This is a genomic window from Flavobacterium sp. DG2-3, from assembly GCF_030730925.1.
Taxonomy (GTDB): domain Bacteria; phylum Bacteroidota; class Bacteroidia; order Flavobacteriales; family Flavobacteriaceae; genus Flavobacterium.
This window is the reverse complement of the sequence record NZ_JAVAMB010000016.1, coordinates 1-102,535: the sequence shown is the minus strand read 5'-3', so window position 1 is coordinate 102,535 and position 102,535 is coordinate 1. Positions and strand designations below refer to the sequence as shown.

Here is a 102,535-nt window from a genome sequence, read left to right as displayed (position 1 = left end):
ATTTTAGATTTTAGATTTTAGATTTTAGATTTTAGATTTTAGATTTTAGATTTTAGATTTTAGATTTTAAAAAAGCTTCGCTTTTTTTTGGAATTTGGGATTTCAAAATTGGAATTTATTTTTTTTATTTTGTTTTTGTAAAAATTAGGAAAACCGTATTTTTGCATCACAAAACTAAAAATTAGAAATGGGAAGAGCGTTCGAATTTAGAAAAGGAAGAAAAATGAAACGTTGGTCTGCAATGGCCAAAACATTTACCAGAATTGGTAAAGATATCGTAATGGCTGTTAAAGAAGGCGGACCAAACCCAGATGCCAATTCTAGATTAAGAGCTGTTATACAGAATGCAAAAGCGGCTAACATGCCTAAGGACAATGTGGAGCGCGCGATTAAAAATGCAAGTAATAAAGATACTGCCAACTATAAAGAAATTTTGTTTGAAGGTTATGCGCCTCACGGAATTGCAATCTTAATTGAAACTGCTTCTGATAACAATAACAGAACGGTAGCTAATATTCGTAGTTATTTCAACAAATGTAACGGAACAATGGGAACTCAGGGTTCTGTTGAGTTTATGTTTGACCATACTTGTAACTTCAGAATTGCAAAAGACGGTATTGATCCTGAAGAATTAGAATTGGAACTTATTGATTTTGGTGCCGAGGAAGTTTTTGAAGACGAAGACGGAATCTTGATCTATGCTCCGTTTGGAAGTTTTGGTGCTATCCAAAAAGAATTAGAAAACAGAGGTCTTGAAATTTTATCTTCTGGTTTTGAGCGTATTCCGCAAATCACTAAAGAATTAACTGAAGCACAAATCGCTGACGTTGAGAAACTAATCGAAAAAATTGAAGAGGATGATGACGTAATGAACGTTTATCATACTATGAAAGAAGAATAATCTTTCTATAAAATATTTTAAAAAGCTCTGGATTTTTCTGGAGCTTTTTTTGTTTTAAGTAACTTTTGCTTAATTGAAATTTAAAATTATATTTGTTTACATTAGAAATAAACTAATTTAAATCTTTCATTTATGCAATCATCAAAATTTATGAAATTTGCTGTGATAGCACTTGTAATCTTATTCATTGTGATTAGTGTTATTAGCTAAAAAATACAAGTCTTTTGATTTTTAAAAGGCTTTTTTATTTCATCTATTTCACCTCAGCATCAATTATGTCCAAAATTTCAATTATAAAGAAAATACAATTAGGTGACGAAAGATCGTTCCCTATTAAAACTCCTGATTTTGAATTACCTTTCAATTTTTATTGCGGAAATGGAGGAATAAAACATAAAGCTATTATTTCTTTTAAAAACTCTAACTTTTTAAGCTCACTAATCAAAACTGGTCAGTTAACAAATGATGATTTGGCACAAAATAATATTTTAAAACTAGAAAAATTAGAAGATCCAAACGAAGCACTTTCATATCGATATCAAATTTGTAATTTTAAAGATTGCCAGAATACTTATCTTTTAATTTTTGATATTTATGAAAATAGAGGTTATTATGGTTGTTTTATACATGGGGTTTTAGAGATATAAAATTTCATTTAAGGAGAAACAAAAGATTTTTATTTAAAGAATATTCGAAAAATCATTGTTAGCGTAATAAAAGTTTTTAAAAAACAGAAGCAAGTCTTCTGCATTAAGTGAAGATTTATTTTTGTTTAATGTGTTGCTAACAATATCGTTATCTTCAATTTTTTCAATTTCCCAAATGCTATTTTCATTAACTAATAGTAGAAAGATCGATTCGTTGTGATATTTAGAACAAAAAGTTATTCTCTCCTTTCCGTCTCTCTTTTTCTTATCCATATGAATAAAACCTGTAAATCCAATCATTAAAAATTTTTCTTTTATTGTCATGTTATTTTTTTGAATGTTAAAGAGTTCAAAGCAAAAATAAAAAATGCTCCGATGATTATTTGAACTCATTTTAAACTAATCTCGAATACATCTAAGAGATACATTTCGATTATATTTGCAACACCTCAAATAAAATTTAAACTAAAAATGCAAACATCAAAAATCACCCGAATTGCTGTAATCGTACTAGTTCTTTTGTTCTTAGTATTAAGTGTAATTAGCTGCAGTACACATACTCACACTCATACACCTGCTCCATCTGGTAAAAAAATACCGCCTGGACAAGCTAAAAAAATGAACGGAGACAAAAGTGCAAAAGCTTATGCTCCTGGTCAGCAGAAAAAAAGATAATTTAAAAGCCTTCTGAATTTCAGAAGGCTTATTTTTTTTATTCAATATAATTTTAACTTAGCATTTATAAGATGCTAAGTTATATCTATTGAAAAAAACGGCTTGGTAAATACTAATAATTAGAATTTTCTAAAATGGAAGTAAAAACTCTTCAAAAATATTTAGGGATGGCGGTTCATTTTATTTATTATCATCATCATAGATTGAATAATGAAAGAGTGTTTGAAGATGATTATTGGGAGCATTTATTAGAAATAGGAACCTTGGAATATTGGGAAATGTTATATAAATGTCTTGACTATGCTTTAACTCAAGATGATTATTGTTTATCAATAGTTGATTCCCCTTTTAAAGAGCATTATTCTGAGGCTGATATCAAATTGTTTTTCGAGAAATTTCACAATTATTTAAGAGCAAATTTGCAAGTCAAATTTAATGGCCTTACTCCATAATAAATTATTTTTCTCAAAACGCTGTGCAAAATAGAGCCGGTGGAGACTGGTATAAGATGGAAACTTCTATTTCTGATTTTAAAAGAGCAAATCCTAATAAAAAAATAAAAGTAGAAATGGAATTTTATTTCGATGGAACATCAAAAAGACCAACATCTACTAGAGTAGATGTATATATTGATGGCGTTAAAGATAACACACTAAGTAAAAGAGCAATTACTAATCCATAAAACAAGAGCTAAATGAAAGAACAAGAAATAGTTAAAGCATTCTATGACTACTACAAGGAATTTCCTTACGATACTTTAGAAGTAAAATTTATTTTTACACTTGGGGGAAGTTATGATATTTATACGTTCTATTATAAGGACAATAATAAAAATGAAGGCACTTTAGATGGAAGAGAGCTTTATACTTATGAAAGACAAGTTCATGAATATTTTGAAGCAAAAATTGATTCAATCGATCAATTTAATATAATATTATTTACAATTAAAGAAGATGGTTCATATTCTATCTCCTATAAATGGGAAAGTGAAAATGCAAATCAAAATCTACTAGATTATGCTGAAGTTTTCTATCGTTGGGTAAACGATAGAATGATGTCAATGATTTTTGAATTTGAAAAAGATAACAATCTTGTTCCTACTCAATATGATTCAGATGGCGATTTAGAATATCTAAGTTCATGGGATAGTGGTATATTTACTTTTTTTCATATTAATGAAAAAAATAATTTAGAATACAAAGTGGTTCTCACACAAGACGGGAAAGAAAGAATTCTAGATCTTCCCTTAAAAGATTATTTTCTAGAAGGAATATTAGACCATTATTTAGTAACTAATAATGAACTTTCTAATGAATGGAAACCTTGGAATACTATGATATTAAAATCTAATCATAATGATATTCCTCATGATAAAAGAGGAGAATTTGTAAGCTATATTCTTGAATAATTTTCTAAACATATTAAGCTCATGCTACCAAACAAAGCCTTCCAAAATTATCAGAAGGCTTTGTTGTTTAAAAAACCTAAAAATCTTATTTCTTAGCAGAAGTATTTATAACCTTAATCAAATAAGTCCCCTCTGGTAAATCATCAATATTAGAAGCATTGGCGCTCATTATTTGTCTTCCCTGCGAGAAAACCTCAATTGTTTTACCGCTTTTGCTAATTTCGACTGCAGGTGCAGGTGCAGATGTTTTCATGGGTGCTGTAACCGCTTTTTTCTGAGCATTAGAAGTTGAAACTGGTATTGTCTGCGTTACGGCAACACCATTTGGTTTTGAGCTATTGTAAGCTTCCAAAACCTGTTCGTCTGTCATAGCGACACTGTATAATCGTAAATCATCAATATCGGCATTAATACTTGTTGAGGTATTTAGTTTTCCTAGATTTAAAATATACCCTTTTGCCGAACGCTGAATCCCTTCTACAGACTTTAATAGTACACCATTTCGGTAAATTTTAGAAATATTTCCATCGTAAGTAACACTATAAAAGTACCAAGTTTCTTTTGCTAATGGCACAGAAACTATCACATTATTGGTATCTCCCCACCCTACTAAACTTAAATCTGAATTTCCTCCCGCTACTGGTTGCTGTATTAATCCAAAATATTGTCCGTTTGCAGCAGCGCCATATCCAAAAATATAATTCGGAATATTGACCGCATTAAATTTTACCCAAACTGATATTGTTTTTGGCTTATTATCCTGTGGAAGCTCCCCTACTACTGCTTGATAAGCTTTATTTGTAAGTCGTAAAGCACTTTTGGGACTTCCCATTCTGTCGTTTACAAAAAGCGGTGAGCCTAAAAATGAAATGGTATTATCGGCACTGTTTAGATTTCCGTTGAAATTAAATTCCTGCACTGGGTTTTGTGCATTGGCAGTTAAAAAATTTACAAACAATAAAGTGAGTAATATTTTTTTCATAGGCTTAGCTTTTATCAGAATGTTTAGTTTAAGGCAAATAGAAATCGACTGTTAAATTGAAATACTTTAGATTTTTCAATTCTAAAATTTCGTTTATTATTTTAGAAATTTTGTTAAAACTATAATTTAAATTCATCACGCACAAGCAATTCTTACACACAAATGCATAATTCTCACAAAAATACTTTATTAGTTCCTGTGGCATTCTCTTTGAAATACTCCAAAGCCACTCTAAACTATTTACAGAATGCATCGCATGAAAAGCAATGCTATTTTGAAAATATTTTTAGAATAAAAAAAGCCTTCTGAACACAGAAAGCTTTTCTACTATTCCAAAAACTCAATTGCTTGCGCAATAAAAAAACTAACTAACATTTAAAAACAAACTAAAAAACCATTTATTTTGAGGTAATTTTTTTAGATGGAGTACTGGTAATTTTTAATAAATAAGTCCCTTCAGGAAGATCGCTTATATTCGCAGCATTGCTTCCTACTATTTTTTGTCCTTGCGAATACACTTCAATGCTTTTTGTTGTCCCGCTGACATCGCTTGAAGTAATTATTGTTTCATTTGGCGTTTTTGCCTTAGCCACAGTTTTCGATTTCGTTTCTGCAGGAGCCTTTACTAGCAAATTAACAGCTTTTTCACTTTCATATAATTCTTTTACCTGATCTGGAGTTAAAGCAACATTATAGATCTTTAAATCGTCTATATCAGCATTTATTCCTACCATAGTATTGATCTCTCCCAATCTAAAAATATTTCCGTTAGTAGATCTTGTCATTCCTTCTAGAAACTTTAATAATTTACCGTCTCGATATATTTTAGAGGTAGTGCCTTCGTAGGTGATGGTATAATTGTACCAGATACTTTTTTCAAGCGGTGTAGACACAATAACATCATTAGAGGCTCCCCAAGCAGCCAAACTTAAATCAGAGTTTGAGGAAGTTGTTCCTTGCTGTAATAAACCGCAATATTGCGCATTTAGAGCATTTCCGTAACCCCAGATATAGTTTGCAGTAGCAATATCATTGAATTTTACCCAAATACTAATCGTTCTGGAGCTTTTTCCTTGAGGCAGATTATCAATTACAGCTTCTAGAGCTTTATTATTTAGTCGCTGAGCTCCTTTAATAGCTCCTGCTCTATCCGACACAAAATTGTTGGTGCCAATAAATGATATTGTATTTGCAGTATTGTTTAAAGTGCCATTAAAGTTAAATTCCTGAATCGGTGTTTGTGCATTCACATTCAAAAAACTTACAAACAATACTGTGAGTAGTAATTTTTTCATAATAGTAGATTTTAGGGATTAATAACTATGTTATTTTAATACCGCTAAACTATATTTTTACTACTTGGAGCTAAAATATTTCCGACAACTTACCTAAATACTCGTTAAAAGAACGTTTTTCATGCATTTTACCGGTTAAATAATTTTTATATTTTTCAATGTTATTATTAAATAATTGAATTAAAATTATTCGAACTAATAATTTCTTACGTATAAATACGGTATATTCAATAAAATAATAAATTTTAACTTTTAAAGAAAACCGAAAGGAGAAAAATGTGGAAAATAAAAAAAACTCCATTCGGAATACGAATGGAGTTTCTATATCTTGAAAAGTAGTTTATTACTTTACGAATTCAATTTTTTGAGCTTCTTCTTCATTAACACTGTCAAAGAAACCTTGCTCGTTCATCCAGTCATCGCTGAATACTTTACTCATGTAACGAGAACCATGATCTGGGAAAATAGCAATGATGTTACTGTCTTTTGTAAATTCTCCTTCTTCAGCATATTGCTTAATAGCTTGCATTACTGCTCCAGAAGTATATCCAACAAATAAACCTTCTTTTCTAGTAATCTCTCTTGCAGAGTGAGCACTTTCTTCGTCGGTTACTTTCATGAATTTATCAATAATATCAAAATCTGTAGCAGACGGAATCAAGTTTTTACCAAGACCTTCTATACGGTAAGGATAAATTTCTTTACTATCAAATTCTTTTGTTTCGTGGTATTTTTTCAAAACCGAACCAAAAGCATCAACTCCTAGAATTCTAATATTTGGATTTTTTTCTTTTAAGAATTTTGCAGTTCCAGAGATAGTTCCTCCTGTTCCGCTGCACGCAATTAAGTGCGTAATTTGTCCTTTTGTCTGTTCCCAAATTTCTGGACCTGTAGTGTTGTAGTGGGCATCAATATTTAATTGGTTGAAATATTGATTAATGTAGACCGAACCTTTTGTCTCTTCGTGCAAACGTTTTGCTACATTATAGTAAGATCTTTCATCATCTGCAGAAACGTGAGCCGGACAGACATACACTTTGGCGCCTAAACTTCTCAACATGTCAATTTTGTCTTTAGATGATTTTGAGCTTACCGCTAAAATACAATTGTAACCTTTAATAATGCTTACCATTGCTAAACTAAAACCTGTATTACCAGATGTGGTTTCAATAATGGTATCTCCCGGAGATAGAATTCCTTTTCTCTCGGCTTCTTCAATAATATATAACGCTATTCTATCTTTTGAGGAATGACCTGGGTTGAAAGCTTCTACCTTTGCGTAGAAATTTCCTTCTAACTCTTCGGTAATTTTATTTAGCTTAATAAGGGGGGTGTTTCCTATTAACTCTAAAACATTATTATAAGCAGTTATTTCTTCTTTCATAAAAAAATAGTTAATCAAAGGCATTTTCAAATTAACCTTGATAGGTTGCAAATTTAACAAAAAATTTCTAATTAGCTTTTAATTTTTTCTAAATCTAATAAAAAACTAAATTCTTTTGCTAAGTCTTTTAAAGCCTCAAAACGTCCCGAAGCCCCGCCATGACCTGCATCCATGTTTGTATCTAAAAACAAAAGTTTATTATTTGTTTTTAAATCTCGCAATTTCGCAACCCATTTAGCTGGCTCCCAATACTGTACCTGCGAATCATGCAATCCGGTAGAAACATACATATTAGGATATTCCTGCGCTTTTACGTTATCGTAAGGTGAATACGACAACATATAATCGTAATATTTTTTATTGTTTGGGTTGCCCCATTCGTCATACTCTCCAGTTGTAAGCGGAATACTATCATCCAGCATCGTAGTAATTACGTCTACAAAAGGCACCTGAGCGATGACTCCGTTATACAATTCAGGAGCTTCATTTACGATTACTCCCATTAAAAGTCCTCCAGCAGATCCTCCTTCTGCATACAAATGTTCTGGAGAAGTAAACTTTTGGTCTATTACAAATTTAGAGCAATCGATGAAATCTGTAAAGGTATTTTTCTTTTTTAACAGTTTTCCGTCTTCATACCATTGTCTTCCTAAGTCCTCACCACCTCTAATGTGGGCTATGGCATAAACAAATCCGCGGTCTAAAAGCGATAATCTTGTTGATGAAAAATAAGTATCCATTGTAATTCCGTACGAACCATACGCATAAAGCAGTAACGGATTTTTACCATTTTTCTCTAAACCTTTTCTATAAACCATAGAAATCGGCACTTTTACGCCATCACGAGCTGTTGCCCAAACTCTTTCTTCTATATAATTGTTTTTATCAAACTTTCCACCCAAAACCTCTTGCTCTTTTAAGATCGTTTTGGTTTTATCCCTCATGTTAAAATCAATTATAGAAGACGGCGTTGCCAACGATTGATAGCTGTAACGCAGAATATCGGTATCAAAATCTACATTGGTTGTTGTGTATGCATTATAAGTTTCACTGCCAAAAGGAAGATAATAATCTGGTTCATCACCCCAAGGCATGATTCTAATGTGATTCAATCCGTTTGAACGCTCTTCTACAACTAAATAATTTTTGAAAATCTCGATATCTTCCAACAAAACATCTTCTCTGTGCGGAATAAGATCTACCCAGTTTTTCTTTCCTGTTTTATCTTCAGGCGTTTTCATCAATTTAAAATTAGTCGCCTTGTCTTTATTTGTTAAGATGTAAAAAGAATCTTCGTAGTGAGAAATACTATATTCCAATCCGCGAACACGTGGCTGAAAAACTTCAAATTCGCCATCAGGATTATTAGAATTTAAAATTCTATATTCGGTTGTTAAAGTACTTCCAGAACCAATAACAATATATTTTCTTGATTTTTCTTTGCTTATCGACACATTAAAAGTATCGTCAACTTCATTAAAAACCAAAACATCATTTTCTGAGCTGGTATTTAATTTATGTCTAAAAACTTTATCAGCTCTTAAAGTAGTTTCATCTTGTCTAACATAAAAAATAGTATTGTTGTCATTTGCCCAAACCGAAGCACCTGTCACATTTTCTATTTTATCTGCTAAGATTTCACCCGTTTCTAAGTTTTTAATTTGAATCGTATAAATTCTTCTTCCAACAATATCTACTCCAAAACTGGCAAATTTGTTGTCTGGACTAATACTTAAACCTCCTAATTTGAAATAAGCATGTCCTTTTGCCATTTCGTTACAGTTAAAAAGAATTTCTTCTTCTGCAGAAAGGCTTCCTTTTTTTCTGGCAAAAATTGGATAATCCTGACCTGTTTCGAAACGCGTTATATAAAAATATCCATTGTAGAAATAAGGAACAGAAGAATCGTCTTCTTTGATCCTTGCTTTCATTTCTTCAAACAGACTATTTTGTAAATCTTTAGTGTGAGAAGTCATATTCTCATAATAAGCATTTTCTTGATTTAGGTAATCAATTACTTCAGAATTTTCGCGGTCATTAAGCCAAAAGTAGTTGTCAATCCTAGTTTCTTTATGTTTTTTTAGTGTTTTTGGTATTATGTTAGCCTTTGGGGCCGATATATCATTTTGCATTGATTAAGCATTAATTTTTAAATATGAAGACGCAAAAATAGCACAAACCCAACAGAACAGAATTAATTTTTTCTTAAATTATTCTATTGAATTAACACAGCAATATAGTAATTTTGTGTGAAATAATTTAAAAAATCAACAAAAATGGATTTAATGGGAATGATGGGTAAACTTAAAGAGACCCAGCAAAAAATTGAAGATACAAAAAAGCGTCTTGATACTGTTTTGATTGATGAACAAAGCGCTGACGGATTATTAAAAGTTACTATTACAGCTAGTAGAAAAATAAAATCAATTTCTGTTGACGATTCTTTATTAGAAGATAAAGAGCAGTTAGAAGATTACCTAATAGTAACTTTAAACAAAGCCATAGAAAAAGCTACAAATGTAAACGAAAGAGAATTAGACGCTGTAGCCAGAATGGATATGCCTTCTATTCCTGGAATGGATAATCTTTTTAAATAAGCTACTAAGATTCTAAGGTTCTGAGCTGCTAAGCTTTCTTAAACCTAAAAGGATAAAAGTTAACTCGTATGAGCTACCTTTTATCCCTTTATATTTTTAAAAGCTTATCAGCTTTTAAACTTTCTTTATACTAAATCTTAGAAGCTTAGCAACTCAGAACCTTAGAACCTTCAATTAGAACTTCGAAAGCGTCTCCAACACATAAGTATGCATCACTTCTTTGTAATCTAAATGTGTTACGATACGAAGTTTATTATGTCCTAACGAACTTATTAATATATTTTTCTGTTTTAATTTTTCGATCAATAATTGATCGCTGTAGCCTTCTGCAAGCGAAAAAATCAAAATATTAGTTTCTACAGGCTCAATAGACGCGATCCAAGGTTTTGTGCTTAAGATTTTGGCAATTTCTTTTGCTCTGCGATGATCTTCAGCCAATCTTTCGATATTATGCGCCAAAGCATATAATCCGGCAGCAGCTAAATACCCAACCTGACGCATTCCGCCACCCAATATCTTCCTGATTCTCAACGCTCTGTGAATATCAGCTTTACTTCCAAGCAGTACAGAACCAATTGGAGCACCTAATCCCTTAGAAAGACAAACCGAAATAGTATCGAAAATTGCTCCAAATTCCCTCGGATTCTGTCTTTTAGCTACTAAAGCATTCCAAATTCTAGCTCCATCTAAGTGAAACTTCAAATTATTGGCGTCGCAAACTTTTTTTATTTCTCTTAAATCTTCTAATTCGTAGCATGCGCCGCCTCCTTTATTGGTTGTATTCTCTACACAAACCAAACTTGTAAGCGGACTGTGATAAAATTCAGGATCGTTTATCGCTGCTTTGACTTGTGCTGCCGTTATCATTCCGCGGTTTCCATCTATCAGACAGCAAGAAACACCGCTGTTAAAAGAAACTCCTCCTCCTTCATAATGATAAACATGCGCATATTTATCGGCTATTAATTGTTCTCCAGGCTGTGTATGAAGTTTAATTGCAGTTTGGTTTGCCATAGTTCCAGACGGAAAGAAAAGACCAGCTTCCATACCAAAAAACTCTGCTGTTCTGTTTTCCAATTCAATCACCGTTGGGTCCTGTTTGTATACATCATCGCCGACATGGGCGTTAAACATATACTGCAGCATTTCATAAGTAGGCTTTGTTATGGTATCGCTGATTAAATTTATTTCCATATTCTAAAAACTATATCTTATTTTTGTATGCAAAATTACGTATTACAAATAGTTATTCTTGGCAAGTTTAATAAAATTTAACTCGCTCGTTTCTATAGACCAAATTAACGTAATAATTCTAAAAAACATATAAAAACCTATTAATTAATTTATGACAACAGCCGAACAAGTAAAAGGTATTGTGGAGCGCCTTGGTGCGTTGAGGAGGTATCTTTGACGTCGATGCTAAACTAATCGAAATTGCAAACGAAGAAGAAAAAACGTTTGCTCCTGATTTTTGGAACAATCCAAAAGAAGCAGAACTTATTGTAAAAAATCTTCGAAACAAGAAAAAATGGATTGAAGATTATGACAAAGCTGCAACTCTTACAGAAGAATTACAGCTTGCTTATGATTTTTATAAAGAAGGCGAACTTACTGTAGAGGAGTTAGACGAACAATACGACCTAGCTCAGACTCATATAGAAAACATCGAATTTAAAAACATGCTTTCTGATGAAGCTGACAGTTTAAGTGCTGTCGTTCAGATTACTGCTGGTGCCGGAGGAACAGAAAGCTGTGACTGGGCAGGAATGCTGATGCGTATGTACATGATGTGGGGAGAAAGTTATGGTTACAAAATCAAAGAACTTAACTTTCAAGAAGGCGACGTTGCTGGAATTAAAACCGTAACTTTAGAATTTGAAGGAGATTATTCTTTCGGATACTTAAAAGGAGAAAACGGAGTTCACCGTTTGGTTCGTATTTCACCATTTGACAGTAACGCTAAGCGCCACACTTCTTTCGTTTCTGTTTACGTTTATCCGTTGGTAGATGATAGTATCGAAATCGACATTAACCCTGCCGATATCGAAATTACAACTTCTCGTTCGAGCGGTGCTGGAGGACAGAACGTAAATAAGGTAGAAACTAAAGTTCAGTTAGTTCACAAACCAACTGGAATTCAGATTCAGTGTTCTGAGACACGTTCTCAGCAAGACAACAGACAGCGTGCTATGCAAATGCTTCGTTCTCAGTTGTATGAAATTGAGTTAAAGAAACAGCAAGCACAACGTGCCGATATCGAAGCTGGAAAAATGAAAATCGAATGGGGTTCACAAATTCGTAATTATGTGATGCAACCTTATAAATTGGTTAAGGATGTTCGCACAGGATACGAAACCAGCGATGTTGACGGCGTAATGAACGGAAATATTGATGCTTTCCTAAAAGCCTATCTGATGATGATGGGACAGAAGGAAGAAGAATAGTGTTCAGTCGCAGTTTGCAGTCAACTTGAAACCTGAAGCTTGAAACTTTTTTAAACAAAAAACAAAAGTTATGATAAAATGGGCAGATGTAATTCATTTTACAAATAAAGGAAATCCGACTCCAGACAAAAAAGTGGAGAAAACGGAGGGAGAATGGAAACAGTTATTGACTCCAGAAGAATTTCAGGTAACTCGTTTAAAAGGAACCGAAAGATCTTTCAGCTCTGAAATGTGCAGTTTATTTGAACCAGGAATTTACGAATGCAAATGCTGCGGAACGTTATTATTTGATGCCAGCGAAAAATTCGAATCTGGTACAGGTTGGCCGTCTTTTACACAGCCTGTAAAAGAAAATGCAGTTGGATATCATGCCGACAAATCGCACGGAATGATTCGTGTTGAGGTAACTTGCAATGTTTGCGATTCTCATTTGGGGCATATCTTTCCTGATGGTCCACCGCCAAGCGGTTTGCGTTATTGCATTAATGCATTGTCTTTATCTAAAGTCAAACAGTAAAAAAACAAAATATTTCAAAAGCGATTCCTTTTTAAGTGAATCGCTTTTTTTATTCCTAATAATCAAATACTTACCAATCTCTCTTTCTAATTATGCTTTAATTTGTCAGGAAATAAATATTAAAGAACGCACAAAAATTAAAAGAAACTCATTAATTTAATACACAAAAAGTTAATTTTTCAATATTACAGCCGTTATTTTAAACATATCTCAAAAAAGCATTAGGTTATTAAAATCAAATTCATTTTATTTGGCAAAAATTAAACCTTAAATCTACTTAATTCATTAAATGAAATCCTATTCAATTCACGAGATTAACGAAATAATCAATGGCGTAATTTATGGCGCTACTTCACAATATATTACAGCCACAGAACAACTTGAAAAAGCTAGCATTTCAGAAATTTCGTTTATAGGAAATAAAAAATATGAAAAATACTGGTCGGCCTCAAATGCTTCAGTAGCTGTTGTTAACGAAGACATTTCTATAGAACCAGGTGAAAATCGCGCTTTTATTAAAGTAAAAAATGCCGATCTGGCCATGTCACAAATTTTAACCCTTTTTGCTCCTCCAGCCCCTATCTTCCATTCAAACATTCACAAAACTGCTACTGTAGACGAAACTGCTATTATTGGCGAAGGTGCTAAAATTGGCGCTGGCTGCTATATCGGTCCAAAAGTTGAAATTGGCGCTGGAGCAATACTTTATCCTAATGTGACCATTTTAGACGAATGCACCATCGGGAGAAATACAACTATCTGGTCTGGTACGGTTATACGAGAGCGTTGTCATATCGGGAACGATTGTATAATTCATCCTAATGCTACTATTGGAGCAGATGGCTTTGGGTTTCGACCTTGTTCAGAAAAAGGTTTGGTTAAAATTCCGCAAATAGGAAATGTCATTATTGGCAATTGTGTCGAAATTGGTGCCAATACTTGTATCGATAGAGGAAAATTTAGTTCAACAGTTCTTGGTGATGGATGCAAAATAGACAATCTAGTTCAAATTGGCCACAATAGTAAACTAGGTAAATTTTGTATAATGGCTGGAAATAGTGGTCTTGCGGGATCTGTAACCCTTGGTAACGGCGTAATTATTGGCGGAAGTGCGTCAATAAAAGATCACACCACTATTGGCGATGGCGCAACAATTGGTGCTGGTTCTGGCGTTGTAGGAGATGTTCCTTCAGGCAAAACTATGCTTGGATATCCAGCTGTAGAAGCCCGTGACGCTTTAAAACAATGGGCGCTGTTAAAACAAATGGTTTGTCTTTCTAAAAAATAAATATGAGCTTTTGAGTTGCTAAGCTTCTAAGTTATTTAGGAGCTAAGAAACTTAGAAGCTTAAGAGTTTATTTCAACAGATTTTGTAAATTAGCCAACACTATTTTATAAAATCAATACTTTATTATGGATTTAAACTTCAATAAAAACGAAGATCACAATAAATTACTTCTTTCTGAATTAAAACAAAAATTTGCTAAAGTAAAATTGGGCGGAGGAGAAAAACGAATCGAAAAACTCCACGCTGAGGGCAAAATGACCGCTCGTGAAAGAATTGCTTATTTATTGGATGAAAATTCTAAAAGTATTGAAATTGGCGGTTTCGCTGGCGAAGGAATGTATCCAGAACACGGCGGGTGTCCTTCGGGAGGTGTCGTTGTAAAAATTGGTTACATTAAAGGCAAACAATGTATTGTTGTGGCCAATGATGCAACTGTGAAAGCTGGAGCTTGGTTTCCGATAACTGGAAAGAAAAACCTTCGCGCTCAGGAAATCGCAATGGAAAATAGACTCCCAATTATTTATCTTGTGGACAGCGCAGGAGTTTATCTGCCAATGCAGGATGAAATTTTTCCAGATAAAGAACATTTCGGACGCATTTTTAGAAACAACGCTCAGATGAGCAGTATGGGAATTACTCAAATCGCTGTCGTTATGGGAAGCTGTGTTGCAGGAGGTGCATATCTTCCTATTATGAGTGACGAAGCTTTAATTGTTGACAAAACAGGAAGCATTTTCCTTGCTGGAAGCTATCTGGTAAAAGCAGCAATTGGAGAAACTATAGACAATGAAACTTTAGGCGGCGCGACAACACACTGTGAAATTTCAGGAGTTACCGATTACAAAGCCAAAGATGACAAAGATGCTTTAGATAAAATTAAAAATATTGTAGATAAAATTGGTGATTTTGATAAAGCAGGTTACAGCAGAATCAAAGCCGAAAAACCAGCTTTAGAACCAAATGATATTTACGGCATACTTCCCAAAGCTAGAACTGAACAATATGACATGATGGAAATCATCAAACGTTTGGTCGACAATTCAGAATTTGAAGCATATAAAGAAGGTTACGGACAATCTTTAATTACAGGTTACGCCAGAATTGACGGTTGGGCAGTCGGGATTATTGCCAACCAAAGAAAAGTGGTAAAAACCAAAAAAGGCGAAATGCAATTCGGTGGCGTTATTTATTCTGACAGCGCCGATAAGGCCACTCGTTTTATTGCCAACTGCAATCAGAAAAAAATTCCATTAGTCTTTTTACAAGACGTTACCGGTTTTATGGTGGGTTCAAAATCTGAACATGGTGGCATTATAAAAGATGGTGCTAAAATGGTAAATGCGGTCAGCAATTCTGTTGTTCCAAAATTTACGGTTATTGTTGGAAATTCATACGGAGCTGGAAATTACGCCATGTGCGGAAAAGCGTATGATCCTAGATTAATTTTTGCTTGGCCAAGCGCGGAACTTGCCGTAATGGGTGGAACTCAAGCTGCAAAAGTTTTAGCGCAAATTGAAGCTTCTTCGCTTAAAGCGAAAGGAGAAAAAGTCGATGAAGAGAAAGAAACTGAGCTTTTCAATAAAATAAAAGCACGATACGATGAACAGACTTCTCCTTATTATGCAGCTTCAAGACTTTGGACAGATGCAATTATTGATCCGTTAGAAACACGTAATTGGATTTCTATGGGAATCGAAGCAGCAAATCACGCTCCTATTCAAAAACCATTTAATCTGGGAGTTATTCAAGTTTAACTAGTTTCCAATTAAAAATTATTTAATAACTAATTTAATCGTAGAATACATAATGAACATGAACAAAAAATATTTGATAATCTTTTTATTTTTGTTGCAGAATAATTTTGCTCAAACATCTACTAATATATTTCCTTCTGATGGCAATGTCGGTATTGGAACATTATCACCAGATAATCAACAAAATTGGCAAAAAGTCGTTGATGTTTATGCTTCTGCACATGCTAAATTACTTGTTCGTTCTAATTTATTGAAAACAGGAATATTTTCTGATCAAAGTTGGGGCTCAAAAGTTGTAGGCAGAATAGGTACAGAAAGTAATCATGACCTGTGGCTAATGGCTGGTTATGGAAATTTTGTTATGACACTTGGAACAGATGGAAATGTAGGAATTGGCAATACAAATCCAACTAATAAATTAGATGTCAATGGTACTATTCATTCTAAAGAAGTAAAAGTCGATTTACTAAATTGGCCAGATTATGTTTTTAAAAAAGAATATAATTTGCCAACACTTGAAGAAATAGAACAACATATTATTAAGGAAGGACATTTAGAAAATATCCCAACAGAAAAAGAAGTTTTAAAAGACGGAGTCAATTTAGGAGAAATCAACGCCAAATTACTTCAAAAAATTGAAGAATTAACATTGTACGCAATTGAACAGAATAAAAAAATTAGCAACTTAGAGAAACGATTGGAAAAAATCGAAAAAAAATAATTCACAGCAATACTTTAAATAAAAAGCAAAAAACTTATTTTCAAGGTGTTAAAAATAATTATCTGATTAAAAATTAGTAACTTAGTACATAATTTTTAATCACACAACATCATGGAAAATGTAAAAAGTTTGAATAAATGGGCAAATTCGCACACTTATTTACCAGTTGATTTAGTACGTATTGTTTTGGGTGGATTTTTATTTATGAAAGGTGTCTCTTTCGTCACCAATATTCAATACCTGCATGATTTGATTTCCCCGATTGACAAGTTTGGCGGAGGTATGTTTATGCTGCATTACATTGCTCCAGCCCACATGATTGGTGGTATAATGATTATTTTTGGACTCTTAACAAGATGGGCAATAGCTGCTCAATTACCCATTCTATTCGGTGCCGTTCTTATAAATTTTATGGGACAAATGCATTCCGAAAGTTTAATTTTAGCATTAATCGTTTTGTTTGTCTGCATATTCTTTCTCTTTTATGGAAGCGGCAAACACTCTGCAGACTATTATTTTAAAATGCAACAATAGCCTTATAAGTCCCCAGTTTAACTGAGGACTTTTTTTTGGAGTGTTAATTAATCCTTTAAAATTTCTTTAATTGCGTTTTATGGCTTAAATTCGCCGACATGAATTGGATTCGTAAAACCGTTATTTTTATTGCGCTTTTAATTGCAGGTTTGTTTGCTTATAAAGCAAACCAAGCTTCTGTGCGCTTAATTGAGACGGAAAAATCAGATACTAATTTCTGTAAAGACATTCCTGATTCATCGGCATTTATCCAGCCACAGGGAAATTATCAGTTTGCCGCAAACATCAAAACAAACCCGACTGGAGGAATTATAAAATGTTTTGATACGCTTTTACCACTAATACCACAGCATCAAACTGTTTCAACTGTTACAGCATATACTAAACTCTTTACAACTCAATGTAAAAAGGTTTCAGTCATACTCTATGCTTTCCATTTTTTCTGGTAAATAAATACCTGATTTTATTTAGAAGATTCATTCTTCAGTAATCACTTAGCCGTTTTCATTCAGAAAACTGTTTGCATATCATTTATTTATTTCATTAAAAAACATTATGGAAACTACTACCACAATTATGGGTATTGTGATTCTAATTATAGTCGCTATCCCAGTATATTTTTCTGCACGTTCATCTGCAGCAAGCAAATCAAGAATTTTAAACATCAAAAAAAGATTCAATCCAAATCATCCAGAAGAATTTGATTTGACAGAATCGATCAATAATAAGACCTTAACTATTGATCAAAAAAATAACAAGTTTATTTTAATGAATTTCAATCCAAATCAACAGGAATCAACTTATGTGGATTTAAATACAATTGCATCATGCAAATTAATTCCAACAACAGATGCTGGTTCTGATACAATTATTAAAATTGATTTTGAATTTCAAGAAAAAGGAACTTCTAAAAAAATAATAATTCCATTCTATGATTTTGATGACGATCGCATCAAGCAAATTAGCGTTTATCAAGATCATCAGTTTGCGAAAAAATGGCTTAAAATCATCCAAGATTCTATATCACGTTAGTTATTTAATTCAATAAAAGAGGCTCAATTTTGGGTCTCTTTTTTTTTACAAGTTATATGACATTTGTCATTTTATGTCTTAGCCTGAAGTTTTAATTTTGATGAAAACTAAATCCGTCGTTATGAAAATTTCTTTGACTCAAAAATACAACGTCCCAGGTCCAAGATATACTAGTTATCCGACAGTTCCATATTGGAATGAAGCTGACTTTACAGCAGAAAAATGGATTACTACTCTACAACAGTCATTTTCTGAAAGCAATTCAAAAAACGGAATCAGTTTATACATTCACCTGCCTTTTTGCGAAAGCATGTGTACTTTCTGTGGATGCAATAAGCGTATTACCAAAAATCATTCAGTAGAAGAAAAATATATTCAGGCGGTTCTGAAAGAATGGACTATGTATTGTAACGTTCTGCCTGAAAAACCAATAATTAAAGAAATACATTTGGGCGGAGGAACTCCAACATTCTTTTCTAAAGAAAACTTAGAAAACCTTATTAACGGAATTTTTGATCATGCCGTAAAAGCAGAAAATCATGAATTCAGTTTTGAAGGACATCCAAATAACACCACTTACGAACAGCTTAAAAAATTATATGATTTAGGATTTCGTCGTGTAAGTTTTGGCGTTCAGGATTATTCTGCTACGGTTCAAAAGGCCATTAATAGAATCCAGCCATTTCATAATGTTGCTAAAGTAACTTTTTGGGCAAAAGAAATTGGCTATACTTCTATTGGACACGATATTATCTTTGGACTTCCATTTCAAACCATCGAAGATGTAATTGATACGGTTGAGAAAACAAATTCATTAAAACCAGATCGATTAGCTTTTTACAGTTATGCGCACGTTCCATGGATAAAAGGAAACGGACAACGCGGCTTTAATGAAGAAAACCTTCCAAAGGATGCCGAAAAAAGAAAACTATACGAGACTGGCAAAAAACTGCTTATCCAAAACGGTTATCATGAAATTGGCATGGATCATTTTGCTTTAGCCGATGACAGTTTATACAAAGCCGCTCATAATGGCAATTTGCACCGAAATTTTATGGGTTATAGTGCCTCTAAAACACAAGTGATGATTGGTCTTGGCGTTTCCTCCATAAGTGATAGCTGGTACAGCTTTGCTCAAAATACAAAAAGTCTTGAAGAATATTATGATATTTTAGAAGCAGATAAACTTCCTGTTGTAAAAGGCCATATTTTAAATAATGAAGACCTTATCATTAGAAAACACATTCTTAATTTAACTTGCGAATTAGAAACATCCTGGAGTGCAGAATCACTAAATTTTACTGAACTTCCTGAAGTTTTAATTGCTTTAAAAGAAATCGAAAACGATAATTTAATTGTTATTGAAACTAATAAAATCAAAATTACAGAAGAAGGAAGACCTTTTGTACGTAATATTTGTATGGCTTTTGATTTACATCTAAAAAGAAAGTCACCGGAAACAAATCTGTTTTCGATGACTGTCTAGGGTTAGCTAGTTTTGAATTATTTCTTAATGGCAGTTTGGAGTCTGCTGCACAAATAAACTCATGTTAGAAGGAGAAATATAAGGAATTCCCAATCCCAATCCGCGAAGGATAAATAAAACTCCAATTATAACCGCTACATACGGAATGGCTTTTTGTATTTTATTTCGAAATGGCAATCGCAATAATGTATTCACATAAACAACTATAGTCATCAAAGGAATAGTTCCGATTCCGAATAAAAGCATATACAGAATACCATAACCTGCACTTTGCATCGCAATTGCTCCAAACAAAGCAACATACACCATTCCACATGGCAAAAATCCGTTTAACAAACCAATTGTAAAAAGAGATTTGTAACTTTTATTCTTAAACTGGCTTCCAAGATTGGTTTTAATCTTAGAAATGATTTTATAAACAGGTTTAGAAAAATTATACTGAGCAAATTTCTTTTCTGGAATCAAAACCACAATAATCATAATTACACCGATTATTATCGACATTTTCTGCTGCAATCCTGCAAGAAAAAAACCTCTTCCAAGTAAACCAAAAATCAGTCCGATTGTAGCATAAGCTGTTAAACGTCCGAAATGATAAGTCATAATCTGTGTTACTTTTTTAGCTTCATTTTGCCTGTCTACAGGAAGCATCATAGCAATTGGCCCGCACATTCCAACGCAATGCAGACTGCTAATTAAACCTAAAAAGAAAGCTGAGAATAACATCTTATTTTAGTTTACGTAAATAACTTCTTTAGTAAGATATTTTTTGCCTTCATACTGCCATTCCATATTAACATCCCATCGTCCTTTTAATAATTTTTTCTGCGGAATAATTATTTCTGAATTGGTTAATGCAATTTGAGTATTAAAGTCAAACTTTTTATTGGAAGGTCTATACAATTGAATATTTCCTTTCACCTTATCGCTTTCAAACCCTGCTGGAAAAATTACAGCAACACCGTCTTCTGTATATTTGATTGTTGGTTTATGCTGTAAATCATGCGCATTTTGAATCCTCGCCATTTCTTCCTGAAAATGCGTATCGTGTTTGTAGTATTCTTCGACAACCAAATCGTTATCATATTTAGAATTTGACTGTACTTCAAAAACGAAATATAAAATAAATGTCATAAACAATCCGAATGCAATGACAACACCAGTACCCCAATTAAATTTCATGATAGTATATTTTAATTAAAACTTCGTGGTCCTAAGAAATTTGTTGTTGTTGTTTCCAGAAGTTCAGAACCGTTATAAACTCCTATTTTTAATTTTGTTTTATCACTTTCCAATAAAACCTCATCGATTTCAATAAACAATGTTCCTTGAGAAATTCCTTCTTTAGCAATTTTAAAATGTTTCTTTCCAACATTTTTAATTTCGCCTTTGTGATCCATTAATTCGAAATGAATATCATTGTAATCCTTCATTGTTTTGTTTACAATTTTATAGGTGTAGACATTGCTGATTTTTTCTCCATTATGCTGGAACAACTGACCTGGCAAACGTAAAACTACTGCCTGAACATTTGTTCTCAAGAAAAGCATTCCAACAAAAACACTCAATAAAATAAAGAGAACTGCTGTATAACCTTTCATCCTTGCTGTAAATTTGAAAGGCTCTTTTTTAGCAATTTCGTCCTCAGAAGCGTATCGAATAAGACCTTTTGGCAATCCTACAGATTCCATAATATGATCACATTCGTCTATACAGGCTGTACAGTTTGTACATTCTAATTGCGTTCCGTTTCTAATATCAATTCCCATAGGGCAAACGTGAACACATTGAAGACAATCAATACAATCTCCTTTACCTGTTAATGCTCTATCTTCTTTTTTATTGAATTTTGCACGGCCTTCTTCTTTTTCACCACGAACAAAGTCGTACGCAACATTTATAGATTTATTATCTAAAAGTACTCCTTGCAATCTTCCGTACGGACAAGCAATTATACAAACCTGTTCACGAAACCATACAAAAACAAAATAGAAAACACCTGTAAATATAAGCAATGCTATAAAGTTGCTTGCCTGCTTTATTGGTCCCTGCTCAATCATTAAGAATAATGTATCGCTTCCTACCAAATAAGCTAAAAAGACATTCGCAATAAGGAAAGAGATTAAGAAGAAGATAATCCATTTGGTTACTCTCTTTCTAATTTTCTCGGCATTCCATTCCTGCCTTGCTAAACGAGTCTGAGAACCACGGTCTCCATCAATCCAATATTCTATTCGACGGAAAACCATTTCGAGAAAAATAGTCTGCGGACAGATCCAGCCACAAAAAATCCTTCCAAAAACAACAGTAAATAAGAGTATAAATACAACGCCGATAAGCATTGAAATTACGAAGAGATAAAAATCCTGAGGCCAAAAAGGAAATCCAAAAATATTAAAACGACGTTCCATAATATTGAACATCATAAATTGGTTTCCATTTATTTTGATAAAGGGATTTATGAATAAAATTGCCAATAAAACATAGCTAACAATTTTCCTGTAATCATAAAATTTACCAGACGGTTTTTTAGGAAATATAAATTTTCGTTTACCACCTTCATCTATTGTTCCAATGGTATTTCTAAAAGCTTCGTCTGGTAAATTTGACATGATATTCTAATTATTTTTTAACTTCTGTGGTATCTTTTGCAGTTGCGGCAGCATCGGTTTTAGGAGCACTATCGTCTACCCAAACCTCTCCTTCTGCTTCCTTAGGATCTTTAGGATTACTACCTTGTAAAGACAGAATATAACTAGCCACTTTTTGTATTTCTTTTGGTTTTAGGGTTCCTTTCCAAGCAATCATCCCTTTACCATCTCTACCTCCATTTGTAATGGTATGGAAAAGATTTTTAATTCCTCCCCCTAAAATCCATTTATCATCGGTAAGGTTTGGTCCAATCTGACCTCCCGCATCAGCACGGTGACAAGCGGCGCAATTGGTAGTAAAGATTGTTTTACCTTCATCTAAGCTTGGTGTATCCTTTAGTAAAACAACCGTTTTTTCATCCATTAAATCTGGTGCTGTTTTCATGTATTCAGCAACATCAATTTTTGCTTGAGCCAATTCTTTTTTCAGCTCCATTTCCTGATCATCGGCTCCTAGAACATCATAACGAATAACATAAATTACTCCAAATATGATACAGATATAGAACAGATATACCCACCAAGGCGGTAAATTATTATCTAGCTCTTTGATTCCGTCATAATCATGATCCATCAACAAATCGCCTTCTTTTTCAATTGGTTCCGTTTTTGTCAATTTATGCATTAGGTTTTTAAACCAAGTGCTTTCTTTGAAACTTAAACTTTCCTCAAGTTCTTTTTGTGCTTTTTCTTCAGGTGTCAGCAACTGATACATTACTCTATTTACAGCGCTAAGTGTAATTTCGATAGCAATCAGAATAAACAAAAAGACAAATAAAAAGAGCGCTACCATTGGGTATTTTACAAAAGCTGGCTTGTCGCCTGAATCTATAAAATATTCCATCAAAGCAAATACGATGAAGAAAATCAACGGTACTCTAACATATACTGGGAAAAACTTTTTCATTTTTATCTATCTTTTGTAATTATACTAAGCCCTTCATCTAAAGGTATATTACTCATTTCTTGAATTTTTTCTTTTCTATAAGAGAATACCCAAATTCCTAATCCTACAAAGAATAAGAAGAAAATTAAGAGGGAAATTATCGGGTAAATTTCTATACCCGATATCGTTTCCATATTGTGTTTTATCTGTTCAAACATAATGCTGTTATTTTGAAGTTTCTTTTACTTTAATATCAGTACCAAGTCTTTGAATATAAGCAATCAGCGCTACGATTTCTCTTTCGTTCATCGGAATGAATTTTTCGCCTTTTGCTGCAGCTTTTTTACGGCTGTCTTCATAACTCTTCACAAAATCAGGATCGCTTTCTAAGTTTTTTTCAATTTTAACCGCCTGCTCTCTTAAAGTTTTCTGTGCATTTGCAACATCTTCTGGAGAATATGGCACACCTAATGAAATCATTGCCTGCATTTTCTTCTGTGTCAAAGAAGTATCCATTGGCTTATTGTCAAATAACCATTTATAACCTGGCATAATCGATCCTGCAGATGTACTTTGCGGATTCCACATGTGGTTAAAGTGCCAGTTGTCATTATATTTACCACCTACTCTTAATAAATCTGGACCTGTACGTTTTGATCCCCATAAGAATGGATGATCATAAACAAACTCTCCTGCTTTTGACTGAACTCCATAACGTTCCACTTCACTTCTAAATGGACGAACTGACTGTGAGTGACATCCAACACAACCCTCTCTGATATATAAATCACGTCCTTCAAGTTCTAGCGGTGTATATGGTTTTACACTTGAAATAGTTGGGATATTTGATTTTACCATAATTGTCGGCACAATCTGAATAATACCTCCAATTAAAATTGCGATTGTAGCTAAAATGGTTAATTGAATTGGTTTTCTTTCTAACCATGAGTGGAATTTCTCTCCACTTAATCTACTGCTTTTTATTGTTTGTAAAGCTGGAGCCTGAGCCAATTCATCTTCAATAGTCTGACCTGCTTTTACAGTCTTAATTATGTTGTAAACTAATGTTAGCATACCTATTAGGTATAAACTACCTCCAATAGCTCTCATCCAATACATTGGCATAATAGCTGTTACCGTTTCAAGGAAGTTTCCATAAGTTAAGGTACCATCTGGATTAAATTGTTTCCACATAGAAGCTTGTTGGAAACCAGCTACATATAATGGGATTGTATATACAATAATACCTAAAGTACCAATCCAGAAATGGAAGTTTGCTAATTTTTTAGAGAATAGCTCCGATTTTGTCATTCTTGGAATCAACCAATAAATAATACCAAATGACATAAAACCATTCCAAGCTAAAGCTCCTACGTGTACGTGAGCTACGATCCAGTCCGTATAGTGCGCAATAGCATTTACATTTTTTAAAGATAACATTGGACCTTCAAAAGTTGCCATACCATAACCTGTAATAGCTACTACAAAGAATTTTAAAACTGGTTCTTCACGAACTTTATCCCAAGCACCTCTTAAAGTAAGAAGACCATTGATCATACCTCCCCAAGATGGAGCAATTAGCATAACTGAGAATGCAACTCCTAAGTTCTGTGCCCAGTTTGGTAGAGCAGAATATAATAAGTGGTGTGGCCCTGCCCAGATATAAATAAAGATTAAAGACCAAAAGTGAATAATAGATAATCTATAAGAGTATACAGGTCTGTTTGCAATTTTTGGAACGAAATAATACATCAATCCCAAGAAAGGAGTTGTAAGGAAGAATGCCACCGCATTATGCCCGTACCACCATTGCACAAGTGCATCTTGAACTCCCGCATAGACAGAATAACTTTTTAAAGCCGAAACTGGAATTTCAATATTATTAAAGATATGCAGTACTGCTACCGTTACAAATGTTGCCAAATAGAACCAGATTGCAACATACAAATGACGTTCTCTACGACGCAACATTGTACCAATCATATTAATTCCCATTACAACCCAAATTAAAGCGATTGCAATGTCAATTGGCCACTCTAGCTCTGCATATTCTTTAGAAGAAGTATAACCTAACGGAAGTGTGATTGCGGCGGCTACAATAATTAACTGCCATCCCCAGAAATGAAGATTACTAAGAAAATCACTAAACATTCTGGCTTTTAGCAATCTTTGTAGCGAGTAGTACATGCCGGCAAAAAAGGCATTACCCACAAAGGCAAAAATAACTGCATTAGTGTGTAAAGGTCTTAAACGCCCATAACTAAGCCACGAAATCCCATCTGTCATGTTGGGAAAAAGGTACATTACCGCTAAGGTAAGTCCCACTAACATACCCACAACCCCAAAGAGTATTGTGGCGTAAATGAATTTTTTTACAATTTTGTTGTCGTAATAAAACTGTTCCATTTCCATAATTATACTTGTTTTTCTTCGATTGGTGAATTATTATTTTGGGAATTAATTTTGGTTTCGTCATCGAAAAGAATTCTGACTGAAGGCGTATAATCATCATCATACTGTCCAGATTTGACAGCTGCGATAAAGGCAATAAAGAAACAGATTGCCACAAAAATACTTACTGAAATTAATAGATAAATAACACTCATACCTTAGATTTATATTAACAAAATTACTTCGTTAAGGGCGCATAAAATATGATAATTATCATAAACAAAAAGATATGTTAAATTTATAAAAAATATCTTATGATACAATTTAAATTCATTATAAATTTCTGTTGCTGAAATAGTTAGACATAAAAGTAACAAAGCTCACAATTGTAATTGTACTCAATGGCATGATGATAGCTGCAACTAATGGAAGCAGATTTCCCGTAACTGCAAATGCAAGCCCAACGACGTTGTACAGCAATGACAATCCAAAGCTCATTTTTATAATCGAAATAGCTTTATGAGAAAGTTTTAAAAAGTAATTAAGGCGTGAAAACTCTGAAGCGTCTAAAATTGCATCACAGGCAGGCGAAAAGACATTTACATTTTCTGATATAGAAATACCAACATTACTTTGCGCCAAAGCACCCGCATCATTCAGTCCATCGCCTACCATCATTACGTTCTGGCCTTTTTCTTGAAGCTTTTTGATGTATTCCAATTTTTGCTCTGGTTTTTGATTGAATATCAATTCGGTTCCTTTTGGCAAAATGGCTTCTAGATTTGATCTTTCTCCATCATTATCACCAGAAAGCACTTTGATATTATAATCTTTACTCAGATTTTCAAAAAGCTTTTCTAAACCTTCTCTATATTGATTTTGAAAAGTATATTTCCCGAAGTAAACTTCTCCTATTTTAATATGCAACGCTGTTTTTTCAATTTCCGAACCATCTAGAACTATATCATTGACAAACTGTCCAGAACCAATTTTAATTTCTTTGCCTTCAGCAGTTGCTAAAATCCCTTTTCCAGTAATTTCTTGAAAATTATCTACAGCAATACGTTTAGCTTCTGGAAGAAAATCATAAAGCATTCGGCTTAAAGGATGGTTTGATCCTCGCAATACATTTTTAATCCATACAATATCTTTATCTGAAATAGGAATTCCTTCGTACATTATATTGGATTTTTTATTAGTCGTGATTGTTCCTGTTTTATCAAAAACAATAGTATCGACTTTGGCAAGCTGTTCTATTACGATGGCGTTTTTTAAATAAAATTTCTTTTTACCTAAAATTCGTAATATGTTTCCAAAAGTAAACGGTGCTGTAAGGGCCAAAGCACACGGACAAGCCACAATTAATACCGCTGTAAAAACATTAAAAGCGGTATTGGCATCAATAAAAATCCAATAACCGAAACCAGCAAATGCAATTAATAATAAAATCGGAGTAAAATATCGGCTTATTGCGTCTGTTATGGTTTTGTGTTTCTGATCTACTTTTTTCTGAAAAATTTCGTTACTCCATAACTGCGTTAAATAACTCTGCGAAACCGAATGCAAAACTTCCATTTCGATTACTTTTCCAATCTGCTTTCCTCCTGCAAATACTTTATCTCCAGATTTTTTAGTAATTGGCACTGCTTCTCCTGTTACGAAACTATAATCTATTTCTGCGCTTTCGCTAATTAAAATTCCATCAACAGGTATCAGTTCCTGATTTCTGATTAACAATCGGTCTCCTTTTAAAACATCATAAATGGCAACGTTTTCTTCTGAAGCGTCTTTATTTATTTTGGTAATGGCGATTGGGAAATAAGATTTAAAATCTCTTTCGAAACTTAAGAAACTATAGGTTTTAATCTGAAACATTTTACCCAGAAGCATAAAAAACACTAAACTGGCCAAACTATCAAAAAAACCTGGACCGTGATCCATAACCATATCATAAGTGCTTCGGATAAACATCACAATTATTCCTAAAGCAATCGGAACATCGATATTAAGCATTCTGGTCCTAATGCTGTGATAAGCAGAAATATAATAGCCGCTCGCTGAGTATAAGAAACTTGGTAATGCTAAAAGAAAAATGAGTAACCTAAAAAATGGTTTGTAGCTATCGAGCCAAAATTCTTTCATTTCAAAATACTCTGGAAATGAAAGCAGCATAATATTTCCGAAACAAAAAAATGCAACACCTAATTTATAGGTTAGACTTCTATCTATTTTTGCTTTTTCGGTTCCGTAATTTTCTAAACTAATATAAGGTTCATAGCCTATTGAACTTAAGAGATAAGCGATTTCTTTTAAAGAAACCACATCCGAATTAAAGGTAATTCTAACTCTTTTTTCGTGGAAATTAACTTGAGAAGTACTGATTCCGGGCTGAAGTCGATTTAAATTTTCTAATATCCAGATACAAGAACTGCAATGGATGTGTGGAATATTCAGCGAAACAATTGAAGTATTTCCTTCCTGAAATTCTAAAATTTTTGAAAGTATGGCTTCGTTTTCTAAAAAGTCATATTTTCCTTTAATGTCTTGCGGTGTGGCTCCCGGAGACTTTTCAAAATCATAATAAGAAGTAAGATCGTTGCTGCTGAAAATTTCGTAAACCGTTTTACAGCCTGTGCAACAAAACTTCTTATCGTCAAAATCAATTTCTTCATTTTGTTCAATAGATAAACCACAATGAAAACAACTTTGCTCCCTCATAAACTTGTTTTTATATGCCGCAAATTTCCAATTAAAGCACAATTATTAAGATGATAATTGTCATGTAATTTTGAAATTGAATTCTAATTTACTAAAAATAAAAAGCTGAAATTTAAGCCAATTCTAATTTATAATAATTTTACGATATAATAATGGCTAAAAATCTTAAATATGCTTATTTTTGCAGCAAACAACTATTGTCATGAACAAATGTGATCAATGCATAGTACGCCAGCTAAGTTCTTTAAAAGCACTTAATAAAGACGAAGTTATTAAATTGGCCAGCAGTAAAACCTCTTACAAAATTAAAAAGGGTGAAGCCATTTTTGAAGAAGGCGAAGTGACTAATGGAGTTTTCTGCATAAAAGATGGTGTTGGTAAGCTTTCTAAACTGAGTGCAAACGGAAAAGATCAAATTGTAAAATTGGTAAAATCTGGTGAACTTCTAGGACAGCGTTCTATGATTAGCAACGAACCGGCAAACTTAACTGCAAAAGCGATTGCCGACATGGAGGTTTGTTTTATTCCTAAAACAGAAATCATTAATTTCTTCAACAACAACAATCAGTTTTCTTTGAATCTGATGCAGTCTGTTTGTGAAGATTTGAAAGAATCTGAGAACGAAAAAATTGCTTTAGTTCAAAAAACAGTAAAGCAAAGACTTGCTGAAACTTTACTGCATTTGCATGATGAATTTGGCGAAGACACTGATAAAACGCTTAGAGTTCAACTAACAAGAGAAGAACTTGCTGGCATTATTGGTACTGCAACTGAAAGCTGTATTCGTCTGTTATCTGATTTTAATAAATTGGGATTAATAGAATTAGTTGGTAAAAAAATTATGCTTAAAGACGTTCGCGCTTTAAAGAAATTAGCCGATAACTAGAGTTTTTTAGCTTCGTTCCAGAAAACATCCATTTCTGTTAGCGTCATATCCATTAATGGTTTTCCTAATTCATTTGCTTTACTTTCTAAATACTGAAAGCGTTTAATAAACTTTTTATTGGTTCTTTCTAAAGCATCTTCTGGATTTACATTTAAAAATCTTGCATAATTAATCATAGAAAACAGCACGTCTCCAAACTCGTCTTCAATTTTATCTTGATTTCCTGTTTTTACTTCGTCTTGTAATTCTTGTAATTCTTCTTGCACTTTGTCCCAAACTTGATGAGGTTCTTCCCAGTCAAAGCCCACACCTTTTACTTTGTCTTGAATTCTGCTTGCTTTAACCAAGGCTGGAAGACTTCTTGGAACGCCTTCTAAAACTGATTTTTTCCCTTCTTTCAGTTTAAGTTTTTCCCAGTTTTGTTTTACTTCTTCTTCATTTTCTACTTTTACATCTCCATAAATATGAGGATGACGGTGAATCAGCTTTTCGCAGATTTCATTGCACACATCAGCAATGTCAAAATCATTGGTTTCGCTTCCTATTTTCGCATAAAAAACAATATGAAGCAGTAAATCTCCGAGTTCTTTTTTAACTTCATTTAGATCATTGTCCAAAATAGCATCTCCCAATTCATAGGTTTCTTCGATTGTTAAATGTCTCAACGTCTGCAGAGTTTGTTTTTTATCCCACGGGCATTGCTCACGAAGTTCATCCATTATATTTAATAATCTTTCAAATGCTTTTAACTGGTTTTCTCTGCTCATTTTGAAGTTTCTTTTGATTTAACTCGATTCTGTAAAAGTAAAAAATCCTGTCAAGAAACCATCTCAACAGGATTTTAAATTTTGAATATGTAAAATATTATTCTTCTTTTTTAGTAGCTGCCTTTTTTGCTGGAGCTTTTTTTGCTGCTGGCGCTTTTTTCGGTTTTTCAGCAGCTGCTGGCGCTTCTTCTTTTGGTTCTTCAACTGCAGGAGCTAAATCTGTAACCAAACCTTTTGCTTGAAGCGTGTTGTACCAGTTTAATACTTTTTTGATATCTGATGGATAAACTCTTTCTTCATCATAATCTGGAAGAATTTGTTTGAAATAAGCAGACAAAGTAGCATTATCTTCTTTGTGAGAGATAGCTTGTCCTTTATTTTCTTTAACGGCAATCTGCTGCATTACTTCAGTTAACGGTTTTTCACCTTCATAAGTATAAATCGAAATTTCAGACAATAAACTTACATTGCTTTTTAGATTTACAGTAATCTTCTTCCCATCAATTAATGATTCCGCCACAAAACCTGTACGAGTTTGTACTTTTAATTCGTATAAACCTGGTTTTCCTGAAATGGCTAAAATTTTCGTTAAATTCATTTTTATTAAAATTAGTATTAAGAATTTGATTTATTTTTTTGTTTCTAACTATTTAGAAAACTTATCTTGCTTTTTTAGCTGCGAAAAATTTCATTCTATATTCCTGAAACGTTTTTCCCTCAGTAATATTTTTCAATTTCTTTTGGATTAAACGCTTTTTTAGAGATGAGATTTTATCTGTAAACAAGATTCCTTCAATATGGTCATATTCGTGCTGGATAACCCTTGCGATTAATCCGTCAAATACTTCCGTTTTCATTACGAAATCTTCTTCACAATATTCGATTGTAACAGTTGGCTTTCTGTAAACGTCTTCACGCACATCAGGAATACTCAAACATCCTTCATTAAATCCCCACTCTTCTCCTTCTTCTTTTACGATTTTAGCATTGATAAAAGTCTTTTTAAAACCTTTCAAATCTTTTTGTTCCTCTGAAGGAAGATCCTCATCATCACTAAAAGGTGTTGTATCTATAACAAACAAACGAATTGGCAGTCCAACCTGCGGTGCTGCAAGTCCAACTCCATACGCATTGTACATCGTCTCGTACATGTTTGCGATCGTTTCTTTTAGGTTTGGATATTCTGGTGTAATATCTTGCCCTACTTTTCTTAAAACAGGATCACCGTATCCTACAATTGGTAAAATCATTTGTTTTTATTTATGTTTTTATGTGCTGCAAAAACAGAATTAAAGTTCTGATATTTCAGCTGGCAAAAATAGTAAAAAATACTCAATGAATAATTCTTATACGGTATTATATCATATTTTTTACAAGCTACTAAAAATCTCAGCTATAATTATGCCAAAATCACTCTTACAATTCTTATCTTTGTTAGTAAACCTCTCTTTATGATTGACAAAATTTCAAAATTTACAAACAGCACTTCATTTCTCAACGCCTCTAAAGTAACTATTGCTTCTGTTGTTCCTGTTTTGGTTTTAAATTTTCTAGGTCATTTTGAAATTGGTTTTACCATTGCGCTTGGTGCTTTTTATACTTATCCCAGCGATATTCCGAGTTCTCTTGGCCATAAAATAAAAGGTTTAATTGCCGCTTCTTTTATTGTTTCTGGGGTTAATCTTTTAGTAAATCTCGTTTATCCATTTCCCTTTCTGTTTTACATTTTCTTAGGTTTTCTGCTGTTTTTATGTTCGATGATTTCGGTTTACGGACAAAGAGCAACTTTAATCTCCTTCTCTGCATTATTATCAATATCTCTATCTTTTGGACATTTACATGAAGGTTGGGAAGCTTTTCAATATTCGGGCTTTATTTTTATTGGAGGAATTTTATACCTTATAGTATCTCTTGTTTTTCATTTTGTACAACCTTATAAATATGTAGAATTACAAATTGCTGAAGGAATAAAACTTACTGCGAAATACCTTAAATTAAGAGGTGATTTATGGAGTCCTGAAGCCAACAGAAGAGCCATTATCGAAAAACAATTGGCTTTGCAGGTTGAATTAAATCTGATTCACGAAGATTTAAGAAAAATGCTGATTGGGAATCAGAATTCGTCTGGAATTACGAGCCAGAACCGAAAAATGCTTTTGGTTTTTATTACATTGGTCGAAATTCAAGAACTTGCGCTTTATACGTCTTTTGACCATAGCAAAATTCATGAAAAATTTGCCGGACATCCCGATGTTTTAAGAACCTACCAGAATGTTGCGTACAAACTGGCTTCAACTTTAAAGAAACTTTCAAAAAATGTAAGCCATATTAGTGTTTACGTGGACAAACAGGATCTGAAAAATGAATTGGATGCTCTTGAATTTGCCATTTTTGATTACGAAAAAACATTAGGAAAGGAAGAAGCGGCAGAAGGTGTTCTAATGCTAACCAATATGCTGAAATATGCCAAAAACCAAGTTGGAAAAATCAAAACCATCCAGCGTGCGCTTTCTTTGGCAATGCAGTCTTACAAACTAAAAGATAAAGACAAAGAGCTTGAAAAATTCCTTACGCCGCAATATTATCCAATTCGTACTTTAATTGAGAATCTGAGTTATTCTTCTTCTATTTTCAGGCATTCAATACGATTAACCATTACAATTCTGATTGGTTTTTTTCTCGGACAGGTATTGCCGTTTCAAAACGTATATTGGATTTTGCTGACAATTGTAGTAATAATGCGTCCCGGTTATGGCTTAACCAAAGAGCGATCTTATAACAGAATGTTCGGAACTGTTTTGGGAGGAATTATAGCATTCGGAATCGTTTCTGTTATTCAGAATCACGTTGCGCTGAGTATTTTCTCAATTATCTGTATGCTTCTAGGGATTTCATTTACCCAAATCAATTATAAAATAAGCGCAACATTTGTTACCATGTACGTGGTGTTTATTTACGGAATTTTGACACCAGATATTAATGAGGTAATTCAATACAGAATATTAGATTCTCTTGCTGGAGCCGTTTTAGCCTTTATTGCTAATCAGTTTTTATGGCCGGCTTGGGAATTCATCAATACGCCTATACATATAGAAAATTCGATTCGGGCGAACAGAAATTACCTGAAAGAAATTGCAGACTTTTATAATAAAAAAGGAGAAGTTCCTACTTCTTACCGTCTTGCGCGAAAAAATGCTTTTGTTGAAATAGGAAATTTGATGACTTCTTTTCAGCGTATGATGCAAGAACCAAAATCGAAACAGAAAACAATGCCTTTGGTTAACAAATTGGTTGTTTTAAATCATTCGCTATTGTCTGCTTTAGCTTCGTTGTCGACATATATTCAGTCACATCAAACCACTTCTGCATCTGATTCTTTCAATTATATCATCAAGACTATTCTTGCCAATCTAGATCATTCTATCTCTATTTTAAGAAATGAAGTTATTATACAAGATACTTTTTTTGAAAAAGAAGATGTGACTTTACAATTTGAAGAACTTAAACGAAAACATTTTACACGTTTAGCAGAAGATGACGATCTCGATAAAGAAACCCGTCAAGCGAAAATGCAGGAAGCTCAAATGGTAATTGAACAATTGATTTGGATGAGCAATCTGGCAGAAAAAATTCTAAAAAACACAACCGACCTAAAAGCAACAAATCCAGATTAATTCATCTGGATTTGTTTTTTTATTTAAATAAAGAGAAGCTTATTTTAATTTTAAAACTTCTGCTGTTTGTTTTCTAAGCTCTTGTAAAAGTTCTGGCTTGTCATTTAAAGTCTGACCGTACGAAGGAATCATCGTTTTTAATTTTGCTTGCCATTCTGGTGTTTTAATTTGGCTGGTAAAGCATCTGCTGATCAAGTCAACCATAATTGCTACGGCAGTAGATGCACCTGGAGAAGCACCTAATAAAACCGCTAAAGTTCCATCATGCGTATTGATTACTTCGGTACCAAACTCTAAAACTCCACCTTCTTTTTCATCTTTCTTAATAACCTGAACACGCTGACCTGCTTTTTCTAATTTCCAGTCTTTTGAACGCGCTGTTGGAAGATATTCGCGTAAAGCTTTCATTCTATCTTTTGGAGACTGACGCACCTGCTCGATTAAATATTTCGTTAATGGAATATTATGATATCCTGCAGCCAGCATCGGAATTAAATTGTTAGGCTTGATAGACAAAGGCAAATCTAAGTAAGAACCATTTTTTAAGAAACGAGTTGAGAATCCTGCAAATGGACCAAAAAGAAGTGCTTTCTCGCCATCGATTACACGGGTATCAATATGCGGAACAGACATTGGTGGAGCACCAACACTTGCTTTTCCGTAAACTTTTGCCTGATGTTTAGCAATTACTTCCGGATTTGTACATTTCAACCACTGTCCACTTACTGGGAAACCTCCGTATCCATTACCTTCTGGTACATTTGCTTTTTCTAATAAAGGAAGAGAACCTCCTCCTGCACCAATAAATACAAATTTCGTATACGCTTTACGAGTTTTTCCTGTTGATAGATCTTTGATTTTAATTCTCCAAGATTTATCCTCACGCTGTCTTAGTTTTTTAACTTCGTGGTTAAAGAACAAAGAAACACCGTCTAGTTTTTCTAAATAATTGAACATACTTCTTGTTAAAGCACCAAAATTAACATCGGTACCAATTTCCATATGTGTTGCTGCTAATTTTTCATCAGCATTTCTTCCTTCCATTACCAATGGCATCCATTTTTGAAGCTGCTCAAAATCGGTACTGAAAGTCATATCAGAGAAAATCGGGTTGCTTTGCAACGCTTCAAATCTCTTTTTTAAATAATTTACGTTTTTATCTCCCCACACAAAACTCATATGAGGTACGCTTTTAATAAAATTATCCGGAGACGGCACTTTATTTTGCTGCACTAAGTAAGACCAAAACTGACGAGAAATCTCAAATGATTCGGCAATACTTATTGCTTTTTTAGGATCTATGCTACCGTCTGCCTTTTCTGGAGTATAATTCAATTCACAAAAAGCAGAGTGTCCGGTTCCTGCATTGTTCCAAGCATCAGAACTTTCAGCTGCTGCAACATCTAATCTTTCGTAAATTTCAATTTTTATATCTGGTTGTAATTCTTTCAAAATTACTCCGAGAGTGGCACTCATTATTCCAGCGCCAATGAGTACTACATCACTATTTGAACGTATGGTTTCGTCAGGCATAACAGTATTTTTATTTAAAGTGCAAAGGTACTTTTTTAATTGCAAAAAAAAACTAATTTTTACATGATAAAAGTTAGGATTTTCTAAAAACCATTAAATTATAAATAAAAAATACGACCAACAGCGTTATTTTTTTGCGGAAAGATAATCTTGAAGCAGAATTGTAGCAGAAATTTCGTCTATCAAACTTTTGTTCTGACGCTGCTTTTTACTTAAACCGCTGTCGATCATAGTTTGAAATGCCATTTTTGAAGTAAAACGCTCGTCAACACGAATAACTTTCATGTCTGGAAAAATATTCGAAAAATGAGTCACAAAGCCATTAATTACAGAAGCGCTTTCAGATGGTTGACCGTTCATTTGTTTTGGTTCGCCAATCAAAACCGCTTCGACTTTTTCTTTAGCAAAATAATCTTTTAAAAAGTCAATTAAAGTATGTGTCGGAATGGTTGTTAACCCCGAAGCAATAATTTGCATTTCGTCTGTAACTGCAATTCCTGTACGTTTTTGTCCGTAATCTATTGAAAGGATTCTTGGCATTTTGCTTTGTAAAATATAATAGTAATTTTTGAAAACGTTAACATTAAAGTGAACCTCGGTATTTTATAAAACCAAAAACAGTAACGATATTTTCTTTTGAATTTATCTCATAAATAGCAACATAACCTTTAAAAACATAATCTCTTATATTTTCATTTTCAAAATATATTGATTTTTTAAAATGAAATGGGTGTATTAAATCTTTTTTGATATTCTTCAGCAAATCTTTTCTAAACTTCAAAGCAGCCTTAGGCTTATCTTTATAAATATATTTAACCTGATCTTTTAATAATTCTAAGAATGATTTTGAAATTTTAATTGTCATATTCTGAGAATGTATCGTCTAAGATTGAATCCACTTCATCAATTGAATAAAGTTTTTCATTGCCATTTTTCAACTTAGCATAAGCAACTTCAAGCTTTCTTTTATTCTCTTTAAAATTTGGGTCATAAAAATCATCCTCATCAACAATTCTCAATTCCTCAGACGAAAATCCACTAAGTAGTTTTAGAATTTTCTCTTTAATCTCTGGCTGAAACTCTAATCTTATCGCTTCCATAATTCTGTAAGTTAAAACACAAAGATAAACTTTTCTACATTGATTTCTTGAAGTTTTAACACAGCATAAAAAATCCGCCTTGAAAAATTCAAGACGGACTTTATCCAAATATTCAAACCTAAAAAATAACTCAATTTATCTTCCGAACAGTCGGCCGAAAAAACCTCTATGTTCTTCTTCTCCTGCATCCTCTTCTTCTGTATAAGTAGCAAACTTAGATTGTGATTTTTCGTGTTCTAAAATCAGCTCCTTAATATATTCAACATACGTTCTCTTTCTCTCTTCTAAGAATCCAATTAAGTACTTTTCGCTAAATTCAACTCCGCTCGCAGCTTCAATCTGCAATAACTTTTTATACAAAGGCTCAATATGCATCGCAATTACTTCTTGCGGCACAGCTTGTCTTCTTCCGAAATAATTTACAATAACGTCGTTTTCGTCGCGGGCGATTTCAAAATCTGTAATTACCCAATAGTATCTTCCAGACTTTGCAAGATTTTTTACAATAGCGTGAAAGTTTTTCCCGTTTTTAAGATTCTCCCAAAGCACTTTAAAAATTACTTTTGGCATATCTGGGTGACGTATAATATTATGGGGCTGGCCCATTAACTCATAGTCTTCGTAACCACAAACATCTACAAATACTTCGTTGGCATATTCTATAATACCATAAGCATTGGTTTTACTCATAATAACCTGAGTTTTATCCCAGCTTACTTCTTTGTCTATAATTACTCTATTTTGAAGGTGATTTTCTTGATTCATATTTTACTGCTTATATGATTTATTTATGGAATGGAATGTTGATCAACACTGCGAAATTAAACCGAAGAAAAAACACAAAGCCTGACTTTTGTCATATTTTGACATAAAAAAAACTTTTAGTGGTTATTTCTAAATAGTCATTTCAAGCATTTGAATTGTTTTACAAATAAGAAACAAAAAGTTAAATCTGTAACATTTTCAATCCGTTTTGCTTTTCAGCATTTCTACAAATACGTTATCTTTGCCAAAAAATTAAACGTATGAATTCTTTACAGACTATAATTGAACAAGCTTGGGAAAACAGAGCTTTATTGCAAGAAACTACAACTACTGATGCCATTAGAGAAGTTATCGAATTGGTAGACTCAGGAAAACTGCGTACTGCTGAACCAGTTGGAGACAAATGGCAGGTAAACGAATGGGTTAAGAAAGCGGTTGTAATGTATTTCCCGATTCAGAAAATGGAAACATGGGAATCTGGTATTTTTGAATACCACGATAAAATGTTGCTAAAAAGAAATTATGCTGAAAAAGGAATCCGTGTGGTGCCAAATGCTGTTGCTCGTTACGGTGCTTATATTTCTAGCGGTGTAATCTTAATGCCAAGTTATGTAAATATTGGTGCTTATGTTGACGAAGGAACAATGGTTGACACTTGGGCAACTGTAGGAAGCTGTGCTCAAATTGGTAAAAATGTACACTTAAGCGGTGGTGTTGGTATTGGTGGTGTATTAGAGCCATTACAAGCTTCTCCAGTTATTATTGAAGACGGTGCTTTTATTGGTTCTCGTTGTATCGTTGTTGAAGGTGTTCACGTTGGAAAAGAAGCAGTTCTTGGAGCTAACGTATGCTTGACAGCTTCTACAAAAATTATCGATGTTACAGGTGATGAGCCAGTTGAAATGAAAGGTTATGTACCTGCTCGTTCTGTAGTTATTCCTGGAAGCTACACTAAAAAATTCGCAGCTGGAGAATACCAAGTTCCTTGCGCTTTAATCATTGGAACTCGTAAACCATCTACAGATTTAAAAACTTCTTTAAACAATGCGCTTCGTGAATACGATGTTGCTGTTTAATCAGATATAAATTTCAATATGAGAGGGCGGTATTTTACCGCCCTTTTTTATGCTTATTAATCAAAATAAAAATCTTACAAATAATAAAAAGTAAGAAAATTATATTATTTTAGCATCGAAAAATAACCGCTTTTAATTATTCAAAAGCGTATTCTTTCTCCCCAGTATTTTACAAAAATCAAATATTTTTTTGATTCTATTTTTCTTGTAAAACATAATAATACCACGCTTTTACAATCAAAATATTATTAATTAAATTACAAATAATGATTCCAAAAAAAATACATTTTTGTTGGTATGGAAGAGGTGCGTATAATGATGTTATAAAAAATTGCATTCAATCTTGGAGCAAAAATCTTCCGGGTTATGAAATAAAAAAATGGGATGAAACAAATACTCCTTTTGACAAGCTTCCTTTTTTAAAAATATTATATAAACAAAAAAAATGGTCGTTCATATCAGATTATATGAGATTGTACTCCATTTACACCGAAGGAGGAATTTATCTAGACACTGATATAGAAATTATTAAAGATTTCGAAGAACTTCTTAATGAGGATTCTTTCGTAGGTTTTCAGACAAATTTAGAAAACAAATATCCTCTGAACTCAGCAGTAATTGGAGCAGTAAAAAAAAGTTCTTTTATACTGGATTGTATTAAAGCTACTGAACGTAAACAAAGATTACATTTTAATGCAATGGGCGGACCTCCAATTGTAACCAGCGTTTTGTATAAATATGGTTTGAATAAATATAAAAGACAACATATTAAAAAAGTTCTCTTACTTCCAACCGAGTATTTCTATCCGTTTGCTTGGTTTGAAAAATTCTCTTCAGATTGCATTACAAAAAACACAATCTGTATTCATTGGTGGGAAGATTCTTGGGTAAACAAAAAGAAAGACTTGGCTTATTTTCTAAACAGTATTAAACGGAAAATGGAAAAAACTCCCCTAATTATTCTTAATCGAATAAGATTTGCTTTTAATGAAGAGAAATTTTATCATATAAATAATGACATTTGAATAATCAAATAATAAAAAGAACACATGAGCTTCTCCTAAATCTAAAGCTTCATGTGTTCTAAATTTTTACTTAAATTTTCAAGTAAGCAATTAAAAACCCTAGTTTCCTTTTTTTACTTTTTGAAGCTTAATAAGTTTAGCGTATTTCATATAAGAGAAAAAAGCCTGAATCATTGCAATTGATAATCCGTCAAGTCCATTAAAGATTCCTTTTTTGAAGAAATAACAGCGAATAAAAGCTACAGTTCCGTTAAGGACAGGTTTGAAAGCATTAATTCTTTTTCCTTGATCAAACAATTGTTGTGCATGCCAACCAGAATATTGATTCTTTTTAGCAATAATCTGATCGAAAGAATCCCATCCGTAATGCAGAATGTGTACTGAAACCTTTTTTTCATTCTTAGTTACGATTTTCTGATGCACTTTAGAATCTGAAGGATGAGCCGTTTGCTTATTGAAAAAACGAACTTTATGATCTGGATACCATCCTGAAAAATCAATTAATTTATCTGCTAAAAAGTTTTTAACTCTAAAGCTGAAAGCATCATAATTTCCTTCCAGATACTTTTTCTTCAAAATAAATTCCTCAGCATCTTTATCTAAAAATTCGTCTGCATCGAGATTTAAAATCCAGTCATTTTTACAAAAAGGCAATCCGTGTGTACGCTGCGGACCATCTCCTAAAAATGCCTGCTGAACAACCTGCGCTCCTTTTTCTTTCGCTATTTCGACTGTACGATCTTTACTGAAAGAGTCTACAATAATAACTTCGTCACAAACTTTAAATAAGGCATCTATACATTTTCCAATGTTTTTTTCTTCATTAAAAGTAATAACCAAACCGCTAATTCCCATTGTAAATTTTAATTTGTTGAGCACAAAAATATAACTTTTTAATTTAGTTTAATCTTAATTAATGCCATCACTTGTACACTTCATAAAATAGTTTGTACTTTAGCCTTGAAAATTGATACCACAAAAACAAATGAGAATATTAGTTATCCAACAAAAAAGAATTGGAGACGTTTTGACGAGCACAATTATTTGTAATAATTTAAAAGCCAAGTTCCCTGACTCTACAATTGACTATATGTGTTATCCTAATTCGATTGATGTTCTGAAAGAAAATCCGAATATTGATAACATTATTCCGGTAACTAATAAAATCCGAAAATCGACTTTTGGGTTTATTAAATTCATTTTTGAAATTCGAAGAAAAAAATATGATGCTGTAATAGATGTATACAGCAAATTAGGAACGAATCTGATCACTTTTTTCTCTGGAGCAAAATATAAAGTTTCGTACCACAAATGGTATTCTAATATTTTTTACAATTACAGCTACGAGCGTTTTGATGCCATAAAATCAGAATACGGTTTGGCGATTGAAAACCGATTGTTGCTTTTGAAACCATTTTTTACTGAAAAAATAACGAATGTAAAGCCAAAAATCTTTTTAAAAGATTCTGAAATTGCAGAAGCAAAACAGCTTTTAAATAGCTACAATATTGATCATGAAAAGCCGCTTATTATGTTTGGAATTTTAGGAAGCGAGCATTACAAAACCTATCCGCTTGAAGGAATGGCAAAAATTATTGATTTTACAGTAGCCAAGACAAACGCTACTATTCTCTTTAATTATATTCCAAACCAAAAAGAGCAAGCTTTGGAGGTTTACAATTATTGTTCTGGAGAAACTAAAAAGCATATTATTTTTGATTTATACGCTACTGATTTACGTCAGTTTTTAGCAATATTGTCTCAATGTGAAATGCTGATAGGAAACGAAGGAGGCGCTGTAAATATGGCAAAAGCCTTAGAAATTCCGACTTTTTCTATTTTTACGCCTTCTGTTCGAAAAGAAACTTGGCAATTATTCGAAAATGAAGCCAAAAATGTTTCGGTTCACTTAAAAGATTTAAAACCTGAAATCTACGAAAAGCATACCGAACAATACATTAAAGATCATACTTTTGAATATTATGCTGAATATCCGTTGGAACTTATGCTTAAAAAATTAGAGACTTATTTTCAAGAATATAAAAATTGAGAAAATAAAGACCGCACCAATGAATAATGAAAAGCAAAAATTATCAGTATTGATTATTACGCTTAATGAAGAACAGCATATAAAATCGCTTCTAGAAGATATTGATTTTGCTGACGAAATCATTGTTGTTGATTCTTATAGTACCGACAAAACGATTAGTATTGTTGACTCTTTTAAAAATGTAAAACTCATTCAGAATACTTTTATTGATTATACTTCTCAGCGAAATTTTGCTTTAGATCAAGCTAAAAATCCATGGGTTTTATTTATTGATGCTGACGAGAGATTGACATCTGAATTAAAATCTGAAATTATTACAGCCATTGATTCTGAAAACGCCGCAAGCGCCTATTTTATCTATCGCATTTTTATGTTTAAAGAGAGTAGACTGAATTTCAGCGGCTGGCAGACTGATAAAATTTTCAGACTTTTTAACAAATCAAAATGTCGATATAATGAAGAAAGAACCGTTCATGAAAAATTAATCGTAAATGGACCAATTTCTACTTTAAAAAACAAAATAATACATTTTTCGTATTCTTCTTATTCAGATTATAAATCGAAAATGTATAATTATGGAATCCTGAAAGCGAATGAAAAATTTGCAAAAGGAATAAAACCATATTTCTTACTACAGATTTTACATCCTTTCTATACTTTTTTGTACCAATTTCTAATCCGTTTTGGTTTTCTTGACGGAGGAAAAGGCGTTACTATATGTTATTTGAATGCTTATAGCGTTTTTATTCGCTATAAAGAATTAAGAAGACTTACTTCTTCCAGAATTTAAGTTTCTTTTTCAGTCGTTTTTTTCTGTAAAACTTCTCTTGAAAATCGGAAGTATCTTTCCATAAAGTTTCGAAAATCTTCTCTTCCGGTTGCGCGTTATAATATTTAGCATATTCGTTACTCATTGTCGCCACCATTTCTTTCAACGGAGTTAGTCGGCATAAGTTTTTCATACGCATTTCAAAAGACATAGCATCATGAAATTCCATTCTGTTCAAATCTACCAGAAAGAAATCATAATTTCCGCTGGCATTCTTTTTTATTAAAGTATTTCCTGGCGAATGGTCTAAGAATTCAATTCCTTTTTCGTGAAGATCAAAACTAAATTTGGTGAATTGTCTCAAAATATTGTCGCGATCTGGAAAATCGGGAATTTCTACCAATTCTCTATAGGTAAGATCGCATTCCAACTGTTCGCTTGCATAAAAGCTTTTTTCTAAACCTATAAAAGACGAAAACTCAGCAAATGCAATTGGTTTTGGAGTTCCAACGCCTAACTCTAACAATTTATTTGCAAACTCAAAAGAGCGCTTTGCTTTTGATTTTCTGAAGTATTTATATGCAATTTTATTGATAAGATGCGGAACTTTAAACGATTTGATATTGATTTTTTTATCGTCTAAATCAAAAAGTTTTATCTGATTGCGCTGGCCAATTACAAAGTCTTCTCCTTTAGTATTGAAAAAACGAATATATTCAAGAAGAATATTTTCAAATTTTTCATATCCGCGATTTAATCTTAAAATCATAAAAATTGTTTCAGCAAATTTAGCTAGTTTTACCAACTAATAAAAACTATTTTCAAGATAATGCATATTACTCTTATAAGTTTAGACAACTGGGGACTCAACAAACATATCGCTACTGACTTAGAAAAACAGGGCCATATTGTTCGTCATATTGACTTCAACACTTTCAAATACAAATATCCTTCTGTATTTCATAAAGCGTACAATGTGATCTTAAAAGCGTTCTTCAAAACAAACTTAAAACATCAGCATTACGGAAAAGAAATCGTCAATGAATTAAAGAAAAATGATCAGGTTCAAGATGTGATTTTAACAATAAAAGGCGATTTTATAACACCAAAAAGCATTTTAGAATTTAAAAATTACACTAAAAAATCGATTGGCTTTTTTAATGATAATATTTATCGCTGTCCAAAAATTAAAAGGGTTTTGCATTGTTTTGATGAAGTTTATTCTTTTGAAAAAGAAGACTGCGAAAATTTCAATTTAAAATTTGCTCCAAACTGGATTTACAATTCAGAAAACGCAATTCATACCGATCAATTCGAATACGATGTTTTTAACATTAGCTCGATCGACAAAAGACTTCCGATATTAAAAAGAATTGCAGCAAATTTGGCTTCGCAAAATGCAAAATTCAAATTCATTGTTTACGATAAAAAACAACAGGACAATGACGAAAATATTACTTACATACGAAGCCATATGCCTTTGAGCGAAGTGAATGATTACATCAACCGCTCAAAAGTCCTTTTAGACATTAACCGACTTTGTCAAAACGGACTTACTTTTAGAGTTTTTGAAAGTTTAGGTTTAGAAAAAAAACTTATCACCACCAATGCGGATATTAAAAATTACGATTTTTATAACCCTAATAACATTTTAATTATTGATGAAAAAAATCCGTTCATTCCAATGGATTTTTTCAAAAACGAATATGAAAAAATTCCAGATGTGATTTTAAATCAATACACTTTAAAAGGCTGGACAAATCATGTTATACTAGAGAATAATACTCTATAATATTAGGCTCAAAAGTTTGTCTTGTAAGATTCAATTTATTTAAGATAATTTTAACCGTAATATTTTTGCATGCAAAATCGGTTCACTATGTTTGCAAAAGTTTAAAAACTGTTAAAAAAATCCACAAATAAATTTATTTCCAAAAATGACATTTACTATTTATTTAGTTTTCATCCTATTTGCCTTAATTATTTCTGTACTGCTAACAAACAAATTGGTAAAAATAGATGTAGTAGATGTGCGTTATCCTGAAATTGATGGCTTAAGAGGTTATCTCGCTTTTTTTGTTTTCTTGCACCATAGCTATATCTGGAGATTTTTTCTTCAAAGCGGCGAATGGAATGAACCAAAATCCAATTTATTTAATCATTTTGGACAAACTACTGTTGCTTTTTTCTTTGTAATCACTGCTTTTTTATTCACTTTAAAATTAATAAACAGTAAAAACAAAAAAATCAATTGGAGAGCTTACATCAGTGCGCGTGCATATAGACTTTTCCCAATGTATCTCGTTTCTGTTGGCATTATCTTTTTTATTGCCGGCTATTTAACCAATTTCACCTCAAAAATTCCTTTATTTGAAAACATAAAAAGCATACTTTCATGGCTGTTTTTTAATGTTAAAAAAGGATTAAACATTAACGGATTAGAAGATAGCTACTTGCTAAACGCTGGCGTAACTTGGACATTGCCTTACGAATGGGCTTTTTACTTTTTACTGCCTCTTATCGCACTATTTTTTAAAATCAAAACAAATTACAAGACATTAATACTATTTACTGCAACAGCTGCTCTTATCATGATTATAAACGGATCTTCTTTAAGGCACTTCTTCCCTTTTTTGGGCGGTATTATTGCAGCTGTATTAATTAATAAAAATATATTTGGAAGTGTTTTAAAACAGAAAAAATATACTTTTCTAGCTATTATTCTAATTGCATGCTCTATTTATTTCTTCAATAGCGGCAGAAAACCAATCCCGATCATTATCACTTCGATAGTATTTATCATAATTGCATCTGGAAATAATTTCTTCGGAATTCTATCAAGTGCTTTTTCGCGCAAATTTGGACAAATTACGTATAGTATTTATTTGCTCCACGGAACTTTATTATTTGTGGTTTTCTATTTTATTATCGGATTTGAAAGAGCTAAAAAATTAACTGATTTGGAATTTTGGTCTATTATAGCATGCTGTGTTTTTCCGTTAATTTTTATCAGCCAATTGGCATTCAAATACATTGAGCACCCGATGATGGAATTGGCTAAAACAAAACTAAAATCTTCAGCCAAAAAACCATAAACATCTCTTTTTTTATTAGAGTAATAGATTTTCTATTTACAAATACGATCAAAAGCAATTACAAGTAAAATTTATAACTTTGTAATCTTAAAAATAATTTGTCAAATGAACGAGGAAATCATCAACGCATACGAAGTAATTAAAAATGGAGGTATAATTTTGTACCCGACAGATACGGTTTGGGGAATTGGCTGTGATGCCACCAATGCTGAAGCTGTTGCTAAAATCTACAAATTGAAACAGCGCGCCGAAACACAAAGCATGATTGTTTTAATGAATGGCGAAAAGATGATGTACAACGTATTTAAAAACATTCCTGAAGTGGCTTGGCAAATCTGGGAGCTCTCTGATAAACCTACTACTTTAATTCTGGATGATGCTAGAAATGTTGCTCCAAATATTATTGCAGCAGACAAATCTCTGGGAGTTCGTTTAGTAAAAGAACCTTTCTGCTACAAATTAATGGAAAGAATGAAAAAGCCTTTGGTTTCTACTTCAGCCAATATTTCAGGACAGCCTACACCAATTGCTTTCAAAGACATTAGCCCAGAAATCATCAATGGAGTTGATTATGTGGTAAAACTAAACCAAGATAAAATAAACGGAAAATCTTCTACGATAATTAAATTAACCAACGATTCGCAAGTAAAAGTCATTAGAAAATAATGACTTCGACTCCGCTCAGTCTGACACAAACGTAGTTGATATTTAATAAGATCTTAGGAACTTAGCAACTTAGAACCTTAGTAGCTTAGCATCAAACAGAACTCAAACTCTCAATCAGCCAATCGATATCTTCTTTGGTGTTGTAATGACTAAATGAAATTCGGAGATTTGGTAATTTTAAATCCGTCTCCGAAAGCATTTCGTTTAAAACATGAGAAGGTTTTATACTTCCAGATTGGCACGCGCTTCCTCTAGAAACCGCAATTCCTTTCATATCCAAACTAAAAAGCAGCATCGAAGTTTTGTCTGAAGAAAAAGGCAATATGATATTGATGATATTATAGAAATCGTCTTTTTTTCCATTAATTCTAAAATCTGGAAAATGAATTTCTAATTGTTCAATCAAATAGTTTTTTAATTCTGAAATATAGGCTCTTTCTTCATCTAGCTTTTCATACGAAATAGCCAAAGCTTTTGCCATTCCGGCAATCTGATGCACCGCTTCGGTTCCAGCACGAAGACCTTTTTCTTGTTCGCCTCCAAAAAGTAATGGCTGCAAACCCGAATTTTTTCGAACAAAAGCAAATCCGATGCCTTTTGGTCCATGAAATTTATGAGCGCTCGCTAAAATAAAATCAACAGGAGTCTTTTGCAGGTCGATTTCTGTTTTCCCGATAGACTGAACGGTGTCTGAATGAAACAAAGCGTTATATTGCTTGCAAATCACGCTTACACGATCTAAATCTAAAATAGCTCCTGTTTCGTTATTTACATGCATTAAACTTACCAAAGTCTTTTTTTCGTCGGCCAATAAATTAGACAAATGCGTTAAATCTAGACTTCCGTCTGCATTTACCTTAACATAATCGACTTGAATATTATATTCTTCCTGAAGCACCCAAACGGTATGCAAAACGGCATGATGCTCGATTTTGGAAGTAATAATTCTTTCTACTTTTAAATCTTCAACAGCAGAGCGCAGAATCCAATTATCGGCTTCCGTTCCACCAGAAGTAAAAATAATTTCTTGAGCCGTGCAATTTAAGTGCTTTGCAATACTCTTTCTTGAAAGTTCTAATATTGTCTTACCATTTCGTCCAAAACTATGCGTAGACGACGGATTTCCGTAATCCTCAAGCATTATTTTTGTCATTTCCTGAATTACTTCGGGACGCATGGCAGTTGTTGAGGCATTATCTAGATATACTTTTTTCATTGTTGCAAAGTTAAGAAATATCAATTGTCAAATCTTAAATATCATTTGGCAATTTTTTCACTATTTTTGACCCAAATAATTTTTACGATGAAAAAATATGCTGCCCTCCTATTATTTGCTCTTTTCTTGAATGGATGCGATGATGGAGATTTAACTGTAGACCAAATAGATTTTGCAGATGTTGAAAATTCTCAAGCCTGCGATCCTACAACAAATACTTTGATTTATAAATTAAAATCTCAAGAAGCATTATTGCTTCAAATGCCAGAAGGAGCAATTAAAAATGAGCCTGGAACAAACATTTATACAATTGACTCAAAAGGTAGCGGTTCCTATCGTGTAGTGTATAGAGCCTATGACGGAACCGTTGCAACAACTAATATTTGCGGTGCAATTCCGCCAACTACTCCAAGAGTAACAGAAGAATGGAATGGAATCGATGGTTTAATTGAAATTGTAACGAGTCAACTTCCAGTGGCTGGTCCAATAGAAGGAAGTACAAGAATAAATGGTTATGAGCACAGTATTATTTTTAAAAATATAACATTTGCAAAACCATCTGGAAACCAAACAGAGGCAGAGTTTGCATTTGGAAAATATACTGTTAACGTTGATCAAGCCAATTTAAATTTCTTAACGGATCCGAACAATGCTGCTCATGAGTGTACCGATATAAAAAGGGTTTACAATTATAATGTTGATTTCTATTTATCTATTGATGATATTGACCCAGCATTACTTGTCAATGAAGTTACCCCTAGTAACCAACCACGTACAAGTTTAATAACCGCTACACAAAACAAAGTTTTTTATAAAGTTGCCAAAGATGAAACAGGCACTATTACTCCAGCCTTTATTTGTGCTACACCACAGCCAAGTGCTCCTGCAATTGAAGAGACTTGGACAGGTCAGCTTGGCAAACCAAATGAAAGCGGAATTATTGAAGTGACAACGACTCTTACCGCACAAACATACACGCACACAATCGTACTTAGAAATGTAATTTTAGAAAAAGGAAAGAGCAATTTTCAACTTGGAACTAGTTTTCTTCTTGGAAAAATTACTCGAACTGTAACCAACTAAAAGCATCTCTTTCTAAAAGAAATCGGCAGAAATAATTCTTACAAAAAAACGTCTGTTTTTTGAAATGATTTTACAACGAAATCAGGACAAAAAACAGACGTTTTTTATGCTTTAAAATGAAGCTTGTGCAGTTAAGAAATACCTCTTTATTTATTGTTTTGCCTTATATAAACTTCGGTCGCTCCAAGACCATATTTTTGATAATTGGCATCTTGAAAATCAATTCCGTCATAACGGCCCAATAAAAAATCAAGTTCTGCTTTTAAAATTCCTTCACCAACACCATGAATAAAAACGATTTTCGGAATGCGGTTTCTTATCGCAAATTCGATATGTCTTTTTGCCGTTTCGGTCTGCAGTGTCAAAATATCGTAGTTGGACATTCCGCGTTTATTAGGAACCAATTTTTCGATATGCAAATCAAATTCTGGAACACCAACATCGCGTTTTTCTTTCTTTTCTTTTACAAAACTTCTCGGTTTTGGCTCGATTTTATCTTTTGAAGCTTCATCTAAATCAATTCTTTTAATAGAATTCATTAAATCACTGGTTTCTTGAAATTTAATCAACTCATTGACTAAAAATGTCATCATAAATCCATCCTCTGTTTCAATTAAAACTTCATTATTTTTAACCGAAACAACGATTCCGTTTATGGCTTCGTCGAGTACCGAAACCTTATCTCCTTTTGTCAGCATCCTACTCTTCTTTATCGTTATGTTTACTTGGTGTTTTTGCACTCAGTTGCATCATTCCAAACATAAAAACCACAATTGCACCAATCATGATATAGATGTTTTTTTCTTCCGAAACCTGTTCGTATAACGCAACCGAAATCGCAAGAATCATTATTATTATTTTAAAAGTTTTCATCTATTCCTTATTTTAAGATTTCAAAAGTATGAAACTTTCAAGTACTACTTCTATACCCCTCTAAACGTTTGTCATATTTTTTTAGTAAAATTGCAAAAAAGATCTGCCATGAGTTTAGAGAAATATATGCTTCCCTGCCTGTTCAAAACCGTCTTTGGTTTTGACTGTTTAGGATGCGGATTTCAGCGATCTTTATTCTTACTTTTTCAAGGCGAATTTTCAGCCGCTTTTAAAATGTATCCAGCGATCTACACCTGCCTTTTACTCAGCATTTTTATCGCATTTCATTTCTTAGACAAATCCAGAAATTACAAAAAAATGATCTGGAAAATAGCAGTCGTAAATTTCATTTTCATGATTGCCGGTTATTATTTCAAACACTTTTATTTTTGATTTTAGATTTTAGATTTTAGATTTTAGATTTTAGATTTTAGATTTTCCAAAAATCGCTACGCTCTTTGGAATTTGGAATTTCAAAAATTGGAATTTCAAAACCTTTATTTCTTAATCTGATCCAGAATATCATTCATCATCTCGATTTGAACTTTCTGGATTTCGATTAATTCTTGCTGCTGATGCATAATTAAATGATCAATTTTGTCATGAATTAATCTAATTTCCAATTCCGATTTCAGATTGATCATGTAGTCTTTTTTTGCTCGATTGCGGTCTTTTTCTTCCTGACGGTTTTGGCTCATCATGATAACAGGCGCCTGCAAAGCGGCAACGCAAGACAGAATCAAGTTTAAAAGAATAAACGGGTACGGGTCAAAACCTTTGTTTAGAAAAATATAAACATTCGAGACAATCCAAATCGAAATAAAGATTACGAAAGAAATGATAAAAGTCCAGCTTCCTCCAAAATCCGCTACTTTATCAGCTACTTTTTGGCCTAGGTTTCGAGTTTCTTCCTCATCTTCAACAATACTTACGATCGATTTATCTTCTTTTAATGATGAAATAACGTTTTTCTCCATGGCAGAAAGCGCTCCAATTTCAGTAGAAAGATAATTGGAAATGTATTTTTGGCGATACACATTCAGCTCGTTTATAGAAATGCAATCTTCTGGGCTAAAATCAGGGTATTCTTTTTTTATTAATCCCAAAATAGGATCATGTATTGCTCGTCCGTAAATTTTCTCATTTTCGCTTAAAGAAAGCCCAGAAATAGCACTTTTGGATGTTTCGTTTTTTTCCATTTTAAAATGTTTTGAAAGCTAATTTACGCAATTAACTTCTTAAGAATTGCATAAAAAAGAATGGTTTGAAATTCATTTTTTATCACAAATCTAACTTTGCAAAGAAAATTTCTTTAGTTAAATCGTGATTTTATTTCCAAAAAACGCCTTACTTTTAACGTTCCAAAATTATTCATTCATTTTTACCATTGTGACAAAAGACACTATCATACAAAATATAAGAGCTTTAAAGAGCCATTCACACATAAATTACGGCATTAAAACCAAAACAGAAGACTTTACAGAAAAGCTTTTTTACACGCTTTTTGACTCTAATGCGGCGCTGGATGAAAGCATTGACGAACTAGAATTTCGTTTTAAAGAAATTGCTGTTTTAGCCTGCAAAAAGCCTCAAAATTTATGCGAATCTATTTGGGACCGATTTCTAGAAAAACTTCCTGGAGTTTTAGAAAAACTAAATCAGGATGCCGAATATATTCTTGAAAATGACCCCGCTTCAAACAGTATCGATGAAGTATATCTAGGATATCCTGGATTTTATGCCATCGCTATTTATAGATTGAGCCACGAACTATACCATCTTGATTTATTACTTTTTTCTCGATTAATGAGCGAATATGCGCATAGAATTACGGGTACCGATATTCATGCCGGTGCTGATATTGCATCGCCATTTTTTATCGATCACGCAACGGGAATTGTTATTGGTGAGACTACGGTTATAAAAAAACACGTAAAAATTTATCAAGGTGTTACGCTTGGCGCTTTAAGTGTAAGCAAAGAGATGAAAAACGCAAAAAGACACCCAACTGTTGAAGCGAATGTCTGCATTTATGCCAATGCTACTATTCTAGGCGGCGAAACCGTAATTGGCAAAAATAGTATTGTTGGAGGAAATGCATGGATTACAAAATCGATTCCAGAAAATTCTATTGTGATGAACACCACTACCACTGAAGTTAAAATAAAAGAAAAAAAAATAACATGAATTCACATAAATTATTAAACCTAATTGGCAACACTCCATTAATGGAAACGGTCAATCTAGTTAAAAATAAAAATGTAAAACTTTTACTGAAACTGGAAGGAAATAATCCTGGAGGAAGTGTAAAAGATAGAGCAGCATACAATATGATTGCCGCAGCATTGGAAAGAGGCGACATCAAAAAAGGAGATAAATTAATTGAAGCAACTAGCGGAAATACCGGAATTGCTCTTGCTATGATTGCGCAATTATTTGGCATCGAAATCGAATTGGTTTTACCTGAAGATTCCACAAAAGAGCGTACTCAAACTATGCGTGCTTATGGCGCTACAGTGATTCTTACGCCTGCGAGCGAAGGAATTATCGGATCTAGAGATTATGCAGATAAAAAAATAGCACAAGGCGGTTATTTGATGTTGAACCAGTTTGCAAATGATGACAACTGGAAAGCGCACTACAAAACAACAGGCCCTGAAATATGGAACGACACTGACGGAACGGTAACTCATTTCGTTTCGGCTATGGGAACAACAGGAACCATTATCGGAACTTCTACTTATTTAAAAGAAAAGAATCCAAATGTACAGATTGTTGGCGCACAGCCAAGCGATGGTTCTCAGATTCCAGGAATCCGCAAATGGCCACAAGAATATCTTCCTAAAATATTTGATGCTTCTAAAGTGGATACGGTGGTAGATGTGAGCGAAGAAGAAGCACGCGCCATGACCAAAAGATTAGCGCTTGAAGAAGGCGTTTTTGCAGGAATGAGCAGCGGAGGCTCTGTTGCCGTTGCCCTAAAAATCGCCGAACAATTAGAATCTGGAGTTGTAGTTGCCGTTATCTGCGATAGAGGCGACAGATATTTGTCTTCGGATTTATTTGACTGAGAAAGAGACAAAGGTACAAAGTGACAAAGATCCAAAGTTCTAATCTTTGTCACTTTGCCTCTTTGTCACTTTGAACCTTAAAAGAAAAAAACATGCACTACAGAAAACTAGGAAAAACAAACTTTAATATATCTGAAATTTCACTTGGGACTTGGCAGGTTGGCGGGAAATGGGGATCGGGTTTTGATGATAAAACAGCCGACGAACTTTTGAATACTGCCATCGATAACGGTGTAAACTTTATTGATACTGCCGACGTTTATGAAAACGGATTAAGCGAAACTGCTGTTGGAAGAGTCGTTCGCTCTCGTTCTGAACGAATTTTTGTAGCTACAAAATGTGGACGCCAGATTAATCCGCATGTTAATGAAGGCTATACGCCAAAAGTGCTTCAAAAATTTGTTGAAGACAGTTTAAAAAGAACTGGATTAGAAACGCTTGATTTAATTCAATTGCATTGTCCTCCGACAGAAGTTTACTATCGTCCGGAAATATTTGAACTTTTTGACCGATTAAAAGATCAGGGAAAAATCCTTAATCTTGGCGTAAGTGTGGAAAAAGTCGAAGAAGCTTTAAAAGCGATTGAGTATTCAAATGTAACTACTGTTCAGATTATTTTCAATTTGTTTCGTCAGCGTCCTTCTAAATTATTTTTCGCGGAAGCAAAAAAGAAAGACATTGGAATCATAGCGAGAGTTCCACTAGCAAGCGGGCTTTTAACTGGTAAATTTGATTCGAAAACCACTTTTGACTCTCAGGATCACCGTAATTTTAATCGTAACGGAGAAGCTTTCGATAAAGGCGAAACATTCTCTGGAATTGATTACGAATTAGGTTTAAAAGCTGTTGAAGAATTAAAAGCTTTATTTCCAGAATCAAAAAACCTGGCAGCAATTGCACTTCAGTGGATTTTAAGTTTTGATGAAATTAGCTGTATTATTCCAGGCGCTTCAAAAGTTGAGCATGTTCTTTCTAATTTATCGGTTTATGATACTCCAAAATTAACTTCGGAGCAGATTAGTGCAATGAACAAAATTTATACTGATCTCATCAAACCTTCTGTTCATCAGCTTTGGTAGTTTTTTTTAAAGGTTCTAAGCTACTAAGATGCTGAGCTTCTAAGCTCTTTAGTTTCTTCTTAGTAGCTTAGAAGCTCAGAACCTTACCATCTCTTAGGCGTTTTTTTTCTTACAACTTCTACGCAACCTTTTCTTTATCAGCATATCTAATAATAAAACTAATCATAAATCATTAACCATGAAAAAACTAAGTTTTATTTTATTAGCTGCTGCGCTCGCCTGCTTTTCTTGCAGCAATGATGACGGTACAACACAAGAAGAAGACAACGCAAAACTTGAAAGTTTGTACAACGACATTATTACCTATTCAAAAGTTGACACCGAACCCTGCTCCAATCCTGAAGAATGGGGTTTTGTAAAAATGTATGACACCCCTTGTTCGCCAACTGGAGGATTTATTTTATATTCCAAAAAAGTAGATTTGGCTGTTTTGGAGAAAAAAATTAAAGAGTATAATGCATATAAAGCATACATTAATAAGAAATGGGGCTTTTATGCAGACGTAATGCCTCCTTGCACAGACCCAAAGGTTCCGACAGGTGTAAAATGCATTGATAATAAACCGCAATTATATTTCGGTTTTGTTTTATATTAAAATGAAAAAGCTGCTAAGAAAATATCTTAGCAGCTTTTTTATAAGAATTAGACATCAAATTCAATTTTAAATTCAGCTCCTTTATTTTTCCCTTCACTTGATGCAGTCAGTCGTCCATTATTTCTTTCAATAATCTTCTTGCACAAATACAGTCCAATTCCGGTAGAACCTTCACTTGCGGTTCCGAGTCGGCTCATTTTTGTGAATTTTTTAAACAGTTCTTCAATCTGGTTTTTATCAAATCCAATTCCGCTGTCCTTAACTGTAAAAATCAATTTTGAATTTTGAGAAAAGATTCTGACTTTGATTTCACTATCAAAATAAGAAAACTTAACGGCATTGCTTATTAAATTTACCAATACCTGAACCAGAAGCCCTTCGTCTATTTTCAGCTTTGCTTCGGCACATTCTACGGCCAAATCAAGTTTTATATTTTTATCAAATAAACGCTGTTCTACTTGTTCGTTTATAAAAGGAATAATAGTAGAAAATGAGATTTTTTTAACCTCATGATTTACTTTTGCAATTTCGTCTTGTTCTTTCAGCAATTTGATAAAATTTTCGATGTATCTAAACTGAAGATCAGTCGATTCGCAAATTAATTCGGCTAGATTTTTAATAGATTCAGACGGATTTTCACTTATAATTAGCTTGGCTAAACCTTGCGGATTTCCTGCAAAATTCTTCAAATCATGCGAAAGCATGTAGATAAGATCCTGTTTTTCGTTAATAAAATTCTCGGCTTCATCAATAGATTCCTGTATGTTGCACAAAAGCAATCCAGCTTCGTCTGTGTATCCCGTAGGCAATGCAGAAAGTTTTCTTGAACTTCTGTAATCATCTAAAGCTTTTGAGGCTGTTGCAATTGGTTTTATAAGCCTGTTTAAAACCAAAAGCGTTACTGCCGTTGCCAGCAATGTCATAATTAAAGAAAAAACAAGAATGGATGCCGATGATATCTTATGTTCGAAAAATAAAACAAAAAACAAGATTCCGATTAAAGGAATATGGATACCGATAAAAGCAACAAATAAAAATTTAAAAGCATAACTTTTTTTAAGAAAGCTGATTTGTGAGAGTTTATGATACAACTTCATAAAAAGAAATGGATGTGTAGGTTAATATGCAATTTTATTGGGGTTATTACGAAAACAAAATTAAGTTTTATACCCAATTAAACTAATATTTTGAAGAATTTCTAAATTTTTTCTAAAATTAAATTTGTAAAAGTTTTCAAAGGCTTATTTTTGCGCTATGGGAAGAAAAAATACAGACAAAATTGTCTTTCATCAAATTCAAGTTCTTGATGCTGGTGCTAAAGGAGTTTCAGTAGCCAAAGCACCTGACGGAAAAGTAATCTTTATTCCGAATGTGGTACCTGGAGATGTTGTAGACGTGCAGACATTAAAAAAAAGAAAGGCTTATTACGAAGGTAAAGCTGTAAAATTTCATGAATTATCTGAATATAGAGTAGATCCAATCTGCGAACATTTTGGAGTGTGTGGAGGATGCAAATGGCAAAATATGAAATACAGCCAGCAGCTTGCATTTAAACAAAATGAAGTTAAAAATCACTTACAAAGAATAGGAAAAATTGAACTTCCAGAATTTGAAGATATTTTAGGTTCTGAGAAACAGTTTTTCTATAGAAATAAAATGGAATTCTCTTTTTCTAACAGCCGTTGGCTTACTGAAAAAGAAATTGGAAGCACAGAAGATTTAGGCAATAGAAATGCTTTAGGTTTTCATATCCCTAGAATGTGGGACAAAATTCTTGACATTAACAAATGCCATTTACAAGAAGATCCTTCAAATGCTATTCGTAACGAAATCAGAGCTTTTGCAAACGAACATAATTTAGCGTTTTTTAATCCGAGAGAACATTCTGGATTATTAAGAACGGTAATGATTCGTACCGTTTCTACTGGAGAAATTATGGTTCTGATTCAGTTTTTTGAAGAAGATAAAGAAAATAGAGAATTAATCCTAGATCATTTATACGAGAAATTCCCTCAGATTACTTCATTGCAATATGTTGTAAACGGAAAGCCAAATGATACGATTTACGATCAAGATGTTGTGCTTTATAAAGGAAGAAACTACATTCTGGAAGAAATGGAAGGTTTAAAATTTAGCATTAATGCAAAATCTTTCTACCAAACCAATTCTGACCAAGCTTATGAATTGTACAAAATAACTCGAGATTTTGCTGGTCTTACAGGAAATGAAGTCGTTTATGATTTGTATACTGGAACAGGAACTATTGCTCAGTTCGTTTCTAAAAAAGCGAAAAAAGTAATTGGAGTAGAAAGTGTTCCTGAAGCAATTATTGATGCTAAAGCTAATGCAGAACGCAATAATATTACAAATTGTGAGTTTTTTGTTGGTGATATGAAAGTGGTCTTTAATGAAGCTTTTATTGCTCAGCACGGAAAACCAGACGTAATTATTACAGATCCGCCTCGTGACGGAATGCATAAAGACGTGGTGGAACAGATTTTAAAAATTGCTCCAGAAAAAGTCGTTTATGTAAGCTGCAATTCTGCAACTCAGGCGCGTGATTTGGCTTTAATGGACGAAAAATACAAAGTAACTCGTGTGAGACCTGTAGATATGTTTCCGCAGACACATCATGTTGAAAATGTTGTACTTTTAGAACTTCGATAAAAAATACATGAAAAAAATAATCGCTATTTTACTGCTCTTTACTTTTGGCTTATCCAGCTGTGAGAAAGATGATATCTGTGATGCTAACACACCAACTACACCAAGATTGGTGATTACGTTTTATGATAGTGCCAATCCGACAAAAACTAAAAACGTTACCAACTTACAAGTTATTGGCGAGGGAATGGAGCAGGGAATTGTTTTTAACGAAAACCTTGCTGCTGATGACACGTTAAGATATGTAACCAACGGAAGCCAAGTATTACTGCCATTAAAAGTAAATGATAGCACCACAACTTTCAAGCTTACTTTTGATTCTTTAAACACAAATCCTGCTGCGGTTAATACTGATGTGCTTAAATTTAACTATAGTACACAAAATGTATATGTTTCAAGGGCTTGCGGCTTTAAAACTATTTTCCAGTTAAATAACACCGATCCTTTTATTCGTACTGATCCTGATGGAGATACTGTCTGGATGACTAGAATTGATTTAGAAAACCCTAACATTGAATCTGAAAATGAAACACACATTAAAGTTTATTTCTAGCATTTCATTATTGTTTTCAATGTTTTTAGGTTATGCTCAGGATGTGCCTGAGATTTCTAAAAATTTGGATTCAACAGTGACCCAAAAACCAAAGACAGAAAAGGTAAAAACGGCTAAACCTGAAATTAAGGAAGCTCCAAAGGAAATTTTAAAAGACAGCGTTGTAAAGACAGATCGATACGGACTTCGTGTTGGTGTTGATCTATACAAACTTACTCGCGGACTATATGACAAAGATTATAAAGGAATCGAGTTTGTTGGAGACTGGCGATTAACGAAAAAATATTATTTGGCAGCTGAATTGGGTTTTGAAGACAAAACTACAGAAGACGACCGTTTGACTTCTTCCGCTACTGGAACTTATGTAAAAGCAGGTTTTGACTATAATTTTTACCAAAACTGGCTAGATATGGAAAACCTGATCACGATAGGAATGCGTGGCGGATTCAGTACTTTTAGTCAAGAACTGATTAATTATAAAATTTACAATCCAAATCCGTATTGGGGAGAATTACCACCAATAAATGAAGGCCAAAAGTACAGCGGACTTACAGCTGCTTGGATTGAAGTTGCATTAGGATTAAAAGCGAAAGTTTTTAATAATGTATTTGTTGGTTTTGGTGTCCAACTTAAACTTTTGGCTATGAATAAAGAACCTGGCAATTTTGAAAATCTCTATATTCCAGGATTTAATAGAACGTACGACGGAAGTTTTGGAGTTGGATTCAACTACACTGTTTCTTACTTTATTCCGATTTACAAGAAAAAAACAATGGCATCTGAAAATGCCAAAATAGAAGAAGCGAAGAAGAAGAAAAAGTAGTTTTTTTTAGCTACTAAGATACTAAGGTGCTAAGGAACTAAGCAAAAAAGCCTCAAATTCAAGAAATTGAATTTGAGGCTTTTCTGTTTTACGACACTAAAAGAAAACTTAGAACCTTAGCATCTTAGGACCTTATCACCTTTTTTCAAGCTAACTGAAAGTTAATCGCTGCTTTTGTATGTATTAAAGTAGTGTCAAAAATAGGAACAATTAAATCGCCTTCTTTTATTACAAGCGGAATTTCGGTGCATCCTAAAATAATGCCTTCTGCTCCGTTTTTGATTAATTCGTTTGCAATTTCCAGATAGCGTTTTTTCGTTTCCTCGGTTGCAATTCCTCTTCCTAATTCTTCAAAAATAGTGTAGTGAATAAAATCTTTCACTTCTTCACTTTCTGGAATTATAGTTTCAATTCCTTTCTCGGCAAGTTTGTCTTTAAAGAAATCTAATTCCATTGTAAATTTCGTTCCCAGCAAACCTACTTTTTTGATTTCTTTTTTCTGGATTTCTATTGCTGTTTCTTCTGCAATATGAATAAGAGGAATACCAATTTCTTGCTGTAGTCTATCAGCAATTAAATGCATGGTATTGGCACATAAAACAATAGCTTGTGCCCCGCCCGATTTTAAAACTTCTGCAGCTTTGAAAAGCATCGTAAAAGTCGAATCCCAATCGTTGGCATCGTTATTCTTTTTAATATCGGCATAATTAAAAGAGTAAATTAGACACTCAGAGAAATTTAGTCCACCGAGTTTTTCATTGATTCCTTTATTTATTAAAGTATAATAATCTGATGTAGAAACCCAGCTGATTCCGCCAATAAGTCCAATTTTCCTCATATAACCATTTTTATATTATTGAATTTCTTTGATTCCTTTTATAAAAAGCCATTTCATAAAAAGCTTTTCACCATCTTTGGTTCTCACAGCTTGAAATTTAGGCCCAACAATAGTTCCAATTACAAAAGCCGTCAGCGGAATCCAGATTCCAGTTAATCCTGTATAAGCCGCAATTAAAAATCGAAATGCAATAAACAAGATTGCAAAAGCTGCTAATTGATATAAAAAAGCTCGTAGTTGTAGTTTTGACATGTTTTTTATTTTAAGTTGCAAAGTTACAAAGGTTCAAAGAGGCAAAGTTTTTCTTTTGCTTCTTAAACTTTAAACATCTGAACTATTAGTTAATTATATTTTTAAAAATCAAATTTTCAAGACAAAGTTTTCACTTTGCCTCTTTGAACCTTTGTTTCTTTGTCACTATTCAGAAACCTGAAATTTCGTTCTCTTACTTCCTTCGTACATTTCGTATTTTACCAAACGTGCTTCAAGACTTCCGTTGAAAAGTTTGATTTTTCTTGAAGGTTTTAATCCTACGAATTTTAAGGCTTCTAGATTGGCTGTAATAAACCAAGCGTTTGTTCCTGGATAATTTTTCTTTAAAGTGTCTCCAATACTAGCGTAGAATCTTTCCATGTGGATATCTAAACGCTCATCATAAGGCGGATTGAAAACAATATGCAGTTTACCTTCTGTTTCTTTTTCTGTATCAAAGAAATTTTCTTCGTGTATAGAAATATAATCCTCTAAATTGGCATTTCTAATATTGTCTTTGGCTTTACTGACAGCACTTGGCGCTTTGTCATAACCTTTAATCGTATAATGAAACTCTCTCGTTTTTTTCATTAAACTGTCAACAATAGTATCAAAAAGATCATTGTCCCAATCTTTCCATTTTTCAAAAGCAAATTCTTTTCTGTTGATGTTTGCTGGAATGTTGCAGGCAATCATTGCCGCTTCTGCCAAGAAAGTTCCAGAACCGCACATTGGGTCTAGAAAATGAGTTTGTCCGTCCCAGCCTGACAATAAAAGAATTCCAGCCGCCAAAACCTCATTAATAGGCGCAATATTGGTAGCCGTTCTATAACCACGCTGATGAAGTGAAGCTCCAGAAGTATCTAAAGCGACAGAAACCTGATCTCTATCGATATGGATATTAATACGTAAATCTGGATGCTGTTTATCGATACTTGGTCTTTGTCCCGTTCTTTCTCTAAACTGGTCTACAATCGCATCTTTACATTTCTGAGAAACAAATTCAGAATGATTGAAATAAGTAGAATGCACCGTTGCATCGATCACAAAGGTCTGATTGGCATTTAAATATTTCGACCAGTTCATACCCGAAATACCTTTGTACAAAGCCTGCTCATTATTGGCTCTAAAAGAATAAATTGGTTTTAAGACTTTAAGTGCAGTACGCAAAGATAAATTGGCTTTATACATAAAACCTTTATCTCCTTTAAAGCTCACCATTCTCACACCTTTTTCAACATCCTGAGCCCCAAGTGCGCGCAATTCGTTTTCTAATATTTCTTCAAAGCCAAAAAAACATTTGGCAATCATTTTAAAATTTTCTTCCATTTCTTTTCAATTAAAAAAAGCCAATCGCTGTTACCTATGATAGCGAAATAGTTATTTTTCGGCAAAAATACACTAAATTTGCCGGACTTTGAATTAATTGAAATAGAATAAATGTCTCAAAAGCATAACGAATCCATCCCGAATCAAGAAGACGACAATCAAAACTGGTATTCTTCATGGTTTGATACGCCATATTATCACATTCTTTATAAGGATCGAAATTATCGTGAAGCTCAAATTTTCATGGACAATTTAACGCATTATCTTAACTTGCCTGAGAAAGCAAAAGTTTTGGATTTAGCATGCGGAAAAGGCCGTCATTCTATTTATTTAAATCAATTGGGCTACGATGTTTTAGGAGCCGATTTGTCTGAGAACAGTATTGCCGAAGCTAGCAAAAACAGCAACGAAACACTTCATTTTAAAGTGCACGACATGCGCGAGCCTTTTGAAGAAAAATTTGATGCTATTTTCAATCTTTTCACCAGTTTTGGCTATTTCGAAAGTGATGATGACAACCTTACGACTTTAAAAGCAATTAAAGAAAGCTTGTCTGAATATGGGTTTGCCGTTATTGATTTTATGAACGTGGCAAACGTTATTGAAAATCTGGTTCCTGAAGAGATAAAAACCGTTGATGATATCGATTTTCACATCAAAAGATATGTTGAAGACGGACATATTTTAAAAGAAATTGATTTTGAAGACCAAGGCCGAAAATATCATTTTACAGAGAAAGTAAAAGCACTAACTTTGAAAGACTTTCAAGATTTAATGGACGAAGCGGGAATTTTCCTTCTAGACATTTTTGGAGATTACAAACTCAAAAAATTCCATAAAACAGAAAGTGAAAGATTAATCATGATTTTTAAATAGAATTCATTTACACCAAAGAATATTTTAACACATAGAAACTATCTTCTACATGTTAAGAAAATCACTAGTATTTTTATATTTTTATAAAATAATTTCTGTTTTAAACAAAAAGAATGAATTATTTACTACCCTTATTTTCTGTACTTTTAGGATATAGCGTGGCTTTGTTTATAAAACCAAACAACAAAACCAATTTAAAATTACTGCTGGCTTTCAGCGGTTCTTTTTTATTGTCTCTAACCGTAATGCATCTTTTGCCAGAGGTTTACGAATCGCACAATCATAGTATCGGAATTTTTATTATGATAGGAATTTTATTCCAGATTATTCTGGAATTTTTCTCAAAAGGCGCCGAACACGGACACGTTCACGGGCATGCAAAAATGTCTCAGATTCCGTGGCTTTTATTTATCAGTTTGTGCATTCACGCTTTTTTAGAAGGTTTCCCTGTAAGTCACCATCATGGTTTAGCAATCGGAATCGCGATTCACCACTTGCCTATTGCCGTTATCTTAACGACATTTTTCATTAATGCCGATTTAAACAAAAAAGCCATTTTTGCCTTCATGCTGACTTTTGCCATCATGACACCGCTAGGAACTGTGGCTTCTGAATATTTGCCTTTTTTAAACAAATATTATACTGAAATAACAGCCATTGTAATTGGTATTTTATTCCATATTTCATCAACAATCATTTTCGAAAGCAGCGAAGGACATAAATTCAACATTGCTAAGGTCTCGATGATTGTTTTGGGAATTTTACTAGCTTTCTTTTTATAATTAGATAATTAGTCAATTTGATAATTAGATAATTCTCATTGACTCATTATCTCATTGACTCATTATCTAATTGACTAATTATCTAATTGACTAATTTTCTCATTATTGATTTTTCGTGTGAGGGATAGTAGCAATCCGCCGCAGCGGAGCGGATAGCCCGACCGCATTTACGAAAGGCGCACATAAGCGGTTTGTTAAATAGCGCCTTTTGTAAATGTGGTCACACCCAAAATATTCACATTTCAATTATCATTATCTAATTTTCAAATTGACACATTATCTAATTAGAAACCCTCTTTCTCTCTTCTTGATTACCAAAATTACGTTCCTTCACGTTTATCTTTTTATTTCCAAAATTGTAAATTACAGACAAACGCACAAATCGATTGCTTTCGTTATTGCTGTACACTTGCTTTACGCCATTGACAACCGAGGTGAAATCTTTTAAATAAGATGTATTAAAAATATCATTGGCCAGAAGTGCAATTTGAAGCGTTTTATTCAACAAATCCTGTTTGAATCCAATATTAAAACTTGAGGCATAACCTATTTCATACAAACCGCTTTTAAAAGGCGTACTGTAATTAAAATCAATTTGAAGCTTCGTATTTTTTCTTAATACAAAAGTATTATTAGTCGTAAAATCAATTTGCAAACTGTTCGATGGCGTTGCATTGATGTCTTTAATAAAGTCTGTTTTTGCACCTAAAAAATACAATGAATTTTCGCTCTGCCACCACTCTGCAAAACTCGCCGAATAGCTTTCGCCAACACCGTAATTCAAACTTTTAAAATAATTGTCACGTGTAATGATTTGCGTACTTGTTTCTGGGTTTGAAGTAAATAAAACGCCATAACCATCTGTAATCAGGTTTACAAAAACACTTGTTCTTAAAATTTCTTTATACGAATGGGCAAACTCAAAATTATCACTAAAAGAAGGCTTCAAAAACGGATTTCCTTCTGCATAGCTGTTACTGCTAATATAAATTCGGAACGGATTTAGTAAATCAAAACGAGGTCTGTTGATTCTTTTTCCATAATTCAAACTAAAAGTATTATTATCATTCTTTTTGTATGAAGCAAAAAAGGTTGGAAACAATTTCAAATAATTATTTGCCGTTTCTTGATTCAGTGTTTCAGAAAATCCAGTAGTTTCTGTGTTTTCAAGTCGCAATCCCAATTGAAGTTTCCATTTTTCGTTTATTTTTTTATCTCCGTTAATATAAACTGCCTGATTATTTTCGGTGTATTTAAAACGGTTCGACTGATTGGGATCTAATACTGGAGTTCCAGTAATTGTATCATAAAAAAGCACATCGCTTATGCTATTTGTAAAGCTCACTTTAGCTCCATACGATAAATTCATTGACTGAAGCGGATGTTCCATATCTGCCTTAAAACTCAAATTATCAATATCCTGATTCGAAATGTTTCTTCCGGACTGATTCACATCGACAAAAGATCCATCTGCTAAATAATTATTTGCAGTAAACTCACGATCAAATTTTGAGTTGTAGTTAAAATAATCCACATCAAATGATAATTTTCGGTTTAACGTATCCAATTTTGTAATCAAATGCGCATTGTAGGTTTGATTGCCCGATGCCCTGTCTGCAAAACTGTTATTGACAATGTAATTTTGCAATTGATTTTGCGCATTGTACTTTTTAACCACAATATCTGATTGAAAATCAGGATTATTTCTATCATTTAAAATTTGAAAGCCAACCGTAGTTTTTTCAGAAAAATCATAATCCAAAGCCAATTTTCCTGATAAGTTTTCGTTTTTTGCTTTTGTTCTCGCATTCAAATTCGAAAGTCCATCCTCAAAATAAACGTCCGAGATTTCATCTACATTTTTATATCCCGTTTTTCCATTAACGCTTGCCGACAAACGAAATTTATTTTTGCTGTAAAAGAAATTATCTCTCAAAGTAAAAATTCCGTATTTATTCTGATCGTAAGAAACCGTTGTCGAATTCTTCCAAGAATCACGAACGCCTTTTTTCATCACAATATTAATTAGTCCGCCAAATCCATCAGCTTCATATTTTGCAGGCGGATTACTTATAATTTCAATATTCTTAATATCCGCCGCCGAAATTGATTTCAAAAAATTATTCAATTCTTCGCCCGTTAATTCAATAATCCTTCCGTCAATCATAACTCTTGAAGTTCCTTTCCCTAATATATTAATTGTATTATTTTGAACCACAACTCCAGGAGCAGTATTTATCGCACTTAAAGCATCTCCTCCAACATTGGCTACATTGTTTTCCAGATTATAGATCAAACGATCTGTTTTTTGTTCGATAGTTTTCTTTTTAGATTGTACCACAACTTCTACTAAATTTGTTGTGGTTTCTTTGAGAATTACAGTTCCTAAATCGATGTCTTTTTCTACTGAAATCTCTTTTTCAAGATCCGTAAAACCTAAGAGGCTGATTTCTATTCTATACAACCCTTTTTTAAGATCAATTTCAAAAGAGCCATCAGCTTTACTTGTTGTCCCAGTAATAATTTTTCCTTCTTCATTTAAGATTGAAACTTCAGCCCATTCTAAAAACTTTGTTTCGCTGGCTATTTTTCCCTTTAATTTAAATGTCGATTGTGCTAAACAAAATAGTGGCAATACCAAAAAGATTAAAAGAGGTAATTTTTTCATGATTTCTAATTTTACTTGTTTGATTAATTTGAAGCAAAATTGCCTTAGAAAATCCGCGTATGCGACCGACAAAAAAAAGTCGAACCAATTTCTGCTTAAGAAATCGGTTCGACTTTATTTCGTACAACGTTCGACTTTTTACAAACCCTTTATTATGAAGCGTTTCGGTATGCTGTCGGGGTTAAATTTGTATGTTTTTTGAAAGAAGTATTAAATGATGATTTCGAATTAAAACCGACTTCATACAAGATTTCTAAAACCGTGAGATCATTTTGAGCAGGATTTTTTAGAATTTGCATTGCTTTTTTAATGCGATATTCGTTTACAAAATCAAAAAAATGCTGATCCATATGGTGATTGATCAAAACCGAAAGATCTCGAACCGGAATATCAATCTGATTTGCCAATTCCTGAATGGTAAGTGACGGATCCAGATAAGGTTCTTTCTCTTCCATATATTGTTTTAATGTCGCAATTTGAGACGAAATAGCGCTATCCTCAATCTCTACTGTTTTTTCGATTTTATCTTCATTTTCTTTAGAAAGAAACTCTTTTGTTAATTGCAAATTAGAATTGATCCCTCTAAAAAGTTCCGGATGATTTAAGGCCTTCATGACGAACCAGCAGATTACACATAAAGCCATAACGACCATCAACACGTTTCCCCACAGAAAAATATCTCGCGAAGCTGTATAGCGCAATAAATTTTTTGAAGCCGTAATAGAATGCATTACTAAAAAAACACAGTTCATCTGAAAAAGCCATTTGTAGGTCGAAGTACTGGGATTGGTGTAATTTTCTAGATAAATTCTTTTATACTTCCTTAAAATCAAAAAAATGCTGATTATATAAAACCAATATTGAAATTCGATTAAAATCTGAAAAAAATAAATCTCAAACATAGAGTTGTAATTCTCTAAAGCATACATTTTTTCGGGACCCGATTTCAAATATATCCTCGGCATTAAAACCAAATTCATAACCAGAAAAGGAATCGTGTAAATTAAATGCTTCCATTTTAATCTGAAATCAGAATAACAGACTGCCAAAACATACAAATAGATTAAAGGCATTTCGAGCAAACATATTGTACTTCTAAAGAATTCCAGATCCATATATTTTAAAGGAAATGAATAAGCTAAAAGTCCACTGAAATCAATAGCCGAGAAAATAATAAAACAAGCAAATAATCTATTAGCTAATTTATTTTCCGTTTTTACTGTAAGTAAAAAAAGTGCAAGCAATAACGAAATAAAGACAGCAATACGGGCAACGCTATCTAAAAATGCCAATTTATCCATTCCAGTTTTTATTATTGAACAAATATAATGTTTTCGCTTTTGTAACAAAGCTCAATTAAAGTCGTCTTTGTAGAGAAAAAATAGAAGAAAAAAATTGATTTTAAATCTCTGAGACTTTGCAAGATTGAGATAAAAAATATTAATTTTGACCCCGTCTAAATAACATTAAAATGACATTTACGAAAACAACAGAACAATCATCGAAATACGAACATTTAGAAAAAATGTCTGTTCATGAATTGTTATCAAATATAAACCAAGAAGACAAAACTGTGCCTTATGCAGTCGAGAAAGCTTTACCGCAAATAGAAGCTTTAATACCACAGATTGTTGCAAAATTAAAATTGGGCGGGAGATTGTTTTATATCGGAGCTGGAACTTCTGGCCGACTTGGTGTTGTTGATGCTTCTGAATGTCCGCCAACTTTTGGTGTTCCTTTTGATTTAGTAAATGGTATTATTGCAGGCGGCGATACAGCCATACGACGCGCAGTAGAAAATGCAGAAGACAATCCGACGCAAGCTTGGATTGATCTACAAAATCATAATATTGGAGAAAATGACGTTGTAATCGGAATTGCAGCTTCTGGAACTACTCCTTATGTTATAGGCGGTTTAGAAACTTGCAATCAAAACAATATTGTTACAGGATGTATTACTTGTAATGCTGGAAGTCCGCTGGCTTTGACTGCTCAGTTTCCAATTGAAGTTGTGGTTGGACCAGAATTTGTAACGGGAAGTTCGAGAATGAAAGCTGGAACTGCACAGAAACTCGTTTTAAACATGATTTCGACCGCATCTATGATTCAGCTAGGAAAAGTAAGAGGCAATAAAATGGTCGACATGCAGTTAAGCAATATAAAACTGGTTGACCGCGGCGTAAAAATGATTATGGATGAAATTCCGGTTTCTTATGAAGAAGGATCCGAATTATTAAAAAAATACGGCAGCGTGAGAAATGCTGTTGATAATTATTTACAAGGTCCAAAGGTGTAAAGAAACTAAGGTACTAAGGTTTTCCAACTTTGTTATTTTTTTTAAGCTTGAAACCTGAAACAAAAAAACTAAAACCTGAAACAAAAAAGACATGGCAACAAATAAAAAATTATTAGGAAAAGGAATTAAATATTTAAGCGGTGCTTTACCTTTAATGTTTTTAGGGCCAACATTAATTTATAACGCATTTCAAAATCAGCATACCAACTGGCATTATCTGGTTTTAGGAATTGGAATTGTAGCTTGCCTCAGTTCTATGTTTTTGATCTTTTTAGGATTGAAAATTATAATGAAAGGGATATTTAATGACTAATTCTTCAAAATAATAGTAAACCTGAAAGGTTTTAAAAACCTGTCAGGTTTCTTAATAAAAAAACACTCATGGAAAGTCTAATTCACATTCAGAAAACATTTGAGAAAGTTGTTTATATCGACAAAAAAATAAACAATCGTGAGTTTGAAGATTGTGTTTTTAAAAACTGCGACTTTTCTAATAGTAATTTTAATTCTAATACCTTTCTAGATTGCGAATTTATAGACTGCAACCTTTCTATGACAAGTCTAGCGGGAACGAGTTTAAAAAATGTTACTTTCAAAAACTGCAAACTTTTAGGAATCGCTTTTAACGAATGCGACGATTTCCTTTTTCAGGTTTCTTTTGATGAATGTGTTTTAGATTATGCTTTGTTTTCGAATAAAAAAATGCCAAAAACCCAGTTTCTCAATTCTTCTGTTCGCGAAGTGACTTTTATCGGAACCAACTTAACCAATTCTGTTTTTGACAATTGTAATTTGGATGGCGCTATTTTTAACGAAACACAATTGGCTTCGGTAGATTTTAGAACGGCTTACAATTATAAAATTGATCCTGAATTCAATCCGATGAAAAAAGCACGGTTCTCTACTGATGGAATTGTCGGCTTGTTGGATAAATATGACATTAAAATTGTTTAATATTTTTTTGTGCCACGAATTTCACGAATTTTCACTAATTATTTTTTATAAAATTGAATGAATAATTCATGCAATTTGTAGCGTGAAAATTAAACTCAAAAGCCATGAAAGCAGATGAATCTTATCTTGAAAGTGTAAAAAAACAGTTTTTATATTATAAAATGCTTGGTGAAAAAGCAATGGCTCAGCTTGAACCAGAACAGCTTTTTGCTTCTCTAAATGATAATACCAACTCTATTGCGACAATCGTAAAACATATTTCTGGCAACATGCTTTCGCGATGGACAGATTTCTTGACTACTGATGGCGAGAAAGAATGGCGCAACCGCGACTCTGAATTTGAAAATGATCTGCAGTCTAAAGAAGAAGTTCTCGATCTCTGGAATAAAGGCTGGAATTGTCTCGAAAATGCTTTAGAAAATTTAAATCCTGAACAACTTTCAGATATTATTTACATTCGAAATGAAGGCCATACGGTTATTGAGGCCATTAATCGTCAGCTGGCGCATTATCCGTATCATGTTGGGCAGATTGTTTTTTATGCCAAACAACTGAAAAACAGCGAATGGACAAGTTTATCCATTCCGAAGAATAAATCTGGAAATTACAATGCTGAAAAGTTTGCCAAAGAAAAAGAAATCAAGAACTTTACAGACGAAGAATTAAAAAGATTGAAATGATAAATTACTATGCAAATTTTGGCGGAACATGCTGGTGGATCCTAATTAAATTTTGTAGAACAAATTTAACTGAAGAACAAAGTTTTAAAAACAAGAAACGAAATTTAATATTTCTGACTTTTCTAACTTTGGTCGTTTTCTTTTTATTCTTTAATTAAAAAAAGTCCTTTTGAAAACGAATGCCCTAGCCCTGATGGAAGCGGCATCTCCCGATTTAGAAAAACAAGACTTTTTAGTCGTAGTTTTTGTTAATCGGGAATATAGCGGACAGCAGGAATTAGCTCCTAAAAAAACAACTTATCTAAAATGAAAAAAATTATATTCTTATTTCCTCTTCTAGCATTAGTTTCTTGTTACCAAACAGAACATAACTGCAAAGATTTTAAAACTGGAAAATTCAAGTTTGAAACTGAAGTAAATGGCGAGAAAAAAACGACTTATTTTGAGCGTAAAGGCGACATTGAAATCGAAACTTTTGAAGGAAAAACAGATACGGCAACTATTCGCTGGGTAAGCGATTGCGAATATGTTTTACAAAAAAAACATCCTAAAAATATGGCCGAAGAAAAGGCTATTAGCATGAAGATTTTAAACACTTCTAAAGATTCATATACGTTTGAATTTGGCTTAGTTGGCTCTGAAGAAAAACAACGAGGCACGGTTTATAAAGTAGATTAAACGTTAATTACCATACTTTTTTATGCTACAAAGGCACAAAGACACAAAGAATTAAATACTTTGCGACTTTGTGCCTTTGTGGCAAATTATTATAATTGTTTCTTTTACATTTCTGTTTTAAATAGTATTTTAGAACTCTAATCTAACTGACCAATGAAAAATACGATTTCGCAAAGAGTTGCTGACTTCTTAAAGAATTATCCGCCTTTTAATTTTCTTCATCAAAGAGAACTGGAAAAGCTTTCTGAGCAGATTTCTATTATTTACAAAGAAAAAGACAGTGTAATTTTTGCTGAAAATGATAAAACGCACGATTCGTTTTATGTGGTTCATAAAGGTGCGGTTGCCTTGAAAAAAAGTACTAAAAACACTGTTTTAGACATGTGCGATGAAGGAGATATTTTTGGATTGCGTCCGCTTTTGGCGCAGGAAAATTATATTATGGAAGCTGTAGCGCACGAAGAGAGTATTTTGTACGCGATTCCGATTGCGGTTTTTAAACCTTATGCGCTTGAAAACAGAAATATTGGAAATTTCCTTATTGAAAGTTATGCTTCAAACACCCGAAATCCGTATTCAGATATTCATAAAGATAAATTGTACGGTGATGGTATTTTAGATGAAAATCTGCATTCGAGTAATCATTCTTTTGATCTCGCGCCTATCAAATATTCAAAGAAAATTGTAACCTGCAGTCCGTCAACAACGGTAAAAGAGGTTGCAAAAATAATGAGCAAGAAAAAAGTCGGTGCTATTCTGATTGTAGACGAAATGCTTCCTATTGGTATTCTGACGGATAAAGATCTTCGAAATAAAATTGTGACCGGAGATTTTCCAATTACAACAACGGCAGAAACGATAATGACAAAACCGGTTATTACGTATTCTAAAAAAATGACGGTTACCGAGGCGCAAATGGCGATGATGAAAAGTGATATCAGCCATTTATGCTTAACAAAAGACGGAACCGTAAATACAAAAGCGGTTGGAATTTTATCCAAACATGACGTCATGGTCGCTCTTGGAAATAATCCTGCTGTTTTGATTAAAGCTTTGAAAAGAGCTAAAAAAATCAAGGAAATAAAGCCTATTCGCAATCGAATTATGCAGCTGTTGCAAGGTTATCTGGATCAAAATATCCCGATGACTTTGATTACCAAAATCATTACCGAACTTAACGAAGCCTGCACAACGCGAGTAATCGAAATCTGCATTGATAAAATGAGTAGTCCACCGCCCGTAAAATTTGCTTGGCTGGCCATGGGAAGCCAGGGACGAGGCGAACAAATGCTTCATACCGATCAGGACAATGCTATTGTATACGAAAATGTAAATGAGGTTTTTAGAGATGAAACCAGAGTTTATTTTTCAAAATTTGCTGGATTAGTCAATAAAGGCCTTTTCGAAATTGGCTACGATTACTGCCCTGCAGACATGATGGCTTCGAGCCCAAAATGGTGTATGAGTTTGGATGAATGGAAAAATCAGGTGCGTCATTGGATTACCAATCCGGGTAAAAATGAGGTTCTGCTATCGTTTATTTTCTTTGATTACAGCGTGACTTATGGCGATACAGAAGTGGCAAGCCAATTATCTGATTACATTTTTGAAACCATAAAAGCAAATCCGATTTTTTATATGCATTTGGTGAGCGGTGCGCTTCAAAGCCCATCTCCTACTGGTTTCTTTAGACAATTTTTGGTTGAACAAGACGGTGCCAACAAAGATAATTTTGATATTAAAAGACGTGCTTTAATGCCTCTGACAGATGCTGCTCGTGTACTTATTTTATCGCATTCGGTAAAAGGAATTAGCAACACGGCTGAACGTTTTGAAAAACTGGCGGAATTAGAACCGAACAACAGAGAGTTGTATTTATCTTGTTCGTATTCGTTTAAAGCTTTATTGAAATTCAGAACAAAACAGGGTCTTTTGCATCATGATTCGGGTCAGTTTATAGAATTGGAATCGTTGACCAAAATGGAAAAAATCAAACTGAAACGTACTTTTAAAACCATTAAAGAACTTCAGGAACTTATTTCGGTGCGTTTTAATATTTCAAATTTGGTATAATATGAGTTTATTCAATTTTTGGAAAAAAGAGGAAATCAATCTGTTCGATGAAAATATTACGATTGAAGAAACTCCGTTTGTGGTTTTAGATACCGAAACTACAGGCTTTGATTACGACAACGACCGTATTTTATGTATTGGCGCACTGGTACTTCAAAACGGAATTATTTCGGTTCAAGAAAGTTTTGAGGTTTATATAGAACAAGATCATTATGATAAAAGTACGGCTCAGATTCATGGAATCCTGAAAGCTTTTGTTATTCAACGTCCGACAGAATTGGAAGCTTTACAGCAATTTCTAGATTTTTTAGGCGATGCTATAATTATTGCGCATCACACTATTTTTGATGTAACAATGATTAACAAGGCTCTAGAACGTAATGGTCTGCCGCAGTTAACCAATAAAACTTTAGATACGGCTTATTTGTACAAAAAGACTTTAATTCAATCGCATTTGTTTGAAAGAAAAGATCATTATACGCTAGACGATCTTGCCGACAAATTTGATATTTCTAAGAAGGATCGTCATACTGCTTTGGGCGATGCATACATAACTGCCATAGCTTTTCTGAAAATCATCAAGAAATTAAAAGAAAAAAGAGCAACCAATCTAAATCAGCTTTTTAAACCGCTTTAAGTTTTTTTTATGACTATTAAATTTACATTTAGATGTTATAATTTACCTTTTAGTAATACATGACTTATAAAAATTAGCAAAAAGAAAAAATAGGCATAACATGTATTTTGTTTTGTATAGATAGTTTTGATCTAATCAAAAAAACAAAAAACAATTATGAAAGCTAACTTTTTAAAATCTATTGCCGTGCTTGGAATTGCAGGATTTACCGCAATAAGCTGTAATGACGACGACAAGAAAGACGGATCAAATGGTGTTAACGCAAACATCGATTTTACTTCACATTCAAAAGTTCCTGCTTTTGTTTATCCGATGACTGGATTTGAAAATCTAAAAATCAGTACGCTAATCGCGAGTTCAGATGTATTGCCACAATCTCCTTCTTTTGTTTACGGAGCGCAGCCAGACGGTGCTGGATTAATGAAAGATCCAAACGGAGACGGTTATATCATGATTACAAATCACGAGATTCTACAGTCTGTTTCTAGAGTTTATTTAGACAAAACTTTTAAACCTGTAAAAGGTGATTATATCGTTGACGGTGTTGGAGGTTTAACTCGTTTATGTTCTGCAACTTTGGCAACTCCAGAAATCCACGGATTTGGACCAATCTTTTTAACTGCAGGAGAAAGCGGTCAGGAAAGTATGGTTCACGGAATCAATCCGCTAGGACAATCTTCTGACAAAGCAAGAACTGACAGAGTTTTACCAGCTTTAGGAAAAGCTAGTATGGAAAATGCTGTTCCGCTTACAAAAGAGGCTTATCCAGGAAAAACTGTTATTTTAATTGGAGAAGATCAGTCGTATGCAACTTCTCACGCAAGTGCAGGTCAGGTGATTATGTACGTAAGTACGGTTGGTGATTTGTCAAACGGAAAATTATATGCTTTAAAGAGAACAGACGGAAATCAAGTTGAAACGTCTATGACTTTAAACAACTCATATCCAGTAGAGTTTGTTGAAATTCCAAATGCTAAAAACTTAACTGGAGCTGTAATCAATACAACCGTTAATGACTTAAAAGCAATCCGTTTTTCTAGAGTTGAAGACGTAGATTACAGAAAAGGAAGTGCAAGTAATAACAGAGAAGTATACTTTACTGCAACAGGTCAGGCAACAAACAATGCTCCTGTAGAAGGCTACACGATGTGGGGAAGAGTTTATAAACTGAAATTGGATGCTACAAATCCGTTAAAAGGAACTCTTGAACTAGCTGTTGAAGGCGACAGTACTCCTGGAACTGGAATTATCAATCCTGATAACTTATGTGTAACTGAAAACTTCGTTTACATTCAAGAAGACGGTGATAGTTATTATGCTGATGCAAAACACGATTCATATATCTGGCAATACAACATTGCTACGAAACAAAACAAAGCTTGGTTAAATATGAACCACAAAAGAACGGATCCAACTTGGAATACGCTTTACAACCAAACAGGTGAAATGAGATTTGGAAGCTGGGAGTTTGGCGCTATGGAAGACATCTCTGACATCATAGGTGTTCCAGATACTTTTACCGTAAACGTTCACCCGCACACATGGCAGAGCGATGCATTCAAAAATGCAGACGGATCAGGAACTCAAACTAACAAAGAAGGCGGACAAACTGTAATTATTAGAAACGTACAACGATAATAATTACTTCCATAATTTATTGACAACCCTTATTTTTTTCAATAAGGGTTGTTTCTATTAAAATATCATTATGAAATTAAAGCACTTTCCTTTTCTGTTTTTAGCACTTTGCTTCTTCTTTTCGTGTCAGAAAAATGAAACTTCAAAAACCACAATCAAACAGAATCTTCTTATTGATTTAAATAAATTGAATAATGAAATCGTACAATTTCAGAAGCTTGTAAATGATAATGCAGCTCCAAAAGAAATTGTCGAACAATTTAAAAAGTCCCGTTTATTTTATAAAAAAGTTGAATGGGCGATTGAATATTTTATTCCCGAAACGGGCCGTTTTATGAATGGTCCAGCTTTGGACGAAATGGAACTGGAAGAAAACAGATCTTTTGAACCACATGGTTTTCAAGTTATTGAAGAAATGATTTATCCCGAATATAAAATTGAAGACAAAGAAAATGTGATTCGTGAGCTGAATATTTTTCAATCGAATATCAAGCAGTTAAATAGTAATTTTGAAGCTATCACAATAAGTGATGATTATGTTCTGGACGCTCTTGAACAAAATGTTTTTAGAGTAATTGCATTAGGAATTACAGGTTTTGACAGTCCCGTTCTGCAATCTTCTATTCCTGAAGCGGGAGAGAGTTTACTTTCGATTTTAGAGCCTCTTGAAACAATTAATTCCAACAATAAAGGTTTGGTTGATTTAAAGAAGCTAACAGCAAAAGCAAAGCAATATTGCCAAGAAAACAACAATTTCAATGCTTTTGACAGAGCTTTTTTTATAACGGAATATTTAAATCCGATCTCTAAAAAAATTAAAGCTTTTCAGAAAGAAGAGAATATTAAAAACGTAAATAAAACCAGTCCGTTAAAACAAGATATCGAAACTTTATTCGACAAAAATGCTTTTGATGTAAACGCTTTTGTGCTATCTAAAGATTACAATTTTACAGCTGATAAAGCAAAATTGGGTGAAAAGCTTTTTTACGATAACAGTTTATCAAAAGATAATAACAGAAGCTGTGCTACCTGCCATAATCCAGAAAAAGCTTTTACAGACGGATTAAAAACGAATGTTTCGCTAACAGGATCAAACTTAGCGAGAAATACTCCTACCCTTACTTACGCTTCTTTACAGAATGCGCAATTTTGGGATATGCGACAATTAGATCTGGAAAAACAAAGTGTTGATGTAATTCAAAATAAAGATGAAATGCATGGTTCTATGGACGATATTCACGCTAAAATTCTTTTGAATACAGCATATATCAATCTGTTCAAAAAGGCTTATCCAAAAACTCAAAAACCAGAAGCATGGCAGATTCAAAATGCAATCGCTAGCTATGTAAGGTCTTTAAATGCTTTCGATTCTCGATTTGATGAATATATGAGAGGAAATAAAAACAGCTTGACAAAAGAGGAAATAAATGGAATGAACCTTTTTATGGGGAAAGCAAAATGTGCCACTTGCCACTTTACACCTTTGTTTAACGGAACTGTTCCGCCGAGTTATTCCAAAAGCGAACACGAAGTTATTGGTACACCGCAAGATGTTTCAGGTAAAAAATTAAGCTCAGATCAAGGGCGCTATTTATACAACAAAATGCCTCAGTTAGTTGGCGCTTTTAAAACTCCAACAGTTAGAAATGCAGCGGTTACGGCTCCATACATGCACAACGGCGTTTTCAAAACTCTAGAAGAAGTAGTTGATTTCTATAACAAAGGAGGCGGACAAGGTTTAGGTTATGAAGTCGAAAACCAGACACTTCCTTTTGATGAATTGAAACTAACCAAAAATGAAGAAAAAGCCCTTGTCGCTTTTATGAAAACTTTGACTGATAAGAAATACCAGTAAAACCAAAATAAATCCAAAACGATAAAAACGCCGAAAACAGACAGTTTCCGGCGTTTTTTATTTAATTTACAAACATTCGATACGGAAAAACATTCGACGATCTATTTTTTAAGTTTTTCATAAAGCTGTCGCAGAGATAATTCCACTCTACGGTGCTCCTCCTGGATATGTGGGCTATGAAGAAGGCGGATTATTAGTAAACAAAATTCGACAAAAGCCTTACTCTATAGTTCTCTTTGACGAAATTGAAAAAGCACATCCTTCTGTTTTTGATGTTTTTCTACAAATTATGGACGAAGGAAAGCTGCATGATAGATTAGGAAAGGAAGGTGATTTTTCTAATGCCATTATTCTTTTTACCTCAAATATCGGTTCTGATCATATTATTCAAACTTTTGGTAAAGGTGAAATTCCGAATTCAAGTTCTTTAATGGATATTATGGGTAATTATTTTAGACCTGAATTTTTAGGACGACTGACAGAAATTGTACCTTTTGCGCCTATCAGTAAGGAAAATGCTTTGGCGATACTTGATATTCATCTTAAAAAAGAATTCACTGATTTATTAAAGAATATCAATATAAAAGTTGAAATTCCAGTAGAATCTAAACTTTATCTTGCTGAAAATGGCTACAATGCTAAGTATGGTGCAAGACCTATTAAAAGTATTATTCGAAGCCATTTAAGAAGACCTTTGGCAAAAAAAATAATTTCTGGTGAAGTCCAAGATGGCGATACCATTAAAGTGATTATAGAAAATAATGAAGTAAAATGGGTTAAGGAAGAAATAATTTCTGCAGAGAAATAAATTTTTATAGATAAAAAAACCGCTGAAAAACTAATTTCAGCGGTTTTCATTTTTATTCTAAAACCAATCCTATTTGTCCATCGTCATCAAGCTCCGTTTCAACCGAATCATCTTCTGATAGTTCTGGTTTTTCTGGAACTTCTTCCACAGGTTCTTCGTATGGAAGGGGATCTAATAAATTAACTTGTTTCAATTTCTCTGTTGTCAATTGATTTCCAAGAGCTTTAAAACCTTTTACGGCTATAAAGTCCTCCACATCTATATGAAGGTCGTCTTTTTGAACTCCTTTTACTTTTGCAAAAACTAATTGCGCTACCGGACGATAATCTGTAGAAACAATCTCTAATTGAGAATTTGGATGGTCTGTAATAAAGCTTTCCTCCTTACCTTCATTTTCTACAAGAAAACGTTTTAAGAAATAACGTTCTTTTTCACCATCATAATAAATGGCAGAAATTGGTTTCTTTGGCTTCCATTTTTCCAAAACAATCATATCTTCCTCAAAATGAGTAGATAATTCTGGAATAATAACTTTTAGTTTTCCAGATTGACTGATTACCAAAATTTTATCGCTTGGTTTAAATTCGCCTAACAATTCTCCTCTTGCATCTACATTTAGACGTTTTACTGTATCATCAAACCAAACTTTTCTTGGCAATAAAGTGGAAATTCCTTTTTCTTTCAATTCGATTTTCTTGATCGGATATTTGGTTACCAAATTTCCTTTCGAACCACGACCTTTAATTGCTAAAGCAGCAAAGTCAATATCAAATTTTAATTTCTTAATAGTTCCGATCTGACGCAGCAATATTGTTACAACCTCAGCTTCTCCGTTTGGATTATGTGAAAAATAAACCACTTGAGAACCTTTAGTACCATTCGTTAAATCATACGCTTTATCTCTGGTAACTCCAGTAACATTGAAACGTTTGATGTAAGATGGGCCCGATTTTCCATCACGATAAATCATATTGTAAATGGTTCGTTTATCATTCTTATCAAATACAGCGACATGAATAATATCTTTACCTACAAAAGTTTTGGCATCAACTTTTGTAATCATCATGGTACCATCACGCAGAAACACAATTACGTCATCAATATCAGAACAATCTCCTACATATTCGTCTTTCTTTAAACTCGTTCCAACGAAACCTTCATCGCGGTTTACGTACAATTTTGTATTTCGCAAAACTACTTTTGTAGCTTCCACGTTATCGAAAACGCGAAGTTCGGTCTGACGCTGACGTCCTTTTCCGTATTTCTCTTTTAATTTGGTAAAATAAGCAATTGCAAAGTCCGTAAGGTGCTCCAAATTGTATTCAACCTCTTTCATTTCTTCTTCCAACCTAGAAATCAATTCATCGGCTTTATCGGAGTCAAAACGAGTGATACGAATCATTGGAATTTGAGTCAATCTTTGCAAATCATCATCGGTAATTTCTCTTACGAATGATTTTTTGAAAGGCTCAAATCTGTCATACAAATATTTGTATAATGATTCTCTGTCTCCGTATAATTTGAAATCGATGTACATTTCTTCACGAATGAAGATTTTCTCCAAAGTAGAGAAATGCCATTTATTTTTTAATTCTTCTAACTGAATTTCTAATTCCTGACGCAGTAAATCAACTGTTCTTTCTGTTGAAATTTTCAACATTTGAGAAACTCCGATAAATAGCGGTTTGTTATCTTCAATAACACATCCTAAAGGCGCTACAGAAGTTTCACAAGCTGTGAAAGCAAAAAGTGCATCGATTGTTTTATCAGGAGAAACACCTGGAAAAAGGTGAATTAAAATTTCAACATCAGCAGCAGTATTATCTTCAATTTTCTTGATTTTGATTTTACCTTTTTCATTGGCTTTCAAAATACTGTCAATCAAAGTCGAAGTATTGGTAGAAAACGGAATCTGCGTAATCACCAATGTATTCTTGTCTAACTGCGAAATTTTAGCACGTACACGCACACGTCCGCCACGCATTCCATCATTATAATTCGAAACGTCGGCAATACCAGCTGTCATAAAATCTGGATAAAGCGTAAACGGTTTTCCTTTTAAGATTTTAATCGAAGCATCAATTAATTCGTTGAAGTTATGAGGCAAAACTTTCGTCGAAAGTCCAACCGCAATACCTTCTGCTCCCTGTGCCAAAAGCAATGGAAATTTAACCGGAAGATTGTTTGGTTCTGCGCGACGTCCGTCATACGAAACTCCCCAATCAGTAATTTTTGGAGAATACAAAACCTCCAGAGCAAACTTAGATAAACGTGCCTCGATATAACGCGAAGCTGCCGCACCGTCGCCTGTTAATATATTTCCCCAGTTTCCCTGGCAGTCAATCAATAAATCTTTTTGACCAATCTGCACCATAGCATCACCGATACTCGCATCTCCGTGTGGGTGATACTGCATGGTGTGTCCAACAACGTTTGCAACTTTATTGTAACGACCATCGTCTAGTTCTTTAAGCGAGTGCATAATACGACGCTGAACCGGTTTAAATCCGTCCTCGATTGCAGGTACAGCACGTTCCAGAATTACGTACGAAGCATAATCCAAGAACCAGTCTTTATACATTCCGGTTACTTTGGTTATAACATCTTCGCCTTCTTCTTCCTGATTTTCGTAAAAATGCTGTCCTTCAAAATGTTTGGCATCTACATCGACAATCTCATCGTCATCTCCATTTTGATTGTCATCAAGCTGGTTTTCGTCCTGACTATTTTCGTCGTCGTTTGGAATTATGTTATCGTCTTCTTCGTCTTTCATTATTTATATTCGAAATTATAAATTTGATGTTATATGTTTTCGATAAGTCTTTTTAAATCAGACTCACTTGGTAAAACCGTTTTATATTTACTGGCAAAAATCTGTTCATTATCTTCTGGTAAAGTATATCGAACTACTGCTTCACTTTTATTTTGACAAAGAACAATTCCAATCGTTTTGTTTTCGTCCTCCAAACGCATTTCTCTGTCATAATAATTGACATACATTTGCATTTGTCCTAAATCTTGATGCTTTAATTCTCCAATTTTCAGATCAATCAGAACAAAACATTTTAATATTCTGTTGTAAAAAACTAAATCAATTCTAAAATGCTTATCATCAAAAGTAATTCTTTGCTGTCTGCCAACAAAAGTAAAACCGTGACCTAGCTCTAATAGAAAATGCTCCAGTTTGTTGATGATTTCTTCTTCTAATTCTGATTCAGAATATTGATTCAATTCAGGCAATCCTAAAAACTCAAGAATATAGGGATCTTTAATAATGTCTTTTGGCTTTTCTATAATTTGCCCTTTTTCTGAAAGTTTTAAAACACCTTCTTTATCCCGACTTAAAGCTAATCTTGTATAGAGAGCTGTATCGTACTGGCGTTTCAATTCGCGAACACTCCAATTGTGCTTTTCAGATTCTATTTTGTAAAAACGTCTTTCATTATCATCATCAATTCGCATTAAAAAAGTATAATGTGACCATGATAACTTAAAATTTTTATTAAATCTTAGCGGTTGTTCAGCAACCATTGAAAGCTCTTGTGGAACTGAATTATTCAATTTCGTAGACAGTGTCGACGAAATTGAGTATATCTTATAAAACTTTCGCATCCGATCAAGATTTTCAACAGAAAATCCTTTTCCAAACTCTTTCGTCAATTGCTGAGAAAGCCCTTTTAGCAATTGCTTTCCATACTCAGCACGATCTTTTCCATTCTGCTCTTCTTCAACAATAATTCTTCCAATTTCAAAATACGTTATGGTCATGGTTGAATTTACGGTACGCAAAACCTGTTGTCGGGCATTTTGCAATAACTCGGCAACTTGTTGAAAAATAACTTTATTTTGAAGATCGTTTGACACTGTTAATTTTATTTAAAATATTAAGCCTCTTCAAGCTCATCAATCTCCACCTTCAGATTATTGATAATAAAATCCTGTCTGTCTGGCGTGTTTTTCCCCATATAGAAAGACAGCAACTGCTCGATTGACGTATGTTTATCCATCATAACTGGATCAAGGCGAATTGTGTCTCCAATAAAATTTTTGAACTCGTCTGGCGAAATCTCTCCCAAACCTTTAAATCGTGTGATTTCTGGTTTTGGTTTCAGTTTTTCAATCGCGTCTTTTCTTTCTTCTTCAGAATAGCAGTAAATTGTTTCTTTTTTATTTCGAACCCTGAAAAGCGGTGTTTGAAGAATATACAAATGCCCCTCTTTGATTAATTCTGGAAAAAACTGCAAAAAGAACGTAATCAACAGCAAACGAATGTGCATTCCGTCGACATCGGCATCGGTTGCGATTACGATGTTGTTGTAACGTAGTTTTTCTAAACCATCTTCGATATCAAGTGCAGCCTGCAATAAATTGAATTCTTCGTTTTCATACACAATTTTTTTTGTCATTCCGTATGAATTCAAAGGCTTACCACGCAAACTGAAAACGGCTTGTGTATTTACGTCGCGCGACTTCGTGATCGATCCAGAAGCCGAATCTCCCTCGGTAATAAAAAGCGTACTTTCTAAGTTTCTAGGGTTTTTAGTATCAGGAAGATGCGCGCGGCAGTCTCTTAATTTTTTATTGTGCAGATTGGCTTTTTTAGCACGATCTGTTGCCAATTTTCTAATTCCCGATAATTCTTTTCTTTCGCGTTCTGCCTGAAGAATTTTACGCAATAAAGCTTCGGCTGTAGGCGGGTTTTTATGTAAATAATTATCTAATTTGGTTTTGATAAAATCGTTTACAAAAGTACGAACAGAAACTGGTGGCGTTCCGTCATCTGAACCCATGTCGGTAGAACCCAATTTGGTTTTGGTCTGAGACTCAAATACAGGTTCCATCACTTTAATACTAATCGCACTCACGATTGATTTACGAACGTCTGATGCTTCGAAGTTTTTATTGTAAAATTCACGAATCGTTTTTACAACTGCCTCACGATAAGCAGCTAAGTGCGTTCCTCCCTGTGTGGTATTCTGACCGTTTACAAAAGAGTGATATTCTTCGCTGTACTGCGTTTTACTATGCGTTAACGCCACTTCAATATCATGATCTTTCAAGTGAATGATCGGATATTCTAAATCTTCTTCGTTGATTGTTTCTTCTAATAAATCGCGAAGACCGTTTTCTGAATAGTATTTTTCACCATTAAAAATAATCGTCAAACCATTGTTCAAATAACAATAGTTTTTGACCATTTTGATCACATATTCTAAACGGAATTTATAGTTCTTGAAAATAGATTCGTCCGGCGTAAAAGTTACTTTTGTTCCTTTACGTTTTGTCGTATCGATTATATCTTCTTCTAAAACTAAATTTCCAGCAGAAAACTCTGCCCCTTTTTGTTTTTCATCACGAACTGATTCTACACGGAAATAATTCGATAAAGCATTTACTGCTTTTGTTCCGACTCCGTTCAAACCTACAGATTTCTGGAAAGCTTTGGAATCATACTTTCCTCCGGTATTCATTTTCGAAACTACGTCGACTACTTTTCCTAACGGAATTCCACGTCCGTAATCACGAACCGAAACCGTCTTATCTTTTATGGTTATTTCAATAGTTTTTCCGGCACCCATAACGAATTCATCGATACAGTTGTCCATAACCTCTTTTAAAAGAATATAAATACCATCATCCGGTGATGATCCGTCCCCTAATTTCCCGATGTACATACCCGGACGCATACGAATATGTTCCTTCCAATCGAGTGAACGAATATTATCTTCGTTGTATTGATTTTGCTCTAGCATAAATGAATTTAGGATTTTTGGCTAATGTACCATTTATCGGTAAAAAATAAAAGCGTATTTCTTTTTTGTTATGAATAATAACAGTTTAAAATGTATTTAAATTGATTTTAAAATAAAACGGGTGCTAAAATCACGTGAAAATTGCTTTTTCAGCAAAAACAAATCTATTTGATTCCCAACACTTCTTTCGCCAGCGCAATCATTTCGGGCGTTCCCGTATTTTTATTTTTTTCGTCAGACAATTTTACAACTCCTTGCCAATGTGTATTATCGGGTTTTGTATCGGTTAATTTGATCACCATATTCATTGCTGGAAGCTCTACATCATTTGTGAAATTCGTCCCGATTCCGAATGACATTTTTATTTTATCGTGACAGAAATCTACAATCGTTTTTACTTTTTCATAATTGAGCGAATCCGAAAATACAATGGCTTTTGATTTTGGATCAATTCCCATTTTGGTATAGTGAGAAATTACTTTTTGAGCAAATTCAATCGGATCTCCGCTATCGTGGCGAACCCCATCAAAAAGTTTGGAATATTTTTTATCGAATTGATTGAAAAATATTTCGGTAGTATAAGTATCTGTTAAGGCAATTCCAAGATCTCCGCCATAAACCTGCGTCCAATGTTCTAAACTTATCAAATTAGCCATTTTAAAGCCATATTGTGCGGCATGAAACATGAACCACTCATGGGCATGAGTTCCTAACGGACGTTTATTATTGACCATCGCAAAATGTACATTGCTTGTACCAATAAAACTTTGTCCGCCATATGTTTTCAAAGTTTCATTTATTAAATCATGCACTTCATAAGAATGACGTCGTCTAGTACCAAATTCTAAAACTGAAACTCCTAACTTATTATAGTTTTCTATTTTTTCTTTGGTAAGATTTTTAATGGATTCATCATTCAAGCGAATTAAATGATTTGCTTTATAAAACAGCTCCGAAATCAGAGCCATCAAAGGCACTTCCCATAAAATAGTTCTGTACCAGAATCCTTCAACTTTAACGGTAATTTCTGAACCTTCTTGGCTGATTTCTACTTCAGAAGGATCAAAACGATATCCTTGCAGAAAATCTAAATAAGTAGGATCTAAATAAGGGCAATAATGTGCCAGGTAACTTTTTTCTTCTTTTGTTAAACGAAGATCTGCCATGGCGTCAACAGAATGGCGAAGTAATGCCGCAAATCCTTCTGGAAAAATATGCTTACCGCGATTTATAAATCCGTAACGGACTTTTGCTTTTGGAAAAAGTTTTATTACAGCATGCTGCATCGTAAATTTGTAGAAATCATTGTCTAAAATTGATTTCAAAAAAGTAGTTTCCATAGCATTCAAATTCTTTCATTTCCTGCTAAGATACGGCAATTTTGCAAAAGACAAAAATGTAGATTTTCTTAATTTACTACGAAACAATTTTAAAAGAAACCACACTATCAGTATCTATAAAAATAGTGACATAATCTCCAATATTGCTATCAATCAAAATTTGAAACTCTAAGCCTCCTCGCTTCTCTTTTGGATTGAGAACTTTAACTGGCTGGTTCTTTTTATTCAAATAAAAAACCTGATTAGATTTTGAGACATTTTTAATCTCGACAGTAATCTTATCTCCGTTTTTAGCTTCAATTATTCCTGAATTTGGAGTTTTTATTCTATAATCCTTTTCGATTGTTTTGTTATAAATTAAAGGGCCGTTTAAAAAATCACTTTTACTGATTCTTTCTCCTAGAAAAGTTCCTGAATCTGGATAATGTTTCGCAAAGAAATAATCTGGATCGGTGTCAAAATACGCGGGATTAAAATCGTTAACCATACGGCCTTTTCGGCTGTCGTAGTAACCTTGTCCCCAAGTTACATCAACCAAAATCCATTTTCTTCCAATTAAAACGGTATTCCAAGCATGATTAGATGAAGTGTTTTTACGTCCGATATCTCGCAAACTGGTTTTTGAATCACCGCGAATTATTTCACATTTTAAACCGACCGATTCTGCCAAATTCTGATATAAAGCTGTAAATCCTTCACAAACTCCTTTTTGCGATTTAAAAGTTTTTTGAATAAGATTATCATTTAGCTGTTTTATTTTTCTTTGTTTTTCAGCTTCAGAAGAATAACTAAATCCCTGCACTCTTGGCGGATTCAAATAGGCATTATAATCGTATTTTATATTGAAAGCAATCCAGCTGTAAATAGCTCGCGCGCGTTCAGCATCAGAGTCAAAATCCTTTTCGATTCTTTCGGCTAATTTTTCGGTAGTGCTAAAGCTTTTCGGATATTTTGCAACAATTTTATCAACTTCATTTATCTTTTGTGAAAAAGTAAAGTTGAAAGAAATAAAATGAAATAATAGAAGTAAAAATGAAATCTTTTTTTGTGGCATTTAAAAATTTGATTTAATAATATTTCTCAATTCAGAATCTAACTCAACGTTAGAGATCTTATTTTGTTCTGAATCAAAATTCGAGCCAAATGCTGGTAATGAGAAAGTTCCTTTTATTTCAGCTCCGTAACGAGGAAACAGATTTTGAGCAATTCCTAAAACTGATGCTCCGCCTCTTCCTCCTGGAGAAGTTGCTAATAACAACATTGGCTTGTGCTGGAAAACATCTTTTTCGATTCTCGAACTCCAGTCGAAAACATTTTTGAAAGCAACAGAATAATTTCCATTATTTTCTGCCATTGAAACCACTAAAATATCAGCTTCTTTTAATTTGTTTAAAAAAGATTGAGCCACTTCATGCTGACCTACTTCTTTTTCAAGATCTACACTAAAAACCGGCATTGCATAATCATTAAGATCTAAAACTTCAACATCGGCATTTTCAAATAAACTAGATGCGTAAGTTGCTAAACGTTTATTGATTGACTGTTTACTGTTACTTCCTCCAAAAGCTATTATTTTCATGGTTTCTCGTTTGTTAATCTTTGTTGTGTTGATTCTTGTGTTACATTTTCGATCTCGTAAACTTCTTTTGCAATCTCTACTGAGTACTCATTTGGATAAATTTTCCCTCCATATGATTTTGCATAGACTTTCGTAAATTCTGCTCCAAAGTAAAGAATAATTGCCGAATAATAAACCCAAACTAAAATAATGATTACAGATCCTGCAGCACCATAAACTGAAGCAACAGTCGAATTACCCAAATACAAACCAATGGCAAATTTTCCAATCATAAAGAGAATTGCAGTAACTGCAGAACCAATAATAGCATCTTTCCATCTAATTTTTCCGTCTGGCAATGTTCTGAAAATGATAGTAAATAGAAGGGTAATACTAGATAGCACAATTATAATATTGATCACATAAAATAAATAGACTGTACTTTCTGGAAAGTATAATTTTAACCTGGCGCTCATTAAATCTAATATCGTATTAACAAACAAGCTGACTATCATTAAGAAACCTACAGAAGCAATCATTGAAAATGACATTAATCTGTTCTGAATGAATTTCTTAACACCTTTATCTGGCTTTGCACGCAGACCCCAAATAAAATTGATAGAACTCTGAATTTCTGCAAATACCCCTGAGGCTCCAATCAGCAACATAACCACTCCAAATACAGTTGCAAAAACATTGCTTCCTGATAACTCCACATTTTTGATGGCTTCTTGGATTTGCGTTGCAGCTCCATTTCCTACTAGTCCATTTATTTGTCCGTACAATTGTCCTGTTACTGCATCTTCACCAAAGAAAAAACCACAAATAGTGATAACAATTATTAATAAAGGAGGTAAGGCAAAAATGGTATAATAAGATAACGCCGCGCTCAATTTGATTGCATTATCATCGTTAAATTCCAGAAAGGTATTCTTCAATAGAAACCAGGTTTTTGATAGAATAGTTTTGATTCTCATTTTGCTGATTTTAGATATTCACTCAAATTTAAGCATTAATGAGATTTTTTGGATTTTTGGATTTTAGTCGAATTTTATATTTTTTCCATGTTTATTTTAGAGACCATTTTATATTCTGTATCATAGCCTAAATCTTTAATTTTCAATATTTTTTTGAATTCACTTCTTGTTGGCTTAATTAAATAAGAAATTGAGTCAAGCATTTTTCCTTTTATTTTAGTTACAGAATCAAGCTTTTTAAGATCTTTTCTATCATTGAAGTGCTTAAATTTAAGGATATTTTTATCAATTGAAACGAATTGGACATTCCAAAATATTGAATCTTTTCTGCTTAAAATTAATTGTCCATCAATGCGTTTTGCTTTCTCAAAAAGTGAAAATCGGAATAATGTATCTATATTTTTTTGAATTAATTCTACCGAATCCCCTTTAGACAGCATATCATATTTATACTTAGTATCTTTTGCTATCAGTTTACCATCAACAATATCGTATTTCGCTTTTGTAGAGTCTAATGTGAGTTTATGAACTTTGATTTTATTATAATATTCTCGTAAAATTCGATCCTCTTCAATTCTAATAAAAGTAGAATCAGGATTTACATACAATCCTCTAAATTTATTTGGAAATCGATTTAATTCTGAATCATTATCAGGCTGTGGATTATCAAAATAAAAAATCACACATCCTAATACACATTCTGCAGCTGCATCTGCTTTTTTACACGAAGAAATTAATATAATTATTGCTAAAATTAAGACTAACTTTTTCATGGCAAGATCATTTGTAATGACAAAAAATTCCTTTATCATAAACTGTCCATAAACTTGCTTTTTGATTGGCCGCTTTCAAAGCATTATTTGCCCAAGTATTGCAGGTATAAAATAAACTGTAACTTCCTTTTGCTTCATAAAATGCATCTTTCTTTCCGTAACTGTGACCTTCAATCCATTGCGGATGAAGAGGATCGCTAAAACTGTCTGAAATATACGTTACTAGTTTTTGATAATTCTCTTTTGAAATCAAAATACGCTTGCAGTCCTCTCCTTCTCTTAACTGTTTGAAAAATGTTGCATGAACTGCCGATGAACTGACTCCGAATGCGGCTTTAAATGCTGTGCTAGCTTTTAGGTCTGACCATTCTGGCGTTTCGAGATAAAAACCTTTGTCTCCCCAGCCAAAAGCAATATAATTCATCAACGAATCTTTTGATTTTGTCTGGCTGAATTGAATTTCGTTTCTCCAATCTTTGATTTCGTTTTTAATTGGAACCACAATATCGGTATGTACTCCGTTCGAAAGTATATAAATCGGAATCGCATTTTGCTCTTCTACTTTTTCAATATCAGAATTGACCGTGATTTTTGAAATAATTAAAACCGATGAAATATAAAGAGCAAGAAAAGCAAAGATTCCAAATAGTGTCCAGCCCAAGAATTTAAAAGATTTTTTTAGCATTTTGATTGGTTGATTTTAGATTAGTAATTGGTTAATTTTCTCTAACCAATTTTTGAGCCAAAAATTCTGCCAGTTGAAAATTGGACGCGGATTTTACGGGTTCGCTTTCGCGAAAGCGCAGATTTAAATGGATTTTTTGTTTCTTTTTTTGTCTTCCTGAGCGAAGTCGAAGGACACGCTAGAAACTCGACAAAGCAAATCGACAATCTTTGCGGGGCTTCGACTCCGCTCAGCCTGACAAATCGCAATGAACATAATAGAATAATTTTTACTCATTTTTTGTCTTCCTGAGCGGAGTCGAAGGACACGTTAGAAATTCCTCAAAGAGAATCGACAATCTTTACGTAGACGCACTGCAGTGCGCCTCTACAGAAAATCTTTGTAAAAATTCTTTGCGCCTTTGTGGCTTTGTGGCAAACCTTTGTGTAGACGCACTGCAGTGCGTCTCTACAGAAAATTTTTGTGAATAAAATCCTTAGTGTGTCTTTGCGAAAACTCTCTGCGATAAAAAACAAAAAACCACTGAATTTCTCCAGCGGTTCCTTCTATTTTCTTTATTCTATTTTCTAACTTCTATTCTCTTAAAAAAGAATTAAACGTTAAAACGGAAGTGCATTACATCACCATCTTTTACCACGTATTCTTTTCCTTCTACTCTGAATTTTCCAGCTTCTTTTGCTTTTGCTTCAGAACCGTATTGTACGTAATCGTCGTATGAGATTACCTCTGCACGGATAAATCCTTTTTCAAAATCAGTGTGGATAACTCCTGCCGCTTGCGGTGCAGTAGCTCCAATGTTAATTGTCCAAGCACGAACTTCTTTTACTCCAGCTGTAAAATAAGTCTGCTGTTTTAAAAGTTTGTAAGCCGCACGAATTAAAACTGATGCTCCTGGCTCTTCTAATCCCATATCTTCAAGGAAAACCTGACGCTCTTCGTAGCTTTCTAATTCAGTAATATCAGCCTCAGCTCCTACTGAAAGCACGATAACTTCAGCATCTTCGTCTTTTACTAATTCACGAACTTGATCCACATATTTGTTTCCGTTTACAGCAGAGCTTTCGTCAACGTTACAAACGTATAAAACTGGTTTTGCAGTAATCAATTGGAAAGCTTCCATCAAAACTTCTTCGTCATTATTTTGAGGAACGATTGTTCTTGCAGATTTTGCTTGTAACAATGCCTCTCTAATCCTGTTTAATAAAGCTTCTTCTGTCTGCGCTTCTTTATTTCCTGTTTTTGCAGCACGTTTTACTTTTTCTAAACGTTTATCGATTGTTTCTAAATCTTTTAACTGCAATTCGATGTCAATAGTTTCTTTATCACGAATTGGGTTTACATTTCCATCAACGTGTACGATATTATCATTGTCAAAACAACGTAAAACGTGAATGATAGCATTACACTCTCTAATGTTTCCTAAAAACTGGTTTCCAAGACCTTCCCCTTTACTTGCACCTTTTACCAAACCTGCAATATCTACAATATCAACAGTTGCCATTTGAACGCGCTCTGGTTTTACCAATTCTTCCAATTTATTAATTCTTGGATCTGGAACGTTTACAACACCAATATTAGGTTCGATTGTACAAAAAGGAAAGTTGGCACTTTGCGCTTTTGCATTAGATAAACAATTAAATAATGTTGATTTTCCAACATTTGGTAATCCTACAATTCCTGCTTTCATCTGTTTGTTTGTATATTATTTATTCGATCTTATTTAAGATCTCAAACATTAAACCTTGTTGTTTAATGCATTATGTTTTACGTGTTTTTCTTTATTTCTGCCAAAATAACATTTTTCGGCTTTAAAATTTTGCAAATATAAGATTTAATAGCTCTTGCACGAAGTAAAAATGTTCAATAATATAATTTTAGAGCTATTTCTGAAAATTTTTAAACATTTTATTAAATTTTTGTTAAAAAACATTACTTTTATAACACTAGTCAACAAAAAACAAACTAAAAAACCAGTTACCATGAAAAAGATTGCATTATTAATATTCCTGCTGCATTCAGCATTTCTCTTTGCCCAAAAAGAAGTCTCGGGCCATGTAAAAGACAAAACAGGCAATCCGCTGCCTGGTGTTAATGTTACTGAAAAAGGAACTTCAAACGGAGTCTCAACTGATTTTGAAGGCGGCTTTAGAATCAAAGTAAAAGAAGGCGCCACATTAATTTTTAGTTATGTCGGATTTACGACAGTTGAAAAATCAGCTTCAAGCGAAAAAATAGAAATTGCTTTAAGCGAAAACGATGGTCAGATTCTGAATGATGTTGTAGTGGTAGGCTCCAGAAACACAAAAAGAACAGTCGTCAATTCGGCCGTTCCTATTGATGTCATTAATGTAAAGGATGTTACAACTCAAAGCGGAAAAATAGAGATTAACCAACTCTTGCAATATGTAGCTCCCTCGTTTAATGCGAATAAACAATCTGGTTCTGATGGAGCCGATCACGTAGATCCAGCTTCTTTGAGAGGTATGGGACCAGATCAGACTTTGGTTTTGATTAACGGGAAAAGGAGACATCAATCTTCCTTAATCAATTTGTTTGGAACGCGCGGACGCGGAAACACGGGAACAGATTTAAATGCCATTCCAGCAGCTTCTATTAAAAGAATTGAGATCTTACGCGATGGCGCTTCTGCACAATACGGTTCTGATGCTATTTCTGGCGTAATTAATATTGTTACCAATGATACTGTTGATGAATTAACGGGATCTATAACTTATGGTGTTTTTAATACCGATGCAAAAGGCGATTTTTTACCTGGAACTCCAAATACAAAAGGCTATAGATTGGATAAAAATGGCAATGGAAATTCATACGGAAAAGATCAGGATTTTGATGGAGGTTCGGTAAGAGTAGCTGCAAACTACGGTACGGGAATTGGATCAAAAGGCGGATATGTAAATGTTACGGGAGAATTCCTAAATAAAAACAAAACATTAAGACCTGCTTATGATTTTAGAAAAGGTTTTGGTGATGCTGAAATGACAGGCGTAAACTTATTTGCAAATCTTGCTATTCCGATTTCAGATAAAACGGAATTTTATGCTTTTGGCGGAAGCAATTTTAGAGATACAGACGCTTATGCTTTTACCAGAAATGATGGCGAAAGAGTCGTAGAATCGGTTTATCCTGGAGGATATACGCCAAGAATTACTTCCAAAATAAATGATAATTCTATAGCTGCGGGAATTCGAACAGAATCTGCTGGAGGATGGAAATTTGATTTAAGTAATACTTTCGGAAAAAATAAATTTCAATATGATATTAAAGGAACAATAAATGCTTCGCTTGAAGAAAATTCTCCTCATGAATTTGACGCTGGAGGCCACAGCTTGCTTCAAAACACGACCAATTTTGATATTTCAAAAAATTATGGAGACATTTTAGGCGGTTTAAATATTGCTTTTGGAGCAGAATTTAGAGTCGAACAATTTGAGATTTTTGCAGGAGAAGAAGGTTCTTATACTACTTATGATACCAACGGACAGCCTATTACGGATCCGACAACTCAAAGTGCACCTACGATTCCAAATCCAGATTATGATCCTACAGATCCTGATTCTTCTCCAACTATTCCAAGGCCGGGAAGTTCTCAAGGTTTCCCAGGTTATAGTCCAGCAAATGAAGTTAATAAAGACCGCACCAACTTTTCTCTTTACACCGATGCCGAGTTGGATATTACAGAAGCCTTAATGGTAAGCGGCGCGGTTCGTTTTGAAAATTACAGCGATTTTGGAAGCACTTTAAACGGAAAGTTAGCTTCACGCCTTAAAATTACAGATCATATTAATTTAAGAGGTTCTGTAAGTACAGGTTTTCGTGCGCCATCATTAGCTCAGATATACTATAATTTGCGTTTTACCAATTTTAACGCCAGCGGTGCTACTGAAGTTTTACTGGCTCCAAATGACAGTCCGGTAACAAGAGCTTTCGGAATCCAGAAATTAAATGAAGAAAAAGCGGTAAATGCTTCTTTGGGACTTACGGCTTCTTTTGGCGATTTTACTGCTACAGTAGACGGTTATTATATTCAAGTAAAAGACCGTATCGTTCTTACAGGTTATTTTGACGCTTCGTCTTTAGATCTTGGTGTTTCTGAGGCTCAGTTTTTTGTTAACGGCGTAGACACAAGCACTCACGGTCTAGATTTGGTTTTATCTTGGAAAAAGAGATTTGGAGAATCACAATTTGGAGCAACTTTGGTTGGAAATATCAATGACATGAAAATTGACAAAGTGCAAAATGGCACTTTAGACGAAGCGACTTTCTTCGGAAAACGCGAAAGAGCATTTTTATTAGCTTCTGCGCCAGATAATAAATTTGCTTTAAACTTAACTTACAACAGAAAGAAATTTGATGCAGGTTTGGCTTTTACCAGATTTAGTAAAGTAGTTCTGGTAGATTATGCCGACGAAGATGATGTTTACAACCCAAGAGTTGTTACTGACTTAACGCTTGGATATCAATTTACTAAAAGTTTAAAACTAACAATTGGAAGTAATAACTTGTTTAATGTGTATCCTACTAAGCAAGACGAACAAGGCAATACAGAAGCTGGTGGTTATTGGGATGCTGTACAAATGGGTTTCAGCGGAGCGTATTATTATGCAAGACTTGGGTTTAATTTCTAGACTTCGACTCCGCTCAGCCTGACAAACAGCATAAACTTTGGACAATATATTATCTCATTTTATGTCTTCCTGAGCGGAGTCGAAGGACACGCCAGAAATTAGTTAAAGAGAATCTGCCAATCTTTGCGGGGGCTTCGACTCCGCTCAGCCTGACAATAACAAACAAAAAATCCTGAACTTCGCAGCTCAGGATTTTTCTTTTCTATTTATTAATTACAATTTAAACTCTAAAGATGCGATGATGGCTTTTTCTTCATCGGTTGCGGTAAAACCTGAAATATCCCAATAATTGGTCAGGATTTTGTTCTTTTTATTGAAAAGAGACTTTTCTTTAAAAACATCACTTTCATTGTATGTAAAATTCTGTTTATTAAAACCTGTCGTTACAAAACTGTTTCGAACCTGAATGTTTTTTGGTTTTTCTTTTTGAATTATGCTGTAACCAATTTCTTCATTAGAACTCAAAACATAATAATCTGTTCCGTCCCAGCGGTAATTTACTTTCACAAAAGATTTGGTCATATTCTTTTCGCCTTCTTTTGTTTTTTCTTCAATTTTATCAAGACTTAAAGGAGTTACCGAAATCGTAAATTCCATAATAAGTTTCTTTAGCGGATCATAAATTATCTGAAAATTATCAATTGCTTCTTTCGCTTTATCCAAAGGACTTACAGACATCACATAATAATCTTTATTTGTAGAATGTCCTTTTATGGTAAAATCATATTCTTTTCTTGACTTCGAATCTAAAAGCGGATCAAAATATTTAAAGTTTGAATAATTCTCCATGATATTATTCAAATTATAGCCTCTCAAATCGGCACTTATATCGGTTTCTAGAAGTCCGTAAGATCTATTTTGTTCTACAAGCAAAGTGGTCGCATTGTTGTTTTTATCAAACTGAAAATTTACCAATCCGTCATTATAATACGAATATTGATTGTCGAGCATAAAAAACTCTCGCACATATACTTTTTGCCTATGCGAAATGCTGATTTTTTTTATAGAATTGTTGACTAATTTCTGCAGTATTTTGTCTGGAGCTTCTTTAGACAAAACCACTTCGTCTAGTTTGTTATCTTTACTTTTAAGATAAATAACAAATTTCTGATCTCCGTTTAAAGAAGTCCAGCGCACGGTTATATCTTCATAATTCGTTTCAGAAACTTGAACATTAGAACCGCCAGTTAGCATAAAGGTTACCTTACCTTCTTCATTGCTCAATAAAATTTGCTTGGTTTTCATTATTACCACTGTTGCATTCTCAATAGGAAGCTGCGTTTCTATATCTTTTACGACAATAGAATATTCTTCACTTTGCGCAAAAACGCTCATATTTAATAATAATACAGCAAATAAAAGTAGCAATCTCTTCATAGGCGTTTGTTAAATTTTCAACTAAAGTATTATTTTTTTAACAATAAAGCAACAGTCAAAAAAAACAAAACATTCGTTATCAAGAAACTAACTTTTAAAATTACCTGATAACAGGGTAAAAAAAATCCTGAGTAAAAACTCAGGATTGTATATTTTAAAGTACACGAGCCATTACTCTCCGTGTAAAAACGATTGTCTTTCTAATAACGTTTCTTCATCTTCAACGTGATCGTCATCTGGCACACAACAGTCAACAGGACAAACAGCAGCACATTGCGGCTCATCGTGGAAACCTTTACATTCTGTACATTTTCCAGGTACTATATAGTAGATTTCGTCAGAAATTGGAGTTTGCGCATCATCAGCGTCAACTTCAGTTCCATCAGGTAATACGATCTTTCCAGAAAGACTTGTTCCGTCTTTATATCTCCAATCATCCGCTCCTTCATATATTGCTGTATTAGGGCATTCTGGTTCGCAAGCCCCACAATTGATACATTCGTCAGTTATAATAATTGCCATCTTTTTCTTCGTTTTGTTAAAAGTTATATAGGTTTTGTAGATTAAAGATTGAAAGATTCAAAACTACTTTGCCTTATAACGTAATATAGCTTATTTTTGTGCAAAATTACAATCAAAACAATTCATAAACAAACATTATGACATTAGAAACAAAAAAAAGTGTTTTTGTTGAATTAGGAAAATTTCTAAGTCAGTTTTCTGAGGGTGCTTCAGCGCCAAAATCTGACGTTTTATATAATGATATTTTCTTTGATGATTTCGAAAATCTGATTCGTTTATCACAATCTCATAATGGATGGTATACGCCAGAACAGGTTTATTTTTCCATACAGTCATGGGCAGAAGCCTTAACAGCTGAAAATATTGACAAATGGCTTTCTGCTTATTCTTTCGACTCCGCTCAATCGGGCAAAACGGTTGCTTTAATTTTAGCCGGAAATATTCCGCTTGTAGGCTTTCATGATTTTTTATCTGTTTTAATTACAGGCAATAAAGCTTTAATCAAAACTTCGTCAAACGACCAGCATTTATTGCCTTTTTTGGCTAAATATTTAATTGCTGTTGATGAAAATTTAAAAGACAGCATCACTTTCGTAGAAGGAAAACTAGAAAACTTCGATGCAGTAATTGCTACAGGAAGTAACAACACAGCTCGTTATTTTGAATATTATTTTAAAGATAAACCATCGATTATTCGAAAAAACAGAAACTCAGCTGCGATTTTGACGGGAAAAGAAACTAACGAAGAATTAGAAGCTTTAGGTGAAGATATTTTTAGATATTTTGGTTTAGGATGCCGAAATGTCTCTAAACTTTTCATTCCGAAAGAGTATTCTTTTGATGCTTTTTTTCAAGCGATGTTTAAATATCAAGATGTTATTCATTACGAAAAATACGCTAATAATTATGACTATAATAAAGCAGTATTTTTAATGAGTAATTTCAAATTATTAGATAACGGATTTTTGACTTTAAAAGAAGATTCAAGCTACGCCTCGCCTATTTCGAGTGTTTTTTATGAGTATTACGACAACCTTGAAGAACTTAAAAAACGTCTTCAGGAAAATGCAGATCAAATTCAATGCATTGTCAGCAGCAATTTAACTGCAAATAGTATTGCATTTGGAGAAACGCAAAAACCTCAATTGTGGGATTACGCAGATAATGTCGATACTATAACGTTTTTGTTAACAACAAAGTAATAATTTGTTTAATTATTTCGAATATTTTAACGCTTTTTCGGCTCTTATTGCCGAAATTTGCGTCTTTAAAATTTTCGACTATTAACAACAACCATGAAAAAACACAACTACAGCGCAGGACCAAGTATTTTACCTCAGGAAGTTTTTGAGAAGGCATCAAAAGCAATTTTAAATTTTAATGATTCAGGGTTATCTATCCTTGAAATCTCGCACCGAAGCAAAGATTTCGTTGCTGTTATGGAGGAAGCTCGTTCCCTTGCTTTAGAATTATTAGGACTTCAGGGAAAAGGTTATCAGGCTTTATTTTTACAAGGTGGTGCCAGCACAGCATTCTTAATGGCTCCATATAACTTAATGAAAGAAAACGGAAAAGCAGCTTATTTAGATTCAGGAACGTGGGCAACTGCGGCGATCAAAGAAGCTAAACTTTTCGGTGAAACTGTTGTCGTAGCTTCTTCAAAAGAAGACAATTATACTTATGTTCCAAAAGGATACGAAATTCCAGCTGATGCTGATTATTTCCACTGCACTAGCAACAATACGATCTTTGGAACTCAAATGAAAGAATTCCCATCAACTAATGTTCCAGTTGTATGCGATATGAGTTCTGACATTTTTTCTCGTGAATTAGATTTTTCTAAATTCGATATCATCTATGCTGGAGCTCAAAAAAATATGGGACCTGCAGGAACTACATTAGTGGTAATAAAAGAAGAAATCTTAGGCAAAAACGGAAGAACAATTCCTAGTATGCTAGATTACGCTAAACACATCAAAGGAGAAAGTATGTACAATACTCCACCTGTATTTGCTGTTTACGTTTCTCTTTTAACTTTACAATGGATTAAAGAAAAAGGCGGAATTGCTGCTGTTGAGAAATTAAACAACGCTAAAGCAGAATTACTTTACGCTGAAATCGACAGAAACCCATTGTTTAAAGGTGCTGCAAAAGTAGAAGACCGTTCTAACATGAACGTAACTTTCTTATTGAACAACCCAGAGCACACAGAAACTTTTGACGCTTTATGGAAAGCAGCAAACATTTCTGGATTGCCAGGACACCGTTCTGTTGGTGGTTACAGAGCTTCTATCTACAACGCTATGCCAATTGAAAGCGTTCAGGTTTTAGTTGATGTAATGAAAGCTTTAGAAACTAAAGTTTAGTTTTCAGCTTACACAAAAACAGCAACCGAAGACAGGTGCCCTAGCCCCGATAGAAGTGGAAATCCTTTTTTGTTTTTTCTTTAAAAACAAAAAAGATTGTAACGGATAGCGGGATTAGCTCCTAATAAAAAAAAGAAAAATTAAAATTGAGGATGAGATTGCTTCGTTCCTCGCAAAGACATAACACAACAATGAAAGTATTAGCAAATGACGGAATTTCTAAAAGTGGAATTCTAGCCTTAGAAAAAGGTGGTTTTGAAGTTATCACTACAAAAGTAGCTCAAGAACAAGTAGCTAACTATATAAATGAAAACAACATTGACGTAATTTTAGTTCGTAGTGCTACTAAAGTTCGTAAAGATATTATCGATGCTTGTCCAGGTATCAAAATCATCGGTCGTGGTGGTGTTGGTATGGATAATATCGATGTGGATTATGCAAAAGGCAAAGGAATTCACGTAATTAATACTCCTGCTTCATCTTCAGAATCTGTTGCAGAATTAGTATTTGGACACTTATTTTCTGGTGTGCGTTTTTTACATGATTCTAACAGAAACATGCCTCTAGAAGGAGATTCAAACTTTGACGGTTTGAAAAAAGCTTACGCTAACGGAACTGAATTAAGAGGTAAAACTTTAGGTATTGTTGGTATTGGTCGTATCGGACAAGCTACTGCAAAAATGGCTCTTGGTTTAGGAATGAAAGTTATCGCTGCTGATAGCTTTATTCCAGAGGTTGACATTAAAGTTGAATTTTTCGATGGACAATCAATCACAACTAAAATCGTTTCTCAATCTTTAGAATCTTTATTTAAAGAAGCAGATTTCATTACATTGCACGTTCCAGCTCAAAATGGTTACATCATTGGAGAAAAAGAACTTGAAATCATGAAAGACGGAGTTGGTATCGTAAACTGTGCTCGTGGTGGAGTTATCGACGAAGTTGCTTTAGTTAAAGCTTTAGATTCAGGAAAAGTTGCTTTTGCTGGTTTAGACGTTTTTGAAAGCGAACCAAAACCAGAAATGGCAATCTTAATGCACTCTAAAATCTCTTTGACTCCTCACATTGGAGCAGCTACAGGAGAAGCACAAGATAGAATTGGTACAGAACTGGCTTCACAAATTATTACTTTATTAAGCTAAGTAATAAAAAAATAGATTACCTTTAGAGGGATTTACTACTTATTTGTAGTAAATCCCTTTCTTTTTTTATTAAATTTGGCGTGTAATTTTAAACCTTATATATTATGTTTGAACAATTGACCCAATTAGTACAGCAATATGGAGGCGATGCTGTTGTAAACAATAACGCTGTCCCAAATGAGCATAATGAAGCCGTAATAAGTGAAACAAGCAATTCTATTTTTGAAGGATTAAAAAAGATTGTTTCTGAAGGCGGAACCGATCAGATTGCTGGCTTATTTAATGGAAATACAGCAATTGACAGTTCTAATCCGGTAGTACAACAAATTCAGCAGCAATTAAGCGGCAGTCTTGGCCAAAAATTCGGATTAAGCAGTGCAGACTCAAACGGAGTTGCCTCTAATTTGATTCCGCAGATTTTAGGCTCTTTAGTGAATAAAGCAAAAGATCCAAACGATAGCAGTTTTCAAATTTCAGATATAATAAGTGCTATTTCCGGAAACAGCGGACAAGCTTCTGGAATAATGGATACCATCTCTAAATACGGAATGCAATTTGGACTTGACCAAAACAACGACGGAAAAGTAGACGTTGCAGATGTACTTGTAGTTACCAAAAGCAAAGGCGGAATCGCTGGGTTCATCGGGAAGCTGTTTGGGAGTAAGTAAAGGTGCTGAGCTGCTAAGGTTCTAAGCTACTGAGCTACTAAGGCCCTAAGCTTCTAAGTCCATGAGATTTTAAGTAAAATATTTAAAGCTGTTTGCAATGCAAACAGCTTTTTCTATATAAAAAACTTAAGTTTCGATAAGCATAGCAACTCAGAACCTTAGTAGCTCAGTAGCTTAGTAGCTTAGTAGCTTAGCATCTTATTAGTTAGATTCTTGTTAAACCCTATTCTCCTCTCGTCAAATATTCGTAAATTTAAAACATGAAAAAATGCATTTCCATATTAATTGCTTTACTTACTATTGTCGCGTGTTCTACGGCTTCGAAGAATATTGCCAGTTCTGATAGTGCTACATCAATTAAAAAAGGAAATGATACCGTGAGAATTGCAAATGATTCATTAGAATACGAAGTCATTATAATCGACAACGGCTTCACAAACTGGCTTGCATCTCGAGCTTATCCTAGAAACTATCATTCATTATCTTATCTTGAAAATAAAAACAATTTGTATGTAACAGAATGGAATAATCGTGTTTTACAGCCACAGCGTTATAATCCAAATTTATACGAAATGTCAATTGACTACCGTCCAGACATTCATTACGGCTATGAGGTAAATTACTTAATTTACAATTACATGATTTATTTTCAAAATACTTACAAACAAAAGCTTTGGGGCTATGTTCCATCAAGATAATAATACTATATTTGTAATCATTACAAATAGCAATGAATAGATTAAAAAAGCGTTGGGGAATCACCTCCAATTTACAAGCCGTCATTATACTTATCGTTTTTGCCATCACAGGATCGGCATCTGCTTGGCTGTCTAAACCTTTTTGCATTTGGCTCGGAATTACGAAAGAAGATTTCGGAGGCTGGTTCACACTCATTCGCCTTATTATTATTTTCCCTATTTATCAGGTTTTATTAGTTGCTATCGGAACTATTTTTGGGCAGTATAAATTCTTTTGGAACTTCGAAAAGAAAATGCTTAAAAACATGGGACTTGGATTTTTATTAGACTAATTTTACTTTATTTCTTTCTTTTTAATTAAAACCGTTCTGGTAAGATTTTCCTTTAATCTTAAATTTTCGATTTAATTTATATTTTTTCTCGAAACGCACTTTTATCGAATGCATTTTTATCAATCCTAGCATTTACTAGATATTGAGTCTCTAAAAAATTAGCATTAAAAAAACATATTACATTTTTTAAACACCTTTTCTATAACAATTCAGCAAGCAGAACAGGATGGTGCAGGATAGTTTTATTTGACGTAATAACAAACTTTACAATAGTTAGCGAGACTACTTAAAACTGATAATCAGTTGTTTAGTTTTTCTAATTAAAGTTATTACTTACTAACCAAACCACAATTTGACATGCTGAAAAATTACTTTAAAATCTCCGTAATGGCGACGATAATTTGTCTCATTGCGCCAGTCAACAAGATTTTTGCCCAAAATCCGATTGTAAAAATTGACTTTGATCAGTCAGCACGACCTAAAGCCGAAGTAAACGACCCTGATTATACTGCTTGGGTAATCGCTTCTGGCAACACCAACACTTATACCGAAAATGGAGTTACTTTTACAGTTAATCGTGTTGGAAACAACGGAGATAACTTAGGAACCAATTGGTACAAAGCCGGAATTCAAGCTCCTTACTACGCCCGATTAGTCTGCGACGGACTTACGGTAAAAGGTTCAACCGCAAATCTCGGTGCTCAAATTGAAATTAGAATAAGCGGATTAGCAGCGGGAGAACATACCTTATTAGCCTTTTTTAATAACGTAGACAGCCCAACAACAAATACTTTCAGTCCAATTGATATTTCTGTTGACGGAAATTTAGTGGTTGATAATTTGATTCCAACTGTAAGAGCAACCAAAACTGCCGATGCCAAATCTGCTTATTTAAAATTTGAAGCTACTGCAGGAACCGATGTTGTGATTCTAATGGCAGCAGAAACTTCAGGAACAGAAAACATTAAAAACTTTGTATTAAATGGTTTTGAATTAAACACGCCTAATATTTTTTATCAGGCAACAAATCCAAATCCGAAGCAAAATGACGAGCATGTCGAATTAACATCTGGCGGAAAATTACTGCAATGGACTGCTGCCGCAAATGCGGTTTCACATAATGTTTATTTTGGAACTGACCAAGCAGCCGTTGATAACGCAACGACATCTTCACCCGAATTTAAAGGAAACCAAACTTTAGCCAATACTTCTTATCAAGTAAACGGATTGTACACTGGCGAAACCTATTTTTGGCGAGTTGATGAAGTTTTAGCAAATGGCGTTGAAAAAGGAAATGTTTGGCGTTTTCGTCCTGCACAGCTCGCTTTTCCAGAGGCTGAAGGCTACGGCCGTTTTGCACGTGGCGGACGAGGCGGAAAAGTGGTAGCGGTTACCAATTTAAATGACAGCGGACCAGGAAGTTTCCGAGAAGCTGTTACCAATGATATCGGTCCAAGAACCATTGTTTTTAATACTTCAGGAGTAATTCAGCTGCAATCTCGTTTAGTTCTGAGCCAGCCTTATGTCACTGTTGCGGGACAAACCGCTCCTGGAAAAGGAATTACAATTCGATCGGCTCCATTTGGCGTAACAGGAAATGACGCGATTGTACAAAATTTAAGAGTTAGACTCGGAGCTGGACCGACTTATGACGGAATGGGATTAACAGGCGCAGACAATAGTATTATTGACCACTGCTCAATAAGCTGGACGATTGATGAATCTTTCAGTTCACGATCTGGCAAAAACATTACGCTACAAAGAACTCTTATATCTGAAGCATTAAACGCAGCAAACCATCAAAATTATCCAGCAGGAACAGAACATGGTTATGCGGCTACAATTGGCGGAGATATCGGAAGTTTCCATCATAATTTATTGGCACATTGCTACGGCCGAAACTGGAGTCTTGGCGGCGGACTAGACGGAAGCGGCGCTTATACAGGAAAAATGGACATCACCAACAATGTCGTTTACAACTGGGGCGGAAGAACAACCGACGGCGGAACTAAAGAAGTGAACTTTGTAAATAATTATTACAAACCTGGCGCTGGATCTAAAATATTTGTTGCTTTTAATCAGCAAAACGAAGGAGTTGGAACTGGAATGCAAAGATGCTATTTTAACGGAAATGTAATGCCGGGCTATTTCGACGAATCGAATCAGACTTTAGGAAGAAAAGCTTCGGGCAATACCGTTCCTTACAACAACTTCGTAGACGCACCGTTTTTCCCATCGTACGTGACGACGCAATCGGCAAAAAATGCGTATAAAATTGTACTTTCTGATGTTGGATGCACGCAACCTGAATTTGACGATCACGATCAGCGAATTATTTCAGAAACACTAAACGGCACTTATTCTGCAGTTGGAAGCGTAACAGGAAAACCTGGATTCCCAGATAATGAAGCGGACGTTGGAGGTTTTGAAGATTATCCAACTGTAGTTAGACCTCAAAACTGGGACAGCGATCAAGATGGATTGCCAAACTGGTGGGAAAATATAATTGGAACCAATGTAAATTCTGGAATTGGAGATTTCTCAGATGCCAATGCAGATCCTGATTTAGACGGATACACCAATCTGGACAAATATTTACAATGGATGTCTGAACCTCATTATGATGCTGTTTTAGGAAACAAAGTATACATTGATATTCAAAAATTATCTAGAGGTTTTACAAGCGGAGTATCTTATTCTCTATCTCAAGTAGTTAACGGAAATGCAACATTATCTGGAAATACGGTAGAATTTAAGCCAAATGTAAAAGGTTTATGCTCATTTAAATTCACCGTTACAGATTCTGAAGGCGGAACGATGACACGAAAAGTGAATGTGTTGAGCGGTTATTCAACCTCTCCTATTAATGAGGTAATCAAAGATCTGATCGATAGCTTTAAAGTATGGCCAGTACCAAACACAGGAAATTTCTCGATTTTACTAGATGTTGATGTAGATGAGGCTGAACTTAGAATTTACGATATTTTTGGAAGAGAAATTCAAAAACGTACTATAAGCGGACAAACGCAGGAAAATATTTCCATAAATAAAAAAGGGGTTTATATCTTAAAAGTGACAGATCCAGACACCAGAAAAATTTTATACCTCAAAAAAGTTATTATTCAATAAGTTTCAAACAAAAAGGCAGCTAAAAAATTTAGCTGCCTTTGTTTTATTGTTCCTTAAATTCTTTGGGCTGTCGCGTAAAGAAATAAGTATAAAGCCAAGTTAAGGTAAAAGACGGAATCACATCTGTAAAAGGAATAATCTCTTCCAGAAAAGTCAGCACACTCGCAACCTTCCCTACTCGTCCTTTATACATTTTTGCCATAATTATCGCGGCAATGGGCGCCCAGACCACATCTGAAAATTCACCCAAAAACGGAATTGAGAAAGAAATCATTCCAATTCCATCCAAAGCCAATCCGATTAGGAGTTTTGACATTCTGTTATCTTCTACAACTTCTAAATCTTGCATAACACATTCATTTTTAAGTTAATCGAAATTAAAAAATTATTTACGAAACTGTATTATTTCTTTCCTAAATTTAATTTCCATTATTCCCATATCAATTTGCGTACCGATTTTAGATTTTAGATTTTAGATTTTAGATTTTAGATTTTAGATTTTAGATTTTAGATTTTAGATTTTAGATTTTA

General features: G+C 33.7%; 101 protein-coding genes and 1 pseudogene. 55 read left to right on the top strand and 47 right to left on the bottom strand.

Translation table 11 applies throughout. From position 1 onward, the window contains the following. Positions 1 to 187 precede the first annotated feature (187 nt). A complete protein-coding gene (locus tag Q9Q97_RS18730) occupies positions 188 to 901 on the top strand; it encodes a YebC/PmpR family DNA-binding transcriptional regulator (protein WP_125719582.1) in 714 nt (237 codons plus the stop codon). A gap of 275 nt (positions 902 to 1,176) precedes the next feature. Next, on the top strand, positions 1,177 to 1,548 hold the full coding sequence (locus Q9Q97_RS18725) for a hypothetical protein (protein ID WP_306159876.1): 372 nt from the start codon (positions 1,177 to 1,179) through the stop codon (positions 1,546 to 1,548). 33 nt (positions 1,549 to 1,581) lie between these two features. On the opposite strand, the gene Q9Q97_RS18720 is transcribed toward Q9Q97_RS18725, so the two are convergent. Then, entirely contained in the window at positions 1,582 to 1,872 is a 291-nt protein-coding gene (locus Q9Q97_RS18720; protein WP_306159874.1) for a hypothetical protein, read from the bottom strand. A gap of 147 nt (positions 1,873 to 2,019) precedes the next feature. On the opposite strand from Q9Q97_RS18720, the gene Q9Q97_RS18715 reads away from it, so the two are divergent. The 4 genes from Q9Q97_RS18715 to Q9Q97_RS18700 all read left to right on the top strand — a co-directional run bounded on the left by Q9Q97_RS18715 (position 2,020) and on the right by Q9Q97_RS18700 (position 3,631). After that, positions 2,020 to 2,223, top strand: a complete 204-nt coding sequence (locus Q9Q97_RS18715) for a hypothetical protein (protein WP_306159872.1) — start codon at positions 2,020 to 2,022, stop codon at positions 2,221 to 2,223. Positions 2,224 to 2,357: 134 nt separating this feature from the next. Beyond that, the gene (locus tag Q9Q97_RS18710) at positions 2,358 to 2,675 is read left to right on the top strand and encodes a hypothetical protein (RefSeq protein ID WP_306159870.1); all 318 of its coding nucleotides are present in this window, start codon (positions 2,358 to 2,360) and stop codon (positions 2,673 to 2,675) included. Continuing rightward, entirely contained in the window at positions 2,672 to 2,905 is a 234-nt protein-coding gene (locus tag Q9Q97_RS18705) for a DNA/RNA non-specific endonuclease (RefSeq protein ID WP_371878224.1), read from the top strand. Before Q9Q97_RS18710 ends, Q9Q97_RS18705 begins: the two co-directional genes overlap by 4 nt. Before the next feature lie 12 nt (positions 2,906 to 2,917). Beyond that, positions 2,918 to 3,631 (top strand): hypothetical protein, encoded by a 714-nt coding sequence (locus Q9Q97_RS18700; RefSeq protein ID WP_306159868.1) that lies wholly within the window; start codon positions 2,918 to 2,920, stop codon positions 3,629 to 3,631. Positions 3,632 to 3,716: 85 nt separating this feature from the next. Here Q9Q97_RS18700 and Q9Q97_RS18695 read toward each other — a convergent pair whose 3' ends face one another. The 4 genes from Q9Q97_RS18695 to Q9Q97_RS18680 form a co-directional block, all read right to left on the bottom strand. Next, on the bottom strand, positions 3,717 to 4,613 hold the full coding sequence (locus Q9Q97_RS18695; RefSeq protein WP_306159866.1) for a LamG domain-containing protein: 897 nt from the start codon (positions 4,611 to 4,613) through the stop codon (positions 3,717 to 3,719). 398 nt (positions 4,614 to 5,011) lie between these two features. Beyond that, entirely contained in the window at positions 5,012 to 5,908 is an 897-nt protein-coding gene (locus Q9Q97_RS18690) for a LamG domain-containing protein (protein ID WP_306159864.1), read from the bottom strand. A gap of 343 nt (positions 5,909 to 6,251) precedes the next feature. Beyond that, positions 6,252 to 7,292: a PLP-dependent cysteine synthase family protein gene (locus Q9Q97_RS18685; RefSeq protein ID WP_125719571.1), complete on the bottom strand. Its 1,041-nt coding sequence runs from the start codon at positions 7,290 to 7,292 to the stop codon at positions 6,252 to 6,254. Between the two features lie 71 nt (positions 7,293 to 7,363). After that, the gene (locus tag Q9Q97_RS18680; protein ID WP_306159862.1) at positions 7,364 to 9,424 is read right to left on the bottom strand and encodes a S9 family peptidase; all 2,061 of its coding nucleotides are present in this window, start codon (positions 9,422 to 9,424) and stop codon (positions 7,364 to 7,366) included. 144 nt (positions 9,425 to 9,568) lie between these two features. Between Q9Q97_RS18680 and Q9Q97_RS18675 the strand changes: the two genes are divergently transcribed. Then, on the top strand, positions 9,569 to 9,889 hold the full coding sequence (locus Q9Q97_RS18675) for a YbaB/EbfC family nucleoid-associated protein (protein WP_135220238.1): 321 nt from the start codon (positions 9,569 to 9,571) through the stop codon (positions 9,887 to 9,889). 174 nt (positions 9,890 to 10,063) lie between these two features. On the opposite strand, the gene Q9Q97_RS18670 is transcribed toward Q9Q97_RS18675, so the two are convergent. Further along, positions 10,064 to 11,083, bottom strand: coding sequence for a low specificity L-threonine aldolase (locus Q9Q97_RS18670; RefSeq protein WP_306159860.1), 1,020 nt, complete (start codon positions 11,081 to 11,083; stop codon positions 10,064 to 10,066). 151 nt (positions 11,084 to 11,234) lie between these two features. Between Q9Q97_RS18670 and prfB the strand changes: the two genes are divergently transcribed. From prfB to hemN, 9 genes are all read left to right on the top strand, one after another. Beyond that, positions 11,235 to 12,333, top strand: a protein-coding gene (gene prfB / locus Q9Q97_RS18665) for a peptide chain release factor 2 (RefSeq protein WP_306159858.1) whose coding sequence is annotated in 2 segments (ribosomal slippage) — positions 11,235 to 11,297 and positions 11,299 to 12,333 — 1,098 coding nt in all. Because the reading frame shifts where the segments join, the coding sequence is not laid out codon by codon here. 70 nt (positions 12,334 to 12,403) lie between these two features. Continuing rightward, complete coding sequence (gene msrB / locus Q9Q97_RS18660; protein WP_306159856.1) at positions 12,404 to 12,850, top strand: peptide-methionine (R)-S-oxide reductase MsrB; 447 nt, start codon at positions 12,404 to 12,406, stop codon at positions 12,848 to 12,850. Between the two features lie 289 nt (positions 12,851 to 13,139). Then, positions 13,140 to 14,138, top strand: coding sequence for a UDP-3-O-(3-hydroxymyristoyl)glucosamine N-acyltransferase (gene lpxD / locus Q9Q97_RS18655; RefSeq protein ID WP_306159853.1), 999 nt, complete (start codon positions 13,140 to 13,142; stop codon positions 14,136 to 14,138). 125 nt (positions 14,139 to 14,263) lie between these two features. Beyond that, a complete protein-coding gene (locus Q9Q97_RS18650; protein ID WP_306159851.1) occupies positions 14,264 to 15,892 on the top strand; it encodes an acyl-CoA carboxylase subunit beta in 1,629 nt (542 codons plus the stop codon). Positions 15,893 to 15,950: 58 nt separating this feature from the next. After that, a complete protein-coding gene (locus Q9Q97_RS18645; protein ID WP_306159850.1) occupies positions 15,951 to 16,613 on the top strand; it encodes a hypothetical protein in 663 nt (220 codons plus the stop codon). Between the two features lie 111 nt (positions 16,614 to 16,724). Then, the gene (locus tag Q9Q97_RS18640) at positions 16,725 to 17,147 is read left to right on the top strand and encodes a DoxX family protein (RefSeq protein WP_306159849.1); all 423 of its coding nucleotides are present in this window, start codon (positions 16,725 to 16,727) and stop codon (positions 17,145 to 17,147) included. A 98-nt stretch (positions 17,148 to 17,245) separates the two neighbouring features. Further along, entirely contained in the window at positions 17,246 to 17,596 is a 351-nt protein-coding gene (locus Q9Q97_RS18635; protein WP_306159848.1) for a hypothetical protein, read from the top strand. A 106-nt stretch (positions 17,597 to 17,702) separates the two neighbouring features. Beyond that, entirely contained in the window at positions 17,703 to 18,179 is a 477-nt protein-coding gene (locus Q9Q97_RS18630; protein WP_306159846.1) for a hypothetical protein, read from the top strand. 121 nt (positions 18,180 to 18,300) lie between these two features. Next, a complete protein-coding gene (hemN, locus tag Q9Q97_RS18625; RefSeq protein ID WP_306159844.1) occupies positions 18,301 to 19,665 on the top strand; it encodes an oxygen-independent coproporphyrinogen III oxidase in 1,365 nt (454 codons plus the stop codon). Between the two features lie 24 nt (positions 19,666 to 19,689). Here the strand turns inward: hemN and Q9Q97_RS18620 are convergent, their stop codons facing one another. From Q9Q97_RS18620 to Q9Q97_RS18585, 8 genes are all read right to left on the bottom strand, one after another. Further along, a complete protein-coding gene (locus Q9Q97_RS18620) occupies positions 19,690 to 20,391 on the bottom strand; it encodes a sulfite exporter TauE/SafE family protein (RefSeq protein WP_306159842.1) in 702 nt (233 codons plus the stop codon). 6 nt (positions 20,392 to 20,397) lie between these two features. After that, entirely contained in the window at positions 20,398 to 20,847 is a 450-nt protein-coding gene (locus Q9Q97_RS18615; protein ID WP_306159841.1) for a FixH family protein, read from the bottom strand. A gap of 11 nt (positions 20,848 to 20,858) precedes the next feature. Continuing rightward, positions 20,859 to 22,277, bottom strand: coding sequence for a cytochrome c oxidase accessory protein CcoG (ccoG, locus tag Q9Q97_RS18610; protein WP_306159840.1), 1,419 nt, complete (start codon positions 22,275 to 22,277; stop codon positions 20,859 to 20,861). A gap of 10 nt (positions 22,278 to 22,287) precedes the next feature. Further along, positions 22,288 to 23,223, bottom strand: coding sequence for a cbb3-type cytochrome c oxidase N-terminal domain-containing protein (locus tag Q9Q97_RS18605; RefSeq protein ID WP_306159838.1), 936 nt, complete (start codon positions 23,221 to 23,223; stop codon positions 22,288 to 22,290). Between the two features lie 2 nt (positions 23,224 to 23,225). Then, the gene (locus tag Q9Q97_RS18600; protein WP_306159836.1) at positions 23,226 to 23,420 is read right to left on the bottom strand and encodes a CcoQ/FixQ family Cbb3-type cytochrome c oxidase assembly chaperone; all 195 of its coding nucleotides are present in this window, start codon (positions 23,418 to 23,420) and stop codon (positions 23,226 to 23,228) included. 7 nt (positions 23,421 to 23,427) lie between these two features. Continuing rightward, a complete protein-coding gene (gene ccoN, locus Q9Q97_RS18595; protein ID WP_306159834.1) occupies positions 23,428 to 25,614 on the bottom strand; it encodes a cytochrome-c oxidase, cbb3-type subunit I in 2,187 nt (728 codons plus the stop codon). A gap of 2 nt (positions 25,615 to 25,616) precedes the next feature. After that, positions 25,617 to 25,808 carry a cbb3-type cytochrome oxidase assembly protein CcoS gene (ccoS, locus tag Q9Q97_RS18590; protein ID WP_095930917.1) on the bottom strand — a complete coding sequence of 64 codons (192 nt, stop codon included), beginning with the start codon at positions 25,806 to 25,808 and terminating at the stop codon, positions 25,617 to 25,619. 118 nt (positions 25,809 to 25,926) lie between these two features. Then, positions 25,927 to 28,311: a heavy metal translocating P-type ATPase metal-binding domain-containing protein gene (locus Q9Q97_RS18585; RefSeq protein ID WP_306159832.1), complete on the bottom strand. Its 2,385-nt coding sequence runs from the start codon at positions 28,309 to 28,311 to the stop codon at positions 25,927 to 25,929. Between the two features lie 202 nt (positions 28,312 to 28,513). Here Q9Q97_RS18585 and Q9Q97_RS18580 point away from each other — a divergent pair, with 202 nt between their 5' ends. Next, positions 28,514 to 29,197, top strand: a complete 684-nt coding sequence (locus Q9Q97_RS18580) for a Crp/Fnr family transcriptional regulator (RefSeq protein ID WP_306159830.1) — start codon at positions 28,514 to 28,516, stop codon at positions 29,195 to 29,197. On the opposite strand, the gene mazG is transcribed toward Q9Q97_RS18580, so the two are convergent. From mazG to def, 3 genes are all read right to left on the bottom strand, one after another. Next, positions 29,194 to 29,964, bottom strand: a complete 771-nt coding sequence (mazG, locus tag Q9Q97_RS18575) for a nucleoside triphosphate pyrophosphohydrolase (RefSeq protein ID WP_125719529.1) — start codon at positions 29,962 to 29,964, stop codon at positions 29,194 to 29,196. The genes Q9Q97_RS18580 and mazG overlap by 4 nt on opposite strands. Positions 29,965 to 30,061: 97 nt before the next feature. Continuing rightward, positions 30,062 to 30,562, bottom strand: coding sequence for a DUF5606 domain-containing protein (locus Q9Q97_RS18570; RefSeq protein WP_306159828.1), 501 nt, complete (start codon positions 30,560 to 30,562; stop codon positions 30,062 to 30,064). A gap of 61 nt (positions 30,563 to 30,623) precedes the next feature. Beyond that, positions 30,624 to 31,214, bottom strand: a complete 591-nt coding sequence (gene def, locus Q9Q97_RS18565; protein WP_125719525.1) for a peptide deformylase — start codon at positions 31,212 to 31,214, stop codon at positions 30,624 to 30,626. A 201-nt stretch (positions 31,215 to 31,415) separates the two neighbouring features. Here def and Q9Q97_RS18560 point away from each other — a divergent pair, with 201 nt between their 5' ends. After that, positions 31,416 to 33,638: an FUSC family membrane protein gene (locus Q9Q97_RS18560; RefSeq protein WP_306159826.1), complete on the top strand. Its 2,223-nt coding sequence runs from the start codon at positions 31,416 to 31,418 to the stop codon at positions 33,636 to 33,638. 39 nt (positions 33,639 to 33,677) lie between these two features. Here the strand turns inward: Q9Q97_RS18560 and Q9Q97_RS18555 are convergent, their stop codons facing one another. The 5 genes from Q9Q97_RS18555 to Q9Q97_RS18535 form a co-directional block, all read right to left on the bottom strand. Continuing rightward, positions 33,678 to 35,171: a malate:quinone oxidoreductase gene (locus Q9Q97_RS18555; RefSeq protein ID WP_306159824.1), complete on the bottom strand. Its 1,494-nt coding sequence runs from the start codon at positions 35,169 to 35,171 to the stop codon at positions 33,678 to 33,680. A gap of 126 nt (positions 35,172 to 35,297) precedes the next feature. Beyond that, positions 35,298 to 35,711 (bottom strand): Holliday junction resolvase RuvX, encoded by a 414-nt coding sequence (gene ruvX, locus Q9Q97_RS18550; RefSeq protein ID WP_306159822.1) that lies wholly within the window; start codon positions 35,709 to 35,711, stop codon positions 35,298 to 35,300. Between the two features lie 43 nt (positions 35,712 to 35,754). Further along, positions 35,755 to 36,036, bottom strand: a complete 282-nt coding sequence (locus Q9Q97_RS18545; RefSeq protein ID WP_306159820.1) for a type II toxin-antitoxin system RelE/ParE family toxin — start codon at positions 36,034 to 36,036, stop codon at positions 35,755 to 35,757. Then, the gene (locus Q9Q97_RS18540; RefSeq protein WP_306159819.1) at positions 36,026 to 36,271 is read right to left on the bottom strand and encodes a hypothetical protein; all 246 of its coding nucleotides are present in this window, start codon (positions 36,269 to 36,271) and stop codon (positions 36,026 to 36,028) included. Before Q9Q97_RS18540 ends, Q9Q97_RS18545 begins: the two co-directional genes overlap by 11 nt. A 135-nt stretch (positions 36,272 to 36,406) precedes the next feature. Beyond that, complete coding sequence (locus Q9Q97_RS18535) at positions 36,407 to 37,036, bottom strand: PAS domain-containing protein (RefSeq protein ID WP_306159817.1); 630 nt, start codon at positions 37,034 to 37,036, stop codon at positions 36,407 to 36,409. Between the two features lie 260 nt (positions 37,037 to 37,296). Between Q9Q97_RS18535 and Q9Q97_RS18530 the strand changes: the two genes are divergently transcribed. Both Q9Q97_RS18530 and Q9Q97_RS18525 read left to right on the top strand, forming a co-directional pair. Next, on the top strand, positions 37,297 to 38,112 hold the full coding sequence (locus tag Q9Q97_RS18530; protein WP_306159815.1) for a 2,3,4,5-tetrahydropyridine-2,6-dicarboxylate N-succinyltransferase: 816 nt from the start codon (positions 37,297 to 37,299) through the stop codon (positions 38,110 to 38,112). A gap of 266 nt (positions 38,113 to 38,378) precedes the next feature. After that, positions 38,379 to 39,137: a glycosyltransferase family 32 protein gene (locus Q9Q97_RS18525; RefSeq protein WP_306159813.1), complete on the top strand. Its 759-nt coding sequence runs from the start codon at positions 38,379 to 38,381 to the stop codon at positions 39,135 to 39,137. Positions 39,138 to 39,236: 99 nt separating this feature from the next. Here Q9Q97_RS18525 and Q9Q97_RS18520 read toward each other — a convergent pair whose 3' ends face one another. Beyond that, a complete protein-coding gene (locus tag Q9Q97_RS18520; protein WP_306159883.1) occupies positions 39,237 to 39,992 on the bottom strand; it encodes a glycosyltransferase family 2 protein in 756 nt (251 codons plus the stop codon). Between the two features lie 130 nt (positions 39,993 to 40,122). Between Q9Q97_RS18520 and Q9Q97_RS18515 the strand changes: the two genes are divergently transcribed. Beyond that, positions 40,123 to 41,187 carry a glycosyltransferase family 9 protein gene (locus Q9Q97_RS18515; protein WP_306159811.1) on the top strand — a complete coding sequence of 355 codons (1,065 nt, stop codon included), beginning with the start codon at positions 40,123 to 40,125 and terminating at the stop codon, positions 41,185 to 41,187. A gap of 19 nt (positions 41,188 to 41,206) precedes the next feature. Then, the gene (locus Q9Q97_RS18510) at positions 41,207 to 41,977 is read left to right on the top strand and encodes a glycosyltransferase family 2 protein (RefSeq protein ID WP_306159810.1); all 771 of its coding nucleotides are present in this window, start codon (positions 41,207 to 41,209) and stop codon (positions 41,975 to 41,977) included. Here the strand turns inward: Q9Q97_RS18510 and Q9Q97_RS18505 are convergent. Then, a complete protein-coding gene (locus Q9Q97_RS18505) occupies positions 41,958 to 42,725 on the bottom strand; it encodes a lipopolysaccharide kinase InaA family protein (RefSeq protein WP_306159808.1) in 768 nt (255 codons plus the stop codon). The two genes, Q9Q97_RS18510 and Q9Q97_RS18505, sit on opposite strands and share 20 nt — an antisense overlap. 60 nt (positions 42,726 to 42,785) lie before the next feature. On the opposite strand from Q9Q97_RS18505, the gene Q9Q97_RS18500 reads away from it, so the two are divergent. The 3 genes from Q9Q97_RS18500 (at position 42,786) to Q9Q97_RS18490 (ending at position 45,717) form a co-directional block, all read left to right on the top strand. After that, the gene (locus Q9Q97_RS18500) at positions 42,786 to 43,748 is read left to right on the top strand and encodes a hypothetical protein (protein ID WP_306159807.1); all 963 of its coding nucleotides are present in this window, start codon (positions 42,786 to 42,788) and stop codon (positions 43,746 to 43,748) included. A 145-nt stretch (positions 43,749 to 43,893) separates the two neighbouring features. Then, positions 43,894 to 45,051 carry an acyltransferase gene (locus Q9Q97_RS18495; RefSeq protein WP_306159805.1) on the top strand — a complete coding sequence of 386 codons (1,158 nt, stop codon included), beginning with the start codon at positions 43,894 to 43,896 and terminating at the stop codon, positions 45,049 to 45,051. A 105-nt stretch (positions 45,052 to 45,156) separates the two neighbouring features. Further along, positions 45,157 to 45,717: an L-threonylcarbamoyladenylate synthase gene (locus Q9Q97_RS18490; RefSeq protein ID WP_286967642.1), complete on the top strand. Its 561-nt coding sequence runs from the start codon at positions 45,157 to 45,159 to the stop codon at positions 45,715 to 45,717. A 91-nt stretch (positions 45,718 to 45,808) separates the two neighbouring features. Here the strand turns inward: Q9Q97_RS18490 and Q9Q97_RS18485 are convergent, their stop codons facing one another. Next, positions 45,809 to 46,933 (bottom strand): cysteine desulfurase family protein, encoded by a 1,125-nt coding sequence (locus Q9Q97_RS18485; protein ID WP_306159802.1) that lies wholly within the window; start codon positions 46,931 to 46,933, stop codon positions 45,809 to 45,811. An 87-nt stretch (positions 46,934 to 47,020) separates the two neighbouring features. Between Q9Q97_RS18485 and Q9Q97_RS18480 the strand changes: the two genes are divergently transcribed. Continuing rightward, on the top strand, positions 47,021 to 48,016 hold the full coding sequence (locus tag Q9Q97_RS18480) for a hypothetical protein (RefSeq protein WP_306159800.1): 996 nt from the start codon (positions 47,021 to 47,023) through the stop codon (positions 48,014 to 48,016). Positions 48,017 to 48,162: 146 nt separating this feature from the next. On the opposite strand, the gene Q9Q97_RS18475 is transcribed toward Q9Q97_RS18480, so the two are convergent. Next, the gene (locus tag Q9Q97_RS18475; RefSeq protein WP_306159798.1) at positions 48,163 to 48,714 is read right to left on the bottom strand and encodes a Smr/MutS family protein; all 552 of its coding nucleotides are present in this window, start codon (positions 48,712 to 48,714) and stop codon (positions 48,163 to 48,165) included. A gap of 1 nt (position 48,715) precedes the next feature. Next, on the bottom strand, positions 48,716 to 48,865 hold the full coding sequence (locus Q9Q97_RS18470; RefSeq protein ID WP_306159887.1) for a hypothetical protein: 150 nt from the start codon (positions 48,863 to 48,865) through the stop codon (positions 48,716 to 48,718). 132 nt (positions 48,866 to 48,997) lie between these two features. On the opposite strand from Q9Q97_RS18470, the gene Q9Q97_RS18465 reads away from it, so the two are divergent. Continuing rightward, the gene (locus tag Q9Q97_RS18465) at positions 48,998 to 49,282 is read left to right on the top strand and encodes a DUF2752 domain-containing protein (protein WP_306159796.1); all 285 of its coding nucleotides are present in this window, start codon (positions 48,998 to 49,000) and stop codon (positions 49,280 to 49,282) included. A 104-nt stretch (positions 49,283 to 49,386) separates the two neighbouring features. Here the strand turns inward: Q9Q97_RS18465 and Q9Q97_RS18460 are convergent, their stop codons facing one another. Next, complete coding sequence (locus Q9Q97_RS18460; RefSeq protein ID WP_306159794.1) at positions 49,387 to 50,088, bottom strand: DUF1003 domain-containing protein; 702 nt, start codon at positions 50,086 to 50,088, stop codon at positions 49,387 to 49,389. A 190-nt stretch (positions 50,089 to 50,278) separates the two neighbouring features. On the opposite strand from Q9Q97_RS18460, the gene Q9Q97_RS18455 reads away from it, so the two are divergent. The 4 genes from Q9Q97_RS18455 to Q9Q97_RS18440 all read left to right on the top strand — a co-directional run bounded on the left by Q9Q97_RS18455 (position 50,279) and on the right by Q9Q97_RS18440 (position 53,634). Beyond that, on the top strand, positions 50,279 to 51,076 hold the full coding sequence (locus Q9Q97_RS18455; protein ID WP_306159881.1) for a serine O-acetyltransferase: 798 nt from the start codon (positions 50,279 to 50,281) through the stop codon (positions 51,074 to 51,076). After that, entirely contained in the window at positions 51,073 to 51,960 is an 888-nt protein-coding gene (cysM, locus tag Q9Q97_RS18450; protein ID WP_306159792.1) for a cysteine synthase CysM, read from the top strand. The genes Q9Q97_RS18455 and cysM overlap by 4 nt, the downstream gene beginning before the upstream one ends. Positions 51,961 to 52,052: 92 nt before the next feature. Next, positions 52,053 to 53,039 (top strand): aldo/keto reductase, encoded by a 987-nt coding sequence (locus Q9Q97_RS18445; protein WP_306159790.1) that lies wholly within the window; start codon positions 52,053 to 52,055, stop codon positions 53,037 to 53,039. 178 nt (positions 53,040 to 53,217) lie between these two features. Continuing rightward, a complete protein-coding gene (locus tag Q9Q97_RS18440; protein WP_306159788.1) occupies positions 53,218 to 53,634 on the top strand; it encodes a hypothetical protein in 417 nt (138 codons plus the stop codon). Positions 53,635 to 53,681: 47 nt separating this feature from the next. Here Q9Q97_RS18440 and Q9Q97_RS18435 read toward each other — a convergent pair whose 3' ends face one another. Beyond that, positions 53,682 to 54,731: a sensor histidine kinase KdpD gene (locus tag Q9Q97_RS18435; RefSeq protein ID WP_306159786.1), complete on the bottom strand. Its 1,050-nt coding sequence runs from the start codon at positions 54,729 to 54,731 to the stop codon at positions 53,682 to 53,684. Positions 54,732 to 54,888: 157 nt separating this feature from the next. Here Q9Q97_RS18435 and rlmD point away from each other — a divergent pair, with 157 nt between their 5' ends. From rlmD to Q9Q97_RS18420, 3 genes are read left to right on the top strand one after another with little or no spacing between them, the layout of a single operon-like run. Beyond that, the gene (rlmD, locus tag Q9Q97_RS18430; protein WP_306159785.1) at positions 54,889 to 56,301 is read left to right on the top strand and encodes a 23S rRNA (uracil(1939)-C(5))-methyltransferase RlmD; all 1,413 of its coding nucleotides are present in this window, start codon (positions 54,889 to 54,891) and stop codon (positions 56,299 to 56,301) included. Positions 56,302 to 56,308: 7 nt separating this feature from the next. Next, positions 56,309 to 56,851, top strand: coding sequence for a DUF6452 family protein (locus Q9Q97_RS18425; protein ID WP_306159783.1), 543 nt, complete (start codon positions 56,309 to 56,311; stop codon positions 56,849 to 56,851). Next, positions 56,823 to 57,674: a DUF6048 family protein gene (locus Q9Q97_RS18420; protein ID WP_306159781.1), complete on the top strand. Its 852-nt coding sequence runs from the start codon at positions 56,823 to 56,825 to the stop codon at positions 57,672 to 57,674. The genes Q9Q97_RS18425 and Q9Q97_RS18420 overlap by 29 nt, the downstream gene beginning before the upstream one ends. Positions 57,675 to 57,819: 145 nt before the next feature. Here Q9Q97_RS18420 and Q9Q97_RS18415 read toward each other — a convergent pair whose 3' ends face one another. The 3 genes from Q9Q97_RS18415 to Q9Q97_RS18405 all read right to left on the bottom strand — a co-directional run bounded on the left by Q9Q97_RS18415 (position 57,820) and on the right by Q9Q97_RS18405 (position 60,093). Beyond that, positions 57,820 to 58,512 carry an aspartate/glutamate racemase family protein gene (locus Q9Q97_RS18415; RefSeq protein WP_306159779.1) on the bottom strand — a complete coding sequence of 231 codons (693 nt, stop codon included), beginning with the start codon at positions 58,510 to 58,512 and terminating at the stop codon, positions 57,820 to 57,822. A gap of 15 nt (positions 58,513 to 58,527) precedes the next feature. Next, a complete protein-coding gene (locus tag Q9Q97_RS18410; RefSeq protein ID WP_125719469.1) occupies positions 58,528 to 58,764 on the bottom strand; it encodes a hypothetical protein in 237 nt (78 codons plus the stop codon). A gap of 165 nt (positions 58,765 to 58,929) precedes the next feature. Continuing rightward, positions 58,930 to 60,093: a class I SAM-dependent RNA methyltransferase gene (locus tag Q9Q97_RS18405; protein WP_306159777.1), complete on the bottom strand. Its 1,164-nt coding sequence runs from the start codon at positions 60,091 to 60,093 to the stop codon at positions 58,930 to 58,932. A 111-nt stretch (positions 60,094 to 60,204) separates the two neighbouring features. On the opposite strand from Q9Q97_RS18405, the gene Q9Q97_RS18400 reads away from it, so the two are divergent. Further along, positions 60,205 to 60,969, top strand: coding sequence for a bifunctional 2-polyprenyl-6-hydroxyphenol methylase/3-demethylubiquinol 3-O-methyltransferase UbiG (locus Q9Q97_RS18400; RefSeq protein ID WP_306159775.1), 765 nt, complete (start codon positions 60,205 to 60,207; stop codon positions 60,967 to 60,969). Between the two features lie 113 nt (positions 60,970 to 61,082). Beyond that, the gene (locus tag Q9Q97_RS18395; protein WP_306159773.1) at positions 61,083 to 61,751 is read left to right on the top strand and encodes a ZIP family metal transporter; all 669 of its coding nucleotides are present in this window, start codon (positions 61,083 to 61,085) and stop codon (positions 61,749 to 61,751) included. 280 nt (positions 61,752 to 62,031) lie between these two features. Here the strand turns inward: Q9Q97_RS18395 and Q9Q97_RS18390 are convergent, their stop codons facing one another. Next, positions 62,032 to 64,419, bottom strand: coding sequence for a TonB-dependent receptor domain-containing protein (locus Q9Q97_RS18390; protein WP_306159771.1), 2,388 nt, complete (start codon positions 64,417 to 64,419; stop codon positions 62,032 to 62,034). A gap of 152 nt (positions 64,420 to 64,571) precedes the next feature. Beyond that, positions 64,572 to 65,720: an AraC family transcriptional regulator gene (locus Q9Q97_RS18385; RefSeq protein WP_306159769.1), complete on the bottom strand. Its 1,149-nt coding sequence runs from the start codon at positions 65,718 to 65,720 to the stop codon at positions 64,572 to 64,574. Positions 65,721 to 65,890: 170 nt separating this feature from the next. Here Q9Q97_RS18385 and murQ point away from each other — a divergent pair, with 170 nt between their 5' ends. From murQ to Q9Q97_RS18330, 11 genes and pseudogenes are all read left to right on the top strand, one after another. Then, positions 65,891 to 66,715: an N-acetylmuramic acid 6-phosphate etherase gene (gene murQ, locus Q9Q97_RS18380; RefSeq protein WP_306159767.1), complete on the top strand. Its 825-nt coding sequence runs from the start codon at positions 65,891 to 65,893 to the stop codon at positions 66,713 to 66,715. A gap of 91 nt (positions 66,716 to 66,806) precedes the next feature. Continuing rightward, positions 66,807 to 67,028, top strand: coding sequence for a DUF6095 family protein (locus Q9Q97_RS18375; protein WP_306159765.1), 222 nt, complete (start codon positions 66,807 to 66,809; stop codon positions 67,026 to 67,028). 68 nt (positions 67,029 to 67,096) lie between these two features. Continuing rightward, entirely contained in the window at positions 67,097 to 67,669 is a 573-nt protein-coding gene (locus tag Q9Q97_RS18370) for a pentapeptide repeat-containing protein (protein WP_306159763.1), read from the top strand. A 104-nt stretch (positions 67,670 to 67,773) separates the two neighbouring features. Further along, positions 67,774 to 68,349, top strand: coding sequence for a DUF1572 family protein (locus tag Q9Q97_RS18365; protein WP_306159761.1), 576 nt, complete (start codon positions 67,774 to 67,776; stop codon positions 68,347 to 68,349). Between the two features lie 169 nt (positions 68,350 to 68,518). Then, positions 68,519 to 68,659: a hypothetical protein gene (locus Q9Q97_RS18360; RefSeq protein WP_306159759.1), complete on the top strand. Its 141-nt coding sequence runs from the start codon at positions 68,519 to 68,521 to the stop codon at positions 68,657 to 68,659. Then, on the top strand, positions 68,656 to 69,027 hold the full coding sequence (locus Q9Q97_RS18355) for a DNA topoisomerase IV (protein ID WP_306159757.1): 372 nt from the start codon (positions 68,656 to 68,658) through the stop codon (positions 69,025 to 69,027). Before Q9Q97_RS18360 ends, Q9Q97_RS18355 begins: the two co-directional genes overlap by 4 nt. 153 nt (positions 69,028 to 69,180) lie before the next feature. Next, positions 69,181 to 71,100, top strand: a complete 1,920-nt coding sequence (locus Q9Q97_RS18350; protein ID WP_306159755.1) for a DUF294 nucleotidyltransferase-like domain-containing protein — start codon at positions 69,181 to 69,183, stop codon at positions 71,098 to 71,100. 1 nt (position 71,101) lies between these two features. Beyond that, positions 71,102 to 71,737, top strand: coding sequence for a PolC-type DNA polymerase III (locus tag Q9Q97_RS18345; protein WP_306159753.1), 636 nt, complete (start codon positions 71,102 to 71,104; stop codon positions 71,735 to 71,737). Positions 71,738 to 71,893: 156 nt separating this feature from the next. After that, positions 71,894 to 73,375, top strand: a complete 1,482-nt coding sequence (locus Q9Q97_RS18340) for a hypothetical protein (protein WP_306159750.1) — start codon at positions 71,894 to 71,896, stop codon at positions 73,373 to 73,375. Between the two features lie 70 nt (positions 73,376 to 73,445). Further along, positions 73,446 to 75,230 carry a cytochrome-c peroxidase gene (locus Q9Q97_RS18335; RefSeq protein ID WP_306159747.1) on the top strand — a complete coding sequence of 595 codons (1,785 nt, stop codon included), beginning with the start codon at positions 73,446 to 73,448 and terminating at the stop codon, positions 75,228 to 75,230. Positions 75,231 to 75,375: 145 nt separating this feature from the next. Next, a pseudogene (locus tag Q9Q97_RS18330) lies at positions 75,376 to 76,038 on the top strand (AAA family ATPase); the annotation flags it as partial. Positions 76,039 to 76,090: 52 nt separating this feature from the next. Here Q9Q97_RS18330 and Q9Q97_RS18325 read toward each other — a convergent pair. The 10 genes from Q9Q97_RS18325 to ychF all read right to left on the bottom strand — a co-directional run bounded on the left by Q9Q97_RS18325 (position 76,091) and on the right by ychF (position 88,811). Beyond that, positions 76,091 to 78,811: a DNA gyrase/topoisomerase IV subunit A gene (locus Q9Q97_RS18325; RefSeq protein ID WP_306159745.1), complete on the bottom strand. Its 2,721-nt coding sequence runs from the start codon at positions 78,809 to 78,811 to the stop codon at positions 76,091 to 76,093. A gap of 29 nt (positions 78,812 to 78,840) precedes the next feature. Next, positions 78,841 to 79,902, bottom strand: a complete 1,062-nt coding sequence (locus tag Q9Q97_RS18320; protein ID WP_306159743.1) for a YhcG family protein — start codon at positions 79,900 to 79,902, stop codon at positions 78,841 to 78,843. A 20-nt stretch (positions 79,903 to 79,922) separates the two neighbouring features. Next, entirely contained in the window at positions 79,923 to 81,791 is a 1,869-nt protein-coding gene (locus Q9Q97_RS18315) for a DNA topoisomerase IV subunit B (RefSeq protein WP_306159741.1), read from the bottom strand. Between the two features lie 164 nt (positions 81,792 to 81,955). Then, a complete protein-coding gene (pncB, locus tag Q9Q97_RS18310; protein ID WP_306159739.1) occupies positions 81,956 to 83,131 on the bottom strand; it encodes a nicotinate phosphoribosyltransferase in 1,176 nt (391 codons plus the stop codon). Positions 83,132 to 83,207: 76 nt separating this feature from the next. After that, the gene (locus Q9Q97_RS18305) at positions 83,208 to 84,185 is read right to left on the bottom strand and encodes a transglutaminase domain-containing protein (RefSeq protein WP_306159737.1); all 978 of its coding nucleotides are present in this window, start codon (positions 84,183 to 84,185) and stop codon (positions 83,208 to 83,210) included. Further along, positions 84,186 to 84,710, bottom strand: a complete 525-nt coding sequence (locus Q9Q97_RS18300; RefSeq protein WP_306159735.1) for an NADPH-dependent FMN reductase — start codon at positions 84,708 to 84,710, stop codon at positions 84,186 to 84,188. Next, positions 84,707 to 85,666, bottom strand: a complete 960-nt coding sequence (locus Q9Q97_RS18295) for a YihY/virulence factor BrkB family protein (protein ID WP_306159733.1) — start codon at positions 85,664 to 85,666, stop codon at positions 84,707 to 84,709. Before Q9Q97_RS18295 ends, Q9Q97_RS18300 begins: the two co-directional genes overlap by 4 nt. Before the next feature lie 74 nt (positions 85,667 to 85,740). Continuing rightward, entirely contained in the window at positions 85,741 to 86,439 is a 699-nt protein-coding gene (locus Q9Q97_RS18290) for a hypothetical protein (protein WP_306159731.1), read from the bottom strand. 7 nt (positions 86,440 to 86,446) lie between these two features. Next, positions 86,447 to 87,124 carry a TIGR02117 family protein gene (locus Q9Q97_RS18285; protein WP_306159729.1) on the bottom strand — a complete coding sequence of 226 codons (678 nt, stop codon included), beginning with the start codon at positions 87,122 to 87,124 and terminating at the stop codon, positions 86,447 to 86,449. A 592-nt stretch (positions 87,125 to 87,716) separates the two neighbouring features. Beyond that, positions 87,717 to 88,811: a redox-regulated ATPase YchF gene (ychF, locus tag Q9Q97_RS18280; protein WP_125719432.1), complete on the bottom strand. Its 1,095-nt coding sequence runs from the start codon at positions 88,809 to 88,811 to the stop codon at positions 87,717 to 87,719. 292 nt (positions 88,812 to 89,103) lie between these two features. On the opposite strand from ychF, the gene Q9Q97_RS18275 reads away from it, so the two are divergent. Further along, the gene (locus Q9Q97_RS18275) at positions 89,104 to 91,770 is read left to right on the top strand and encodes a TonB-dependent receptor (RefSeq protein ID WP_306159727.1); all 2,667 of its coding nucleotides are present in this window, start codon (positions 89,104 to 89,106) and stop codon (positions 91,768 to 91,770) included. 213 nt (positions 91,771 to 91,983) lie between these two features. On the opposite strand, the gene Q9Q97_RS18270 is transcribed toward Q9Q97_RS18275, so the two are convergent. Then, the gene (locus Q9Q97_RS18270) at positions 91,984 to 93,147 is read right to left on the bottom strand and encodes a hypothetical protein (protein ID WP_306159725.1); all 1,164 of its coding nucleotides are present in this window, start codon (positions 93,145 to 93,147) and stop codon (positions 91,984 to 91,986) included. A gap of 171 nt (positions 93,148 to 93,318) precedes the next feature. Further along, positions 93,319 to 93,669, bottom strand: a complete 351-nt coding sequence (locus tag Q9Q97_RS18265; protein WP_125719425.1) for a 4Fe-4S dicluster domain-containing protein — start codon at positions 93,667 to 93,669, stop codon at positions 93,319 to 93,321. Positions 93,670 to 93,806: 137 nt separating this feature from the next. Between Q9Q97_RS18265 and Q9Q97_RS18260 the strand changes: the two genes are divergently transcribed. The 7 genes from Q9Q97_RS18260 (at position 93,807) to Q9Q97_RS18230 (ending at position 102,004) form a co-directional block, all read left to right on the top strand. Next, entirely contained in the window at positions 93,807 to 94,871 is a 1,065-nt protein-coding gene (locus tag Q9Q97_RS18260) for an acyl-CoA reductase (RefSeq protein ID WP_306159723.1), read from the top strand. Positions 94,872 to 94,964: 93 nt separating this feature from the next. After that, positions 94,965 to 96,035, top strand: coding sequence for a 3-phosphoserine/phosphohydroxythreonine transaminase (serC, locus tag Q9Q97_RS18255; protein ID WP_306159721.1), 1,071 nt, complete (start codon positions 94,965 to 94,967; stop codon positions 96,033 to 96,035). Between the two features lie 191 nt (positions 96,036 to 96,226). Continuing rightward, positions 96,227 to 97,177, top strand: coding sequence for a D-2-hydroxyacid dehydrogenase (locus Q9Q97_RS18250; RefSeq protein ID WP_306159719.1), 951 nt, complete (start codon positions 96,227 to 96,229; stop codon positions 97,175 to 97,177). A gap of 104 nt (positions 97,178 to 97,281) precedes the next feature. Next, positions 97,282 to 97,845: a DUF937 domain-containing protein gene (locus Q9Q97_RS18245; protein WP_306159717.1), complete on the top strand. Its 564-nt coding sequence runs from the start codon at positions 97,282 to 97,284 to the stop codon at positions 97,843 to 97,845. A gap of 260 nt (positions 97,846 to 98,105) precedes the next feature. Then, positions 98,106 to 98,543 carry a DUF6146 family protein gene (locus Q9Q97_RS18240; protein ID WP_306159716.1) on the top strand — a complete coding sequence of 146 codons (438 nt, stop codon included), beginning with the start codon at positions 98,106 to 98,108 and terminating at the stop codon, positions 98,541 to 98,543. Positions 98,544 to 98,575: 32 nt separating this feature from the next. After that, positions 98,576 to 98,875: a DUF6787 family protein gene (locus Q9Q97_RS18235; RefSeq protein WP_306159714.1), complete on the top strand. Its 300-nt coding sequence runs from the start codon at positions 98,576 to 98,578 to the stop codon at positions 98,873 to 98,875. Between the two features lie 387 nt (positions 98,876 to 99,262). Further along, complete coding sequence (locus tag Q9Q97_RS18230; RefSeq protein ID WP_306159712.1) at positions 99,263 to 102,004, top strand: T9SS type A sorting domain-containing protein; 2,742 nt, start codon at positions 99,263 to 99,265, stop codon at positions 102,002 to 102,004. A 43-nt stretch (positions 102,005 to 102,047) separates the two neighbouring features. Here the strand turns inward: Q9Q97_RS18230 and Q9Q97_RS18225 are convergent, their stop codons facing one another. Beyond that, positions 102,048 to 102,353 (bottom strand): hypothetical protein, encoded by a 306-nt coding sequence (locus Q9Q97_RS18225; RefSeq protein ID WP_306159710.1) that lies wholly within the window; start codon positions 102,351 to 102,353, stop codon positions 102,048 to 102,050. Between the last annotated feature and the right edge of the window lie 182 nt (positions 102,354 to 102,535).

What these genes read in the sequence shown, in the direction of transcription:
- Q9Q97_RS18640 (WP_306159849.1), top strand. Translation starts at nt 16,725, where the DNA reads ATGGAAAATGTAAAAAGTTTGAATAAATGGGCAAATTCGCACACTTAT.
- Q9Q97_RS18490 (WP_286967642.1), top strand. Translation starts at nt 45,157, where the DNA reads ATGAACGAGGAAATCATCAACGCATACGAAGTAATTAAAAATGGAGGT.
- Q9Q97_RS18690 (WP_306159864.1), bottom strand. Translation starts at nt 5,908, where the DNA reads ATGAAAAAATTACTACTCACAGTATTGTTTGTAAGTTTTTTGAATGTG.
- Q9Q97_RS18540 (WP_306159819.1), bottom strand. Translation starts at nt 36,271, where the DNA reads ATGGAAGCGATAAGATTAGAGTTTCAGCCAGAGATTAAAGAGAAAATT.
- Q9Q97_RS18685 (WP_125719571.1), bottom strand. Translation starts at nt 7,292, where the DNA reads ATGAAAGAAGAAATAACTGCTTATAATAATGTTTTAGAGTTAATAGGA.
- lpxD (WP_306159853.1), top strand. Translation starts at nt 13,140, where the DNA reads ATGAAATCCTATTCAATTCACGAGATTAACGAAATAATCAATGGCGTA.
- Q9Q97_RS18365 (WP_306159761.1), top strand. Translation starts at nt 67,774, where the DNA reads ATGAAAGCAGATGAATCTTATCTTGAAAGTGTAAAAAAACAGTTTTTA.
- Q9Q97_RS18285 (WP_306159729.1), bottom strand. Translation starts at nt 87,124, where the DNA reads ATGCTAAAAAAATCTTTTAAATTCTTGGGCTGGACACTATTTGGAATC.
- ruvX (WP_306159822.1), bottom strand. Translation starts at nt 35,711, where the DNA reads ATGCCAAGAATCCTTTCAATAGATTACGGACAAAAACGTACAGGAATT.
- Q9Q97_RS18535 (WP_306159817.1), bottom strand. Translation starts at nt 37,036, where the DNA reads ATGAATCAAGAAAATCACCTTCAAAATAGAGTAATTATAGACAAAGAA.
- Q9Q97_RS18300 (WP_306159735.1), bottom strand. Translation starts at nt 84,710, where the DNA reads ATGAAAATAATAGCTTTTGGAGGAAGTAACAGTAAACAGTCAATCAAT.
- Q9Q97_RS18630 (WP_306159846.1), top strand. Translation starts at nt 17,703, where the DNA reads ATGGAAACTACTACCACAATTATGGGTATTGTGATTCTAATTATAGTC.
- Q9Q97_RS18435 (WP_306159786.1), bottom strand. Translation starts at nt 54,731, where the DNA reads ATGAAGTTGTATCATAAACTCTCACAAATCAGCTTTCTTAAAAAAAGT.
- Q9Q97_RS18425 (WP_306159783.1), top strand. Translation starts at nt 56,309, where the DNA reads ATGAAAAAAATAATCGCTATTTTACTGCTCTTTACTTTTGGCTTATCC.
- Q9Q97_RS18560 (WP_306159826.1), top strand. Translation starts at nt 31,416, where the DNA reads ATGATTGACAAAATTTCAAAATTTACAAACAGCACTTCATTTCTCAAC.
- Q9Q97_RS18520 (WP_306159883.1), bottom strand. Translation starts at nt 39,992, where the DNA reads ATGGGAATTAGCGGTTTGGTTATTACTTTTAATGAAGAAAAAAACATT.
- Q9Q97_RS18345 (WP_306159753.1), top strand. Translation starts at nt 71,102, where the DNA reads ATGAGTTTATTCAATTTTTGGAAAAAAGAGGAAATCAATCTGTTCGAT.
- ccoN (WP_306159834.1), bottom strand. Translation starts at nt 25,614, where the DNA reads ATGGAAATGGAACAGTTTTATTACGACAACAAAATTGTAAAAAAATTC.
- Q9Q97_RS18730 (WP_125719582.1), top strand. Translation starts at nt 188, where the DNA reads ATGGGAAGAGCGTTCGAATTTAGAAAAGGAAGAAAAATGAAACGTTGG.
- rlmD (WP_306159785.1), top strand. Translation starts at nt 54,889, where the DNA reads ATGGGAAGAAAAAATACAGACAAAATTGTCTTTCATCAAATTCAAGTT.
- Q9Q97_RS18370 (WP_306159763.1), top strand. Translation starts at nt 67,097, where the DNA reads ATGGAAAGTCTAATTCACATTCAGAAAACATTTGAGAAAGTTGTTTAT.
- Q9Q97_RS18335 (WP_306159747.1), top strand. Translation starts at nt 73,446, where the DNA reads ATGAAATTAAAGCACTTTCCTTTTCTGTTTTTAGCACTTTGCTTCTTC.
- Q9Q97_RS18465 (WP_306159796.1), top strand. Translation starts at nt 48,998, where the DNA reads ATGAGTTTAGAGAAATATATGCTTCCCTGCCTGTTCAAAACCGTCTTT.
- murQ (WP_306159767.1), top strand. Translation starts at nt 65,891, where the DNA reads ATGACATTTACGAAAACAACAGAACAATCATCGAAATACGAACATTTA.
- Q9Q97_RS18530 (WP_306159815.1), top strand. Translation starts at nt 37,297, where the DNA reads ATGAATTCTTTACAGACTATAATTGAACAAGCTTGGGAAAACAGAGCT.
- Q9Q97_RS18385 (WP_306159769.1), bottom strand. Translation starts at nt 65,720, where the DNA reads ATGGATAAATTGGCATTTTTAGATAGCGTTGCCCGTATTGCTGTCTTT.
- Q9Q97_RS18375 (WP_306159765.1), top strand. Translation starts at nt 66,807, where the DNA reads ATGGCAACAAATAAAAAATTATTAGGAAAAGGAATTAAATATTTAAGC.
- Q9Q97_RS18405 (WP_306159777.1), bottom strand. Translation starts at nt 60,093, where the DNA reads ATGGAAGAAAATTTTAAAATGATTGCCAAATGTTTTTTTGGCTTTGAA.
- Q9Q97_RS18710 (WP_306159870.1), top strand. Translation starts at nt 2,358, where the DNA reads ATGGAAGTAAAAACTCTTCAAAAATATTTAGGGATGGCGGTTCATTTT.
- Q9Q97_RS18230 (WP_306159712.1), top strand. Translation starts at nt 99,263, where the DNA reads ATGGCGACGATAATTTGTCTCATTGCGCCAGTCAACAAGATTTTTGCC.
- Q9Q97_RS18325 (WP_306159745.1), bottom strand. Translation starts at nt 78,811, where the DNA reads ATGAAAGACGAAGAAGACGATAACATAATTCCAAACGACGACGAAAAT.
- Q9Q97_RS18680 (WP_306159862.1), bottom strand. Translation starts at nt 9,424, where the DNA reads ATGCAAAATGATATATCGGCCCCAAAGGCTAACATAATACCAAAAACA.
- Q9Q97_RS18470 (WP_306159887.1), bottom strand. Translation starts at nt 48,865, where the DNA reads ATGATTCTTGCGATTTCGGTTGCGTTATACGAACAGGTTTCGGAAGAA.
- Q9Q97_RS18275 (WP_306159727.1), top strand. Translation starts at nt 89,104, where the DNA reads ATGAAAAAGATTGCATTATTAATATTCCTGCTGCATTCAGCATTTCTC.
- Q9Q97_RS18485 (WP_306159802.1), bottom strand. Translation starts at nt 46,933, where the DNA reads ATGAAAAAAGTATATCTAGATAATGCCTCAACAACTGCCATGCGTCCC.
- Q9Q97_RS18460 (WP_306159794.1), bottom strand. Translation starts at nt 50,088, where the DNA reads ATGGAAAAAAACGAAACATCCAAAAGTGCTATTTCTGGGCTTTCTTTA.
- Q9Q97_RS18515 (WP_306159811.1), top strand. Translation starts at nt 40,123, where the DNA reads ATGAGAATATTAGTTATCCAACAAAAAAGAATTGGAGACGTTTTGACG.
- Q9Q97_RS18315 (WP_306159741.1), bottom strand. Translation starts at nt 81,791, where the DNA reads ATGCTAGAGCAAAATCAATACAACGAAGATAATATTCGTTCACTCGAT.
- Q9Q97_RS18620 (WP_306159842.1), bottom strand. Translation starts at nt 20,391, where the DNA reads ATGTTATTCTCAGCTTTCTTTTTAGGTTTAATTAGCAGTCTGCATTGC.
- Q9Q97_RS18295 (WP_306159733.1), bottom strand. Translation starts at nt 85,666, where the DNA reads ATGAGAATCAAAACTATTCTATCAAAAACCTGGTTTCTATTGAAGAAT.
- Q9Q97_RS18570 (WP_306159828.1), bottom strand. Translation starts at nt 30,562, where the DNA reads ATGAATTTAACGAAAATTTTAGCCATTTCAGGAAAACCAGGTTTATAC.
- Q9Q97_RS18650 (WP_306159851.1), top strand. Translation starts at nt 14,264, where the DNA reads ATGGATTTAAACTTCAATAAAAACGAAGATCACAATAAATTACTTCTT.
- Q9Q97_RS18355 (WP_306159757.1), top strand. Translation starts at nt 68,656, where the DNA reads ATGAAAAAAATTATATTCTTATTTCCTCTTCTAGCATTAGTTTCTTGT.
- Q9Q97_RS18290 (WP_306159731.1), bottom strand. Translation starts at nt 86,439, where the DNA reads ATGAAAAAGTTAGTCTTAATTTTAGCAATAATTATATTAATTTCTTCG.
- Q9Q97_RS18245 (WP_306159717.1), top strand. Translation starts at nt 97,282, where the DNA reads ATGTTTGAACAATTGACCCAATTAGTACAGCAATATGGAGGCGATGCT.
- Q9Q97_RS18720 (WP_306159874.1), bottom strand. Translation starts at nt 1,872, where the DNA reads ATGACAATAAAAGAAAAATTTTTAATGATTGGATTTACAGGTTTTATT.
- Q9Q97_RS18305 (WP_306159737.1), bottom strand. Translation starts at nt 84,185, where the DNA reads ATGCCACAAAAAAAGATTTCATTTTTACTTCTATTATTTCATTTTATT.
- Q9Q97_RS18340 (WP_306159750.1), top strand. Translation starts at nt 71,894, where the DNA reads ATGAAAGCTAACTTTTTAAAATCTATTGCCGTGCTTGGAATTGCAGGA.
- serC (WP_306159721.1), top strand. Translation starts at nt 94,965, where the DNA reads ATGAAAAAACACAACTACAGCGCAGGACCAAGTATTTTACCTCAGGAA.
- Q9Q97_RS18545 (WP_306159820.1), bottom strand. Translation starts at nt 36,036, where the DNA reads ATGACAATTAAAATTTCAAAATCATTCTTAGAATTATTAAAAGATCAG.
- Q9Q97_RS18555 (WP_306159824.1), bottom strand. Translation starts at nt 35,171, where the DNA reads ATGCCTGACGAAACCATACGTTCAAATAGTGATGTAGTACTCATTGGC.
- Q9Q97_RS18475 (WP_306159798.1), bottom strand. Translation starts at nt 48,714, where the DNA reads ATGCTGACAAAAGGAGATAAGGTTTCGGTACTCGACGAAGCCATAAAC.
- Q9Q97_RS18715 (WP_306159872.1), top strand. Translation starts at nt 2,020, where the DNA reads ATGCAAACATCAAAAATCACCCGAATTGCTGTAATCGTACTAGTTCTT.
- Q9Q97_RS18700 (WP_306159868.1), top strand. Translation starts at nt 2,918, where the DNA reads ATGAAAGAACAAGAAATAGTTAAAGCATTCTATGACTACTACAAGGAA.
- Q9Q97_RS18235 (WP_306159714.1), top strand. Translation starts at nt 98,576, where the DNA reads ATGAATAGATTAAAAAAGCGTTGGGGAATCACCTCCAATTTACAAGCC.
- Q9Q97_RS18250 (WP_306159719.1), top strand. Translation starts at nt 96,227, where the DNA reads ATGAAAGTATTAGCAAATGACGGAATTTCTAAAAGTGGAATTCTAGCC.
- Q9Q97_RS18500 (WP_306159807.1), top strand. Translation starts at nt 42,786, where the DNA reads ATGCATATTACTCTTATAAGTTTAGACAACTGGGGACTCAACAAACAT.
- msrB (WP_306159856.1), top strand. Translation starts at nt 12,404, where the DNA reads ATGATAAAATGGGCAGATGTAATTCATTTTACAAATAAAGGAAATCCG.
- Q9Q97_RS18400 (WP_306159775.1), top strand. Translation starts at nt 60,205, where the DNA reads ATGTCTCAAAAGCATAACGAATCCATCCCGAATCAAGAAGACGACAAT.
- Q9Q97_RS18600 (WP_306159836.1), bottom strand. Translation starts at nt 23,420, where the DNA reads ATGTTTGAACAGATAAAACACAATATGGAAACGATATCGGGTATAGAA.
- Q9Q97_RS18440 (WP_306159788.1), top strand. Translation starts at nt 53,218, where the DNA reads ATGAAAAAACTAAGTTTTATTTTATTAGCTGCTGCGCTCGCCTGCTTT.
- Q9Q97_RS18725 (WP_306159876.1), top strand. Translation starts at nt 1,177, where the DNA reads ATGTCCAAAATTTCAATTATAAAGAAAATACAATTAGGTGACGAAAGA.
- Q9Q97_RS18495 (WP_306159805.1), top strand. Translation starts at nt 43,894, where the DNA reads ATGACATTTACTATTTATTTAGTTTTCATCCTATTTGCCTTAATTATT.
- pncB (WP_306159739.1), bottom strand. Translation starts at nt 83,131, where the DNA reads ATGGAAACTACTTTTTTGAAATCAATTTTAGACAATGATTTCTACAAA.
- Q9Q97_RS18510 (WP_306159810.1), top strand. Translation starts at nt 41,207, where the DNA reads ATGAATAATGAAAAGCAAAAATTATCAGTATTGATTATTACGCTTAAT.
- ccoS (WP_095930917.1), bottom strand. Translation starts at nt 25,808, where the DNA reads ATGAGTGTTATTTATCTATTAATTTCAGTAAGTATTTTTGTGGCAATC.
- Q9Q97_RS18270 (WP_306159725.1), bottom strand. Translation starts at nt 93,147, where the DNA reads ATGAAGAGATTGCTACTTTTATTTGCTGTATTATTATTAAATATGAGC.
- Q9Q97_RS18615 (WP_306159841.1), bottom strand. Translation starts at nt 20,847, where the DNA reads ATGAAATTTAATTGGGGTACTGGTGTTGTCATTGCATTCGGATTGTTT.
- Q9Q97_RS18670 (WP_306159860.1), bottom strand. Translation starts at nt 11,083, where the DNA reads ATGGAAATAAATTTAATCAGCGATACCATAACAAAGCCTACTTATGAA.
- Q9Q97_RS18675 (WP_135220238.1), top strand. Translation starts at nt 9,569, where the DNA reads ATGGATTTAATGGGAATGATGGGTAAACTTAAAGAGACCCAGCAAAAA.
- cysM (WP_306159792.1), top strand. Translation starts at nt 51,073, where the DNA reads ATGAATTCACATAAATTATTAAACCTAATTGGCAACACTCCATTAATG.
- Q9Q97_RS18480 (WP_306159800.1), top strand. Translation starts at nt 47,021, where the DNA reads ATGAAAAAATATGCTGCCCTCCTATTATTTGCTCTTTTCTTGAATGGA.
- Q9Q97_RS18585 (WP_306159832.1), bottom strand. Translation starts at nt 28,311, where the DNA reads ATGAGGGAGCAAAGTTGTTTTCATTGTGGTTTATCTATTGAACAAAAT.
- Q9Q97_RS18645 (WP_306159850.1), top strand. Translation starts at nt 15,951, where the DNA reads ATGAACAAAAAATATTTGATAATCTTTTTATTTTTGTTGCAGAATAAT.
- Q9Q97_RS18505 (WP_306159808.1), bottom strand. Translation starts at nt 42,725, where the DNA reads ATGATTTTAAGATTAAATCGCGGATATGAAAAATTTGAAAATATTCTT.
- Q9Q97_RS18390 (WP_306159771.1), bottom strand. Translation starts at nt 64,419, where the DNA reads ATGAAAAAATTACCTCTTTTAATCTTTTTGGTATTGCCACTATTTTGT.
- Q9Q97_RS18260 (WP_306159723.1), top strand. Translation starts at nt 93,807, where the DNA reads ATGACATTAGAAACAAAAAAAAGTGTTTTTGTTGAATTAGGAAAATTT.
- Q9Q97_RS18410 (WP_125719469.1), bottom strand. Translation starts at nt 58,764, where the DNA reads ATGTCAAAACTACAACTACGAGCTTTTTTATATCAATTAGCAGCTTTT.
- Q9Q97_RS18240 (WP_306159716.1), top strand. Translation starts at nt 98,106, where the DNA reads ATGAAAAAATGCATTTCCATATTAATTGCTTTACTTACTATTGTCGCG.
- Q9Q97_RS18580 (WP_306159830.1), top strand. Translation starts at nt 28,514, where the DNA reads ATGAACAAATGTGATCAATGCATAGTACGCCAGCTAAGTTCTTTAAAA.
- Q9Q97_RS18420 (WP_306159781.1), top strand. Translation starts at nt 56,823, where the DNA reads ATGAAACACACATTAAAGTTTATTTCTAGCATTTCATTATTGTTTTCA.
- Q9Q97_RS18695 (WP_306159866.1), bottom strand. Translation starts at nt 4,613, where the DNA reads ATGAAAAAAATATTACTCACTTTATTGTTTGTAAATTTTTTAACTGCC.
- Q9Q97_RS18525 (WP_306159813.1), top strand. Translation starts at nt 38,379, where the DNA reads ATGATTCCAAAAAAAATACATTTTTGTTGGTATGGAAGAGGTGCGTAT.
- Q9Q97_RS18415 (WP_306159779.1), bottom strand. Translation starts at nt 58,512, where the DNA reads ATGAGGAAAATTGGACTTATTGGCGGAATCAGCTGGGTTTCTACATCA.
- Q9Q97_RS18605 (WP_306159838.1), bottom strand. Translation starts at nt 23,223, where the DNA reads ATGAAAAAGTTTTTCCCAGTATATGTTAGAGTACCGTTGATTTTCTTC.
- Q9Q97_RS18225 (WP_306159710.1), bottom strand. Translation starts at nt 102,353, where the DNA reads ATGCAAGATTTAGAAGTTGTAGAAGATAACAGAATGTCAAAACTCCTA.
- ychF (WP_125719432.1), bottom strand. Translation starts at nt 88,811, where the DNA reads ATGAAAGCAGGAATTGTAGGATTACCAAATGTTGGAAAATCAACATTA.
- def (WP_125719525.1), bottom strand. Translation starts at nt 31,214, where the DNA reads ATGATTTTACCAATTGTAGGATACGGTGATCCTGTTTTAAGAAAAGTA.
- Q9Q97_RS18395 (WP_306159773.1), top strand. Translation starts at nt 61,083, where the DNA reads ATGAATTATTTACTACCCTTATTTTCTGTACTTTTAGGATATAGCGTG.
- Q9Q97_RS18635 (WP_306159848.1), top strand. Translation starts at nt 17,246, where the DNA reads ATGAATTGGATTCGTAAAACCGTTATTTTTATTGCGCTTTTAATTGCA.
- ccoG (WP_306159840.1), bottom strand. Translation starts at nt 22,277, where the DNA reads ATGTCAAATTTACCAGACGAAGCTTTTAGAAATACCATTGGAACAATA.
- hemN (WP_306159844.1), top strand. Translation starts at nt 18,301, where the DNA reads ATGAAAATTTCTTTGACTCAAAAATACAACGTCCCAGGTCCAAGATAT.
- Q9Q97_RS18265 (WP_125719425.1), bottom strand. Translation starts at nt 93,669, where the DNA reads ATGGCAATTATTATAACTGACGAATGTATCAATTGTGGGGCTTGCGAA.
- mazG (WP_125719529.1), bottom strand. Translation starts at nt 29,964, where the DNA reads ATGAGCAGAGAAAACCAGTTAAAAGCATTTGAAAGATTATTAAATATA.
- Q9Q97_RS18350 (WP_306159755.1), top strand. Translation starts at nt 69,181, where the DNA reads ATGAAAAATACGATTTCGCAAAGAGTTGCTGACTTCTTAAAGAATTAT.
- Q9Q97_RS18445 (WP_306159790.1), top strand. Translation starts at nt 52,053, where the DNA reads ATGCACTACAGAAAACTAGGAAAAACAAACTTTAATATATCTGAAATT.